Source organism: Apibacter sp. B2966, assembly GCF_011082485.1.
Lineage (GTDB): Bacteria > Bacteroidota > Bacteroidia > Flavobacteriales > Weeksellaceae > Apibacter.
This window is the reverse complement of sequence record NZ_CP049714.1, coordinates 1,268,775-1,384,117: the sequence shown is the minus strand read 5'-3', so window position 1 is coordinate 1,384,117 and position 115,343 is coordinate 1,268,775. Positions and strand designations below refer to the sequence as shown.

Genomic DNA, 115,343 nt, shown 5'->3' with positions numbered 1-115,343 from the left:
TTATGACCAAAGTATAGATTATATTGTAAGAGGTAAATATTACACCAATGTAAATGAGATAATTATAAGTGATGAAGAATGGGATAATATTATAAATCAAGAGTTAAATAATAATAGACCTATTATTTACTCCGGACAAAGTGGAAATGGTGGACATTCATTTGTTTGTGATGGATACGATTCCAATGGATTATTACATTTTAATTTTGGATGGGGAGGATATCAAAACGGATATTATAATTCCAACGCGCCTTTAGAATATAAATATCAGCAATCGATAGGAATTAATATAAAACCTAATGAAGGAGGTAGTAAAGTTACCAGATATTTTGTAAATGATTTTACAATTTCAAAAAATAAAGTTTATAAAGAAGAATGTTTTACAGAGTTACATAAAATATATAGTATAGGAATTGAAAATACAATAAATGACCAAAATTTTTATATGGCTTTGTGTAATTTGAGTGGGGATATTGTATCAATATTAAATGAAGGCACTCATCCACTTAATTTTAATTATAATTATTATTCTATAAATAGTAATATACCATCTGGAAAATATCAACTAAAAGTTGTTGAGAAAAAAGGAGATAAATATATTGCTATAAGAACAGCAACAAACGTAAATAATACCAGCATAATTGAAGTTTTAAATGGTATAAAATCACATAATCTTTCTATGTTTGATGACACTCCGTTTTATGTGGATAAAAATCAAGTAAATCCGGGTAATACCATTTATACCAAATTTTCTTTCGGAAATAGTGAATGTAAAGATTTTATAGGAAAAATTGCAATTGCTTTAACTAATGAAAATGATGAGATTAAATATATTCTTTCTGAACAAGCTATAAATTTAGGAACAAACACTTATTATCCTTCATATTCAATATATCTAACTATTCCGAATAATATTCCTAATGGAAATTACCGTATTAGAATTTTCGCTCGTGAAAATGAAAATCAACAATGGCAAACCTTAGATGGAGCTAAAGTAAATTATCTTCCTATTACTGTAACTAATGTTAAAAGTCGTTCAGTAGAAGAAAATGCAAATAATGACGGCGAAATAAGTATTTATCCAAATCCGGTTGATGATATATTACACATAAAATCTAATACAGATTTAATAGTAAAATCCGTTACTATATATGATTTTACAGGTAAAGAAGTAATCAATAGAACTATTATATCATCCAATGAAATCAATGTGAGTAATTTAAAATCAGGTTCATATGTTCTAAAAATGAATACCTCTAACGGAATAAAAAAATATAGATTTATTAAAAAATAATTCATAAAATTTAAAATATAAATAAGCGTTTCCCTATAACCTAAAGGAAACGCTTTTTGCTATAAAAAACTATATAGATTTGTAATGAAAATGTTTGAAACTTTATTTATATCACTGCATTACTAATTAATAAATATCTCATTTAAAAAATCTGTATATTTGTCCCTATAGCATTTAAAAATTGAAGTAGATTAATATAAATCTAAAGTAATAAGCCATGAATTTACATGAATATCAAGGAAAAGAAATACTTTCATCATTTGGAGTAAGAGTTCAAAGGGGAATAGTTGCTACTACACCGGAGAAAGCCGTTGAAGCAGCTAAAGACATTAATGATCAAACAGGTACTAAATGGTGGGTGGTAAAAGCTCAAATTCATGCAGGAGGAAGAGGAAAAGGAGGAGGAGTTAAATTGGCAAAATCTTTGGATGAAGTTAAAGAAATCTCCTCCGAAATCATAGGAATGAATCTAATTACTCCTCAAACACCTAAAAATGGTAAGAAAGTTCATCAGGTATTTATTGCGGAAGATATGTATTATCCCGGAGAGGGTAAAATTGAAGAATTTTATATGTCTGTTTTATTAGACAGAGTGAAAGGAAAAAATGTAATTATATATTCTACAGAAGGAGGGATGGACATTGAAACGGTAGCAGAAAAAACTCCGTCACTTATATTTAATGAAGAAATTGACCCATCGGTTGGTTTACAAAATTTTCAAGCAAGAAAAATTGCTTTTAATCTCGGATTATCCGGAGAGGCATATAAAAATATGGTAACATTTGTGACTGCATTATATAAAGCTTATATAAAAAGCGATGCTACCTTATTCGAGATAAACCCCGTTTTAAAAACATCAGATAATCAAATTGCGGCAGTAGACGCAAAAGTTACCATTGATAACAACGCTCTTTTCAGGCATCCCGAATATGTAAAATTAAGAGATATAAGAGAAGAAGATCCGACCGAAGTACTAGCAGGAGAGGCAGGATTAAATTTTGTAAAACTAGAAGGAAATGTAGGTTGTATGGTAAACGGTGCAGGATTAGCTATGGCAACGATGGATATTATTAAACTTTCAGGAGGAGACCCGGCAAATTTTTTAGATGTTGGGGGAACTGCTGACGCTGAAAGAGTAGAAAAAGCATTTAGAATAATTTTAGCAGATGATAGAGTACAAGCGATACTCGTAAATATATTTGGAGGTATTGTTCGTTGCGATAGAGTAGCACAAGGCATTTTAGATGCCTATAAAAATATGAGTGATTTTATAAAAGTGCCAATCATAGTACGATTACAGGGAACTAATGCAGAAATAGCTAAAAAAATGATTGATGAAAGTGGATTAAAAGTTATATCTGCTATTACCTTAGAAGATGCGGCAAATGAGGTTACTAAAGCTTTAGCATAATCTTAAAAAATAAATAATAAAAAAGGCTATCAATGGATAGCCTTTCTTTATAATTATTGTAAAGGAGTCAAAAAGGGATAAGTTAACCATTGAAAGCTATTGGAATTTGTTTTTTTGACATAACCAATACCCGGATAAGGAAGATGATAACCCAAAAGAAGGGTTTTATCCCTGCTTAAAGTATCAAGAACGGAAATACGTGTTTTAACTGCCAAATCAAAATTCCAGTCAAAAGATGTTCCCCATTCAGGATGTGGGAATAATAATGCTCCATAATGAACTAAATCAGCAATATGCACCAATGATTCATTGTTGGAGCGAATAGTTGAAATAATATGTCCCGGAGTGTGTCCCGGAGCTAATGAAAAAGTAATGCAATTTAAAATAGTTTCCTTATCCTTAATAAATTTAATTTTTGATTTTATCGATTTTAATTTAGTACTGATTACTTTAATACTTTCTTTTAATTCAGCTTCATTTCCTGAACGTTTAGACTTTGAAAAATCTTGTTTTTTGCCTGTCCAGAAATCATATTCTTTTTTAGTTAAATAAATAGTGGCATTCGGAAAAACCGGTTTATTATTGGCAACCAATCCTCCAATATGATCTAAATGAGCATGAGTAATCACAATATCTGTAATTTGATCCGGTTTAATACCGACCACAGATAGGGCATTAAGCAATTTTCCGCCATTACCATTAATCTCTCCCGTTCCGGTATCAAATAAAATTAAATGGTTATCCTTTTTTAATAATAATACATTTAAGGCCAATTCTAATTTATCGGTTGGTAAATAATTGTCTAAAAGTATTTTATTAACCTCTTCGGCTTTTGCTACAGGCGCCATTTCGGGTTGTACAGAAGGATTGTAAAAATAGCCATCGGTAAGTAATACTCCTTGAATATCACCGATTTTCAAATTTTGGAATCCGGAATAATTAAAATTTTGAGCAGACGTTACCCCGGTAATAAAAAGGGTAAATACAATTAATAATTGATTTAAAAAATTTCTCATATTTAAAGGTTTTTATAAATTTCATTAGGATGCGTTTAAAGTTAATATGGCTTTTTGTAAAATTAAATTATTCGGAAAAGTCACCGGTAATCCATCATCAGTACGTAACACAACATAAAAAGCCTTAATATCTTCAACAGTTGCGGTGATTGGATTATCTTTGTCAATAATCTTTATAATGTCTCCTATTCGAAATGGAACAGTGAAATAGATGATAAAGCCCGCAGTTACATTGCTTAATAATGACCATTGTGCAAAAAAAGCGACACCTACAATTGCAAAAAAAGAGGCAAATGTAGCAAATATCCATTCCGGTGTAACTCCCCATATGGTTATAAGAAGAACAAAGCCCAAAATATTAATTAATATACTTGAATATTTAATCACTACTCGTGTTCGTAATTCTTTAATATGGGTATGATTACCATATTTTAAAATTATTTTATTTATAATAAGTTTTAAAAAATATATCGCTATAATAACAATTATAGTTGCTATTAATTGAAGGTGATAATCTTTAAAAAATTTACTTAATAATTCCATTTTATATTATATCATTTAATTTGTTCGTAAATCTTCTTAGTAAATTAGTTTTGTTCAATTGGAATGGCATTTTTTCACAAAATAGAAAGATCATTATTACTTTTTTAGAAAAAAAGGGTTTAGCTTACTTCATTTATACTCATAAGTTTTAAAGCTCATTTAAAAAAAGAAAAGAAATATTTCCCTCATATACATGGATGAAATGTCTTATTTACAACACATTTTTTTATTAATGTTATGTTCGGCATTATGGTATATAATTATTATGAACTCTGTTAAAACGAAGACAAATTTACAAACAAAATTTATCAATTTTTATTTAATTTAGAACTAATTTATCAGATTATTAAAATTTAACTCCCGGTAAAGTTGAATTATATATTGAATATGATATTTTAATTATAAAATTTTACATTGTATTTTTGTATTACTTATGATTACTCAAGAAAATCTAAAAGAATTACAGACAAGGATAAACGATTTGTATGAGTACTTGGAAATAGATAAAAAGCAAGTAGAAATACAAAATGAAGAAGAAAAATCTGCAGATCCCTCATTTTGGGAAGATCCAAAAGAAGCAGAAAGAATATTAAAACAATTAAGGGCCAAAAAAAAATGGGTTGAACAGTACCAAGAAATCAACGCACAATATGAAGATTTAGTGGTTTTATACGATTTTTTTAAATCAGGCGATGTTTCCGAAGATGAAATAAATTCTCATTATCAAGCAGTTGTTACTTTGCTTGAAAATATAGAATTTAAAAATATGTTATCATCTGAAGGAGATGATTTAAACGCTGTGATACAAATAACGGCAGGAGCAGGTGGAACCGAAAGCTGTGATTGGGCGAGTATGCTCATGCGTATGTATATTATGTGGGCTGAAAAACATAATTTTAAAGTAAAAGAGCTTAATTATCAGGCCGGAGATGTAGCAGGTGTTAAAACAGTAACATTAGAGATTGAAGGAGACTATGCCTTTGGTTATTTAAAGGGAGAAAACGGAGTGCATCGATTGGTTAGAATTTCACCGTTTGATTCTAATGCAAAAAGACATACGTCTTTTGCTTCTGTGTATGTATATCCTTTAGTAGATGAATCCATTGAGATTCAGATTAATCAAGCATCGCTTTCTTGGGATACGTTTCGTTCCAGTGGAGCCGGAGGACAAAATGTTAATAAAGTGGAAACAGGAGTTAGATTACGCTATAAATATAAAGATGAAGACACAGCAGAAGAAAAAGAAATCATCATTGAAAATACAGAAAGTAGATCCCAACTACAAAATAAGGAAAAAGCATTGCAATTATTAAAATCACGCTTATTTGAAATTGAACTTGAAAAAAGAAATGCGAAACGCGACGAAATAGAGGCGGGTAAAATGAAGATAGAATGGGGAAGTCAGATAAGAAATTATGTAATGCAGCCCTATCGATTGATTAAAGATGTTCGAACAGGTACTGAAACTTCAGATGTTGACTCAGTTATGAATGGTAATATAGATGATTTTTTAAAGTCATATTTAATGTTGATGGGACAGAGACCACAATAAGATACGATAAAATAAAATTATTTATATTTGTTTACAATAAAACTAAAAATATTTGATAAATTATGGGTATTATAATGCTATTAGTTCTAATTATATTATTCTTTTTAAGCGCGCCTATATTTGTTGTAAAGCAACAAACATCAGTAATTATTGAAAGATTCGGAAAATTTAATTCTTCACGTAATGCAGGGATTAATTTTAAAGTACCCTTCATAGATATGATCGCAGGAAGAGTGAATTTAAAAATCCAGCAATTGGATGTAATGATTGAAACTAAAACAAAAGATAATGTATTTGTTCACCTTAAAGTTTCAGTTCAATATCAAGTAGTTCAAACGGCTGTGTTTGATGCATTTTACAAATTACAAAATCCATCTGAACAAATCACTTCATATGTTTTTGATGTAGTTCGGGCTGAAGTTCCTAAATTACGGTTAGATGATGTATTTGAAAGAAAAGATGACATAGCAATTGCTGTTAAAAGTGAATTGCAAGAAGCGATGCAGAGCTATGGACACAGCATTGTGAAAGCCTTAGTTACAGATATTGATCCCGATGAGCAGGTTAAACAAGCAATGAATCGTATAAATTCAGCAGAAAGAGAAAAGGTTGCCGCAGAATATGAAGCAGAAGCAGAGCGTATTAAAATTGTAGCTAAAGCCAAAGCGGAAGCAGAAAGTAAACAATTACAAGGAAAAGGTATTGCTGATCAAAGGAGAGAAATCGCTCGAGGTTTAGAGGAATCTGTTAAAGTATTAAACGGAGTAAATATAAACTCACAAGAGGCCTCTTCTTTAATTGTGGTTACTCAACATTACGATACATTAAGCTCCATAGGAGCCAGTTCTCGATCTAATTTAATATTGCTGCCTAATAATCCGAGTGCAGCAAGTGATATGTTAACTAATACAATTACTTCTTTTGTAGCTTCACAAAAAGTTAGCGATCAATTAAATGATAAACGATCCTTGTAATAAAATTAATTAAAGAATATAAAAAAAGAGGCATTGATTTCCAATGCCTCTTTTTTATGAAAATATATTAAATATTTATCCAAAAATTATTTTTTAGTGGCCTCCTTAATATCATTTTTAGAATCCTCAGCAGCATTTTTTACGCCTTCTTTAGCGTTATTAGCTGTTTCTTTGATATTATGGTTTTGATCGTTTGCTTCGTCCTTAACTTTATCTACAGCCTTGTCTAAGCTTTCTTTAGCTTCATGAGCTGTTTCTTTTATATGAGTGGTAGCAGAATCGGTAAAATTTCCAATTTTTTCACCTAAAGTTGCTGTATCTTTTGCAAGAGAATCAGCAGTAGAACTAGACGCATCTACATGATTAACTTGTTTTTTCTCACAAGCAATAAAAGAAATAGAAGTAATAGTAGCAATAGTTAAGATGTTTAAAATTGTTTTTTTCATAACGATAAATTTTTAAATGATTTTTTTTGAAATTTAATTTATTTTTTAGTTGCTCTCATCTAATGCTGAGCTGGGAGCAATTTCTTGCTGTGGTTGAGCATTCATGCCCGGGATAGCAGGATTGTTTTTGTTCTTAAGGTTAGCAGAACTATCTATAGGAGGAGCCGGCGCAATTTCTTGCTGAGGCTGAGCATTTAGACCTTGCACGGAATTTGTTTCATTGGTTTTATTTTTATGATTATTTTCACATGCAATGAAGGAGCTAGTTATACTAAGTAACGTGATGGCAGTAAATTTCAAAAAATTTTTATTCATCACTTAAGGTTTTTGTTAAGTTTTAAAAAAGTAAAATTTACTTTCAGAAAAAAGGCTACAAAAAAGTTGTAACCTTTTGTGAATTTTGTTTAATTTAAACAAATTATTTTGCTTTTTCAGCTTCTTCAGCTTTAGGAGCAGCAGCTTCTTCAGCTTTAGGAGCTTCAGCTTTAACTGTATCTGTTGCAGGAGCTTGAGTTTGAGGAGCTTCTTCAACCGAAGTAGAATCAATAGCTGGAGCAGCAGTTGCTGTAGAATCAGTTGTAGCAGCAGCATCACTACTAGCTTGTTTTTTATCACATGCGATGAAAGAAGTTGTTGCAATAACAGTTACAGCTGCAATGTTTAAAATTAATTTTTTCATTTTTTAGTTTTTTTAATTATATATAATTTAAATTAGAGAAACAAATATAGGAGAGTTAAACTTTGTTGCAAGATTCAAATGCTTGTAATATTTTTGTAAAAACTGTTTTTTGAATTTTACAAAAAATATATACTGATTATCAGTGTGTTAAAATTATTTTACAAATGAAAGGTCAGGAAAAAATACTTTTTGAGCAATTAAAAAAGGAGGTTACCCAAACCTTTTTAGAAGATTTTCCTACCTTAAATCCTGACATCTCAAAATGGAAAGGATTAGACATTATATATTTTCAAGAACATTTAAGACAAAAAGTTAGAGGAAACGTTAGCGAAAAATGGTTCTATACCTATTTTAAATCTTCATTTGAAAAATTACCCAGAATTGATATGCTCAATTTATTAACTCAATATTGTGGATATAAGAGGGGATGGACAGAATTCCAGGAAAAATATCAATCTAAAATATCTCAAGACAATCTAACTTCACATGTAACGAATGAGCCATTGATAAACAAAACCGTTGGCGATGATAAAAAAAATTTTTTAGAAAATGTAGAGGTAAAAACTAATGGTTATGATGATGAAGCTATACAAACTGAATCTTTAGGCATAAACGTATCTAAAAATAAAAATCATTTGTTTGGCATTAAAAAATTAATATATATACTGTTAGGATTGATCACATTATTAGTTGTAGTTTTTTCAATAGATAAATATTACGAATATAGAAATACCTTCAAGTTTTGTTTTTATGATGCCGATAGAAGCTCTTTAATAAAATCCAAATTAGAAATAATTATCCAAAAAAATGGAGTATCTCCTGAATATTATACTGTTACTAACGGTTGTTTTACCTATCGATCATCAACAGACACTCTCAAAATGACTATTAGCTCACCGATGTATAAAAAGGAATCTTTTGTAGTCGGACTTAAAGAAATAAGAGATAAGGGAGAAGAGAATAATAGAAATTTCAAATTGAGACCTGATGATTATGCTATTATGTTATATTATTATTCAACAGGTGTAAACGATGCAGATGAAAATAAAAAATCGCAATTAATAAAACAAAGAAAAGAAGAATTAAATAAACTAATAGCTGATGATGCACTTATTTATCAAGTATACGATAATGAATTATTTGGTGTTGAAGTGCTGGATAAGAAAAAATACATTGACTTTATGACTACTCCTACTACCTCACTCAAAAATTATATTCTGATTAACAGTCAGATTAATAAGAACAAAAAAATAGATTTAATTAAATTCAAAATACAAAAAAATGAAAAATAAGCATATAATTCAAATTATTATAGTTTTTCTGATAATAGGTTTTGTAGCTTGTAAGAAGGAAAAATATTACGAAGGAGAAAAAGATCCCATTAAAATAAAAGAATATAACAATAAAAATTATTATGCTTCTGAAAAAATGGATTCATTGGCAGTAATATCACATATAACAGAACAAAAGTTACAAGAAGTTTATGATTTAGCTATTTTAGCAACCGAAAATAAATCAAACAAAGATATTGATACTCTTATAGTTTCACAATTAAAAGGATATTTTCCTAAAAAAGACACGGTGTATGTGAGTAAAATTGTGAATAATTTGGATTCTTTAAAGGTAAAATATGTTACAATTGAACTTGAAAAGAAAAAATCAGATACCACTACTATTCTAAATGATTCAATAGGAGTAGTACATTATAAGGTTCATTATTATAATAATAAGAAAAAATATTTCTCTACTCAGAGATCCCAAGCAAATTATATTTTAAAAAAGAATCCGGAAAAATTTAAATCGGAATTTAAATTTTACTTTACCTCAATTGGAAAAACCGAACAATAATTGGGAGTTATAATATAATCCAAAGGTATATCCGATCTTGAAATATCGTTAATTACATCCAAGGGTTCAAAAAAAGAAAGTCCAACTTTAGTAGAAGAAAGATGGTTTTTAAGGAAGTTGTCATAATATCCTTTACCATATCCTACGCGGTTTCCTAAAATATCATAAGCCAATAAAGGAGTAAATATGCAATCTATATTCTTAATTTGTATATTATCTTGATCTATCGGTTCAGGGATTCCCCACAAATTTTTTTCAAGTTTAGTTTCAGGAGTAAGTTCAAAATGTAATAAAGAATTATGATGTACTTTGGAACAATAAACCTTTTTTTGATTAGCCCACAAATAATTTAGTATAAAAGAAGTATCAATCTCTTTTTTGTCAGAAATAGTTAAGAAAATATGGTAAGAATTGTAGTTGGACAAAATGGATTTTTTCCACTGTAAAAAAATTTGCTCAGATTTAGATAATACCTGCTTTTTAGTAAGCAAAGATCTTAACATTAGAAAATTCTTACGAGCCTCTTTTTTTAACATGAATCATATTTTTTTTACGGAAATAATTTTAACAGGACAGGCTTTAGCCGCTTTATCTGCAGCCTCAAAACAATTGTTATCAGGATTTTTTAAAGTGAAAAAACCCTTTTTTTCAGTAGACCTTAGTAAAACAGATTTTCCATCTTTTTTAGACATGCGGAAATTTTCAGGATCAAACTCCGAACAATAATTGCATCCTATGCATTTATCTCTTTGCAATGTAATGATTACCATATTTTAATTAAATGTTTCATTTCTTAATAAATTTATTTAAGCCACCAATTACTTAAATAATTTGGTTCATAATTTTATTAAATATGTATTGAAAAAGACAAATAAAGAAATTCTTTAAAAAATTTTTTTTAAAGATATTTTTTTAATTAAATTAATATATGTTATTGATTTAATAACTCAATACAAATTTATTAATAAATTATAGTTGAATGCAATTTTAAAATATTTGCAAAGTATTTAAATTTTTTTAAGAATTTAAGAACTATTTTTTTAATATTTTTTAAAATAAATTTAGCTATGGACATAATTTAAAGTTTTTTAACAGTATATATTCTTAAAACGTAACCTTTATAAGTATGTTTTTTATAGATGCAATATTTGAAGCTTAGTTAAAATATTTAATGAATAAAACTTTATATTGCAGAAATAATGAGTAATCGTTTTACATTTGATATATCTGTCTAATTCTTTTTAAAGTATATAAATTTGTATATTTTATTAACATTTAATTTATTTTAATTTTAAAATGAGTTTTTTAAAAATTATAAAAATATTGCAGACGAATTACTGTGAAAAATTTTTTTATATTCTTATATATTTATGTTAAAAAATATGAATAATTTTTAATGATTAATATTTAAAAAAAGAAGAATTGATGTCTTGTAATTTTATATTTAAAAGCAATTTAAATCTTAATTTATCAGTTTTTTCTTAAAAAATAGTTATAATTGATCTAAATTAAATTATTCGAAATTATTTTAATTAAAAAATATAAGTTAGTATAGAATTATTTTTAGGATAAATATAAAAATCGATAGAATTTTATTCTATCGATTTTTATATTTAATTTTAATATTATACTAAAATAATCCTCCATCAGATGTTATTACTTGTCTATTTATCCATTTACCTTCATCACTAATTAAATATAAAATTAAGTTAGCTACATCTTTAGGAGAACCTAATCTATTAAAGGGGGATTGATTTATTAATGCCATTTGTCTTTCTTTAGGAGCTTTAGAAAACATCCCAGGAATGGTGGGACCTATACGAATTGAATTAACTCTAATTCCTCTTTTTCCAAGTTCTTTAGCAGCTACCTTTCCTAATTTTTCAATAGCAGATTTGCTTGCAGCATATAAACCAGAATAAACGTTACATTCTTCAACAACAGTTGAAGAAATATTTATAATTACCCCAAAATCATTTAAATGTATTGAGGATTGATTTAGCATATTAATACATCCAATTAAATTAACATTAATAATATTATTTATTAAATCCTCAGATAAGTCTATTAATAGGCTAGGTATCATTGTTCCAGCATTATTAATAATTACATCAATCCTTTCGTAAGTATCAATTAAATATTCGAACATATTTTTAACATCTAACATCTTAGAAATGTCTAAAAAATATGCAGAAGCACTACCTCCTTGATTTCTTATTTCTTGCTCCAACTTTAAAGCATTATCCTTGGATGTCAGATATGTTATGATAACATGAAAGTTGGCTTTTGCTAATTGTATAGATATTTCAGAGCCAATTCCTCCTGCTCCACCTGTTACTATTGCAACTTTTTTATTAAAAGTTTTTTTTAAATTCATTTAATTAGCTAATTTTAAGATATTAAATACAGCATTTGACAAATTTTTTTGCATTTCTGGCCATATATTTTGGCTAAAAAAATCATTTTCTTTTTCGCCTTCTATATAAGCTTCAATTTTGTGCGTTAATTTAATATTTCCACCTTCCAATCTTTCTATTTCATGATGAGTTTTAATGCTTCCAAAGGGAAGTTTCGTAATATCTGAAAACGAAATTTCTTCCTTCACATCTGTAATCTCTATTTGAATTTCATCTGGATTATCACCTATCATAAATACTTTTCCTCCTTTTTGAAAATTACCTTCTAAACGAATAGATTGAATACCTTCATCCCACTTATTCCAATTATTTACATCTTTCCAAAGATTCCAAACCTTTTTCGATGAAACGTTTGCTGTCATTGTTGACTGTCCAATGTACTTTTTTTTCATATTTTTTAAAATTTTAATTTATATTACTTGATAAATCTATTTTATCTAATTTTGTTCTTTTTAAAAGCAAAGCCATTATAATTCCTAAAAATGAAACTCCTGCCATTAAATAAAAAGAAAACGATCCAAAATTCTGATATATAGGTCCTGATAAAAATACAAAGCATCCCATACCAATACCCATTATAAAAGAAGAATATAATCCTTGACCTGTTGAAGAAATTTCTTTACTAACTTTTTCACCTATTAAACTAATTGCAGCTACATGCGAAGCTGCAAAAGAAATCGCCTGTAATAATTGAAAAAACATTAATATAAAAATATTACTAAAATAACCTATTGCAAACCATCTACATGTAGCTGCAATACCTCCTAAAATTATTATATTTATAAAACCTATTTTACTTATGAATTTTTTCCCAAAAAGAAAGAATATTATTTCCGATGCTACGCTTATACCCCATAAAAATCCTATGACTTCATCACTTACTCCTGTTTTTTGCCAATTAATACTTCCAAAAGTGTAATAAAAGGCATGACTTCCTTGTATAAGTGTTGTTGATATAAGAAAAATTATAAACCATCTACTTTTTAAAAAAGGTCGAAAACTTATTTTTATATTTTTTTGTGTATATGCTTCTTCCTTTTTTTTTGGAAGAATAAATGATGCAATTAATAAGAGCCCAGAAATAACAATAAGAAAATACAATAATTTACTTGCTCCAAAAGTTCCTATAAGTTTTCCTGAAGTTATTGCAACAATCATATTAGCTATAGATCCCCAAATTCTTATCTTTCCATAATCATATTTACTATCTTTAATAGTGTTGATTGTATATCCATCAATTAGCGCCATTATGGGTGACCAAAAAGAAAATGCTACTAAGGTAACTAATAATATAGAATAAAAACTATTTGTTATTATAAATAAAAATAAAAAGATGAATAAACCTAAGCAAGATAATATAATTGATAATCTTGGAGAATTATTTTTATCTGTTATTTTCGATACATATGGTGTAACTATTATTTTTAAAGCAAAAGTAATTGCTGTTAAAATTGATATTTCTAATATAGATATGTCTTTTGATTTTAGCCATACTGGCCAAAACGGCATGTGTAATCCAATAAAAGCAAATAGACAAAAATAAATGAAGCTGAATCTAAAATACATATTTATAAAATTTTTAATTTAATAATTTATTAGACAAAATATCCGAGGCAATCAAGTTGTATTGGTTAAGAACATTTAAACATGCATGGGTTTCTTTATTATAAACAATCAATCTATGTTTATCACCCCATTCTTGATCTAATTTCTTTAAAAATTTAATGGGAAAAATATCATCATGCACTCCATGGATTGAAATAATATCGGACGAAGGAAGTTTTTCAATATCAATTTTAAGTTTATCAAAAATATCCTGCATTATAAATGAATTATCATCTTGCATAAAAGCATAGCTAAAATCTGTTTTCAATCTTCTAGCTAAAGAAATAAAATTTCTTAAAACAGGTCCTCCAGAAATATTTATAATACATTTAAAATAATTACCTAATTTTTGAGCTATCCTTAATGCTATATATCCTCCAAAACTAATACCTAAAAAGCCTAAACGTTTCTTATCAATTTTTTCATTATTATTTAATTTTTTTAGTAATAGCTCTACGAAATATTCCATTTCTAAAGGTATTGGAGTATGACCTAAATTTATTCCCTGCCCAGGTCCTTCAAATAGAATAACAGCTATTCCTTTTTCTAAATAATATTCGGCTAAAGACAAAGGCTCTATCTCTGTCATAGAATCCAATCCGTTAGAAATTAATACGCAAGGGTAAGAATCATTCATTTTATCAGGATAAACTATAATATATGTAATTTTAATACCTTCTAAATGGCATTCCTCAAATACTATTTCTATTTTTTTGTCCTTTATACTTTCTTTAAAACTCTCTCTTACTTTTTTACGCAAAATTATTTTTTCATCTCCAAAATACATAAATTCTGCCCAATGATAACATGCCGCTGCGCTTTTATGCGCTCTACAATAATTACTTTGAGAAGTCATACTATTAGCAATTTTAATGTATTTTTCCCCTTGAAGCTTCCATCTTTCCATCCAATGTTCCCAAAATTTACTGTAGGATAAATCATTTTTTTCAAATTCTGGAAAATCAGTTAAAGCTTCCACAATATCTCCATAATGAATATTAGGAGCATATGATGAATTTAAAAATAATAATCTAGGAAAAAAATAATTGCATATTGAATATAAAGATGGCGATATTGTTGATCTTTTCTCCATGAAAATTTTATAAATTTATAAATCTATCAATTGTTTTTTTTGTATTATTTAAAATAGTTTTTATTATTTTCTCCTGTCTAGTAATTTTATCTATTACTCCTATCTCATTCAAAGTGTTTTCTTTTATAGTTATTTTATGCCATATTTTAACCTTTAACTTATTATTATCTTCTTCAATGATTTTCCATCCGCCATGATGCATACCTAAGATTGAAGGAGGTAATGGCTGAAAATAAGTTATAGAATAATTTTCTCTATTAAGATTTCTAACACTTCTAATAAATTCTGTTCCATTGAGTCCTTTAACATTCATAATAAATTCTTGATAAGAATCATCTTCATATATAACTTCAATAGACTCACAATGTTCAAGCTGATTCCATAGATTAATATTAGCCAAATATTCATATAATCTATTTATATTCCCATTTACTCTATAAAAAGAAGAAAAATATATTGGAATTTGCTTATCTTCAACATAGGCCTTAATTATTTCCATTTCTGAAATAGAATTGTTATCTACAAAACTTTTAACAAATTCATTTGCTTCATCTAAACTAGAAACCTTATCCGGGTAATTATCAAAATTATTTGATATAATCCAATGTCTTTCTACTGATAATATACATTTATCTTTACTTATTGGAATTACCCTCCAACTACCTCTCATATCATGCATAAAAGGCATAGGATTTAAAAGTTCATAATTTATTTTATATATGTCAGAAATATAATTTCTTTTTGTTATCCAGGATATTTCTTTTAAATTTTGTAATACTGTAATTTTAACAATCTCTTCATTATCTCTAAGTTCTAAAACTTCTGAATTTATACATGAAGGAAAAATACCTATCCATTTTTTGGTGTCACATATTAAATCATAAATACTATCAATGTTTGAATTACAAATTATAGAGTGAACACAACTTCCTTTATTAACCTCCATTTTTTTTTCAGCGATATTTTTAATATCCATCAATTCTGTATTTGAATTATTATCAATAGCTGTTTTTACATAATTTTCAACATTATCAAATGAAAATATAGTAGTATCTTCAATTTTGTTGTTATCAATTAAATTATATTCATGTTCAAGTAATAATAAACTTACTTCTGAAGTTATCTTTATTGCTCTCCAAAAAACATTCATTTCTTGCACTCCTGGCATTGGTTTTATAATAACTGTATTTATTCCAAAAATAGATGAAAAAATAATTTGCTCTGAAATCCAAGTTTTTTCTTCTCCATTAACAAGTGCTGAAATTTCTATTCTACGAAAATTGTCTTTTTCTATTAAAATTTTCACTTTTTGACAAGGTGTAAAGTATATTGGCCATTTTTCTATTTTATGAAAAACTTCATATACTTTTATTACATTCGCATTACAAAGAATACTATGAGATAAATTATATTTCATTGGATATTTTAAACAAATTATTAGGTTTTATTTTGTGTTTTATAATTTTTCCATTATCATTTATTATAAAGGGACTTGAACTAAAATATAGATAATCTGGCCATTTTTCTACACTAATACTTTTTAGTTTTTGATACATTTCTTTGATAAAAAAATTATTATTAAATGAACCATATATACAAATTATAGCTTGATCAAATTCTGATTCGTTTTCTAAATCAGTTGAATTACTTGCCGCTAATAGCACAGCTTGCATTACTCCCTCTATTTTCCTATAAATTTTTTCTATCTCTTCAGGATAAATACGATGTCCGTTAGAATTTAAAACAGTATTAGCCTTTCTTCCCTTTAATACTAAATATCCCTCTGAACTAAAATAGCCTAAATCTCCAGTAATAAACCATTCTCCAATTTTTTGTATTTTTTTAGTTGTAATATCATAATACCCCTCCATCATATTAAAATTCCTAATCATTATATCTCCAACATTTGAATCTTTCTCTCCTTTTAAAGGTTCAATTTTCACTTCCATTGTTGAATCAACATATCCTAAGCAATAAATATATTTATTATATATTTCTTCTTTATGTTCTTTTTCTTTCATCCAACAGAATGGACCGAATGATTCACTAAGGCCATAACCCTGCACCCAATCACAATGATTAAAAAATTTTCTTCCTCTATTTAAAATTTCTTCCGGTACAGATGATGCTCCATAAGCTATGACTTGTAGGCTTTTTAACTTTAAATTATGATTAATTGAAGAATTAATAAATTTTTGTAAATATACTGGCCTAAGCATAATATGCGTAGCATTATAAAGATCCACTTCAAATGGCCAATTATCAATATTCTTTTCTCTAGGTAATATTAGTATAGCCCCATGTAAAAAAGCACCAAATGAATATATAAATCCTGTTGTATTATTCAATAATCCGGACATATAAATCCTAGAAGAATTATTGAACTGTAATTGATTCGTAACATTTTTTATTCTTAAACAAATTAAATCTTCTGATATAGATATACCTTTAGGAGCACCAGTACTACCACTAGTAAATAAGACAACAAAATTTTTTATACTATCAGTGAAAGTATTATTATCAAAAATATCATTATATTTATATAAATGCTTATTTTGAAAAACATCATACAAATGAATAACTTTCCCAGAAAATAATGGGCTATTTAAATACTTTAAATGTTTTTCTTTTGTAGTAAAATTTATAATATGATCATATTTAGCATTATTGTAAATAAATTTGGCTTCCTTCAATGTAATTTCTCGAAGGTTATAAGGGAGTATGATTTGAATTCCTATAAAGCTTGCGGCTAATATAAAAAATATACCATATTCATCATTATCCAATATAGTTATAACAGTTTCTCCCTTTTTTATTCCTTTTTTTCTTAAAATATGAATTAGAAAAGATATATTATTTTTTATTTCTTCATATTTATAATTACCTTTTTTTCCAATAAGAATTTTTTTTGACAAATTATTTTCATATTGTCTGTTTAAAAACATTGAAATTAATTTCATAGAAAATATTTTTTTACAATATAGAGTCAATATAACTAGCTATACTTTTTCCTGTATTCCAACTATCCTTTATATGTCTATCAATTTTTACATTAAATTCTTTTTCTAAAAAAATTAAAATTTCCACTCTTTCAGCAGAATCCACATCATAATCTTCTTGCAAATCTTTTTGCATATCAAAATCTTTCAGATCAATACTTAAATAATCTGATAATATTCTTTTTACTTTATTATAATTATCTAAATTTTTCATTTTATCTATTTTTTTTTATTTTCACTTTAATTAATGATAAATTTCCATTAGGATTAACTCTTTGTATAATAATGTGTGTAAATTTTTCGATATCTATTGTCCCCTGAATGTTATTTTCTGATAGTAATAATCCCAACTCCATTAGTCCTGAGACGGAAAATTGATACCCAAATAAATTCTGAAAATTAACAATTGACACTTTTGTTATTAAATTATTTGTCGAAACAAAATCTTTAATTATGTCTTCTTCTTTTTTATATCTTCCATCTAAAATAAATAGTATTTGCTCCTTCTCCAATAATTGAAATAATTTTGAATAAGTTTTGTCTAAAAAATCTTTTTCTGGACGAAATACATCAATGAAATCTAATACTTCTCCTAAAGTTTTACTTTCCCTTTTTTTTACAGAATTAAAATCTTCTAAAATAAAAAATACAGCACCTTCTGAATATGAAAGTATATTGGATTTACCAAAATATCCCTTAGAACAATATTCATTATATTTATATAAAATAGATTTCATGTAGGTGCTGGATAAACATTCAGATGCCCCACATATAGCCTTATTAATCCGATTATTTTTGATAGCCTCTACTGCATATCCAATACTTTGAATTCCTGCAACATCCTCTAATGAATATGTTTTTGATAATCCTTTAATTCTAAACTTTATTGAAATTTGTCCTTGTAGGGCTGCAGGAAACCATGCTGTAGCAACATACGGACTCATACTAAATTTTTCTTTTTTGTAGTGAAGATCTAAAATATCTTGTTCTATATATTTCCATCCCCCTAAATTATTTCCAATGTAAATACCAAAATTTTTTAAATTGTCTTTTTCCCACCTATTAGAATTTAGTGCTTTTTCAGCCGCAGACATCCCAAACATTGAAAAATCATCAATTTTCTTTTTCAATCTAGTGTTTATATAATTCGAATAATCAAATTGCTTTATTTTTTTTAAAAAAGAATCATTACTTATATATTCATTTTCAGAAATTAGTTTTTCCGATTCTGTTTTATCATATGGACTAACTAATCCTACTCCAGTAATAAATACTCTATTTTTTTTCATTATTTTTTGTTAATATAATTGCACTATGAATTCCAGAAAACCCACTTGATAATTTTAACGCTGCATTAATAATTTTTTCTTCTTTCCCTTCAACTACATAATCCAGATCACAAGCTATATCTTTTATTTTATAATTAATTGTAGGATGTATAATCTGGTCTTTTATTTCAAGGCATAAAGCCACGACCTCAATAGCATTAGCCGCAGCTAATGCATGACCTCCCATAGATTTTAAAGAATTAATTTTTATGGTACTTGCTTTTTCTTTAAATGCAGTTTTAATAGCATTAGTTTCATTAATATCATTTTGTTGAGTAGAGCTTCCATGAGCACTTATATGATCTATATCATATATAGTGCAATTAGCATCTCTTATTACCAAATTTATACACTCTGAAAGATCTGCGCCCTCAAAATGTAAATCTGTCATATGGTACGCATTATTAACTGAACTATATCCCTTTAATTCAGCATAGATATGTGCTCCTCTTTTCTTAGCATTTTCATAAGTTTCTAATACAAACATGCCACTTCCTTCTGATATTATAAAACCATCTCTTTCAAGTGAATATGGACAAGATGATTCTGATGGGCTATTTACTTTTCTAGTTGACAATGCTCCTAATGCTTCAAAAGAACCTATTGATAATGGACATAATGGAGCTTCGCTTGCTCCTACTATCATAACTTCAACTCTGCCACTTCGAATCATATCCAATCCCAACCCTAAAGCATCCAAACCGGCTGTACAACCTGTAGATAAATTAGATACACAACCTTTCGCATCAAATTTTTCAGCAATTAGATCAGCGGCTAAACCAAAATTAAATGCTTCCCAATCCTTTTCATTAACACCCTCTTTTTTATAATTATTTTCAATATCTGTAATTTTCAAAAGAATTTTTTCCATTGATGCTGCATCTGCAATAGCACTAGCAACAGACACTCCCATATTTTCTTTTTTAAAATACCTTTCCTCTATTTCAAATAATCCGGCATCTTTCATTGCTTGATCTGCGGCATACATTGCATATAATAAATATTCGCTATTTATATTCGGATATTTTCCCTTCAATTTCAATTTATATTCTTTGGGAATTTGGCCAATATACTTATTTACGAAACCAAATTTCTCTCCCCACATGTATTCAGTGATACCAGAATTTCCAATTAATATATTGTTCAAAAAACTTTCTTTTTTTATTCCTAAAGGAGAAACAACTCCTATTCCTGTTATTACAACCCTATTCCTCATTTAATATATTTATTCCTAGCATATTATACGATATTAATTTAAAATCATGCTCTGATAATTCGAAATGCCCATATCTAAATTTATATCCCCATTTCAAAATACCTTTAGTAAAATCTAAATCATTTAAAAGATCATGAATTGAAACATTTGAACAAGAATAATATTTAACATCTCGTCTATACGGGGTAAAGCCAGGAAACATTTCAAAAGAATAAACATTTTTCCCAACTATTTCCCCTATTGCAGTAAATTTTTGAAATTTTTCATCTGATTTATATTTATAAACAGGAGAATAATATATTATCCAATCTCCAACGTTCATTCTCTCTAATGGATAATTTTTTCCATGACATAGTTGACAAAAACCTTCATTATATCCTATTTGTACATGCTCTTTAGATGCTACGCCACACCAATACTTTCTCATAATACTAATCTAATTAGCTAATTTTAAGATATTAAATACAGCATTTGACAAATTTTTTTGCATTTCTGGCCATATATTTTGGCTAAAAAAATCATTTTCTTTTTCGCCTTCTATATAAGCTTCAATTTTGTGCGTTAATTTAATATTTCCACCTTCCAATCTTTCTATTTCATGATGAGTTTTAATGCTTCCAAAGGGAAGTTTCGTAATATCTGAAAACGAAATTTCTTCCTTCACATCTGTAATCTCTATTTGAATTTCATCTGGATTATCACCCATCATAAATACTTTTCCTCCTTTTTGAAAATTACCTTCTAAACGAATAGATTGAATACCTTCATCCCACTTATTCCAATTATTTACATCTTTCCAAAGATTCCAAACCTTTTTCGATGAAACGTTTGCTGTCATTGTTGACTGTCCAATGTACTTTTTTTTCATAATGTCTTTAGTTATAATTTATATACTGATCTATTTATATTATTAAATGAACTTATTTCATATCTCATAATTAATAAAATGTTTGATTTTTTTCTCCTAAATAAAAATTCCTTGACTTAGTTCCTAATTCTGCCATGACACCATTTAATGACCAATTAGGTTCTCTTACTGATTTTTCATCATTCCAAAACTTTTCGTTAAAAAATTCTAGAATAACATTTGTATGCCATTCTATACCTAATTGAGTCAAGAGCATTTTGTCATCTGTTAGATATACTAATTTTTTATTTAATAATCTCTCCACTTCATCTTCAAAGTCTTCTAAAAATGAAGTTTTAAATTTATCGTGATACAATTTAAATTCTAATTCATAATATAATAATGTAAATATTATATATCTTTCTCTTTGTACTCTTTCCGATAATTTATCGCTAATCGAACTAATTAATAATTTATCTGAACTACAGTATTCTATGTATTTTTCAACATCTGCTTCTGTACCTAATCTAAATCCGTCAATATAGCTGTAAGAACCCGGACCTACTGCTAATGTTTCAACATATATTTTCCAATTCCATAAATTATATTTATTTTCATATCCTGGAACGCAGAAATGATCTATCATATACATTTTAAATCCCATAGATTCAGCTATAACTTTAGCTTCCCTATACATAGCTTTAACCATAGGCGTTTCTGGATTTATTGGAGCATTTATTTTGCCTTTTTGAATCAATTTCTCCTGAGTCGAATTATCATGGATTCTATATAAATAAATAGTAAAATGTGAAATTCCTAAATTTTTTAATTCTTCTAAATCTTTTTTCCATATATCTAAAGTATGCCCTGGCATATTAAACATCAAATCAAGATGAATATTTTTAAATCCTTTATCTCTAAAAGATTTTATTACTTTTTTACTATTTTCTACTGTATGTGGGGAACCTATAATCTTTAACATTTCTGGTTGAAAAGACTGTATACCAAAACTGATCCTATTTATTCCTGAATTTACCACATAATTTATCTTTTCCTCATCATAATCGCCTGTATTGCCTTCCAACGTAAATTCATAATCATCAGAAACCTTAAATAGAGAAAAAACAATATTTACAATTCTTTTTAAATTATCTGTTCTCAATATACTCCCTGTTCCCCCTCCAATAAAAATACTTCTAATTGTTCCTGTTTTCCACCTCCTATATTTAGACCACTTAGTTAAATCTTTGATCAGAGCGTCTACGAATTTATCTTCCATGTCAGCATTTTTAGAATGTAAAAGACTTATAAAGTACGGGCATGATTTACATTTTGTTCTACAAAAAGGAATACCTATATATAAAACAAAATCATCTCCATCTTGATCCATATCTATATTCTCTTCTAAAAATTTTTCTCCAGCCATTGGATTTCTATATAGCCCTGGTGGATATAAAATAAATGGTAAATAACACTTTTCTGGATAGGGTTTAATCTCTTGCTTTACTGTTTGTAATTCGTTCATATATTTATACTATTTTTATTTTTATTTAATAATAGCAACTGCTCTAGTCCAAGCAGCATCTGCTCCATTTAATTTTATAGGAAAACAACAAAATTTAAATCCTGTAAACAATGGTATTTCTTCTAAATTTCCTAATCGTTCTATCTGTATGTAAGGAAATTCTCTTCCATAAAAATGAGCAGGCCATAGCAATCCCTTATTTTTACTTTTTTTATATTCATCTATCATACTCACAAATGGAGGATCAAAACTAAAAGCATCTGTCCCTATAACTTTTATTCCCTTTTTAACTAAAAATTCAATAACATCTCTTTGAATTGGCTTATACTTTAAAAAATATTCTTTAGTACCTAATAATTTTGATGCTCCGGTATTAATTAAAACAATATCACCAGATGCTATTTCATAATTATGAAAGTTTAATTTTTTTATAACACTTTTCTTATCTATTAAAATTTCACTCCTAAAATCTAATAATACCCCATTTCCAATAAATAATTCTAATGGTAATTTCTCTATTGTTTTAGGCTTTTTATTCATATTATTCCATCCATAATGAAAAGGAGCATCTATATGAGTCCCTGTATGGGTAGATATTTTATAGAACATATTTGACAGTCCCATTTCATTAGGAAAATCTTTTCTAGAAATTATTTTTTTCTTATGAAAAATAAAATGGAATATTTTTTTTAAAAGATTAGAAGAGCTAAAATAGAAATAGCTTTTGCCTAAAATATCCGCTCCTTTTTGATGATTAATAAAAATTCTATCTATTTTTTCTGGCTCCCAGAAATTTATATCAATAGGGACACTTAAATCAATAATTTTCTCCACTTTTTAATAATTTCCTAAGCCTCCACAGACATTTATAGCTTGAGCAGTAATTCCGTCTGCAATAGGTGAAGCTAAGTATGAAACCATACCTGCAACTTCTTCAGGAGTAATATATCTTCCAATGGGAATTCTATTCTCTACTCTTTTTTTTGTTTCTGATAAATCTGTATTCCATATTTTAGAATAATGCTCCCTTACACTCACAGCCATATCACTTTCAACAAATCCAGGACAAACAGAATTGACAGTTATCCCTGAACCGCTTCTAGCTAATTCTAAACCTAAAGATTTTGTAAAACCAACCACCCCGTGTTTAGATGCAGAATATGGACAACCATAAATTACACCTTGTTTTCCTCCTGTAGATGAAATATTAATAATCCTCCCTCCTTTAGGAATTAAATTATTATTTAAAGCACATTTTGTAACATAAAAGACACTATTTAAATTAGTGTTTATTACATCAATCCAATCCTCTATCATAATATTATTAAAAAGACCACCTCCTGATCGACCAGCGCAATTTATGAGAATTGAAATTTTTAATTTCTTAAGAAGAATTTTTTTAAATAAAGATTCTACTTTTTTAAATGAAGATACATCGCAATCAAAGCAATGAATTGTAATGTTATTATATTTTTTTGATAGTTCTGATTTTAATCTTTCTAAGTTGTTAATACTCCTTGAAACTAATGTTAAATCATAACCCTCACTTCCTAGTTTATAAGCAATAGATTTGCCTATTGAGCCTGTGGCTCCTGTTAATAAGGCATTTTTCATTTAGTTAATTTTATAAATTTGTACAAAAATATATATTATTAGATAAATAAAATAATATTTATATCGATTAATGTAATTAAAATATAGATGTATGTTAAGTAAATATATAAAATGTCCAAAATGCGGAAATAATAAAATAGTAAAAAATGGTCTTATAAACGAAATTCAGAGGTATAGATGTAAAAATTGTAAGTCTAATTTTACATTAAAATTAAAAAATGATAATTACGAATTTGATTTAAGTATTATTATTTTATATTTAAGCGGACTTTCTTTAACATCAATAGGAAAAATGTTAAATGTTAGCCATGTAACAATTTTAAATAAAATTAAAAAACATAAGCAAAATTTATCTAAATTACATAGATATCAATTAAAGCAAAATAGGAAAAAAAATAACGATCTAGATAAAAGCGTTAAAATATTGAATATTAATAAATTAAAAGATAAAATAATTATCTATATTAACATTACAGAAAAAAAATATAACTAATTTATAATAAGCATGATACAAATGTTAATGTTTTGTTAACATTTATTTGTTCTTATAACTTGTTAAAAAAAATATAATTTCAATTTGAACTAATATTTGATATCTAAAAATTTAAATTTATATGCTTTATGTAAAAACATTTCCAAATTTTATTAATAATTACTGTAGATTATGAGAATGAACATATTTTTTTATTCTTAATTTAGAATTAATTATGTTATAAAATGTAAATATCTATACGAAATTTATGTCAAGTATTTATTTTAACTTCTTAATAAGTAGTAGTTTAAATTTTTTGTAATATTTAATAAAATTACTTAAAAAGTAATTTTTATTACATATATTTTGAATTGTAATAATTATAGTTTTATTAAATTTTTATTTATGTTTTTTAGCAATATATTTTTAATTATGCATTTAAACAATGTTTCAAATAGTTTTTAGCGAATTAGCGAAATTAAACTTGAAAATTTTTAAATCAATTAAAAAATTCGAAAATCTACGCTTTAACAACTTTATATAATTTATCGGACGGACGTATTTTAAAACCAATAGGTAAAGTAAGTATATCTCCCTTTTTAGCTTCCTGAGCGGGTATATCATCGACCATCATCGAAGAAACTTCAGCTTCTTGTGAACCGGTAGTAGGTCCCTGAATTAATATTTTATCACCAACATTTAAACTATAAGCCTCAATCTCAAATTCACCAATTTTAGTTTTCGGGTAAAAATGTCGACCTTTTCCAATATAAACCTTTTTTTGTGTAGCATTAGATCCCGGATTATCAGACCATTCCCCTAATTTTTGCCCAAGATAATAACCGCTCCAAAATCCTCGGTTATAAACAGTTTCTAACTTTTTCATCCATTCGGCTACTGCTTCTTTAGTAAAAGATCCGGAAGCAATGGCATCAATGGCTTCACGATAGCATTTAGTTACAGTAGCTACGTATTCCGGCGCCCTTCCTCTACCTTCTATTTTCAATACTTTTACCCCGGAATCAATAACTTGATCAAGAAAATCAATTGTACATAAATCTTTAGGGGACATCATATATTCATTATCGATTTCAATCTCAAAACCGGATTCTTGATCGATAACGGTGTATTTTTTTCTGCAATTTTGCTTACAAGCTCCTCGATTAGCAGAAGAATTATGAGAATGTAGACTCAAATAACATTTCCCCGATACAGCCATGCACAAAGCGCCATGTCCAAAAATTTCAATTTCAACTAATTTTCCACCCGGGCCTTTAATTTGTTCTTTATTAATTTGAGAAGTGATCTTTTTAACTTGACTTAAGCTCAATTCTCTGCTTAAAACCATAGTATCGGCAAATAAAGAATAAAATTTTACCGTTTCAATGTTGGTAATATTTATTTGGGTTGAAATATGAACTTCCATTCCAATTTGTCTCGCATAAGCAATAACCGCTTGATCCATGGCAATAACTGCTGTTATAGAAGCAGATTTTGCTCGATCCAAGACTGTTTTTATTATGGATAAATCGTGATCATAAATAATTGTATTCAAGGTCAAGTAGGTTCGTACCCCTTTTTGAGAACACCTTTTGGAAATTTCTTCCAAATCGTCTAAAGTAAAATTAACAGATGAACGCGCACGCATATTTAATTGTTCGACTCCAAAATAAATTGAATCTGCACCATTATCCAAAGCTGCTTGCAATGATTCAAAATTACCTGCCGGACACATCAATTCTATCTTTCCACTTTCTGTCATTACTGAATTAAAATTTTACGCAAAAATAATAAATATAACCTATATAAAAAGAAGCCTTTATTTAGGTTGGTAAACCATGATTAAAACCTTTCAATTTTTTACGGTTAATTTTAGCCTGTTAAATATTTATTAACGCATAATATCATCTTAGAGAAAACCGTATCTTTGTAAAGAAATTGATATAATGATAAGGAAAATAGCAATATTCCCACTAGTTGTATTAATACGCTTTTATCAGATCGCTATATCTCCTTGGATAGGAAATAATTGCAGGTTTACTCCCACCTGTTCCGCATATATGTTGGAAGCATTAAAAATTCATGGACTGTTCTATGGATTTTGGTTGGGAAGTAAACGTATTTTTCGTTGTCATCCTTGGGGAGGAGAGGGTTATGATCCGGTGCCACATAAAAAACATAATTAAAACTAGATGAATCAACTTTTATATATTACTTGGGATCCGAGTTTAGGTATACATATAGGCAGCTTTACCTTAAGATACTACAGCTTGATGTATGTGATTGCTTTTGGCTTAGGTTTTTATCTCATGGAATTTATTTTTAAAAAAGATAAGGAAGATAAAAAATTATTAGATCCCTTGTTCATCTATATGTTTCTGGCCGTAATAATTGGAGCTAGATTGGGACATGTACTTTTTTATCAAAAACAATTATTTATACAAGATCCATTAGCAGTTTTCTTACCCATACGAACTAAACCTCATTTTGAATTTACAGGCTATTCAGGATTAGCCAGTCATGGAGCTGCTATAGGAATTCTAATTTCTTTATATCTATTTACAAGAAAATATTTAAAACGAACTTTTTATTGGATATTAGACAGAATAGTTATTCCGGTTTCCATAGGAGGAATGTTTATACGTTTTGGAAATTTTTTTAATTCGGAAATTATTGGAAAGCCTTCTTCACTTCCATGGGCTGTACTTTTTATACAACAGGATACCGATGAATACGGAAGTATTGTTCCACGCCATCCCTCTCAATTATACGAAGCCTTTGGCTATTTACTTTTGTTTATATCCCTTATGTTTATCTATTTAAAAACCGATAAAAAGAAATATTCGGGTTGGATATTTGGATATTTTTTAATTGTACTTTTCGGTATCAGGTTTATCGTAGAATTTTTTAAGGAACCGCAGGGAGAAGAATATATTAATTGGCTGGGATTAAATACCGGACAATGGTTAAGTGTACCCTTTATTATCGCAGGAATTTGCATACTTGTTACTGCAAAAAATAGGATTTATACATCAAAAGCAATATAAAATGAAAAATCTAATAACAAAACTAATACTATGTTTGCTGATTGTTATAAGTATAGTGGGTTGTAAAGATCCTAAAAATATAAGTATTAGTACCAATTTCGATAAATTAGATGATAAACCCTTACACATAGGAGATAAATTACCTTTAGAATTTAATACACAAGATGGAATTATTGATTCATATAGTATTAAATTGAATGATCAAACATACGATAAAAAAAATATTACTTTAGATGAATCCAATGCTAAGTTGGGTACAAATTATATAGTACTAACAATCAATTATAACGGAAAATATAAAAAAGAAATTGATGCAACTTTTACCGTGTTTCCAAACGAAAAAGAAAAGGATCTACATTATAAATTGATCCAAGAATTTCCACACAATCCTGAATTATTTACACAAGGATTTACCTATAAAGACGGATGGATTACGGAAAGTTCAGGACTCTATGGAAAATCATTATTAGTTAAATATAAATTAGGTTCAACTTCTTACTCTCAAAGCGTTAAAATAGACCCTAAATTTTTCGCAGAAGGGTTTGCCTTGCTAAACGAGAAATTATATTTACTTACTTGGAGAGAGAAAAAAGGATTCATTTATAATGCATCAGATTTTAAACTTTTAAAAGAATTCAACTATCCGGGGACTTTATATGAAGGTTGGGGAGCAACAACCATAGGAGATGAAATGGTTGTTTCTGACGGGTCTTCAGAATTAAAATTTTATGATAAAGATTTTAATTTAAAAAAGACTATTTCTGTGATTGGTTACGAAAATATTTATTCTAGGATTAATGAATTGGAGTACGCTAACGGATTTATTTATGCCAATGTTTTTGATGAACCGATCATTTTAAAAATTGATCCTAGTACAGGAATTGTGGTTGCTAAAGCAGATTTTTCGGATTTAGTTAAAATGAACCAAACCAATGAGGAGGCTGTTTTGAATGGGATTGCCTATGTTGATGGTGATACTTTCTTAATTACTGGAAAACTATGGTCTAAAATTTACAAAGTTGAATTTACGAAGTAAGTGAAATAATTTTTCTAGTGGATCGTGATTATAGCTGAAATATAATTTTAGAAAAAAAACATCATTTCATACTCTATATATATTATCTTAAGGGATCGTTTAATTAACATGTTTTTCAGCATGATAAGATGAGCGAACTAGCGGGCTGCTTTCAATATGTCTGAAATTTCCTAAACTTTTAGCGTAATCTTCATAATCTTTAAACTGTTCCAACGAAATAAATTCCTTTACAGGAAGATGCTTTTTACTAGGTTGTAAATATTGACCGATCGTGATTACATCAACTCGGGCGTCATGTATTTCTCTAATAGATTCATAAACTTCAGAAGGCTTTTCTCCAAGACCTAGCATAATTCCTGTTTTCGTTCTTCGTTGCCCTTGATCTTTCATATATCGGAGAACTTCCAAACTTCGATCATATTTTGCTTGTATACGTACTTCACGGGTTAATCTCCTAACCGTTTCCATATTATGGGATATTACTTCAGGGGCAGCTTCCAGAATTCTATTTATATGCCTGTGAATTCCTTGGAAATCAGGTATTAAAGTTTCCATGGATGTGCCGGGACTAATTCTGCGTACCGCTTTTACGGTTTCCGCCCAAATAATAGATCCCATATCTTTAAGATCATCACGGTCAACGGAAGTTAATACCGCATGTTTAATTTTCATTAATTTAATAGAACGCGCAACTTTTTCGGGTTCCTCCCAATCAATTTCGGAAGGTCTCCCTGTTTTAACACCGCAAAACCCACAACTTCTGGTACAGATATTACCCAAAATCATAAATGTCGCCGTGCCTTCACCCCAACATTCTCCCATGTTTGGACAGCTTCCACTTTGGCAAATCGTATTAAGCTTATATTTATCTACAATTCCCCTAAGTTCTTTATAATTCTTGCCGGAAGGCAGCTTAACCCGAATCCATTTAGGTTTTGTTATTGTTGACGAGTCCATAAAACAAATTTATATCGTACAAAGTTAGTAACTTTATTACGGATAATTATTTAAGCTATAAATATAAAAAAAATATAATTATATAATTATACTGCTATAAATATATAAAATTAGGAGTTTTAATATAAATTTTAACGATTTATTAGCAGCACAATTAGAATAAAATAGTGAACTTTGCAGCTAGCTAATTTTTAGAAAGCATGGAGTATACATCGACTTCCGAAGATATAAAAATTATTATTGAAAAAGTACGGGAAAAAAGCAAAGATTTTAGTTTACTAAGTAAAGAAATAAATCAGGTGATCGTTGGTCAAAAATACATGATTAACCGCCTGTTAATTGGTTTATTAAGTAACGGTCATGTTTTATTGGAAGGTGTTCCCGGATTAGCAAAGACTTTGGCAATAAAAACACTTGCAGAGGCTCTTGATGGAGAGTTTTCTCGAATTCAATTTACGCCTGATTTATTACCTGCAGATGTTTTAGGAACCTTAATATATAATATGAAAGAAAATGATTTTTCTATTAAAAAGGGACCTATCTTTGCTAACTTTATTTTGGCAGATGAAATTAATCGTTCTCCGGCTAAGGTTCAATCAGCTCTGTTGGAAGCCATGCAAGAAAAACAGGTAACCATTGGAGATGAAACATTTAAATTGAAAGAACCGTTCTTGGTTTTGGCAACACAAAACCCTATCGATCAAGAAGGTACTTATCCACTCCCTGAAGCTCAAGTCGATAGATTTATGTTAAAATGCGTTGTTTCTTATCCTGATTTTGAACAAGAAAGAACAATCCTTAGACAAAATATTTCAGGAGAAAAACATGAGGTTAAGAAAATTATCACTTTAGAAAAAATATTTGAGGCGAGGGAGTTGGTGAAAGAAATTTACATGGATGAAAAGATTGAAAGTTATATCCTAAATGTGATATTTGCTACCCGTTATCCTGAAAAATATAATATGCCAAATCTTAAACCTTACATACTTTTCGGCTCTTCCCCTAGAGGTAGCATTAGTATGGCATTGGCGGCAAAAGCAAATGCTTTTCTAAACCAAAGAGGATTTGTAGTACCGGAAGATGTTAAATCCGTTGCCAAAGATGTCCTTCGTCATCGCGTCGGAATAACCTATGAGGCAGAAGCAGAAAATATAACTTCCGAGGATATTATTGATCAAATTCTCAGTTCAGTAAAAGCTCCGTAGTATTATAAAAAACAAAAAAATTGACGACAGAAGAACTTCTAAAAAAGGTAAGGCTTATTGAGCTAAAGTCTAAAAGAAGAATTAATTCAATATTCTTAGGGGAATATCACAGTTCTTTTAAGGGCATAGGAATGACATTTTCAGAAGTTCGTCAATACCAATTTGGAGACGATGTCAGAAAAATTGATTGGAATAAAACAGCCCGTTTTAATGAACCTTTTGTAAAAATATTTGAAGAGGAAAGAGAAATGGTATCTATGATTTTAATAGATATTAGCGCCTCGATGAATTTTGGAACCAAAAAACAATTAAAAAAAGAATTGGTTGCTGAAATAGGAGCAACTCTTGCTCTTTCTGCCATTAAAAATAATGATAAAGTAGGGTTGGTTTTATTTTCGGATAAAATTGATTATTTTATTGCTCCCAAAAAAGGAAATGCTCACATTGTAAGAATCATAAAAACGATTTTAGAAGCAGAGCCTAAACATACTAAAACAGATTTATCGGTAGTTTTTGATTTTATTATAAAAACCATAAAAAGAAAATCTACCATTTTTCTTATATCTGATTTTGATGTCACCTATTTTGAAAGAAATTTACGGATATTGACTAAAAAGCATGATATTACAGGGATTCGAGTTTACGATCGTTGGGAGAAAATATTTCCCGATATGGGCTTAATTTATCTTGAAGATTTAGAGACAGGAAAATTGCAATGGGTAGATACTTCTTCAAAAACTGTTCGAGATAAATATTCAGCATATTATCAGCGATTAACTACTACAACAGAAAATGCATTTATTAAAAATGGTGCCGGTTTTGTAAATATTCCTTCCGAAGGTGATTATATAAAAATATTGTTTAATTATTTTAGAGGACATCATTAATTGTGAAGTTTAAAATTTTCATAGTGTATTTTTTTATAGCATCAATACTTATTCGTGCACAAATCCCTGTTTCCAAAATTTCAACAGATAATATAAAATTTGGAGAACCTATTGTTTTAAAAATAACAGTTAAAACCGGTCAAAAGGATACCATAATTTTTCCAACGATTACAGATACACTCAGTGAAAAATTTGAAGTTTTAAGACAAAAAAAAGATACGCTAAGAAAAAACAATTCTATTTTTATAAGTGACAGTATAATTTTTTCAGCATATGAAGAAGGAACTTTTTCGGTTCCGCCTCAAAGAATTTTAGTCAATTCAAAAGAATATTTTACTCCTTCCTATAAAGTCACGGTAGCTCCTGTTGTTACGGATAGCGTAAAAACTCCTTTATTCGATATTAAAAGTATTGTACAGATTCCTAAAAATGTATGGGATTATATACAGCCTTACCTAGGGTATGTACTAATATTACTTGTAATCCTAGTATGTGTAATCATCTATTTGATAAGAAGAAAGAATAAAAAATCGGAAACCCATAAAAGCGAACCGGATGTATTAGCCATTAAAAGATTGAAAAAGCTCAAGAAGTCTGATTATATAGCTAAAGATTTATATAAAAAATATTATTCAGAATTAACGTCCATAATAAAAGAATATATGGAAGCTCGTTGGAATTTTCCGGCAACCAAACTTTTATCTGATGATTTATTGGAGTATTTAAAAAAAGAGAAATGGATAGATGAAAATGAAATTGAAAATCTGAGCGTTATATTCAAAATTTCAGACTTGGCAAAGTTTGCGAAATATAAACCAACTCCGGAAGAAACGAAATTACATATGGAAAAGGCAATTAATTTCATAAATCTTACTAAAACAGATTCACCTAAAATAAAACTGCAAGATGAATCATAATATACTGTTTGGTTATCCTTGGATGTTGCTTCTTTTACTGGTAATACCCATTTTTATATATTTAAAATTTAGAACGAAAGCTAAGACAAAGGCAGTATCGATACCGAATGTCTCTGCTTTTCAATCTGAAAAAAATTATAAAACATATTTAAGGCCTTTATTATTTTGGATACGTTTGCTTATCCTAGCATTATTAATATTTGCCATGGCAAGACCTAAAGTTATAGGCACCTCGCAAGTTTACCAGAGCGATAAAGGAATAGATATCATGCTGACTGTAGATGTTTCTTTAAGTATGTTAGCAAAGGATTTGAATCCGGATAGATTATCAGCACTTAAAAAAGTAGCGCAGAAATTTGCATTAGAAAGATATGTTGACCGAATCGGGTTAATTGCTTATTCCGGAGAAGCACTTACTATGGTTCCTCTTACGGTAGACAGAAAAATTCTTATTCAACAAATTGAAAATCTAAGGACACAGACATTGGAAGGAGGAACGGCTATAGGGGTGGGCTTAGCTACAGCTGTCAATCATCTTAAAAAAAGTAAGGCAAAAAGTAAAGTAGTTATTTTAATGACAGACGGAGTAAATAATGACGGATATGTAGAGCCTACTGTTGCAGCAGATATTGCAGCTGCTGAAGGAATTAAAGTCTATACCATAGGTATCGGTACTAATGGCTACGCATTATTTCCTACTCAAATAGACCGCTTTACCGGAAAAATTTATTTTGAAAAACAAAAAGTGGAAATTGATGAAGATTTATTAAAGAAAATAGCCCAAAAAACAGGCGGAGCCTATTTTAGAGCTACTGACTCGGAAAGTCTTCAAAATATTTACAATAGAATCAATAAATTAGAAAAATCAGATATAAATGATTTAAAATATTATAATTACAAAGAGAAATATAGAATATTTCTATTTCCAGCATTAATACTTTTGTTACTAGAATTATTCTTAAGAGGCTTTGTAGTTAGAAGTATAAATTAAAAAGATATTATGAATTGGCAGTTTGAGAAAATATCATATTTTTATTTATTGTTATTCATACCCTTTCTATTATGGAGATTACTATATCTCATAAAATGGAAAAAGTCCAAAATAAATCAATTTGCTGAACCAATTTTTCAAAAAATGATTTTTGGAAAGGAAAATTATTCAAAATTTATTTTAAGTAATATAGGAATAATTATAGCATATATCCTGATGATTTTAGGATTAGCTAACTTTTTAGGAGGAACAGAGAAAAAAGAAGTAAAGAGTGAAGGAATTGATTTGGTTTTCGTAATAGATGTTTCCAAATCCATGAATGCAGAAGATATAGCTCCTTCGAGATTGGAAAAAGCCAAAAAAATTGTTTGTGATTTTTTATCTAAACTAGGTGGGGATCGAGTAGGGATAGTAGCATTTGCAGGAAATTCCTATCCCATTATGCCTTTATCCAGTGATTATAGCGTTGCTCAGCTCTACTTAAATGGTATTGATACTAATCTTATTACAACCCAGGGAACAAATATAGCAGATGCCGTTTTAAAAGCTTCCACTCTTTTATCTCAAACCTCCAATACATCCAAAGTAATTTTTATAATATCTGACGGAGAAGCCCACGAAGGAGACGTTAAACGGGCAATAAATACGGCAAAGAAAAATAAAATTTCCATATTTTCCGTAGGGGTAGGTACAACTCAAGGAGCCCCCATTCCTTTATTTTATGAAGGTAAATATTCAGAATACAAAAAAGATGATAATGGGGATATTGTATTAACGAAATTGCAAGAAAGTACATTAAAACAATTGGCAGCAGGAACCGGAGGTAAATATTTCTATGGCGGTCATAATACAAAAGATGTTGTTACTAAGTTATTTAAATCCATGTCCACCTTAGACAAAACTAACCAATCCGTAAGTATTAATTACGACACAAAACAGTATTTTCATTATTTTATAGGAGCCGCATTTTTAGTTATTTTTATTGTTTCTTTAACAAATTATAGGAGAGATTTTATGATTTAATCTTAGTATCTTTGTTAAAATGTATTTAAAAAATAAATATTTAGTTATAATTTTTATTTCACTAATAAATATTTTTCAAGCTCAGACGAAAGCATCAAGAAAGCATTTATTAGAGGGTAATAATAAATATTTGGCTGAATCTTATAAGGATGCAGCAGCTAATTATTTATATTCGATACAAGACGGAGAAGATTCATATAGATCTAATTACAATTTAGGAAATGCCATGTATAAACTAAAAAAATATGATGACGCATTGATTCAATATGAAAAATCACTCCAATTGGCAGCAAATCAATCGGAAAAAGCCAATGCTTTATTCAATATGGGAAACAGCTATTTTCAAAAAGGAGAATATGAAAAAGCAGCTGAAGCTTATAAAAATACTTTGAAATTAAATCCGAAAGATGATAAGGCAAGGTATAATTATACGATGTCAAAACAAAAAGTAAAAGAAGCTCAACAAAAACAAGAAGAGCAAAATTTCAAAGATCAAGATAAGAACCAAGGAGATAAAGAAGATAAAAAGGATAATTCTCAGCAAAATGGAAAAGATCAGCAGAATTCATCCAATGCTAAAGAAGATAAAACAGATAATTCAACCGATAAAAAAGATAAAGACAATTCTGTAAATCATAAAGAAACACAGCCCAATCAAAATGAAAAAAATTCAATAAATAATCAGAAATCACAAGCAGATACAAATAATGCTAATCTGTCAGATGCCTCTAATCAACATTATGAAAATATTTTAGGAGCAATGGAAGAACAAGAAAAAAGAGCGCATCAAAAGATTATTAATAAAAGAGCTAATTCAAATCAAGGACAAAGTAGCAAAGATTGGTGATGAAGAAATATGTAATACTCTTTTTACTTATCTTTTTAAGAGGAATTTGGGCAAAAGCTCAGGTTTCTTTTCAACTCATACCCCAAAAAAATGAGGTAGGAGTCAACGAACCTGTACGCCTACAATTTTTACTTTCCATTAAAAATGAAGAAATTAAAAATATGGGGCGTTTAAAATTACCTTCTTTTTCAAATACGCAGGTAATTGGCAGGCAGGTAATTCAGAACCAAGGCTTTGATGATGAAGGGAATAGTGTTTTCGAATATGGAATTGAAATTATATTAAGAGCTGTTAAAAAGGGGAATATCCGTATAGATGCCGCACAAATAACTGTTAATAATAGGAAATATGAGACCAAGCCCACCGTAATAATTGTGTCGGGAAATCCTAGTGGAAGTGAAGATGACACAGCTTTTAATTCAAAATTGGGTGAAGTATTTCTTAAATTTAAAGTATCAGAAAAGAATCCGTATCAAAATGAAGGGGTAGTTGCGAATTTAAAATTTTATACTCGAAGGATTGAATTACTCAATAGTATGACCAATCTGGTTTCTCCGGATTGGCAGGGGGTATTTGTACAGCCGGTAAAAGAAAGAAGCAATACCTACGAACAGGAAATAATTAATGGAGAATCCTATTTTTCAAGAGTTATAGGAACTTATGTTATGTTTCCTACTCAATCGGGAACTCTTGTCATAAATCCATTTACCTTAACATTAACAATTCCGGATGGATTTTTTGATGAACACGACTTAAATATTAAATCGGCACCGGTTACATTACAAGTTAAGAGACTTCCAGATAATGCTCCAAAAGATTTTCATGGGCTGGTAGGTCAATTTACTATTAGGGCTTCAGCAAACAAAAAAGATTTACAAGCAGAAGAAGCAGTAACTGTAAATGTAGAAATAAATGGTAAGGGAAATCTTACGCTTCTTAAATCTCCCGGACTTCTAATATCTGATGATATAGAACAATATACCCCTAAAAGTAAATTTGATTCAGAGGCAACCTTACAAGGCATAAAAGGAAAATTAAATACGTCTACCATATTAGTTCCTCAAAAAGAAGGTACTTATAATATAAATGTAGAATCAGTTAGCTATTTTGATCCCATAGATGAAAAATATAAAAGTTTAATTGTACAGCCAATTCCCATTAAAGTATCAGCTAATACTTTAGCAAAAAATGATGATAAAACCGGTACGGACATCAGAAAGGACACGAGTGATGTCAACCAATATGATCCCAAATCTGCCATTAAAAATAAGGTCACTGAAGTATTGAAAAGAGACCATAACAGCTTAGGAAAAATATTGATAATTATATTATTTACAGGAGTTTTATCAATTATAGTTATTCTGGTAATTTGTATATTAATAATAAAAAGAAATAAAAAAAATAAGCTAAAAAAACAAGAGGAAGAACAATCGTTTGATTCATTAAATAAAGAAAAAAAATTTTCATCACGTATTTTACCTTATACAAGCTCTAATATTACTAATGATTTTAAAAATGAATTATCACAATTAAATCATTTAGCACAAGAAGGAACAGATAAAAAAGAATTTTATATTCTTTTAGAAAAGACTTTGATAGAAGCAGCAAAACAATATTTAAATTTAGAAAAAGATAGTTTTGTTTCTACTTCAGATTTAGAAGATGAATTAGCTCAGAGATTAGGAGATGAAATTTCAGAAGAATGGAAGAATATGGTTATTCAATCTCAAATTGAACGATATTCAAGCGTAACAGAACAAGAATCCCTTGAATCTGTGTATACTAAAGCTAAAGACTTAATTAAGAAATTAAATATAAAAAAATAGAGCGCCTAAAAACTTTTTAGGAAATTTAATTAACAAAATTCTTTAAAAATATAATTTTACTATGCCTTTACATTTTTCTATCCAGGAAATAGCAAGTTGTTTTATGGTTTTATTTGCCATTATAGATATTTTTGGCAGTGTTCCCGTAATAGTAAGCATAAAAAGTAAAGTCGGTTATCTTCAGGCTAAAAAAACAACATTGGTTGCTTGTGCAATCATGATATCCTTTTTGTTCGTTGGTGATAAATTACTAAAACTTATAGGAATTGATGTATATTCATTTGCTGTAGCAGGTGCTTTAGTTTTATTTGTTATTGCACTGGAAATGATTTTGGGCATTGAAATTAATAAAATCGATGAGCCGCATTCTGCTTCCATAATTCCTTTGGCATTTCCTTTAATAGCAGGAGCAGGAGCTTTAACCGCCGTGTTGGCTTTAAAAGCAGAATATCATACGGAAAATATTATCATAGCCATACTTCTTAATATGGTAGTCGTATATTTAGTATTAAGATATTCGGGTAAATTAGAACAAATTTTAGGACAAGGAGTAATTTCAATTATGAAAAAAGTTTTCGGTATTATCTTATTAGCTATTTCCATTAAGTTATTTACTGCAAACATAACCTCTTTGTTAGAAAAAGTATCTCCTTAAAAAATAAGATATCATTTTGTATATTTGTAAAAATATAAAGATGAAATATTTTTTAAATCTTACTCTTTTAGCTTTTGTCCTCTTAATAATTTTTAATGCAACGCGAATTAATTATAGTTATGGGATAACTACCGATCCAAACGATAAATATTTTTATTCAATTTTATTTGCTATTGTAGGCATTTTAATAGTATTCATAATAAAAGGACTAAAAAAATTATCCCAAACCAAATAAATTAATCAGAAGATTTAATTTTTTCAAGCAATTTTAAATAACAACTCTCCAATTCTTTATAGGCAGGTATTTTTTTGTCTTTACCATTATAGACAATCATTAGTAAATGAGATGTTGTAAAAGTGTTGTTTAGCTCATTTTTATGCAAGCGGAAACATTCACGCAAAAGTCTTTTTACCCGATTTCTATCCACTGCATGTTTAAAAATTTTTTTAGAAACGGACACTCCAACCTTATGGGTTACCAAAAATTCAGGAGAAGGACAATAAACCATAGCTAAAGGATATTTTTTATTCCACGTCCCTTTTTCAAACAAATATTTTATAAGCTTATATCCTTTTAAATGTTCTTCTTTCGTATACTTTTGGTTCATATAATATGCATTTCATCACAATACCATTTCCAAAGATGATATTATTGAGACTTTTGATTACATAAAATTTCAAGAAATATTTTGTCAAAGATAGGGCATTTGTAATAATCATAAACATTAATTAATTTTGTATAACAATAAAAACTAATATAAAATATGTATCCAGAAGAAATGGTTGCGCCAATGAAAGCGCAATTAACAAATAAAGGTTTTGAAGATTTAAACACATCAGAAAAAGTAGAAGAAGCCTTAAAAAGACCCGGTACAACCTTATTAATAATTAATTCCGTTTGTGGATGTGCTGCCGGAGGAGCTCGTCCCGGAGTAATATTATCTGTAGAAGGCGAAGGAAAAAAACCGGATCATTTAACTACTTCATTTGCAGGATTTGATGTGGATGCAGTTAAAACCGCTAGAGAACATCTTGCCCCTTTTCCACCTTCATCTCCGTCCATAGCACTTTTTAAAGATGGAGAATTAGTTCATTTTCTAGAAAGACATCATATTGAAGGTCATTCTCCGGAAATAATTGCTGAAAATTTAAAACAAGCATACGCTGAATTTTGCTAACATGTCTTTAAACGAAGAACAAATACAATCCCTTTCCGAAAAAATCGTTGAAAAATTAAAAACGGTTTACGATCCTGAAATTCCCGTGGATGTTTATGAACTAGGATTGATTTATGATATTCAGATTAGTACAGAAGGAGACGTGGAAATATTGATGACCTTGACAACCCCTAATTGTCCCGTGGCAGAAACATTACCCATGGAAGTAGAAGAAAAAATCACTACTATAGATGAAGTAAAAGAAGTAAATGTAAAAATTACTTTCGAACCAACCTGGGATAAAGATATGATGAGCGAAGAAGCTAAATTTAATTTAGGACTTTTATAGCATCATAAGACAAAAGCTAAGTAACTAAACTCTAGTAAGTAAATGATAGTAAAGGACAGATTTAATTATATTAATCTGTCCTTTTTTCCTAAATTTAAAAAAGTAGTGGAATTGAATAAATTTAAGTGATAATAGAAAAGTGAAATTAGAGATTATGTTGAAATTGAAAGCAAATGGTTTAAAAATTTATACAACTTTAACTCAATAAATACTATCATCTCAATTCACCGGTAAATAATTACATTTGTTAAATATAAGATTGATCTCATGAGATTATTTATAGGAGAGATATATCCGAATGAAGTACAACTAAGGGAAGAAGAAGAACACCATATAGTAAGAGTGTTGCGAATGAAAGAAGGAGATATGGTCTATGTGACTAATGGAAAAGGAGCATTAATAAAAGGACAATTACTAATAACAGGAAAGAAGGTTAAGGTTCAAATAATTGAAACTTTCCCCCATTCAAATAGAGGACAAAATGGATTACATATTGCTATTGCTCCAACTAAAAATATAGACAGATTTGAGTTTTTTGTAGAAAAAGCAGTTGAATTAGGAGTATCTAAAATTACCCCACTTTTATGTACTAATTCAGAGAGAAAGGTTTTAAATACGGAAAAAATCAAGAAACAAATTGAAACCGCCTGTAAACAATCTTTGAGAATAAATTTTCCTGAACTCTATCCATTGACACCTTTGAAGGATTTTATACAATCTTCGAATACAAAATTATACCTTACCCATTGTTATAAAGAATATGAGAAGATCACTTTAAACGAAACGTTAAACAGAGAAAAAGAAATAACCTTGATGGTTGGACCGGAAGGAGATTTTTCTAAAAAAGAAGTAGAAGAGCTTTATTCTTTAGGCTCTACAGGGGTTAGTTTAGGAGCAAATCGTTTGAGGACAGAAACTGCCGGAATTTACATTGCCTCCAGTTATTATTTTTTTCACAACCAACCATAAACAGAATCATTAAAAATTATATGATCAATTTTTTATTGATTATAATTTTAATTAAAATGTTATGACCTATAAAATTAAGTTTTAAGTTCATTGTTGTAAATGAACCAAATAATCAACAATAATTTGAACCGAATCAGGTTTACTAAAAACATATTCGCGAGCCCTTTCACCCATTCTATACCTTTTATTTGTATCTGTAAGTAATTCAACGAGTTCTTCATTAAATTCATTTTGATTGTGAATTACTTTTGCTCCTCCACACTGGATTAATTCTACGGCCTCGATAAATTTATCATAAATGGGTCCGAATAAAACAGGAGAAGCAAAAACAGCGGGCTCCAATACGTTGTGTACTCCTTCTTTACCAAATGCACCTCCCACATAAGAAATATCGGCATAGGAATAAACTTTCGTCAATATACCAACCGTATCTAAAATTAGGACTTGATAGTCCGCAGGATGGGTGTGACTTAATTCTGAAAATAATACCGTTTTAGGTAATAACTCCGCTTTTAATTTCTGAAAATATTCATGATTCATATTATGTGGAGCTATAAGTATCTTACAATTCATAAAGAAAGAAGAATTAATAAAGTTTTTTAACAGCGTATCATCTTCTTTCCATGTACTTCCTGCAACAATTAAGGTGTTAGTTCCTTTAAACAAAGACAACCAGCTTAAGTGGTTATTCTGTTTACTTAACATTTTAACTCTGTCAAAACGTGTATCCCCTGAAACCGTTACTTGTTGAATGCCGATGGAATTCAATAATTTTTTTGAATTTTCATCCTGTACAAAAAAATGAGTTACTTTCTTTAAAATCGATACAAACCATTTTCCGTTAGGCTTAAAATATATCTGGTCTTGACGAAAAATACTTGAGATAAATAAAGTAGGTATTTTTTTTGCCGCAAGAGCTTGCAATATATGATACCAAAAATCATACTTTACAAAAATAGCATAGTTTGGATGTAAGAGTTCAATTAACTGATTGGCATTTGATGGAGTATCTAAGGGAATGTAAAATATAAGATCGGCTATGCAATTATTTTTAACCACTTCATATCCGGAAGGAGAAAAAAAACTAATAGCAAATTTATGTTTTGGAAATTTTTTCTTTAAAGCAGTTAACACAGGAAGTCCTTGTTCATATTCACCAAGAGATGATGCATGCATCCAAATCACTTGATCCGTTGGTGAAATTTTATTTTGTATTTCCGAGAAGACATGAGTCCTTCCTTGTACCCAAAGTCTTGCTTTAGGATGAAATAAAGAAGCAATCTTCATTCCTGCTCCCATGAGTTTAATGCCGAAAGAATATAAAAATGAATTCAAAATTTATCTGTTACTGTTATTTAAAAATTTAACTTTTTTCAAAACACTAGTTTAAAAAGAATTGCCTTAATTCAATTAAGGCAATTTTTATTCATATTTGAGTTGAAAAATAAATTAATATTTGAAAATAGTACAAATATCTGTTCGATAAAAAGTACTATAGATTAGTTAGTAAGCTCTTGCAAATAAGACTCTTCTTTTGGAAGGATTCCCTGAATATATACATACTCCCTCTTCCTCTTTAGCATCTAAAGGGATGCAACGAATGGTTGCTTTCGTTTCAGCTTTTATTTTTTCTTCCACTTCTAACGAACCATCCCAATGAGCAGAAATAAATCCGCCTTTTTCGTCCAATACTTTTTTAAATTCTTCGTAAGAATTTACTTCGGTAATTAAAGAATCTCTGTGTGATTTTGCTTTATTGAAAATATTTTGTTGAATTTCTTTCAATAAATCTTGAATATGTTCAGCTAAACCATCTACAGAATGTTGATGCTTTTCTAAAGTATCTCTTCGAGCTATTTCAACTTGTTTATTTTCAAGATCCTTAGGGCCAATGGTAACTCGAACCGGTATGCCTTTTAACTCATATTCATTAAATTTCCAACCCGGTTTATATTCAGTTCTATCATCAAATTTAACACTAATTCCCAACTTTTTAAGTTGAAAGATAAGAGCATCTGCTAATTCAGAAATTGCATTTAATTGTTCTTCATTTCTATGAATAGGTACAATAACTACTTGGATTGGAGCTATATTGGGAGGAAGTACTAATCCATGGTCATCGGAATGAGACATGATTAAAGCTCCGATTAGACGTGTAGATACTCCCCAAGAGGTAGCCCAAACATATTCTTGTTTACCCTCTTTTGATTGATATTTCACATCAAATGCTTTGGCAAAATTCTGACCTAAAAAATGAGAAGTTCCGGCTTGTAACGCTTTACCATCTTGCATCATAGTTTCAATACAGTAGGTTTCTTCAGCACCTGCAAATCTTTCCGCAGGAGATTTTACCCCTTGAATTACTGGAATACCCATAAAGTTTTCAACAAAATCGGTATAAACATTTAACATTCTTTCAGCTTCTTCAATAGCCTCTTCTTTGGATACATGGGCGGTGTGTCCTTCTTGCCATAAAAATTCAGCAGTTCTTAAAAACAATCGGGTTCTCATTTCCCAACGAACTACATTAGCCCATTGATTAATTAAAATAGGTAAATCCCTATGAGATTTAATCCAGTTTTTATAAGTATTCCAAATTATGGTTTCAGAAGTTGGCCGAACAATCAATTCTTCCTCCAATTTGGCATCCGGGTCAACAATCACTCCCTTTCCGTCAGGAGAATTTTTTAATCGATAATGAGTAACCACAGCACATTCTTTGGCAAAACCTTCCACATGATCCGATTCTTTAGACAGATAAGATTTAGGAATAAACAAAGGAAAATAGGCATTTTCATGTCCGGTATCTTTAAACATTTGATCTAATTGACGTTGCATTTTTTCCCAAATAGCATATCCATAAGGTTTTATAACCATACATCCTCTAACCCCGGAATTTTCAGCCATATCGGCTTTTATTACCAGTTCGTTATACCATTTACTGTAATCTTCTTCTCTTGATGTAAGTGTTGCCATAATGCTTTTCTACTGTTTTTAAACTTTTCTGTAATTATAACTGTCATAATTCTTAAGATACTTTGTCACATTACTATTGCAGCAAAATAGGTATTTCTTAATTGGTACGACTTTTGCGAATTTAAAATGATTCAAGAACAAAATTATAATAAATATATAAACTACTAAAAAAATATCATGAAGAATATCAGTTGTAATTTAGGACGAGTTTTCATGAAAGTTGGTACTCTCTTATGGGTGTCGGTTTTTTTAACATCATGTTATGTCGGCCAATCTTCATATGCCGGTGAGGATAGTGTATATTATTCAAATAAGACTCGAAAAAATAATAAACAAAAGTCTTATGATTACGTATATGATGAGGGTACAAGCTCATCCAATTCATATTCAGACAGTCAAGTAAGAATAGGTAAAAAATATATTGATCCAACTTCTAATGCCAGTGATTTATTATACGACGATGATTATAACAAAAGTGATGCTTCTTCCAATACTGTCAATCGCTACAGTGATGATATCAATCAATCCTATTCCAATAATTATAACAGAGACGGTTGGGGAGATGATGGCGGAACTGTAGTTAATAATTATTATTACGGAGGTTACAGTCCTTATTATTCTTATTATTGGGGCGCCCCATATTGGGGATGGAGAAGTTATTGGAGCCCCTATTATGGATGGAATTGGGGCGTTTCAGTAGGCTGGGGCTGGGGATGGTCCGGCTGGGGATGGGATTATCCTTCATATTGGGGTCCATCTTGGGGTTGGAATTATCCGGGTTATTGGAGACCTCATCACCATTATTGGGATAATGGTTGGTGTTGTTCAAGATATTATGCCAATTACGGATCAAGGTCTTCCTATTTGAATAGTTCAAGAGGAAACTCATATATTTCAAGATCTTATGGAACATCTCGTTCAAGACAAATACAAGACATTCAAAGACAAAATAGTAGAAATACCATCATTTCGGGAAGCCGAAGCAATGGGATAAGTAATTCAAGAATCAATAGAGGTTCTACATCTACTATTTCAAGAAACAATGAAAGTGGAAGAAACGGTTCAATTATAGGCGGCTCAAGAGCTAATGCAGCAGTTGTTACTCCCGAAAATTCAAGAAACAATTCCGGGGCTGTAATTGGAGGCTCAAGAAATAATACGATAACTAATTCAGAAGGATCAAGATCCACAGGCGTCATTAGAGGCTCCAGAAATAGTGTAGGTACATTGGAAGGATCAAGAAATCAAGTGGGGATCGGAAATTCCGGAACCGGAAGAGAATCATCCAATTCAGGTACAATAAGAGGATCTAGAAACAGTACAGGAATTATGGGAGGATCCAGAAATTACGAATCAGGTTCTTCTAGAATATCTTCACCAAACTATCAAACCCCAAGTTCAAGCAGTCGCGAAAGTTCTCGCGGATCTATAATTGGAGGAGGTAATCGAGGCTTTGGAGGAGGTTCCATAAGTAGTGGCAGCCGTGGCGGCTTTGGAGGAGGCTCCTTGGGAGGTGGTCGCGGAGGCGTAATAGGTGGTAGAAGATAATATATAATAATATAACTCAAATTATGAACAAGAAATTATTATACGGTTTTATCCTTTCATCCATGGTTTTGATAGGTAAATCACAAACCAATAGATTTTATCCCAATGATGTATCCGATGCTTTTACTATTTTTGGTGATAATTCCAATAATACAACAGGTACTGCCAGATATATAGGTATGGGGGGATCTATGGGAGCTTTAGGAGGTGATCTTAGTGCCGTTGAAATAAACCCTGCCGGTCTAGGTATTTTTAGAAATTCTGTAGCGAATATTTCAATGAGTATCTTATCGAATAAAAATAAAGCTACTATGGGCAACGGAGTAAATTCCAATACCGATACCAATTTTAATGTTCCCGGTGCCGGAGTTGCATTGGCTTTAGGTGATGAAGCAGATATATTTAAAGTAAACGTTGGAGTAAACTTTTCTTATCAAAGAGTAGATAACGACGTAAATTTTTCCAGAAATACCAAATTAAATTATTTATATCCTAATAAAGATAATGTAGATCAACTTTATGAAATGGTCAATTATGATCAGTATACCAATGGATATAAATCAAAAATGAAATTCAGTTTGGCAACCAATTACATGGATAGATTATATTTCGGTATTGGATTAGATTGGCATTATTTAAATATTGATCGCAATTCTGAATATGGTCATAGAAACACAGTAGATGGGGAATATATGAAATTCAATGAGCAATTAACGCCTTATAGTCAAGAAGCCAACGGTTTCGGATTAAATGTTGGGGTAATCGGTAAAATTACACCTGAGATTCGTTTAGGGGCTGCCTATCATTCTCCTATTTGGTGGTCTGATATGGATGATTACCGATGGATATATGGATACGATGATAAAGGACAATTCGTAGAAGATTATGTTTATTATGATCATTATAAAAATGTATCTCCCGGAAAATTGGTATTAAGTGGCGCTTTTGCTTCCAATATCGTTGATGATGATAATTCCTTGGCCTTCAATTTTGATTTTATTAATTACTTTAATAAAGACATGGAATTTAAAGGAGATGTTGACTATAGGTTAAATAATAATTTTGTTAATGACTACGTAAGAAATTCCCAAGAATACCGCGCAGGTATCGAATACAGGTTTAGAGAATTAAAATTACGAGCCGGTTACGCTTATGCTTCTTCTCCGGTTAAAAGTAATTCTATATCAGGAATATGGGATACAAACAGCGATCCTGTATTTGTAAAAAATTACTTGGCAGGTGAAAAAAATAAATTGTCTTTTGGAGCCGGATATGATATTGGTCAATTTTTTGTGGACCTAGGATATCAATATATTAAAACAGATTATCGCACAACCCTTTCCGGTGACTTTTATACGGTAGGTGGATCCAATCTTGCAATAAGTTTAGATAAACCGTATTTAGGAAAAGTTAATAATATCCAAAATAATTTTGTATTAACTTTGGGTATGAGGTTTTAAAAATATATTCACAATAAAAAATCCTAACAAAAGTTAGGATTTTTTTTATTTATTTTTGAGTAAATCTCTGATTTCAGTTAATAATTCTTCTTGAGAAGGTGGTTTAGGTGTGTTATCTTGTTCTTTTTTCTCTTCGTCTTTCTTATTAAGCCTATTGATCACTTTTATCATCATAAATAAACAAAAAGCAATAATTAAAAATGATAGACAAGTGGATAAAAAGTTACCATATTTAATAGCTGTTCCCGGAATGGTTAATTTAGCCAAATCGGTCAAATCAGCCATCTTTAATGCAGGAGTGAGAACAAGAGGGGTGATAATATCTTCAACTAAAGACGTGATAATCTGGTTAAATGCGCCCCCGATAATTACACCGACAGCCATGTCAACCACATTTCCCCTTAGGGCAAATTCTTTAAATTCTTTTATTAAACTCATAAATAATAATTTTAATTATAATTGCAAAAATAAATTAAATTTCAAATTAACATAATATATGCTGATTTGGTTAGGTTTCAAATACTATTCCGAAATTTTCATCAAATAATAAAATACCGTCCCTTTTCTCCTGAGATTCGGGAACTGTAAATCCTTTTATTTTTGTTGTTTTACCTTTACCTATTAGATCTGATATTTGTTTTAAAGTTAATTTTTTGCCGAATATTTCAAAAGGTATAGTAAAACTGCAATTTTTAAAATCAGAACAGCCGTATGCAGATTTTCCTTTTATCAATTTATGAGTTTTACATTTTGGACAGAATAAATCTTCTACAGGTCGTAGGGGTGTGGTTTGCTTTTTAGATTTTTCGTTTATTTGAGTATTTTCTTTCTCTTGTATGGATATTCGTCTATATTGACTGTTTTTAACTTCTTGGGTTAGGTCGGTTACCATTTCGATAAGTTCCTTTTTAAAAAGATCGGAAGAATATTCTCCTTTTTCAATGAGTCTGAGTTTTTTTTCCCAGAGACCTGTAAGCTCCACGCTTTTTAAAATTTCGCTTTGTATCGTGTCGATCAGATCCATTCCCGTTGAGGTGGCATAAATATTTTTTCTTTTTTTCTCGATATACTTTCTGTGTAGTAAAGTTTCAATAATATTTGCTCGAGTAGAAGGACGTCCAATACCATTATCTTTCATTACTTCCCTCATCTCTTCATCATCTACTTGTTTACCGGCGGTTTCCATACTTCTTAATAAAGTAGCCTCGGTGAAATATTTAGGAGGTGTAGTTTTTCCTTGATGAATGAATGGATCGTGAGGACCGCTTTCTCCAACTTCAAAAACCGGAATTAAATTTTCCTCTTTTTCATTTTTTTTATCTTTTTCATAGATGATTCTCCATCCCGGTTCCAAAATTTGTTTACCGCTTGCTTTAAAGGGTACTTCACCAACTTTTGAAGTTACCAAAGTATTGGAAATTTTACATTCAGGATAAAATACGGCAATAAATCTTCGGGCAACAAGATCATAAATCTTTTTTTCATCAGTCGAAATACCTTCGGGTAAAATATCGGTAGGTATAATAGCATGATGATCCGTAACTTTAGTGTCATCGAAAACAGCTTTCGATTTTGGAATCGGATTTTCTAAAAGAGGAGCAATAAGATTTTCATAATATTTCATGCCGGAAAGAATTCCGTAGATCTTAGGATATAAGTCTTCCGAAAGATAAGTGGTATCAACCCGAGGATAGGTAACGAATTTCTTTTCATAGAGGCTTTGAATGTATTTTAAAGTATTATCAGCAGAATAACCGTACTTTTTATTTGCCTCTACTTGTAGAGAAGTCAAATCAAATAAACGAGGATTCTTTTCTTTTCCCTCTTTCTTCTCGAAAGAAACTATTTCAAAAGGATATTTCTGTAAATATTCTAATCCTTTTTTAGCTCGGTCTTCGCTCTTCAATCGGTCGATATCAGCAATGAATTCCACATTCTTATACATGGTTTTTAATTCCCAGTATTCCTCAATAACAAAAGAATCAATTTCTTTTTGTCGTTGTACTATCATTGCCAACGTTGGCGTTTGAACTCTACCGATTGATAACAAAGTTTTGTTTATGGCAAATTTTTTAGTAAAAAGTCGGGTAGCATTTATTCCCAAAAGCCAATCGCCGATTGCGCGGGCACTTCCGGCAGCATATAAATTTTCATATTGGGAAGAATCCTTAAGGTTTTCAAATCCCTCTTTTATAGACTGTTCTGTAAGAGATGATATCCATAATCGTTTTACAGGAACTTTACATTTTGCTTTAAGCAATACCCACCGTTGGATCAATTCACCTTCCTGTCCGGCATCCCCGCAATTGATTACCTCTTCACATTCAGCAACGAGGCTTTCTATTACTTTGAATTGTTTTTTCACCCCTTTGTTGGAAATAAGCTTAATCCCAAAATTAGACGGAATGATAGGAAGGTCTTCCAAATACCAATACTTCCAGTTCGGGTTATAATCGTGAGGCTCTTTTAAGGTACACAAATGACCAAAAGTCCAGGTAACTTGATAACCGTTTCCCTGGTAAAATCCGTCTTTTCTCTCTTTTGCCCCTACAATTTGAGCAATATCTTTAGCGACGCTTGGTTTTTCAGCTATACATACAATCATTACTGATGGAAGGATTTTTCCTGCAAAATTGCAATTTTTTAAGTATACTAAGTAATTGATCTTTTAAAAAAGGTCGGATTAGCATTTGAATAATTTATGATTTGAAAACAATATTTGATATTAATTATAAAAATTATATTCAAAATTTTTTCCAAAGAACAGTTGAAATCGCATTAAATTTATAGTAAAATAAATAAAAGTTTAAAAGATGTTTTTAGCATTAATAGTTTAAATTTGTGAAATTATGCTTAATCCAGTATCATTTGTAGCATTGAATCATAATCAGAGAATTTTACAAATAAGTCTATATGTTAGAAGTTAAGAATCTATGTTTTTCATACACTAAAGATAAAAAAATAATTGAATCTCTTTCTTTCTCTTTAAAGCAAGGAAATATGCTGGCACTTGTAGGAGAAAGTGGAAGCGGTAAAAGTACCATTTTAAAGTTAGTTTATGGTTTGTTGGAATGGGAGAGTGGAGAAGTTATTTATAGAGGAAAAAAATTAGCAGGATTTAAAGGAAATTTAGTTCCCGGAGAACCTGAATTTAAATATTTGGAACAAGATTTCGGGCTTATGCCCTATGCAACCGTTGGAGAAAATGTGGGTAAATTCCTTTCTAATATAGATTTGAAAGAAAAGCAAAACAGAATTATGTTTTTGCTCGATTTAGTGGGCATGGCGGATTATCTAGATGAAAAACCTATCTCACTAAGCGGAGGACAGAAACAAAGAGTAGCATTGGCGAAAGCCTTAGCTCAAACTCCTTCAGTATTGTTATTAGACGAACCATTTTCTCAAGTCGATACTTTTAAGAAAAATATACTAAAAAGAGCTGTTTTTGATTTTGCTAAAGAAAATAATATTTCCATTATTTTAGCCACCCATGAAATAGAAGACGCTTTGGCATATGCAGATGAAATGATGATTGTTAAAGAAGGTAAAATTATACGACAAGGCAATCCTCATGATATATATCGAAATCCCGAAAATACCTATGTTGCCAATTTATTTGGTGAAAATACCATTTTAAAAAGATCAGATTTTCCGAACCTGTTTGAAGATTTAGTAGAAGATGAAATTCTAATTTATCCACATCAATTTATAATTTCTCAATCGGGTATTCCTGTAAAAGTAATAAGAAGCTATTTTATGGGCAGTCATTATCTCGTGGAAAGTATTTCAAAATTTAAAAGATTTTGGTTTATTAGTGATGAATCATTACCGATTGGCAAAGGGTGTTTTTTACAATTTTATGAATATCAGAAATTATTGGATAATAAATTTAATTAACTAATAGTTAAAAATCTCATTATAGATTTACCAAATAATCGTTATTGCTTAGCCACTTAGTATAATAGGTTGAATTTCCTATTAATTATACTTTAAAAATAATGATTCTAAAAGCAATATTGTTTTAAATACTCAGTAATAAGGATAAAAAAATAATAAAATGTATGAATTTTGTTACAAAACGATGATATTTTTAGTTGTTGATTTTTTAAGTGCATTTAATAACAGTATATTTGTATAAATCAATTTAATATGAAAAGAATATTATTTACTTCTTCTTTCTCAATTCCGGATGATTATGAGCAGGAATATGAAATTGATTATATTCCTTTTATATATGTAGAAATCTATCCTTATTATGAATTTATTAAGCAAATTCCTTTAGATGTTGATTCGTTTATTGTAACCAGTAAAAATTCTGCAAAAGCGATCAAGGATATTGAACTGGAAGGTAAATTTTTTGTAGTAGGAAAAAGTACCGCAAAAGAATTATACGGACAGAACAGAGATATTGCATTTATAACCAATTATGCTGAAGATTTGTTGGAAAGAATGCTGGAAACAGATATAAAAAAATATGTTTTTTTTAAAGGAAATTTGTCGCTCACCATTTTACCGGACGCTTTACGTAAAAATGGAGTGGAAGTTGTTGGAATAGAATGTTATAAAACCCTTTTAACTCCTCATAAAATAGATAAGCAATATGATGCTATTGTTTTTACAAGTCCTTCTGCAGTAAGATCTTTTAGTTCCATGAATGAGATTCCGCAGGAAACTATTATATTTACAAGCGGTAAAACCACCGCTGAAACGGTTAGTACACTGGGAGAATACAAAATATATTATCCGGAAGATACAACAAAAGAATCCTTACTTGAACTAATAAAAAAGAAAATAAATGATTAAAAATACTTTATTTCTGGATGCTTTAAAAGGTAAACATGTCGAACGTCCGCCAGTGTGGATGATGCGTCAAGCTGGTAGATTTTTACCTGAATTTAGAGCTTTACGAGATAAGTATGATTTTTTTACCCGTTGTCAAACTCCTGAATTGGCAGCAGAAATAACTCTAATGCCTGTAAAAAGGTTTCCAATAGATGCGGCTATTTTATTTTCAGACATTTTAGTAGTTCCTCAAGCCATGGGATTGAATTTTGAAATGAAGGAATCCGTAGGCCCCTATTTGGAAAATCCTATCACTTATGAATCTGATATTGATAGATTGCAAAATCCTCCGATTGAAGAAAGTTTAGGATATGTATTGGAAGCTATAACCCTTACCAAAAAACTTCTAAATAATCAAATTCCCTTAATCGGTTTTTCAGGAAGCCCATGGACGATTTTATGCTATGCTGTCGAAGGTAAAGGTTCTAAAACATTTGATAAGGCTAAATCGTTTTGCTTTAAAAATCCAAAACAGGCTCATGTATTACTGCAAAAAATTACAGATTATACCATCCGGTATTTATTAAAAAAAGTTGAATATGGTGTAGATGCCGTACAAATTTTTGATAGTTGGGGAGGCTTGCTATCTCCTAAAGATTATGATGAATTTTCATGGAACTATATAAATCAGATTATTGAATCTTTAGCGCCCAAAGTTCCGGTTATAGTGTTTGGAAAAGGCTGTTGGTATGCACTACAAACCATGTCCCGATCTAAGGCTTCTGCTTTAGGAGTAGATTGGACAATCACGCCTCAAAAAGCTAGAGAATTTACGGGCGGCGTAATTACATTACAAGGAAATTTTGATCCGGCTAAATTGCTGTCTTCTCCTGAAAAAATATATTCTGAAGCACAACAAATGATCCGTGATTTTGGTGTTCAACGATATATAGCCAATTTAGGTCATGGAATTTTACCAAATGTCCCTTTAGAAAATGCTGAGGCATTTATTAGGGCTATTGTGGAATTTAAAGAATAGCAATAAATCGATGAAATCTGTATATTACTTAAATAATAATTAGTTTTTACATAACTTCATAGTTATATCTTTTAGAAAAAATATACCATCATCGAATAAAGATCAGCGGGATTGCATCTATCCTACAACGAAACGTTTTTTTACTTCAAATTGTATAGTTGGTAAATTGTAAATAATTCATACATAGCACTATATGGGCATGATATTTGTAAATTATTTAAATGCCTCTACATCTAAATTATCTGTCTGAGAAGATTTAAAGTTCTCAATTTTTACCCAAAATAACATTTTTAAATTTAATTTTATGAAGAAAATTTTATCAATTTTCGCATTCATTGTGCATGCAATTATTCTTTTTGGACAAGTAGGTATAGGTACAGAAACTCCGGACAGCTCTTCCATTTTAGACATAAAATCATCTAATAAAGGTTTTTTACCTCCTCGAGTAAATATTACTTCTATAAAAGATACCGTTACAATTAAAAAACCTGCAAACGGTTTAATTATTTATGATCCGGATGGATTTACAGAAACAATTAATAACCAAGTTTATACTAGAGAAGCCGGAGTTTATATGTTTAATGGACATGAATGGCAACGCCTTTATTCCAGTAATAACAACAATAGTATTTCGCCTTCAGATGGTAAAAATTTAGTAGGTGTAAAAATAAGCATTAATCAATCGGGGTATGTTCCACTTTCAGGAACTCAATCGTACGGATTATTACTTCAAAATAATTCAGTCGCAGTAAATCCTCAATTTATAAATGGTACTTGGCCCTCACCATCAAGTTCGCCGATAGATATTCTCAGTCCTAAAAATGGAGATTCAGGAACACTACTTTTTGAAAACAAACTGGCTGATCAAGCCAATTTTTTCCGTATTAATTTTGAATATCAAATTTTAAACAGACAACCGATTACTAATGGTATATTTTATGTCTCAATTGTATCAATTGCTACCGGAGAAACGGTTTATTCAGATGCAATTATTGTTCCCGCAGGAACTAATGTCGGCAGCAGTGTAAAATTTCAAATAGCTTTTCCTACACTTTCCGATTCAAATTCAATTAGTCAAGGATATAAGATTATGTTTCAAGCCGATACAGCTTTACCTATATTACCAAATAATCTTGGGGTTAAAATTATTGATATTTTAAGAATCAATTAATTAATAAAAATAGTAGCTGTAAAAAAGGGGATAATTTCTAATTTTATTTATGTAAATATTTTTATAAAATGATACTACAACTATTTTATGTATAATGTGTGTATTTATAGATTTATGATATTAAAAAGTTTATAATAGTAAAAAAGTATCCACTATTATCTATAATTATACATACAAAATGGGTAACTAAAATTTAGAATTTTTATTTTCTAAGGTTTGTTTTAAGTATAGTTCCCGTAAGCCTTTTATGGTATGGAAACGATCATAAATATGAATTTTAGTTGTTAAGGGAGCAAATAGATGGCCGAGTCCTCCGGTAGCTATTACAAAAGTGTCTTCCCCTAATTCTTTATTAATCCGATCAATTAAACCTTCAACCATACTTAAAAAACCAAACACCATTCCACTTTGCATAGATTCTTCCGTGGTTTTACCAAGTACGCTTTTAGGAGTGCGCATTTCAATATCTGAAAGTTGTGCAGTTGCTCCAATTAGAGAATTTAAAGAAGTGATGACACCGGCAGCAATAATTACCCCTTTTATATCTCCGGTTTTATCGACACAAGTTAAAGTTAATGCAGTCCCGAAATCTACGATAATTTTTGTCCCCTTATATTTTTTATAGGCATAATATGCATTGGCATAAAGATCGGTACCCATTTGCGGGGTACTAGACGTTAACTCTGTAGGGGTATTTCTGGTTACTTGAACCGTTTTTATATTATGAAGACGGGTTAGCGATTTTCTTACAGGATATGTTAAATGGGGTACAACGGAGCCTACTGCTATTTCGGTAATATCATTGGGATTAATCCCATAGTTTTGATAAGTCATTTTAAATTGAGAAAATAGCTCATCTTCACTCTTATAAGGTTTAGTATTCATTACCCATGAATTAATACACTCTTCTTCTTGAAATATTCCAAAACGTATATTGCTATTTCCAATGTTTACTACTAAAAGCATATGTATATTTTATTTAGGATAAATATTGTTTTCTCTATTGATGTCTGCCATTCGATAGGTCGCGTCAATTTCAATAGATTTAATTTTTTCAGGTGATACATTCAGACTAAATTCATATTCCTTTTGTGTCCATTTCCAATAAGGTAGATTTTTCTGATTAACTTCAGATTCTTGTTTCTTATAATTATGCATCATATGTAAAGGAATATTATATATTTGTTTAGAACCATCTGAATATGTTACATTAACATCTATCGGCATCGGAAAATTACCCAGATTTTCAAGTGTTACCTTAGTGGTTTTTCCTTCTTTTTCTACGCTTTTAATAGCATAATCAATAGTCCGTGTGGTATAAGTCATATAGTTCCAATACCATTTTAAATCCATGCCTGATATTTTTTGGGCAATATGTATAAAATCCCTGTCGGTAGGATGTTTAAATTTCCATGTTTCAAAGTAATTTTTCATTATTTTGAAAAAAGTTTGTCTACCAACAATATATTCTAATTGCACTAAAAACAACTCGCCTTTAATATAGGCAGCAACACTATAGCCATTATTAGTTAAAAAATGATCGGAAAAAATACCCATTACTTCTTCCTGTCTAGTTTTTATAAATTCTGTGTAAAATTCAACACTATTATAATGAGGGTTTGGATAATTTTTTACATAGTCAGGAAATATTTTAGCCATCATTAAATGTTCTGCATACGAAGTAAATCCTTCATCCATCCAAGCTCTCATACTTTCATTGGAAGCAAGTATATGCTGAAACCAAGAATGAGAGGCTTCATGAAACATCAAATCGGCAAGTCCTTCCAAAGATTTTGCATTTCCCATGATCATAGTACACATCCCATATTCCATGCCACCGTCTCCTCCTTGAATAAAAGAATAGGTTGGATAGGGATAGGCGCCAAAGTTTTCTTTCATAAGAGAAAAGTATTTCTTGATATAAGGTTTAGATTCTTCCCAATAATTGGTTTGCTTAGACTTCTGATAAATCAAATAAATCAAAGGTCCGTTTTTAATAGAGATTGAATCAACTGTATAATCAGGATCGGCAGCCCAGGCAAAATCATGAATATTTTCTGCTTTAAAATGCCAGAATGTTTTATTTTTTTTAACAACCGGTTGAGTATCTGCAAGATATCCTTTAACATCTTTGGGATTTTGGAGAACTCCACCGGCTCCAATAATATAATTTTTATCAATTGCTATCGTTACATCATAATTTCCAAAAACTCCTTGAAATTCTCTTGCGATATAATCAAAGGTATGCCAACCTTCATAATCGTATTCTACTACTTTCGGGTACCATTGGGTCATGGTTAAATCAATGCCTTCGGAATTATTTCTTCCGGCTCTTCGAATAACCGGAGGAATCTGTGAGGTCCATTCCATTTCAAAATGAGTGGTGGTATGGGGTAATATAGGTTTTGCCAATTGAACTTTTAAAATAGTTTCTTCAACAGTAAACGTAACCGGTATACCTTCTTGTTTTAAGGATTTAATTTTTTGATACCCTATTTCATTAGATTTCAACGATGAGATTCGTGATTTCCCTTCACCGGTAATCATTCGTTTGTCAGCAGTCTTATTTAGTTCCTGTAATTTCTGATCCATCATTGAATTTGGTTGAAATGCATTCCAATATAAGTGGAAATAGAAAACAGAAAGTGTGTCTTGGGAATTGTTTGTATAAGTAATTTGTTGATGACCCTTATATTGGTAATTTTTAACATCAACATCAATATTCATTTTATAATCTGCCTGTTGTTGATAGTATTTATTTATTTGTGAATTAGATAGTAATCCTAAGGTTAGGAAACAAATAAAAAATATTTTTTTCATTAAAATTGATTTAACGCAAGTTAAAGATTAATTTTATTAAATAAGCAATAAATTACATTTCAATAATTTTTTAACTTTTGCAGGAATATCCTATCATTTGTGCGTATATTTAAGTTAATGAAATGTTTTATAGTAAGAAAATTATATCCTTAAAAGGAATGTTACTAGTAACGATAAAATAACAAGATATAGTATAAATATTTAAAAATCCCCAAATCATATAATTTGAGGAAAATATAAAGTATTGTTTTAATGCAACTAATTAGAGAATAATAATTTTTCCAAATGTTGAATTTTAAAACTTAATAATTATCATGATAGGAAAGAAGTGATTTTTATGTGTTTTTTTTCTTGTATTTATGATAATTTATACATGTTTATTAAACATTGTCTACTATTTTTATAATATAGTTATAAGATCTTCATTATCTTCCAGTAAATAATATGCTAAAAAAATAAGATTTTCTGAATCAGAAGCATTGTCAAAATGTTTAATAGGTTGATTTTTAGGTTCGTAAAACACATTTCCGGATTTAATGATTTCCGGTTCATGTCCTTCAATTTGGAATAACAAGGTTCCGGATAATACATGTCCGATAACCGGACAGGGATGAAGGTGATAATCTGCTTTTCCTTTTGGAGGGATGATGACTTCTTTCATTTCAATTCTTGAAACGGTTTGGTTCTTTAATACAACAGTCTTTAGATCTTTTCTTGTAACATTACTTTTTAACATGATTATATATTTAAATAAAAAACACTAAGTAATTATGTGCTTATTAAATTAATTTGATCCAAAGGTAGTTGTATATAATTATTTTTTCATTGACTTATGTTAAGAGATTTCAAACGGCTTAATGATTCTGGTTCAATTCCTATATAAGAAGCAATATGATATTGTGGTACCAATTGTTCCACATTTGGATATGTTTGTAGCAATAATTTATATCTTTCATAAGCAGTATTCATTAAAAGAGAAATATCTTTTTGGCATTTTTTAACGAATAAAGTATCTGAAATGTATTTTGCAACTTTAAACCATGCTTTTGATTCATTGAGAAGCAAATCATAATTAGTTTGAGAAAGACATAAAATAGTTGAATTTTCCAATGCTTGTATACTGCCAATGCTTGGCTCTCTTGTTAAGAAACTTCTGTATGAAGTTACTATTGATTCTGGAAAATAGAAGTCAATATTAAATTCTTTTCCATCTTTATCTAAATAAGATCTTAGAACTCCTGTTTTCACAAAACCAATAAAAGAACAAATTTCTCCTTCTTCTATAAGAAAATCTTTTTTAAACAATGTTTTTACTTCCAGCAATTCCGATAATCTGGTATAATATTGAGTTGCTAATTCTAATTTAGTACAAATTAAATCCTTTAAAAACATATGTTGTATTTTTATGTAAATATACCTAAGTAATAAGTAATTTTAGTGCAAAAGGAATTTATTAAGTAACTTTCGAATATCAGTCATTTCATTGTACAGTTTAGATATTAGAATATGTGTTTAAGTAATATTACAACTTTACATCGTTTTATAATGAATTTATAAGTAGGAAACAGATTTATATTACATAAGTATTGGCGATTTCATAGAGTAATTAAATAAAAGTTCAGAACTTTTTAGTTTATAAATAACCATTACAGAAATAGTATATAATGAATTATAAAAGTTTATGGGCTATATTAATAGTTTTTATACAGTTATGAAATCACCCATGCGATTTTTGTGATGTAAATACTTAAAAAATAAGGATTACATGTTTATATCGTCAAAATCGGAATTAGTATCAGTATTATTTTGTTGGCGATTCTTTTTATTATTACTCCTTTTATCATTACTATTATTGAATCTATAAGTAAAAGATAGGGTAAATTGTCTTGGACGCCATTGCATTTCCGAGTATCTGTAAAAATCGTCTCCGTATGTTTTAAATTTCCTTTTTTTAGAATCAAAAACATCCTGAATATTGAAAAGGAATGTTCCTTGACCTTTTAATATATCTTTGCTGATTCCTAAATCCATTCCGTACATTTCTTTACTTTTATTTTGTCCATTTTTAAAAGGTGCCATATAATTTCCTTGTAATTGAAAATTAAAATTTTCCGGGAGTTTTACTGTCATACTCATACGAGTTCTCCATGTAAACCCTTTTTTATCTAAATTCTCGGTAACTAAGGTGGTACTTCCGGTTATAGTATTAATTTTTTCATACGAATAATTCCCATAGCTTTCGTATTGAAATAAATTTACATCTCCAAAAATTTTCCACCATTTATAAGGATTTACAGAATAAGACAATTCTCCACCGTATCTATTTTCATGTCCTAAATTGGTAGGCATGGTATTTAAATTTCCGAGAGGGTCTGATGTAGTTATGAATTGTAAAGGATCTTGAGTTCTTTGATAATATAAAGAAGGAGTAATTCCCCAATTACTTTGTTGAAGGTTGTATCCTAATTCAAAAGAATTGATATAGGAAGGGTCTAAGTCCGGATTTCCTTGACGAGTATTCCTGTCATCAGAAATGTTTTTATAGGGGATAAGCATTCTGCTGTCCGGGCGAAATATTCTTCGGCTGTAACTGATTTGCAATTGGCTTTTTTCCGTTAGATCATAATTTAGGTGAAGAGTAGGGAATAAGTCCGTATAATTTTTAGTAATGGTTGAATTAGCTTGACGAGAAACAACCTTGATAATTGACGTTTCTTCTCTTAATCCTGCTAAAAATGAAAATCCCCCCCATTTATTTCCATATTGTAAATAAGAAGATAAAATGTTTTCTTGATAAACCGTATTGTCTGTTTGATCAGGATTCACTACCCACGAATTATTTTTAAATTCATTTAAAGAAAAATCTGATTTAATTTTAGAATAATCAGCTCTCATTCCGGCTTCTAATTGAGAACCTTCTTTAAAAGGCAATACATAATCAGATTTCAACATTATTTTGGTTTGCGTATTATCATTGGTATTTAAACCGGGAATTCGGTCAAAGATTTTAGAATCGGAATCTTTTAGATTATAGGAGTAGAATCCGTCAACGGTTAGTACATTTCCTTTTTTTAAAAAATTATGCGTAAAATTTAGGTTTCCGTCGATTCCGTAATTATTTCTGTTTTCTCGTTCTTTTCTTTCTGTAAGGCTTTGTATAAGTGAGGGATATAATGTGGTATTATAGTGGGTGGTACTTAAATAATTGCTGGTATTATAATTATATCCTACAGAGGTAGATAATGAGTTTTGTTCGTCAAAAGTAAAATTAAATCCCGTACTTGCATTTAGAGAAGTTCTTTCCCTATTCCTTTTAGAATCTTGTAGGGAATTTTCATCCATAAGGTGATTCATATCATAACCAATGTAATTTTTTTTCTCTTTACCTTTATTTTTACCATACCTAAAACCGATATTGGTAAACCAGTTCCATTTTTTTTTGCCATATCCTAAATTAATGGATGTACCGTACGATTGTGGAGATCCTCCGGACATTTGAATACTTCCGGTAACACCTTTTTTTCTATTTTTTTTGGTAATTATATTTATAATACCGGCAGTTCCTGAAGATTCATAACGAGCAGAAGCATTGGTAACTACTTCGATTTTTTCAACCATATCAGCCGGTATGGATTTTAAAGCTTCGGCAGTATCATTAATTCCCAACATGGCAGAAGGTTTACCGTCAACTAAAATTTTAACATTGTCATTGCCTCGTAAACTAACCGTTCCATCTACATCTACAGTCACCGATGGAACATTTTGCATAACATCTGAAAGAGTTCCTGACTTGGCAGTTAAATCTTGAGAAACGTCATATATTTTTTTATCCAACTCAACTTTATATAATGGCTTTCTTCCTTCTACAACAATTCCCTCCAATTCTTTAGCCGTTTGTTCAATCTTTATATTTCCTAAGGAAGTTGATTGAAGAAGTGACTTTTGATCGACATATGAATCAAATCCGGCCTGATCTATCATCAATTCATATTCTCCCGGAGTTACTTTAACAGAAAATTTACCTTTTTCATCAGCCAATCCTCCAAATACTTTAGAAGTATCTTCTAAATTGGTTAAAGTAATGCTGCTGTAGGGTACGGGACGGTTATTATCTGTAATTATGGTTCCTGTTATAACAATGTTTTGTGAAAATATAAAGGTATATAGTACTAAACAAAATGTTGATAGTATGGATTTACTTGAAGTCATTTATTAATTTTATTTTCAGTATAGACAAAGCTAAAACTGAAAGGTTACATCGTAAGGTAAATAAGATGAGTTATTTTTTAGTGTTACTTTTTCTTTCGGAAGTTATTATTTTCGATTAATTCAAAAGGATTTTCTGTTTTAGTTTTTATAAAGCTTTTACCAAAGATAATAATGCCAAATACGATAAGGGCAATACCTACAATTTTTTTTATTTTGTAGGCAAGTTGATCGGTCAACTGGTGCTTAAACTTGGAAGCTAAAAATATTTTTAACATATCAACAGACACCATAGTAATTAATAAAATGGTTATGTATAAATAAAAATCGGAAGGTTTTGAATATTGTGCGGATATTAATACAACTGTTGTCAGCCAAAATACGATAACACCAATATTAACCAAATTAAGTAAAAAACCATTCATATAGGTTTTAAAATAATTGGTAGTCGCAATATTAGCATCTGTTTTAATATGCAAATTACCTTTTGAAAGAATATTGTATAATCCGTAAATAAAAATTACAAAACCGGCAATCATGTATACCGACGGATGTGTGTCTATAAACTTTAGTAAACCTTTACTACCTGTATGCGAAACATAAATACAAAGTATATCTGCAGAAATTACACCCGCTTCGAGAGCTATGGAAGGTTTTATACCTTTAGTAAGACTGGTTTCAATCAGAAGAAAAAATACGGGACCTATTAAAACAAGACTGAGAATTAGCCCAAGTAAAATTGCAGATGTGATTAGAGAAATCATTAAATTATTATAATAATTTGCAAGGTACGTAATTTTGTGTTAACATAATGTGACAGATATTAGTTAGATGAGATTATTTTATGGATTGTTTATCATGTTTATTTGAGTGCAATCCCTAATTTTTATCTCAAATACAAAAAAAATAAAAAAAATGCTCTTTATAATAATAAAGTTTATCAACTTATTTTTAATGTAAAATAAAGAGTGAATTAACTTTTTTATTATTTATTTATCAAAATTCACCGTATCTTTTTTTCTGGCATCTCGATTTATATTTTCCGTTTTATTAGAACCATGGTTTTCGTTCGATGAATTATTATAATACGTTCCATTCTCATCTGAAGAATAACTTCCGTCGTAAGCACCGTAAGAAGCCAAATCATCACAACTAAAATTGTCATTCATAGTTTCCGGTCTGGCAAATTTATCTTTTTGGGTTATTTCCAATTTAGGATCAGCATATATTTTTTGCATAAAATAGGCCCAAATAGGTAAAGCCATACTTGCTCCTTGACCAATGGAAGTTGATTCAAAATGCGCATATCTGTCTTCCCATCCAACCCATATGCCGGTAGCTAATTTAGGAGCAATTCCTATAAACCATCCGTCGGCATTTTTATTGGTCGTTCCTGTTTTACCTGCAATTTCAGCATCAATACCCATACTTCTGACTCTTCGACCTGTACCTTGATCAATTACCCCTTTCATTAATTCAATCATAGTGTAAGCGTATATTTCATTCATAACTTCTCTTACCTGTGGTTGATATTCTTTAATTACTTTATTGTTGCTGTCTTCAATACGCCAAACCATTTCAGGTTTGGTATAATTCCCAAAATTTGCAAAAGTGCTATAGGCTCCAACCATTTCATAAATGGTTAAGTCTGCAGATCCTAAGGCAATAGTATTGTTTCTGGGAATAGGACTTTCAACTCCTAAATCTCTGGCCATTTTTATAACTGCATCATATCCGGTAGCATCAATTAACCTTGCTGTTACCGCATTTTTGGAATAGGCAAGTGCTGTTTTTAAAGGCATAGAAGCGCCGTTACCGGCAACTGTCCATTTACCTTTGGTATAAGTTGCATTTGAAACTTGTGTACAAGGGGTGTAATTAAGGTTTTTAATGGCTGTGGCATATACAAAAGGTTTGAATGTAGAACCTACCTGTCTACGTGCTTGTTTAACATGATCGTATTGAAAATGTTTCCAATTGATTCCTCCAACCCATGCTTTTATATTTCCCGAATGAGGCTCCATTGCCATTAGTCCGGCTTGAATAATATGTTTATGATATCTTATAGAATCCCAAGGAGATAGTAAAGTATCTTTATCGCCTTTCCATGTGAAGATTTGTAAGTTGATTGGTTTTTTGAATTCCGTTACAATTTCCTCATCAGATAATCCCTTATTTTTCAGGTTTTTATACCTTCCGGTTCTTTTCATGGCATCTGTCATGAGTTTATTGTATAAAAAATCAATTTTAGGATCTCCCGGATAAGTGTAAAAAGGAGCATATTTCCTTTGTTTTTGCTCTCTGAAAAAAGATTTTTGAAGATTTTTTAAATGCTTTTCAATTGCTTCTTCAGCATATTTTTGCATTCTTGAATCTAGAGTTACATATATTTTTAGTCCGTCTTTATAAAGATTATATTTTTTTCCTGTTTGGTTTTCATAATCATTTAAAACGGCATTTACTTCCTTTTTTAACGCATGTTTAAAATAAGCGGAATATCCTTCGCCAATTTCTTTTACCGGTCTGTAGTTAAGCTCAATAGGGGTTTCTTTAATCGAATTGAATTCTGCTTTAGTAATGTAACCTTGGTCCTTCATCAAGCCCAAGACAACATTTCTTCTTTTTTTAGCATTTTCAGGATTAATTTTAGGATTGTTTACCACCGGATTTTCTAACATAGCTACCAATGTGGCACTTTGTGATAGATCCAAATCTTTAACATTTTTATTAAAATATACCTTGGATGCGGTTGCAATACCATTAGCATTAAATAAAAAATCGAATTTATTTAAATAAAGAGTTAAGATTTCATCTTTAGTATATAATTTTTCGAGTTGAACCGCGATTATAATTTCCTTTATTTTTTGGAAAGCTCGTTGAAATTTATTTTGCGATACCCCTTTGTAAGAAAAGTTACCCTCGTCATCATCTTTTTGCGTAAAAAGAAGTTTAGCTAACTGTTGGGTAATAGTACTACCACCCCCTCTTTTTCCACCATAAAAAACAGCCCTGAATAAAGCTTTTTTATCAACTCCTGAATGGTAAGGAAAACGTTCGTCTTCCTTAGACATTAAAGCATAAATAAGGTAGGGAGGTAAATCTTGATATTCTACCGGGATTCTTTTTTCTTTTTCAAACTTTTGAATTACAACACCATCTGCAGATATAATTTCAGAGGCAACAAATATATCCGGATTTTCCAAATCTCTAACATTGGGCATTTCTCCAAAAAAGCCATAAATCGTTAATAAGAAAAGTAAAGCAAATGATAAAATTCCGGCAAAAAATAATCCCCAAAACCATATAAAAAATTTTCTTATAAATTTTTTAGTGGTATTAGATTTATTTATTTTATTTATAGTATTGGTCTTATTCTTATTTTTATTTGTTAATGCCATAATATATATTCTATGGTAAGTTTATTCAATAGTTACTCCAAAGTCTACAATTCCTTTTAAAGTGTCTTTCCTCATTCCTTGAACAACGGAAAGTGTATAGTCCCCGTTTTTAGTAAATGAGAAATCTTTTTTATATTGAAAATAAATTTCTTTAATGGATCCCATGCCCGAACCAAGCCACTTTCCTGTTTTATCAGCTAATATATAATTTAAGGTATCGGTACTAATAACTTTTTTTCCTTCTTTTAATTTAATAAATAAATAGAGATTACTAAACTGATAATCCTCATTATTCCTTACTATAAAGTTTATATTTTTTTTGTCGGAAGCATTTTTAATGGTAAAATTAAAATTTAAAGTATCTTTTTTACTCCAAGAATTATTGATGCTTTTCATTTGTGAGTATTCATACTTATGATTACAATTTATGAAAAGAAGCATTGAGCAAAGAGATATAAAAAGAAATTTTTTCATTTAAAATTGTTCTAAAAAATTATTTAGGTTTTTTAGGAGTTCTTTTTTTGGGTTGATTTGAATTTGATTGAACGTTAGTATTAGTTTTAGCTTTTGGTTTAGGCTTTTCAGTTGTATTTTTTGAATTGGTTCGCTGTTGATTTTTATTTTTGGATTTCCGTTTAGTATTTGATTTCGATTTTTTTTCAAATCGATTCAAATTATTTTCTTCAATTAAATCAACTTTTAAATCTTCTTTTTCCTGAAGTTCATCTAATGGTTTAATAGTTACACCTTTTTTATTAAGTTCAACTAATTTTTTAACCTCATAAATATTTACAGGATACCAAGAAATAGAATTATCAGTATAAGTAAACCACATTTGATTTCTAAATACATCCACTTTAATGCAATATGCTTTTCCCTTTTCAGTTTCTAATACAGTTTGGCTGGAAGGAAAATCAGCTAAGGCATCCACATAGGTGTCTAATTCAAAATTAAGACAACATTTCAATTTACCACATTGTCCGGCTAATTTTTGCGGATTGATGGATAATTGTTGATATCTTGCCGCCGCAGTGTTAACAGATCTGAAATCTGTCAGCCAAGTAGAGCAACATAACTCTCGCCCACAGGATCCAATTCCTCCCACTTTGGCACTTTCCTGCCTGTAACCAATTTGCCGCATATCAATTTTTGAGCGAAAGGACATAGCATATTCCTTTATCAACTGTCTAAAATCTACTCTGCCTTCTGCCGTATAATATAAGGTAACTTTTGACCCATCACCTTGGAATTCTACATCACAAATTTTCATTTGAAGTCCCAAACTCCTGGCAATTTGTCTCGCATCAAGCATAACCGAGTGCTCTTTGTTTTTATAGTTTTGCCAAATTTCAATATCTTTTTGAGATGCTTTCCTATAAACTTTAAACAGTTCATCAATTTTAGCCTTTTTTTTCCTCATTTGGATTTTGACTAATTCTCCGGTTAAAGATACAATCCCTACATCATGTCCTGAATTAGCTTCCACAGCAACTATGTCGCCAATTGATAGGGGTAAATGAGAATCATTTAGGTAAAAATCTTTTCTATCGTCTTTAAATCGTACTTCAATATATTGGGGTTGATTTTTTTGAGTAGGGGGGTGTATGTCGGATAACCAATTGAATACAGAAAGTTTACTGTTGCAATTTCCAGTTCCACAAGCTCCATTATTTTTACATCCTTTAGGTAGTTCTCCCGAACTACAAGAACTGCATGTTTCCATATTTTGATATTAATCTAATTCACAAAGATAGATATTTTTAAAGTTATAAGTCTTAAAAATATTTTTTACAATTACCTTTCTTGAGAAAGGTATCTAGTCGTTATATTCCATTATTTAATATAAAAGGCTTACTTTTGAAGAAAATTTACAGAAATATTTAAAAATATAGTGGAAACTTCTAAAAAAGTAGATTATTCAAAATTAAATCCCCATATCCCAAAGGAAGCAATAGCTTATATTGAAAAATGGCTGGAACCATATTGGTTTCATTTGGTTATAAAAAAACCACGATCAACTAAATTAGGAGATTATAGAGTTCCACAAGAAGGTAATCCTCATATAATAACAGTAAATTCGGGTATGTTGAAATCGTTATGTTTTTTAACTTTAACCCATGAAATAGCGCATTTAAAAGCTTTTGATTTGTATTCCAGAAGAATTCAACCTCATGGTAAAGAGTGGAAAAAAACATTTTCTGAAATGATTTCTGAAAGTATTGATGTATATGAAGAAGAATTAAAAGTGATATTGAAAGTTTTTATGCAGAATCCCAAAGCAAGTTTTTATGCAGATAAAAAATTATCTGAATATTTTATAAGAAAGCAAGATCCGAATGCGTTGTTATTGAAAGATTTACATGTAAATGCTTTATTTAAAATTAATAATAAATTTTTTTATAAATTAAAGAAATCAAAAACTCGCTATATTTGCATTGAAAAAAATACAGGTAAAAGATATTTGATTGCGGAGAATGCTCCGGTTACTGAAATAAATGTTTTATGACAAAGAATAAGAATTATTATTGTGTAATTATGGCCGGAGGTATAGGTAGTCGTTTTTGGCCAATAAGTACCACAAAATTCCCAAAGCAGTTTCATGATATTTTAGGTACAGGGAAAACGTTAATTCAGCAAACATTTGAAAGATTAAGTAAAATTATCCTAAAAGAAAATATTTTTGTTATCACCAACCAAGAATACGTTGATCTTACATTGAGTCAATTACCCGATATTTCCAAAAACCAAATTATCGGTGAACCCAAAATGATGAATACAGCTGCCTGTAACATTTATATGGCAGAAAAAATCCATAAATTAAATCCGGATGCAAGTATTATCGTTGCTCCTTCAGATCACTTAATTATCAATGAAAATCAATTTGTTACTAATGTATTAAACGCTTTAAAACATGCTAGTCAAGATAATATATTGGTAACTTTAGGAATTGCTCCTACAAGACCAGACACCGGATACGGATATATTGAGTACGTTAAAGAAGGCAAAGAGGGACTTTACCAAGTGAAATCCTTTAAAGAAAAACCGAATCTTGAAACGGCTAAAGAGTTCTTAAAAAGTAAGAATTTTTTATGGAATTCAGGCATTTTTATCTGGTCAAGCCGAAGTATTCTAAGTTCTTATCAAAAATATCTTCCGGATATGTATCGATCTTTTGAATCTATAATCCCTGAATATAATACAGATAAAGAACCGGAGGCTGTAGAAAAAATTTATTCTAAAATTGAAAAAATTTCAATTGATTATGGCATTTTAGAGAAATCTGATAATGTTTGGGTAATTCCTTCTACTTTCGGATGGAGTGATTTAGGTACATGGAGTGCATTATATGAGAACTTTAATAAAAACGAAGAAGGAAATGCAGTACACGGCAACAATATTTATACATACGATACCAGTAATACCATCATAAAAACAGACCTTTCGAATAAAATATATATTATTGATGGACTCACGGATTTTATAATTGTGGATACTTCAGAAGCACTATTAGTATGTCCCCGAAATAATGACCAAAAAATTAAGGATTATTTAGAAAATATTAAAAAATTGGAAGAAAGTAAGAAATCTTCAAAAGAATAATATTTCTTCGTTTCTTACTTTTTATTATTTTGGTGATATAGCATGGCTTCACGAGCCATTTTAAATATTTTTGAAGAGAATACGAAATCTAATAAAGCTTGATTATCAGAAGTTACGATAGAGTTTTTATCTCCTTCCCATTCTTTAACTCCGTTTTTTAAGTAAACTATATTTTCACCTATTTCAAGAACAGAATTCATATCATGCGTATTTATAATAGTAGTTGTGTCGTATTCACGAGTAATCTCATGAATAAGTTTATCTATTATTTGAGAAGTCTGAGGGTCTAAACCTGAATTTGGTTCATCGCAAAATAAATATTTTGGATTATTAACAATAGCACGTGCAATAGCTACTCTTTTTTGCATTCCTCCGGAAATTTCAGATGGAAATTTCTTACGCGCATTTGTTAGATTTACTCGTTCTAATACTTGATCTACCCGTTCCCTCATATCTTTTTCAGATATATTTGCAAACATTTCAAGAGGAAATTTTACATTTTGTTCAACAGTCATGGAATCAAACAGGGCACTCCCTTGAAACACGGTTCCTATTTCGCTTCGTAAATTTTGCCTTTCAGAAACAGATAATTTGGATGCATCTGTATTTTCGTATAGAATTTGTCCGGAAGTAGGTTCAAATAAGCCAAGAAGACATTTAAGAAAAACAGTTTTTCCGGAACCACTTTGTCCGATAATTAAATTTGTTTTTCCTTTTTTAAAAGTAGTAGTAATCCCTTTAAGGACTTCTACTCCATCAAATGATTTAGTAACGTTTATTGCTGAAATCATTGTTTAATCTAGTAAAAGTTGAGTTAACATTAAATTTGTGATGATGATAAGGACTGTTGTCCATACAACAGCTGAAGTACTATTACGCCCAACTTCCAATGAACCACCTTTTACGGTATAACCATAATAAGAAGGTACTGTTGCTATGATAAAGGCAAATACGATAGTTTTTATAAAACAATAGTAAATAAAGAAATCAGGTGAGGCCATTTGAAGTCCTTGAACATAATCTACCGGGGCCCAGCTTCCTGAAAAACTTCCCGCAAAATAACCTCCCAGAATGCCCATCAAAAGGCTAATCATGATTAAGATTACATTAAAAAATAAAGAAGCAACCACTTTCGGAAGAATTAGATACGATGGGCTGTTTACTCCCATGATTTCCAAAGCATCAATCTGTTCGGTTACTCTCATAGTACCGATGCTCGATGCAATAAAAGAACCCACTTTTCCGGCTAATACAACACTAATTATTGTAGGGCAAAATTCCAGTATAAGAACCACTTTGGTAGCATATCCCACATAATAATCAGGAATAGGGAAAGAGGATGTCTTGAAATTATTATACATTTGAATGGCAACTACTGCACCCACAAAAAAAGAGGTGAAAGCAACCAAACCCACGGAATTAACTCCTAAATCATTTATTTCTCTAAGTAAATTTTTTCTGAAAATTTTTCTTTTTTGGGGTTTTTTAAAAACCCTTGCCATTAAGAAAGAATATGCTCCAATATTCGAAATCATCCCCATAATGGTGCGAAGTTACTATTTTTTTATTTTTAAAAAAAGAAAGATTATTTTTAAAGGAAACCGTTTTAATGGCAACAACTTTTCGCATGTGATCTTTGTTCCAATTTTAAAGCTTTATCTGAGGGGGACAATAGATGAATGCCTAGCCCCAATCCTCTTAGTATGAATAAAATACCTATTAAAACTATAAAATAAGGAAATATTTTTAGAATCTTAAATCTAACTTTAGCTCCAATAAATTTACCGGTTAATGTTGTTATGAACATGAAAGGAAATGTCCCTAATCCAAAAACGGCCATAAATAGCATACCTTGAATAATTCCACCGGCAGCAATCGAAGAAGTTAAAGCCACATAAACAGCTCCACAAGGAAGAAATCCATTAAGTACTCCGGTAAGAAATCGGGAAGTATTGTCTTTCCTTTGAAGAAATCTACCTAAAAATAGTTTAATTTTAATCATGAACTTATTTATCGGTCTGAAATTATCTCCTATTTCAGTGGTTTTTCCCGGTAATAGTACCATGAGAATTAATAGAATACCGGCAAAGATAGATATGTATTTTTGATATCCGGCTATATTAAAGCTTTTACCCACAATTCCTAAAATGCCTCCTAATAAAGAATAAGTGGTTATTCTTCCCAATTGATATAAAATATTCTGTGTATAGAATTTAAATTTATTAGTAGCATCCAACCCGATGGAAAAAGCGATCGGGCCGCACATTCCTATGCAATGAAATCCCCCCAATAATCCTAAACTAAGTGCTGTATATAAGTAAACGATATCTAATTCCATGTTAACGGTATTTCCATCTGATAGTTAGTTTTTTCTTTTTCCCAATATAATTTTAATGTATAATTTCCTTTTACTAAAACTTTAGACGGAATTAATATGGTATTAGAAGGAGATAAATCAAGTTCTTTCTTGTTAATATCTAAAGCTTGAGAATTGGCTCTGAAAAGTTTAAATTTTCCGGTGGTATTAGTATAATTAAATTCTTTTGGAAAGATTATTTTAATGCCGGATTCAGGTAATATTTCAATTTTAGGTTTTTCTTGTAATAAAGCAGCATGGTTGGTAGCATCAATCTCTTTTTGATAATTTATTTCTTCTTCATAATAATTATCTGTTACCAGGTCAAAAGTATTCTTTGAAAATTCAATGGTGAATATCAATGTACAAATAAATATAATAAAGCAGGCAAGTGCTAAAATAACCCCGTGCCCCCAAGTAAATTTAAATTTCATAATTAAAATCGGATTTTAGACGGACCAATAAAATTAGTTTTATACTCATCTACTTTTTTACCATTTTCGTCAAAGATACCAATAATTACTTCTTCTTTGGTTTTAATTAAATCAGACTGAGGAATTTTAATAGTGGCTGTACCTTTGAGAGTTTGTTTAGGTTGTATGATAAATTGTGTACCATATCCTACTAAAGTTATACTTGCATGATTGGGTTTAAGTATTTTTACGTTTAGTTTTTTCTTTTCTGTAGTTTTATTAGTAAATATAAATTGATATTCATCAACAACCAATTGTTCTTCGATAGTAAACTGAGTACCTACAATTTTTAAAAATTTGGTTTCCACACTTGATCTAATGAACAATAATGATATACAAACCGATGTCAAAACCAATAAAGCTATGGTGTAGGCAATTAGTCTCGGAGTAAATTTGAAATCCGTTCTTTTTTCAATCATATTTTCCGAAGCGTACCTAATTAGACCTGTTGGCATTTTCATTCGGGTCATTACCATATCACAAGCATCAATACAAGCAGTACAGTTCACGCACTCCAATTGACTTCCGTTTCTTATATCAATACCCGTTGGACAAACTTCAACACATTGTTTACAATCTATACAATCACCTTTTCCTAAAGCTTTTCTGTCTTCATTTTTCCTCCAACTTGCTCTCCCGGCAGTACCTTCTCCTCTCACGAAATCATAAGCAATATTTATCGTGTCTTTATCAATTAGTACCCCTTGAAGTCTGCCATATGGACAAACAAAAGTACAGGCTTGTTCTCTGAACCAAGCAAATACAAAATAAAATAAAGTGGTAAATATGATATATACTATAAATACTGTGACATTTTTTGAAAAACCTTCTTTAAAAATTTTTAGTATCTCATCGGTGCCTAAAACGTAGGAAAATAATACAGCACATATTAGTAAAGAAACAATTAAAAAGATGGACCATTTTAAAATTCTTTTTTTAATTTTTTGGCCGTTCCATTCTTGTTTGTCGAGGCGAATTTGCATATTTCTGTCTCCATCGATAAGAAATTCAATTTTCCTGAAAACATGTTCCATAAATATAGTTTGTGGACATATCCAACCGCAAAAAATTCTCCCATAAGTCACGGTAAATACAATGATGAAAACTGTGGTTGTCACTAAACCTATACCAAAAAGATAGAAATCGGATGGGGAAAAATAAGCTCCGAATATATAGAATTGCCTGTTTAATATATCAAATAGGAAAATAGGATTTCCATTGATTTTAACAAATGGAAATATAAACAAAATGATGAGAAGGAATGCACTGACTATATCTCTGTATTTTGTGAATTTGCCATGAGGCTTTCGGACATAAACCCATTTTCTTTCTCCTGATACGTCTGCAGTAGCAAGGTTCTCTCTGAATTCTTCCTTTTGTTGTTCAAGGTCAGGAATTTTTTTATCCTCCGTTTCCTGAGACATAATGTTTTGTTTATTTAGTTAATTATTAAGTTTAATATCTATAATTATACTTTGTTTCTTTAAATTATACATTTATAAAAAAGAGTAAAATTATATTTAAAAAGCAAAAGTCTGTTAATCTTCAATTGAAACTAAACAGACTTTTATATAATTTTTATTTTACTTCTCTGAGTTTGATGAGTTTTGCGTATTTGCAGCCGGGGGAGTTGTTTCGGTTGGTGCTTCAGCTGTACCGGATCCCCCTTTATATGCTTTGGACCAAGGGGCTAAATTACCTTGAGGTTCTTTGGCGGTTTTATCTACTGAACGGCCTTCAGAATCTTTAGGGGAATTTTTATTAAGTTGGTACAAGTAACTTGCCACTTTAACAATATCATTTCCTTTTATTTCTCCGGTCGCTCCGAATGCTCTCATGGTAGGATTATTTTTACTACCGTTCCATACTGTATAAAAAATATTTTTAAATTCAGAGTCTTCTTTTGCATTATTGTATTCTTCTTGAATATTAATCCAATAATCATCCGTTTGGTTAGGTCCGGAAAGTCCTTTAGCTCCCTCGCCATGACAAGTTTTACAAATTTGTTCATAAATTACCTTTCCATCTGCTACTGCATCCGGATTAAATTGAGCAGTTTCTATAGTGGCTTGAGGAGCTATCTTTTCATATTCGGCAATTTCAGCCATCTGAGTTTTATATTCTTCTTCATATTCAACATCCGGATGCGCAAAACTTGTAAATGCATAGGAAAAAAGATACACAACACCGTAAGTGATAGTTACGGCAAATAAACCTATATACCATCTAGGCAATTGATTATCCAATTCTTTTATATTGTCATACCCATGATCTATTAATTTAATCTCACCGGTTTCTTCTGCTTTGCTTTGTTTGAATGCGTCTCTCCAAAGTCGAGTTAAATAAGGGGTTTTTAAAAGTTCTAAATAGTCCTTTTTTTCACTGTCAGAGAGTAACTTAAATTTTTCAGCATCTATTAAAGCATTTAAAGAATTGTTAATAAGTAATAACACAAAAGAAATGGCAATAGTGGCTAAAAATATAGGATTTGTGATGAAATCAAAGTTTTGCAAGAACATGTAAAATGCACCGGTAATTAAAAATACCGATAAGATAGCATTTATGACAAAGGGTGTTCTAGGTTTCATATGATCATTTAGTATTTATATTATTAGTTCTTTTTTCATTATCCTCCAAGGGTAGATTGCTCATATCGTTATAGTAATTTTTTGGTTTGTTCATTACCATAAAAGTTACTCCAAGAAAAAATAAGACAAAAAGCAGAAGAGCTAAGCTTTGATAAATTATGGCATTATCTACTCCTGCAATTATTTTATTATAAAATTTGAGCATTTTTCTAATTATTTGCCGTTTCTACCTGTGTTTTTTTGATATCAACACCAAGTCTTTGTAAATAAGCAATTATAGCTACAATTTCCCTTTTTTCCAATGGAACAAAGTTAGCACCCTCAGCCTTTGCAGAGGCATCAAAACCGGCCTTATAGTCGGGTCTGTCTGTAAATATACTGGCTGCAATTTCTTTTGCTTGAGCCTCCATATTTGATTTATAATTGTCAATATCCTTTTGTTCGTAAGGAACATTGAACCAATTTTTCATTAATTCTAACTTTTCTTTAGTTTTGGAGACATTTAATTCGTTATAAATTAACCACGGATATCTAGGCATAATGGATCCGGGAGAAGTTTCTCTAGGGTCGAATAAGTGTGTAAAATGCCATGAATCCGGATTTTTTCCTCCTTCTCTGTGTAAATCAGGTCCGGTTCTTTTAGATCCCCAAAGGAAAGGTCTATCGTATACGTATTCTCCTGCTTTAGAATATTCTCCGTATCGAACTACTTCATCTCTAAAAGGACGTATCATTTGGGAATGACAGGCATTACAACCCTCACGGATGTATAAGTCTCGTCCTTCCAATTCTAAAGGGGTATAGGGTTTTACACTTGTTATTTGAGGTATATTGGATTTAACGAATATGGTTGGTAAAATTTCCACGGCTCCACCAACTGCCAAAGCAATTATTGCTAAAACAGAGAAGAATAGAGGCATTCTTTCTAACCAGGAATGCGTTTTTTCATTCGGGCCTTTTGCCGGAGAAACATGTAAAGCAGGAGCTTCTGCCTCTTCGTTAGCTATAAATGTACCTTTTCTAACAGTTGCAATAATGTTTATAACTAATAATATAGCTCCTGAAAGATAAAGTACCCCTCCAATAAATCTAAATATAAAGAAATATCTTAGCGATGTAACGGTTTCAAGGAAATTCTTTGTAACAAGAGTTCCATCCGGATTAAATTGTTTCCACATTAAGCCTTGAGTAAAACCACTCATGTACATAGGGATAACATATAAGATGATTCCCATAGTTCCTAACCAAAAATGCCAGTTGGCTAATTTTACAGAATATAGATTGGTTTTATATATTCTTGGGATGATATAATAAATAACTCCAAAAATGATGAAACCGTTCCATCCTAAAGCTCCTAAATGCACGTGTCCTATAACCCAATCGGTAAAATGTCCGATTTTGTTTAATGTTTTAGTAGCCAATAAAGGGCCTTCAAATGTAGCCATACCGTAGCAAGTTACTGCCACAACAAACATTTTAAGAATAGGATCTTCTCGTACTTTGTCCCATGCACCTCGTAGGGTTAATAACCCGTTAAGCATACCTCCCCAAGAAGGTGCTATTAACATGATGGAAAATGCGGTTCCCAGCATTTGTGCCCATGCAGGTAAAGAGGTATATAATAGGTGGTGAGGACCGGCCCACATGTAGACAAATATTAAGGACCAAAAGTGTATAATAGATAATTTGTAAGAAAAAACCGGTCTATTGGCAGCTTTAGGTAAATAATAATACATTAATCCTAAGATAGGAGTAGTCAAGAAGAATGCTACTGCATTGTGGCCGAACCACCATTGCACCATGGCATCTTGAACTCCTGAATATATAGAGTAACTTTTTGCTCGTAAAATATTTGAATCTAATGGGATTGCCAAGTTATTAAATACCCACAACAAGGTAATTCCACCCCAAGTAGCTATAAAAAACCAAATGGCAACATACATATGACTGATTCTTCTTTTAGCAATGGTAATAAACATGTTCAATCCGAATAATATCCAGATAATGGCTACCATAATATCAATCGGCCATTCATGCTCTGCATATTCTTTGGATGTATTGATTCCCATTAAGAAGGTAATTACTACAGAAACGATAATTAATTGCCATCCCCAAAAATGAATCCAACTTAACAGATCATTGGTTCGAGATTTTAATAATCGCTGGGTAGCATAATAAAACCCTGTAAAAAATCCATTACCTACAAACGCATAAATAACGGCACTGGTGTGAAGCATTCTCAATCTTCCATATCCCAAAAAGCCTTGAGATCTGGCTAAATCGGCTCCTTCAGTACCAAAGAAAAATTCAGGTAATGTCGGTATGAATAATAATGAGGCTACAGTAAGTCCGACTATAAAACCAACAATACCCCAAAGTATAGTGGCATAGGCAAACGCTTTTGTAATTTTATTATCATATGAAAATTTTTGTGTTTCCATTGGTGTTATGTAGTTACTTTATTATTTTTCTTTCTTATCGTTTTTGGATTCTTTTGAATTGCCATCATTGGAATCAAATAAAATTCTTACTGCAGGTGATTCATCATCATCAAATTGTCCTTTCTTGATTCCATAGATAAAAAGGATCAAAAATATAACAGCTAATGAAACACTGCATAATATCATTAAATATAATATTTCCATACTGACTGAACAAAAATACATTTTATTTGATATGAATGATAATGATTTGTAACATATTTTTACATTGCATCTTTAATTTAGAATATTTCTAAATTGAGGTATATTTTAGGTTATTTGATGTGTTTTCTAATAAAGAAATTACCTTATCTTTTTTTAAATGTTTCATATCCAATAACTTTACTTACCACGGTGGTGAAAAGTACTACTGAAATGGAACTTACAGGCATAAGTATGGCTGCTACTAAGGGAGAAAGCCTGTTAGAAACTGCAAAACTTAATCCTATTATATTATAGCAAAAACTAATAATGAAGCAAATGGAAACTATAACTAAGGCTTTTTTTGATAATTTTAAATATTTAGGTAGATAAGCAAAATTATTTCCGTCTAAAATGGCATCTGACGAAGGAGTGAAACTGTTTATATCATCTGATATGGCAATACCCACATTAGATTGTTTTAAGGCTCCTGCATCATTGAGTCCGTCGCCAAGCATTAAAACTATATGCCCTTGATCTTGTAAATTTTTAATGTAATCGAGCTTATCTTGAGGAGACTGATTAAATTTAATAACCGTGTCAGTGGAAAATATTTTTTCTAAATTATGCTTTTCGGAATTATTATCTCCACTTAATAATGATATTTTATAATGGTTAAGTGATCTGATAATTTCTTTTAAATCTTTTCTGTATTGGTTTTTAATTTTATATAACCCTTTGTATACGCCATTGATGGAAATATAAACTGAAGTTTCAGAATTAATATTTTTTTTATTTCCTACAAAGTCGCATGAGCCTATTTTGTATTCTATACCCTTAATGAACCCTTTTATTCCTTTACCTATTATTTCTTCGTAGTCCTTAATAGATATATGATCAATGGGCATGGAAATAGATTCATAAAGTGATCTGCTTAAAGGGTGATTGGAATTTTGAAGTATAGCTTTTAAGTTTTTTAACTCTTCAATAGTAAGTTTTTCTCCTTCATAACTAATTTTGTTGACTTTATTAATCGTCAAAGTGCCGGTTTTATCAAAAACTATATGGTCTATTTTTGCCAGTTTTTCAACTGTGAGAGCATCTTTTACGTAAAATTTTTCTTTACCGAAAATTCTCATGATATTTCCAATGGTAAAAGGTGCGGAAAGAGCTAATGCACAGGGACAGGCAACAATCAATATAGCCGTGATTACTTGATACATTTGCGAAGTGTTTTTTTCAATGAAATACCAGTATAATCCGCTTACAATTGTGATGATCAGTATGACCATCACAAAATATTTACTTATGTTATTGGTGATTGAATTAATAGTTGAAGTATCTTTTTTAAATGCTTCATTATTCCATAGCCGGGTAAGATAGCTTTGATTAACTTCTTTAATGATCTCTAGTTCTATAGTAGTGCCGGATTGTTTTCCACCGGCAAATATTTTTTCTCCTGTTTTCTTTTCTATTAGTTTGGATTCTCCGGTAATAAAGCTGTTATCAATAAACGCTTCTCCATGAATGAGAATAGAATCGGCAGGAATTATTTCTTGATTGCGTATTAGTATTCTGTCACCAATTTTTAAATTTGAGATCAGAACATTTTCATGAGTTTTATTGGAAGTAATTTTAGTTACGGCTATGGGATAAAAGGATTTGTAATCTCTATCAAAAGCTAAAGTTTTATAAGTTCTTTGCTGAAAATACTTACCTAAAAGCATAAAAAATAAAAGTCCGCTTAGAGAATCGAAATAACCGTTACTCATTCCCGTATACGCTTCAAAGCAACTACGGAAAAATAAGGCAAATATACCGATAACAATGGGCAAATCAATATTTAATATTCCGTGTTTTAAAGCTCCCCATGCAGATTTATAATAATCTGAAGCGCAATAAAAAACTACGGGTAATGAGAAAAGAAACATAAGAATTCTGAAAAAATAACTGTATTGTTGAAGCCAAGGGTCTTTTTCAGTTTCGAGAAATTCCGGAAAGGCAAAAAGCATAATGTTTCCGAAAGCAAATCCGGCTATACCTATTTTTACAAGTAGGGTATGATCTACTTTTTCAGGTTTTTTTTCAGTAGTTTCAAAATTAATGACCGGCTTATAGCCTAAATCTGTTAGAAAATTAGCTAATTCACTTAATTTATAGAATTCATTTTTGTAGGCAATTTGTACCGTTTTAGAAGAAAAATTAACAGTAGAATATGTAATATTGGTATTAATATTTTTTAAACTTTCCAATAACCAAATACAAGCACTGCAATGAATAACGGGTATTTTAAAAGTTATAAGAGTTAATCCCCCTTCCGAATAATCAATAATTTTATCAAAGATTTGAGGGGTGTCTAAAAATTCAAAATAATTTTGCCCCTTTTCAGGTTTTATTCCGGCTTTGGAGTTTAAACTATAGTAATTTTCCAATTTATTTTGATTTAAAATTTCGTATACAGATTTACATCCGTTACAGCAAAATAATTTATTATCAAAATCAATCGGAGTGTCCTCAATGATCTGTCCGCAATGATAACAATGCTCACTCATATATTTGTACTATCACTAAACCTGCAAAGTTATATCCTTTTATTTAAAATTAAAGTATTATTTTTGTCCGTAAATTATTAAAAATATGAGTAATATCATGCCTAAAAATTCAGTAGATTTAATAATATCAGAATTAAAAAATAAGGATGTTTTAAGCCAATTTACAAAAGAAGAACATAGCATATTGGATAAAGAAATGAAGGAGATTCGTTTTGAAAGAGGTCAAGAAATTATACATGAAGGTTATAAACCTACCGGAATATTTGGAGTTATAAGCGGTACGGGTAAAATTAACAGAAAAGGATATAATGGTAAAGATCAAATACTGCGTTTAGTAAAAAAAGGAGAAATTGTAGGATACCGTTCTTTATTAGGGGGAGAAAGTTTTAGTGCTTCTTGTACCGTTCTAGAAGATATTACTGCAGTATATATCCCTGAAATTATTTTTCATCGACTGTTAGAAATAAGTTCCAGAGTTTCTTTTGATGTATTAAAAAAAATATCCCAAGACTTAGGAGAAGCAGGAAAAACCATCACTTGGTTAGCTCAAAATACGGTGAGAGAAAGATTGGCTGCCGTTTTACTTCTTTTAGAGAAAAAACTTGATGTTGATCATGAAGGCTTCATTAAAATTACTCTTACTCGTGAAGAAATGGCAAATTTAATCGGTACAGCAACAGAAAGTGCGATACGATTAATTTCTGAATTTAAAAATGATGAGCTTATAGAAGTGGAGGGAAGAAGAATAAAAATTCTTAATCATCAAAAATTATCCCGACTAGGGCATGTTATGTCATAAAATTTATTAAATTTAAATTTAAGCGTTGAGCTCGCTGAGTTCCAGCCATCTAGATTCTTTGTGATCTAAACTTTGAATAAGATTTTCCAGCTTATTGCTAATTTCTTGTATTTCATCAAAACTTAAACTCGAAGAGGATAATTGTTCAGTTAATTTATTTTTTTCTTCTTCTAATTGAGGAATTTCTTTTTCTAGCATTTCTAATTCTCTTTTTTCCTTGAAAGAAAGTTTAGGAGATTTGTTCCCGTTAGTTGGATTACTATTTTTTATTTCCTTTTTAGAAACGTCTTTGATGATTTCATTTTCTTTTTCCTTTGATTTTAAATAAAAATCTGTATAATTACCTATAAACCAGGAAATTTTACCGTTGCCTTCAAAAATCATCAATTCATCAACCACTTTGTCCATAAAGTATCGGTCATGGCTTACGATCAAAACACAGCCTTGATATTCATTTAAAAAATTTTCAAGAACAGTTAAGGTTGGCAAATCCAAGTCATTTGTAGGCTCATCAAGTATTAAAAAATTAGGATTGCTAAATAAAATTGATAGCAATTGCAATCTCTTTTTCTCTCCGCCGCTTAATTTAGATATATAAGTATATTGAGATTCCGGCGTAAAAAGAAACATTTCTAAGAATTGACCGGCAGAAATTTGTTTTCCATTGGATAGAGGGAAATAATCTGCTATTTCTTTTACAAAATCAATAACTCGTTGATCTTCTTTATATGCGAGTCCTTCCTGTTTAAAATGCCCTATTTGTAAAGTTTCGCCCCATTCGATAGTTCCGGAATCAAACTCTTCCTTTCTTTCAAGTATCTTTAAAAAAGTTGTTTTACCTACTCCATTTTTACCGATTATCCCGATTTTTGATCCTCTGGCAAAAGTATGGGAAAAATCGTCTAAGATTATTTTATTTGCAAAATGTTTGGAAACATGTTCTAATTCAATGATTTTTTTTCCCAAACGAGTCATTTGCATGTCCAATTGAACTTGAGCATCAGAAATACTTTTTTTAGCAAGTTCTTCCGTTTTATAAAAACTTTCAATTCTGCTTTTTGACTTGGATGTTCTGGCCTGAGGTTGCCTGCGCATCCATTCCAGCTCTTTTCGATATAAATTTTTAGCTTTATCGGTTTGAGCTATTTGATTTTCAATTCTCAGTGATTTGTTGGTTACATAAGTCTCATAATCGCCATTATGCGAATATAAGGTTCCGTCTTCCATTTCTAAGATCCGAGTGCAAATAGCATCTAAAAAATATCGGTCATGGGTAACTAAAATAAGGGTTTTGTTTTCTTTGTTAAGGAAAAATTCCAACCATTCAACCATTTCAATATCTAAATGATTAGTTGGTTCATCCAGAATTAATAATACAGTGCCTTTTTCAAAGCTTATATCGATCAGGAATTTGGCAAGAGAAATTCTTTTTTGTTGTCCACCCGATAAATTTTGTATCTTTTGATTAAGGAAATCAATTTTTAATTTATTAATAATTTCTTGAATTACAGGTTCGACTTTCCATCCGTCCCATTGATCCATTTTTTCTATTAATCCTAATAATTCAGGATTGGAAGGATCATTTTGGACCATGGTATCGTATTGATGAACAATATCCAATACAGGGTTAGAATGGGTAAATATATAATCTTCAGCAGTCAAATCATCATTAAATAGTTCAGATTGTTCAAACATAACTACTTTTATGTCTTTATTGAGCGTAACCGATCCGGAATCGGTAGATTCTAATCCGGACAGGATTTTTAATAAAGTACTTTTTCCACTACCGTTTTTAGCGACTAAAGCAATTTGATCTCCTTCATTTATATGAAAAGAAACATTGGAAAATAAAGTTCTTATGCCAAAAGACTTACTAATGTTTTCAACTGAAAGATAATTCATAGGGTATATATAGAAAAGCAAAAATACGCTTTCTAAATTATTTTATAAAAAGTCAATTTGGGCATTAGTTTGATGATTTATATAATATCATATGACAAACCAGCAAAATAGTCAGAAACACATTGAGTATAACTCCTACAGAAGCATCAATATTTTTAAAATCTTTAATACGGGCATAGATACTAAGCAGGAGACAGAATAATTCAACACCGACCATAGTATAGTTTAGCCAGGAAGGTACAAAACAATATAAATTGCCAAGCAAGAAAGCTATTAGATTTAAAATAACTATTCCTGCTAAAAACACGAAAATACTGACGTTATTCATAATTTATTAATATTAAATTAAAAAAATGCTAATTATATAAGATGTTCTCTTTATTTTCTAAATGATATACTTAAGTAAAAGAGATTAATTATATTAATTAATAGTGTTACATTTTTAATAATCTAATTTTATTCCAAGATTTAAACAATCAAACAAAAAATATTAAATATTCAATGTTTAAGAAATAGAGGTAATAGGTAATTGTGCAAATTAGTGTAAGCTTATTACTAGATAAATAAGAGACAAAAGAGGCTTTTTAAATTAAAATTTTTAACAACAAAAATTTATTGATTTTAAAAAATGCTAACTTGGTATATACAGAGTTTTGTTTGGAATAAAACAGCCCCCATACCACATTAAATAAATTTGCCGGTTGTTTATTGGATAAAAAATGCCTATAAAGCAATAAAAAAAGAAAGGATTATTCATGAACCACTGCATTGACTATATTCAACCATAGTTTCTTGGAGTATATGTTTTGCGGAAGGAAAAAAGAAAATATTCTGATTTTTTACATGGGATTATATAATATTATAAAGGAAAAAATGCTAATGTATTAGGAACTTCAACAGTAAAAAATATTTCATTTTAAGAAATCAAATGATTTTTTTATAGAAATTTCTTAAGGAAAAATATCTCATTAAAAAAACAAAAAATCCACAATCTTTTCTTATTGAATTGATTATGGATTTTTGAAGTGGTACCTCTTGGAATCGAACCAAGGACACAAGGATTTTCAGTCCTTTGCTCTACCAACTGAGCTAAGGTACCCTCGTTTGGGATTGCAAATATAGGGCATATTTTTAAATCACAAAATATTTTTAAAAAAAATTTGATTTTTTTTTTCGGCTATAAAATTTGACTAAGAATTTTTACTTATAATTATTTTTATAATCGGTACATTATTAACATATTTGTACTTTGTATATAAAACACACTGAATGAAAATTAGATTTTTCTCCATATTATCATCATTTATCATATTTCTGAATGCAGCTTATGCCCAGCAAACTTCTACCTCTCCTTATTCTTCATTTGGCTTAGGAGAAAGTAAAACCAATTCCGATATAGTAATTTCTTCTATGGGAGGATTGGGAACCTCATATATTTCAGATTTTACCAATGAAGCCAATTTTGTAAATCCGGCAGCGAATAGAAACTTGCGATATACCAGTTATAACATCGTGATCAATACCGATTATACCAATGCTAAAACTTCTAACGTAAGCAGTGATCGATCTACTACTTATTTAGCTAATTTATCATTAGCCTTTCCAATCGGAACTAAGTCCAGAGTAGGAGTAAATTTACAACCCTACACCAACATAGGATATGATATAAATACAGATAATTCAGATGTTATAAATCAAAAATCTTTATTTAAGGGAAGGGGAGGACTTAATGCTTTCAGCGGTATGTATTCATATAATATATCCAATGAGTTTTCCTTAGGAGCTAAAATTGGGTATGTTTGGGGCGATTTGAAAAAAGATCAAGAAACATCTTTACAGAATGCTAATTTGATTTCCGGTATATTTAATAAGCAAGAATATGGTTTTTTCGATTATACTTTAGGAGTAGCCTATCGAAAAAAATTAACTAATAATCATTTACTTAAAATTGGAGCAACTTATAATATAGGGCATACCATAGATGCTGATGTAAATTATTTGTATTCAACCTATTATTATAACAATAATAATGAAAAAGTTTCAATGGATACCTTAAACTATGTTAAGGGAACGCATGATGCAAAATTACCTTCATCATACTCAATAGGAGTAGCCTATGGAAAAGAGCATAAATGGTCCTTAGGAGCAGATTTTAAATTTACAGATCAATTTAAACTAAAGATACCGGAAGATAATTTTGATTACAAAAATAAGTATCGCGTAGCCGTAGGAGGTTGGTATTTGCCTAATATAAACGGTTTCAGATCTTATTTTGAAAAAATTATTTATCGATATGGGCTGTATTATGAAAATACAGGGCTTAATGTGAACAATAAAACCATTGACCAATATGGGGTAACCGCCGGGCTAGGCCTGCCTTTGGGTAAATCCGGTAAACATGATCCTTCCATGCTTAATTTAGGTATTGAGTTAGGACAAAGAGGTTCAAAATCAAACGGTTTAATCAAAGAGAATTTTGTAAACTTTAAAGTTGGATTTAATTTTGATGATCTTTGGTTTAGAAAGAGACAATACGATTAAAATTTATAACTATCATTTTTTATTCATGGAAAGATGGTGACTATAAAAAAAATAAAAATCTATTTATATCTTATTTTTTTTGTGATTATTTCCATATCATGTTCCGATGAAAAAGGAGATAATTTAGGAGAAAAAAAAACCAACTTTGCTTCCAGGAGAATCTATAATGCTAATATAACTTTAACAGATTCAGTGTATGCAATTATTAGATTAAGGACTCCACTTATGGAAGAATATGAATTTGTAGAAACACCATATACAGTTTTTCCTAAAGGCTTAGATATGGATTTCTACCAAAAAGGTAAAGATCCCGGGCATTTGAAAGCAGATTATGCCAAGATAATTGAAACTGCAGGATGGTATGAAGCAAGGAAAAATGTAGTTATTATTAATTCGGATAAAGACACATTAAAAACCAATCAAATTTTTTGGAATAAGAAAGAAAGAAAAATTTTTTCAAACGATACCGTTAAAATCTACAGGGCAGACGGGATAACTACGAATATTTCTGTTCATGGAATTGAATCTTCAGAAGACTTTAAGAATTTTAAACTGAAAAAAAACACAGGTACTTTGCCCTATGCAAATGATTTAAAAACAGATAGCAAATAAATTTTATTTTGAATAAAAATAATATAAACGTTATTTACAAATAAAATATGAAATTATTAAATAAAGATGTATATTAGTAGCTTCAAAATTTATATTTTTAATAAAAATAGCGAACAATGAAAAAAAAGTATACTGTTTTTCTTTTAATACTTACGCTTTCTGTTTATGCTCAAGAAGGAAAAGTAAAAGAAACTTCTGAAAAAGGAGTTTATTTTGAACAGAATGGGGAAATGATTTTAGTTTATAGGGGATCAAAGGAAGGTAAAGCTAATAGTGGCTATACATTCACTTATGGAAAAGATGGAACATTAGAAGTAAAAGGAAAAGCATCTGCTCCTACATTTAAATCACCCAATGATGTGGTAATAGTTCAAGATGCTGCAGGAAATCGATATTGGAAATTGATTGATGGAACTATTGTAAAAACAGAATTAGCGGGAGAAGTATCAAAATCTGCGGCTGCTAAAGAAGTTTCTGTAATCAGAAAAGAAGAAAATAATGCAGTAGTAAATGAAGTTCCGGTTGAAACAGTAATTAAAGAAGTTCCTATAGAAGTTGTTGAAGAAAAAATAATTGAAACACCGGAAACAGTAAATGCTTTACCGGAAAAAGAAATAGAAATAGAAATTGAAGAGGCAGACATAGCTGAAGAAAAACCTGAAGAGGAAACACTAATACCGGAAGCTCAATTTATAAATGAACAAGATTCAGATGATGTATCTGAGACTGAACAAGCAGAGTCTATCGCTATTCCTACTCCGTCTGCTACAGAAGAGGTGGAAACAGTACCTAGTTCTTCTAGCATAGTTATAGATGAAAATGAATCAAAAAATATAGAAGAAATTTCAACCCCAACTCCGCAAATTGAAGAAGCAGAAACAGTAGAAATCGAATCTATTCCTAGTCAAGAAGCTAATTCAGAAGTTTCAGTACCATCAGAAGAAAAAATTATTTTAGAAGAAGATGCCCCGGAAGAAGATAAAACTATAATTTCTACTATAGGAGATGATGGAATTGAAGAAATTCAAGTGATAGATGGAGAAGTAGGAGATGTGTCTAATATGTTTGAAAAAAATTATGAAGACATGTCTAGAAAGGAAAAGAAATTATATAAAAAGAATGAAAAAAAATTAATGAAGCAATTAGAAAAAGAACTTAAAAATTAATAGATATAAAATTTAATATAAAAAATGAACCTATTCGGTCTACCACTGAATAGGTTCAATTTTTTTTGAGGTTAAATATTCATTAGTAAGACTAAAAGGTCTTGAACCGAAAAAGCCTCTATGTGCGGATAAAGGAGAGGGGTGTACCGATTTAATTATGAAATGTTTTCGAGTATCTATTAAATTAATTTTCTGTTGTGCATAGCTTCCCCATAAAATAAATACAACATGTTCTTTTTCTTCAGATATTTTATGAATTACAGAATCCGTGAACGTTTCCCATCCTTTTTTTTGGTGAGAACCCGCTTGATGCGCTCGTACCGTTAAAGTAGCATTGAGCAAAAAAACACCCTGTTTTGCCCACGGAGTTAAATCCCCCGACTTTAATTCAATTCCGGTATCATTTTTTAATTCAATAATAATATTCCTTAAAGAAGGCGGATATACTATTCCATTGGGAACGGAAAAACATAATCCCATAGCTTGTCCTTCTCCATGATATGGATCTTGTCCCAGTAAAACCACTTTTACTTGATCAAAGGGAGTCAATTCAAAGGCCTTAAAAATATTTTTACCTTTTGGATAGCAAGTATGTTCTTTATATTCTTGCTTAACAAAATTTATTAAAGATGAAAAATAAGGCTTTTCAAATTCAGGCTTTAATAAATTTTTCCATGATTCTTCAATATTTATATTCATTCAGTAAAGGTAAAAATAAATATAAAAATAGTTGGAAATAAGACAAATATTAAGCAGAATATGTGTTGAAATTTAATGCTTTAATTTTATTTTCTGAAATTAGATCTTGTAAGCAATCATGAATTTTTTCAAAAGAAACATTCCTAAATTCGGCATAAATATCCTCTCTGCTTCTAGGCTGTTCTTTTATATAAGATAAAATATCTTTCAGATAAGATTGTTCATCTAATTTGGATTTACAACATACATCACACTTACCGCATATTTGATTGGTTTTTTCACCAAAATATCCAAGGATTAATTTCATCCTGCAATATTTTAAATTTCTGATAAAAAATTCCAACTCTTTATATTTAACTAATTTATTTTGTTGTATAAGTTGAAATTCATTCCAAAAGCTTCCTAAAAGTTTTTGATCGTTTCGTGGTTCTAAAAAGTAAATTTTTTGCTTATTACCATCAACGTAAGAAATATCACCTGATTGGTTATATTTAATAAATTTGGAGTGTAATACGGAAAGAGGAATTAAAAGGCTGTCGGCTAATTTTTTTTCATCAAATTTTATTTGATAAGAAAAAACACCTGTTATTTTTCTGGCAATTTTTTCAAATAAAAAGGAATCATTGCCGTAAAAATTAGTGTCAAGTCTTTCTATAGGAAAGTTAATTTTAAGCAGACTATCTGAAGGCTCATATTTCCATTGAAGAACTGAGCTATTATGAAGAAATTCTAAAATAGGTATAATCTTACTTTTATTAATTTTTGTACGTTGTTGAAATAATTTCAAGTCGAAATCAAAAATTGTATCGGGTAACTCATTAGGAACAATACAAAACATTGAATATAAATAACGGATAACTTTTTCATATTCAGATTTTGAAGATATAGTTTGTATGAGTGATGAGTATATATCAGAAAGTTCCGCTTCATTCCACAATAAAAATGTATGTGATAAAAGTCCGTCCCTTCCTGCACGACCAACTTCCTGATAATAATTTTCTAATGAATAAGGAGGAGAAAGATGAATGATCACACGAACGTCTTTCTTATCTATACCCATTCCAAAAGCATTTGTTGAAATTAGAATTTGGTTGGTACTTTCCGTCCAATTTTTTTGTCTTTGCATTTTCTCACTAGGGGATAATCCTGCATGAAAAAATTCAACCTCAAATCCCTTTCTTTTTAAAGTTTCAGACAAAGTTTTAGTTTCATTTCGAGTTCTACAATAAATAATTCCCGAACCCTTATACCTATGTAAAATTCTTTCAATTTCCCCAAATTTGTCTCCGGCATTTAAAACTTGTAAAGAAAGATTTTCTCTATTAAATGATCTTTTAAATACCTGAACATTATGTAAATCGAGTTTTTTTATTATTTCAATTAAGACCTTTTCAGTTGCGGTTGCAGTAAGTGCCATGCAAGGAATTTGAATCCCGATATATTCTCTGAACTTTATAATTTGTTGATACGATGGACGAAAATCATTACCCCATTCAGAAATACAATGGGCTTCATCAACTGCGATAAACGAAATTTCAATATCTTTAATGATCTCTAGAAAAGTTTTATTTAACAATCGTTCCGGAGATACATATAATAATTTCAATTCATTATTTCTCAATTTATTAAATACGGAAAGTTGTTGATCCGCTGTTTGATCCGAAGAAATATACTCGGCCGGAATTAATTTCCTTTTTAATGAATACACTTGATCCTTTATAAGAGCCAATAATGGAGAAATAACGATACAAGTGCCTTGAACCAAAAGAGCGGGGACTTGATAGCAAATAGATTTTCCTGCTCCTGTAGGTAAAAGAGCAATAGTATCTTTACTTTCCAATATAGTAAGTATGATCTCTTTTTGAAGAGGTCTGAATTCTTTATACCCCCAGTAAGATTCAAGAATTTTATTTGGTAATGAAAAGTCCATTTAGACTAGAATTTTTATTGGCAAGTAACAAATATATAAAAGAAAAAATTATCCTAATTTGAATTAACACAATTGTTTGGTGTTGATTTTATGCAAGATAAATTAAAAAAGAATTATATATTTACAGGCAAGATAAACAAGTAATAAAAAAAATACTTAAAAAAAGTGATTTTAACGTAACAAAATTTGTTAAGATAATACAAATTATAGTGAAAAAAGTTGTCATGAATAATAAGGTTCTTAAAATAGTTTTATCTGTTGCTTTTATTGCACTTTTATTGTATTGTATATGGTATGTAATTATAACCAATACACGATCTAATGATAAGTTTGAGACAGAGTCTCCGGTTACTATGACTATTCAGCAAAAAGCTGTGGCAACCGGTAAAATTAATCCAAAAGAAAAGATAGAAATCAAACCTAATATTTCCGGGATTATCAAGGAGATTTATATCAAAGAAGGAGATGAAGTAAAAGTAGGACAATTATTGGCTACAATTAAAGTGGTTCCGGTCGTTTCTACAGTAAATACTGCTATGCAGAATATAAATTCAGCAGAAATTAAGTTAAATAATCAAAAAAGAATTTTTGAACGTCAAAAATTATTATATGAGCAAGGAGTAATTTCTAAGCAGGATTATGAAAGTGCTGAAACGGAATATAAAATAGCAAAACAAAATCTAATTCAAGCACAGAAAGATTATGATATTGCTAAAACAGGTATTACTTCAGGATTAGAAGATTTAGCGAGTATTCAAGTTCGTTCTACTGCAAATGGACAGGCACTGGAAGTACCCGTTGAAGTAGGGGATCAGGTTATTGAAGCCAATACATTTAATGCAGGAACAACTATTGCAAGCATTGCTGATGTCAGCAAAATGATATTTGAGGGTAAAGTAGACGAGTCAGATGCAGGGAAAATGCATGAGGGAATGAAATTAAAAATAATAATCGGAGCACTTCAAGACAAAGATATAAATGGTATTTTAACCTTTATTTCTCCTCAAGGTAAAGAAGAAAACGGGGCTGTTAAATATGAAATTAAAGCAGATATAATTATTCCGGAAGGGGTTTCGATTCGCGCCGGATATAGTGCCAATGCAGAAGTAATATTAAGTGAGAGAAAAAATATTTTAGCAATGAGAGAAGCTTTAATGCAATATGATGGAGAGAGACCTTTCGTTGAAGTACAACAGCCTGATGGAAAATTCAAAAAAGTTTATGTAAAACTAGGATTATCAGACGGAATATTTGTTGAAGTTAAAGGTATTTCACTGAAAGATCAAATTAAAATATGGAATTCTTCAGACGAAGATAAATCATCAAGAAAAAAGTAGTTTTGAAAAAATAGTTTAAACAAGCACCTGATGTAAATCAGGTGTTTTTTTATTTTATAAAATCTAAATCGATCTTTATATGATAGTATAGAATCATCAAAACATAAGATTTCTAAAGATATTGCGCAGGGTAATGTTTTTATTATGCCATTAAAAATTCTATTTTACTCTTGAGTACTGATACATATATAATTGTATTTAAAAAGATCTATGTGAAGATTTTTTCAAAAATGGAAATTTAAATTAACGTATTTTTGTACTTATGATTTCTAAAGAGACCATAGATAAGATTTTCTCAACGGCAAGAGTGGAAGAAGTAATATCGGATTTTATAAATCTGAAAAAATCAGGGAGTAATTATAAAGGCTTAAGTCCTTTTGTAGATGAAAAAACGCCCTCATTTATGGTTTCCCCATCCAAACAGATTTGGAAAGATTTTTCATCCGGTAAAGGCGGTAATGTGGTTACCTTTATAATGGAACAAGAACATTATACCTATCCGGAGGCCTTACGCTATCTGGCAAAAAAGTATAATATTGAAATTGAAGAAGACAGTAAAGAACTGTCTGATAGTCAAAAAGAATTACAATTAAATAAAGAAAGCCTATATCAATTATCTGAGGTTGCCAATGAATATTTTCAAAACCAACTTTGGAAAACTGAAGAAGGCAATACCATAGGAATATCTTATTTTAGAGAAAGAAGCATACGGGATGATATTATTAAACAATTCCAATTAGGATATTCACCGAAAGAGTGGGATTCATTTACACATTTTGCATTTGAAAAAGGGTATAAAAAAGAAATACTGGAGCAATCCGGTTTAAGTATTTTTAAAGAAGGGTCAGATAAAGGGTTCGATCGATTTAGAGAGCGAGTATTATTTCCCATTCATAGTTTTTCGGGAAGAGTATTGGGATTTGGAGGTCGGATATTACAAAATAATGCAAAAACGGCTAAATATGTTAATTCCCCTGAAAGTGAAATCTATCATAAAAGTCAAGTTTTATATGGATTATTTCATGCAAAATCTTTTATCATTAAAGAAGATAATTGTTATTTGGTGGAAGGATATATGGATGTAATATCCCTTTATCAAAATGGTATTAAAAATGTAGTAGCCTCTTCAGGAACTTCATTAACTGTTGAGCAAATTAGATTAATAAAAAGGTTAACCAACAACATTACTGTTTTATATGATGGGGATCAAGCAGGAATTAAAGCTTCATTCAGAAGCATAGATATGATCCTTGAGCAAGAAATGAATGTTAAAGTTTTGCTGTTTCCGGATGGAGAAGATCCGGATAGTTTTGCAAGAAAACATTCTGCCGATGAAATAGAAGCATTTTTTAAAGAAAACAGTAAAGATTTTATTCAATTCAAAACAGATGTTTTATTAAAAGAAACGAACGGCGATCCCATAAAAAAGGCCGGATTAATTAGAGATATAGTTGGGAGTATAGCCTTAATAAAAAATCTTATTCAAAAAGAGATTTATGTAAAAGAATGTTCAAGGATATTGGATATCTCGGAGCAAGTTCTATTCAGTGAATTGGCTCAATTAACACAACAAAATATACATTCTAGAGATCGGAATACAAGAAAACAAGTTGCTTTACAACCTGTAACTACATCTCAACAAGAAGAAATTGATTTTACCTATAAAATTGAAGAAGATATTTTAGAATTAATGCTATCCTATGGAGACCATGAAATTTTAATAAACTATGTGGAAGAAGAAGAACCCTATAAAACTACTGTAATAGAAGAAATTGTTCACCGCTTAAAAGAGGATGATTTACAATTTACCGTAGATTTTTACAATAGAATTTATTTGGAAATCATGGAAGGTATTGAAAACAATCAATTGAGAACCGGAGAATATTTTGTTAAATCTAAAGAAGTCGACATCACCGAATTTGCCGTTGGAAAATTATTAAAAAAATACTCAATAAGCAATAATTGGGAACTCAAAGAAATATATGTTCCAACATTGGAGCAAAATCTTGCAAAAAACACAAAAGATGTAATACTTAAATACAAAGCGATAAGAATAGCGGAAATGAATAAAAATTTAGCTAAAGAATTAAGTTCGGGGAATATATCAGAAGAAAGAAGATTAGAAATTTTTAATCAGATTATAACTTTAGATAAGCTTCTAAAACAAATACATAAGCTGGAAAATCGGGTAATTTAAAAAAAGATATTTAGGTTAATTTAAAATTCGATATATTTGCTTACATAAAGTAAACTAAAAAGCAAACTATGGGTATTAGTGCATTTTTTAGATTATTTCAACCAAAAGATAAGGTTTTCTATACTTTATTCGAACAAGTTGTTGATAATCTGGCTGCCATGTCCAAGGATATGGTAGAAGGAATGAAATCACAAGAAACTATAACAGAAGCATTTTATAAAAAAATGGAAGATTATGAACATGCTAATGATAAGTTGTCTCACCATATTTTTATAGAATTAGGTAAAAATTTCATTACCCCTTTTGATCGAGAAGATATACATCAGTTAACTTCTGCACTTGATGATATTGCTGATATCTTGTTCGCATCCTGTAAATACATATTACTGTACAAATCTCCGTATATTCCGGCATATTTTACATTTGCAAATCTGATACATGACTGTGTATTAGAGCTGCAAAAAGCAATCTATAATCTAAGAAACTTTAAGAAACCCAAAGAGGTGTTGGCTTCATGTGTAGAAATCAATAGAATTGAAAATGTTGCCGATGACTTTTTTAGTAAAGAAATTGGAGATTTATTTGAAAGCAAAAGAGATGTATTAGATATTATAAAACTGAAAAATGTATTAGAATATTTAGAAGATGTCACAGACAAATGTGAAGATTCAGCAAATATTATAGAATCTATTTTAGTTAAATATTCATAACCTTTTTTCATGACTCTACTTATAACCATCGTCATATTAGCATTAATATTTGATTATATTAATGGTTTTCACGATTCGGCAAATTCAATAGCCACGATTGTATCGACAAAAGTATTAACGCCATTCCAGGCAGTATTATGGGCAGCATTTTTTAATTTTGTTGCCTATTTTGTTTCTTTATATATCGTAGGAGAATTTAAAATAGGAAATACGATAGCAAAATCTGTTCATGAGAATTTTATTACTCTCGAAGTTATCTTTTCAGGACTGGTAGCTGCAATCATATGGAATTTATTTACCTGGTGGGCGGGTATTCCCTCCTCTTCATCCCATACATTAATAGGAGGATTTATAGGAGCAGCTGTTGCTCATGTTGGCGGCTTTAGTAAAGCAGGAGAAACAGTAGTCAATTATCCCGTAGTTATCCCAATTATTTTATTTATTTTCATAGCACCGATAATTGGAATGATCGTTTCATCCATCATTACACTCATAATCATGAATATTTGTAGAAATGCCAATCCTTACAAAGCAGATAAATGGTTTAAAAAATTACAATTAGTGTCTTCTGCAGCTTTTAGTATAGGTCATGGAGGTAATGATGCTCAAAAAGTAATGGGAATTATTGGTGCAGCCTTTATCTTTTATGAAGTGAATATTGCCCATTCTGCAGAATATGTTAATCTAACGACAGCCGAAAGATTTCAGCATTTTACAACCGATTATTGGTGGGTGCCCATAAGCAGTTTTATAGCAATTGCTTTAGGAACTATGTCAGGAGGATGGAAAATTATTAAAACAATGGGAACTCGTATTACGAAAGTAACTCCTTTAGAAGGGGTAACAGCAGAAATATCCGGTGCAATTACCTTATTCCTTAGTGAACATTGGGGAATTCCGGTAAGTACAACCCATACTATAACAGGTTCAATAATTGGAGTAGGATTGGTTAAAAGAGTATCTGCCGTACGCTGGGGAATTACCATTAAATTATTGTGGGCATGGGTTCTAACTATTCCGGTAAGTGCAGTATTAGCAATGATCGTTTATTCTATAGTTAAACTCTTTATGTAATACTAACTAAGCCTATCTTTTAGACGAAAAAAAATTTTTTAACAATAAAGAACATTCATCTTTTAAAACTCCCGATACGTATTCCGTTTGAGGATGAAGAGATAAACCTTTAGACTGAAAGCCTCTTTTTTCATCTGATGCCCCTACAACAACTCTGCTTATTTGAGACCAATATAAAGCTCCGGCGCACATTGTACAAGGCTCTAAGGTAACATACAAAGTACAATTAGTAAGATATTTTGCACCCAGTAAATTACTGGCAGCGGTAATAGCTTGCATTTCGGCATGAGCCGTAACATCAACTAATAATTCAGTTAAATTATATGCTTTAGCTAAAATTTTGTTATTACTGACTATAATGGCACCCACCGGGACTTCATCCTTATAAATAGCTTCTTTAGCTTGTTGTAAGGCTATTTTCATATAGTATTCATCGGTAAACATGATTAGTTATAAAATTTTAAATCAACTGTTTAAATCATTATTTTTAGTAGGAGTATTTAAAATATGACCGCAATGTTTACAGTATATAGCATCCGCTTCATTATTTATGGTATTACAAAAATTACACTTTTTACTGTTTAATTGATTTTTTTTATGTCTGGTATATTCAGCAGATAACAAACCTGCCGGAACGGAAATAATAGAATATCCTAAAATCATAATTCCCGATGCAATAATTTTCCCTAAGACCGTTACAGGAGCTACGTCTCCATAACCAACAGTTGTCAAAGTAACTACGGCCCAATACATCGATTGAGGAATACTGGAAAAACTTTCTCGATTTCTTCCTCCTTCAATTACATACATTAAAGATCCTAAGATTAACGTAGTAATTATGATAAAATATAAGAATACAAAAATTTTACGTTTACTTCGTCGTAAGGAAATTAAAAGAGAATTACTTTCATCGATATAAGTACCCATTTTAAAAATCCTGAAGATTCGCAAAAGCCTTAATATTCGTATGATGGCTAAATAATGCGATTGAACGAAAAAAATACTTAAATAGGTTGGGATGATGGATAACAAATCAATAATTCCATAAAAGCTGGTCGAATATTTTTTTGCCTTTTTGGCACTGGATATTCTTAAAATATATTCTACGGTAAAAGAAATAGTAACCCACCAATCCAGTATATAAAGCCAAAAGCCGATTTTTGAACTAATGCCCGGAACACTTTCCAACATAATAATTAGAGTGCTTAAAGTGATGAAAAAGAGAAGAATGATGTCAAATATTTTGCCTTTTACCGTATCAGACTCAAAAATAATGTCGTGAAGTTCAGCCTTCCAAATGGCAGTACCTTTTTTACATTCCGGTGTCTTACCTATAAAAAATAATTTTATTTCTTTTACAATTTTTTTCACAACTAAATTATTAATAGTAAAAAAATTATCTTATTATTAATTAATATGATAACAAAGATAAAAATAAAATTAATTATACTTAAAATGAATACCCTGAATTGTTCATTTAGTAGCGAATTTGTTTATATTTTAAAGAATTTATATAAAAACATGTATAGGTTGAAGATTAATTTTATATATTTGTAAAATAAAGATAAATTAAATTAACAAACAATAAAGTTTTTTACCATGAAAGAGAAATTTTATATAGATGAAACTGATAAGAAAATTTTACAATTTTTATCTATTAATACCAGAATGCCTTTTACCGAGATTGCAAAAAAAATGGATGTATCCGCAGGAACAATACACGTAAGAGTTAAAAAGATGGAAGATGTAGGAGTTATAAAAGGAACATGTTTAAATATTGATTATAATATTTTAGGTTATAGTTTTATAGCTTATGTTGGGATTTTATTAACCAAATCAAGCAAAACTCAAAGTGTATTAGAAAAATTAGCAGCAATACCAAACGTAACAACCGCTAATGTAATTTCAGGTAAATACAATATTTATTGTAAAATCAGCGCAAAAGATGCTGAAGATGCAAAAAATGTTATTTATAAAATAGATGATATTGATGACGTATTAAGAACAGAAAGTATGATTTCTTTAGAAGAAAGCATCAATGATCAAAACCGATTAATGGATGCTTTGTTTAAATAAAAATAATGCTTCCTGAAGAAAAAGAAATTTATTTTAAAGTAGCAATTTCTGTATCTTTGGTTTTATTTGGGTTTGATGGGGAAATGCTGCGTATTTTATTAAGTAATGATACAAAAAATGGACCTTTTAAAGGAGCTCCACGACTTCCCTCAGTTTATGTGAAAGCCCATGAGGGCATTGATTCAAATGTAGAAAAATTATTATTCTTACATACACAAAAAGACCACATATTTGTTGAACAACTAAAAGCTTTTGCAAAAGTTTTTAGAAATCCACTAGGAAGGGTAGTAAACATTGCTTACTACGCAACGGTAAAATTAGATGATGAACTATTGCAATACACTAAAGAAAGAGGTGAAGAATGGGTTGAATACTCAAAAATCCCGGACTTAGCATTTGATCATAATGAAATTATTGATTATGCAAAAGAACGGTTGAAACGCAGAGTTAAAAGAAGACCCATAGGTTTTTATCTATTACCGGAACATTTTACCATTTCGCAATTACAAAAGTTGTATGAAACCGCATTAAACCGAGAAATGGATAAAAGGAATTTTAGAAAAAAAATTGTTAATTCTCAATTAATTTTAGAAACAGGTTTAACGGATAATTCCTCGTCAAGAAAATCAGCAAAATTGTATAAATTTGATGAAGAAAAATATCAGAAACTTAGCTTAAAAGGATACGATTTTTTATTTTAAAATTATCAAAAATACTTCATAAATTAGATGAACAGGAGGAATATTATTCCTCCTGTATTTTTTATATACCATCATAAATGTTGTATATTTACTTAAGTTACTAAATAATACTATATGAGTAGTGATGAAGAAATTTTCGGAAAGCGCCCAAAAGAATATTTTGAAGTAAAAGAAAAAAAATCAATACCTTTTATTCTTTCATGTATTTACATGGGCTTTATGGGCTTTATACCTATCTTTCTCGGTATTCTTGGCTTTATGAAAATTTATTTTCCAGGTGCTCCTGCTTGGTTTTTTATTCTAAATATCATTTTAGGAATAGTAATGATTATCGGATCGATCAGTACCTATTATTTTAAAAAATGGGGAGTTTTTCTTTTCGGTTTGACCTTATTTGTAGATATTTTATTTCATTTATCGTTAGGATTTGAAGAGCTTGATGCAATTAACGGCTTATATTTATTTATAGGTTTTGCTTTAGTTCCCATAATACCTCGATGGAAATTTTTTAGCTAAATGATAAGATCATACAAAATATCGAAAAATTAAAATATCCCATAGGTACTTTTAAAATTCCTGAAAACATATCTAAAGAAGATATAACTTTATGGATTACTCAATTAAAATCTTTTCCGGAAAGATTAAAACAAGCAGTACTTCCACTATAAGATACGCAGTTAGATACGCCTTACAGATCGGGTGGATGGACTATGAGACAGCTAATGAGCAAGTAATCGGTTTATTTACATGACATGGAAATCATCATTTAGCCCATATAACAAATTCGATTGATTTATAGCTATATAGTTCTAATATTCGGTAATCCTATAAATTAATTTTAATTGTAATATATAATTCTTTTCTATATATACAAAAATTCCAAATGATCTAAAGGTCATAACCGGCTGAATTTAAAATATGTAGATATTCGAATTAATAAAAAGGCCATAAAACACTGAGAATTTTTTCAATAACTAAACTAGAATAATAAAGACTTAGTTAACATCGCCGGTTGATATAATTAATCATTAAACGTTACTTTTGTATTTCAATCATTGCCAAATTAAAAATGTATGAGAATAGATATTATAAGTGCGGTGCCAAAACTACTAAAAAGTCCTTTAGAAGAATCAATTATGAAAAGGGCGCAAGACAAAGGATTGGTACAACTATATTTCCACGATTTACGGGAATATGGACAGGGAAATTATAGGCAGATTGATGATACTCAATATGGAGGAGGTGCAGGAATGGTTTTAATGATTGAACCGATTGATAAATGTATTTCCCAACTACTTTCCCAAAGATCATACGACGAAATTATCTATATGACTCCTGATGGAGATACTTTAAATCAGAAAACATGCAATACACTTTCACTAAAAGAAAATATAATTATACTTTGTGGGCATTATAAAGGTGTAGATCAAAGAGTACGAGATTTATATATTACCCGTGAAATATCTATTGGTGATTATGTACTAAGCGGAGGAGAATTAGGAGCTTGTGTACTGGTTGATGCTATAGTTAGGTTGATACCAGGGGTTTTAAATGATGAAACATCTGCCTTATACGATTCATTTCAAGATAATTTACTTGCACCTCCGGTTTATACCCGTCCGGAAGAATATAAAAATTTGAAAGTTCCGGATATACTTTTGAGTGGTAATTTTGCAAAGATAGATGAATGGAGACAGGAAATGTCTTACAAACATACACAAGAGAGAAGACCTGATTTACTAAATGAAAATTAATACCACTATTAATTAAAAATTATGGATGAAATAATTAATAAAGTCGAAAAAAGCGGACTCATTACTCTAGATTTAGAAGATATTTATCCTAAAGAACCCAGGATGCTATTTGATTTAAAAGACTATTTATATGAGGGTTTAGTTTTAAGAGAAAAAGAGTTTCGTGAAAATCTTTCAAAATTGGATTGGAAAATGTATGAAAATGCTTATGTAGCAGTAACTTGCACATCTGATGCAATTGTGCCTTCCTGGTCATATCTATTAATTGCTAATTATTTAACAGGAGTGGCAAAGTTAATATCATTCGGCACTTTAGAGGATTTGGAAAGAGACATATTTACAGAAATTATAGATAAAATGGACGTGGATAGTTATAAAGATAAAAAAATTATTATTAAAGGCTGCTCACGTAAACCTGTTCCACAAAATGCTTATTTACAACTTATACAAAAACTTAAGCCTATAGCTTCTTCCTTAATGTTTGGAGAGGCTTGTAGTACAGTTCCTATTTTCAAAAAGAAAAAATTATAATTTAAAATTTCAAAAAATTACTGACTGGAATAAAAAATTGTTAATAATTTTTAGTTATTTAACTGTTTCATTCACTAGTCTTTGGCTGTGAAATTATTAACTTAATAAAAGTTTTTGAAAAAATAAAATTTAGGAAACTGAAGCTAATAATTCAACGATTATTTTTTCTCTAACTTATTTTTTATTCGGTTAGCTTCTTTAATGAATTCATATAAATGTTCAGATTCTCCATTTTCCAAATAAGATTTAAATTCAGTCAACTTTTCCAAATAAGTAGTAAGAATAGGTAAAATATATTTGGAATTTTGTTCAAAAATAGGAAGCCACATATCAACGGAACTTTTAGCCAGTCGAACAGTAGAAGCAAACCCTCCGGATGCTAAATTGAATATGGCAGCATCATCTTTTTCTTTTTCAAGAACGGAAACGGCTAAAGCATAGGAAATAGCATGAGAAAGATGTGAAACATACCCCACATGTTCATCATGAGATTCCGCATCCATAAGAATAAGTCGCGATCCCAAATGATAATAAACTTGAGAAACCAGATGAACTGCTTTTTGATGTGATTCATTGGAATTACATAGGATAGCAGCCCGATCTTTAAATAATCCATGAAAGGCAGCAGATGGACCGCTATATTCCGTTCCTGCCATGGGATGAGAAGGGACGAATGATTTTCTGTTTGGATGATTTTTAACTTTTTCAATCAAAGAAGATTTAGTACTTCCAACATCCATAAGTACCGAACCGTCAGGGAGAATATCCAATAGATGAGGTAGAAGTTTAATGCTTACATCGACCGGAGTGGATAGAATGGTTAATTCGGAAGAACGTATTGCCTCGTCCATGGGCATAATTTCATCAACAATGGATAATTCCAAGGCTTCTTTTTCATGAAGTTTAGACTTATCGGTCCCTATAACTTTTGAAGCGAATCCGCTTTTTTTAAGATCCAGAGCTATAGAACCTCCAATCAAACCTAATCCGATGACACTTATAGTTTTTGACATATAAAGATTCAAAGATAAAAAAAATCGGTTCTTAAAAAAAGAAACCGATTGGTATTTTAAAAGTATGTTAAGAACGGCTTATACTGTCATGATCTCTTTCTCTTTAACGGAAAGATGTTCTTCTGCCAATTTAACATATTTATCAGTCAACGATTGTATTTGCTCTTCACCATTTTTCTTTTCATCTTCTGAAGCACTCTCTATCTTTTTTATATCGGCATTTGCTTCTTGTCTGGCTTTTCGAATGCCAACCTTAGAATTTTCGCATTCTGCTTTTGCTTGTTTTACTAAGTCTTTTCTTCTTTCTTCTGTTAACGGAGGAATATTAATAATAATATTTTCCCCGTTATTATTTGGAGTAAAGCCTAAATTGGATTGAAAAATAGCTTTTTCAATAGCGCCCAAAGTAGATTTTTCCCAAGGCTGTATACTTAGAGTCATTCCATCGGGAACGGAAATATTGGCAACTTGAGATAAAGGAGTAGGAGTCCCATAATATTCCACTAAAATGTTTTGTAGCATGAGTGGGTTAGCCCGCCCTGCTCGTATTTTATTAAAAGCTGACTCTAAATGTTTTAGAGAGGATTCCATGCTTTCCTTAGTCGTATCTATAATTAAATTTATTTCTTCCATAATTTTCAGATAAGTTGCCTTGCAAATATAAACTATTAATTAATTAAATAGAAACTAAAGTTCCTACTTCTTTACCTTCAATAATTTTTCTTAAATTCCCTTCTTTGTTCATATCAAATACAATGATAGGAAGCGCATTTTCTTGACTTAACGTAAAAGCAGTCATATCCATAATTTTAAGTCCTTTTTTATAAACTTCATCAAAAGAAATACTGTTGAATTTTACTGCATTTTTATTTTTTTCCGGGTCTGTATCATAAATACCGTCTACTCGAGTCCCTTTTAAGATAACTTCTGCGTTAATTTCAATAGCTTTTAATGTAGCGGCTGTATCAGTAGTAAAATAAGGGTTTCCGGTTCCTGCACCAAAAATTACAACTCTTCCTTTTTCCAAATGCCTATCGGCTCTTCTCTTAATAAAAGGTTCAGCTATTTGATCCATTTTTATGGAAGTTTGCAAACGGGTATGTACTCCCATTGCCTCCAAAGAACTTTGTAAAGCCATTCCGTTAATAACCGTGGCAAGCATTCCCATATAGTCGCCTTGTACCCTGTCAATACCGGTAGCAACTCCCGCAACTCCTCTGAATATGTTTCCGCCTCCTATAACAATTGCTATTTCTACTCCCATTTCAGAAATTTCTTTTATCTGTTTAGAGTAACTTTGAAGAATTTCGGAGCTTATTCCATATTGTTGATTTCCCATTAAAGCTTCTCCACTTAACTTTAAAAGTATTCTTTTATATTTCATGATTAACTAGGGTATATTTATTATTTTTTGACAATGAATTCGACAAGGATAGTAATGCTATATACTTAAATAGAAGAGTAAAAAGAAAGTAAATAGATACAGAAGGTACTATAAATAGTAATAAAATCATTTATGTTAAATTTCTGTATGCAAATATAATAAGGAATTTTTTAAAAAATGTAACCGCTTTTTATTTTTCCCTTAATGTGCTGTTCTCACTTCCATTTAAGAATTCAACATATTTTACGATTTATGAATTCATTAAAAATGTTTTCAAATCGGAAAAATTATTTTCAAGAGGCGTAGCCGAACTTATTTTATGATCCAACTCTTTTACTTGTTCAGGTATAATAATTTTATTTTTTAAGTTTTCAGGATATACATCCATAAATTTACAAGGATGAGCAGTAGATAAAAATATGGTGAAATCTTGTGGATGATTATACTTCTTTGCAGCTAAATAAGCAACTGCAGTATGAGGACAAGCGATATAGTTGTATTTTTCATATAATTCGTTAATACCGTTCATCGTTTCTGAATCGGTAAATGAATAAGCAGATATAAGATTACGCAAGGAATCTAAGCTTTCATTAAATAAATCGGTAATTCGTACCCAATTACTTGGATTTCCTACATCCATGGCATTAGATAAAGTTTGTATGGATGGTTTAGGCTCATAAGTACCTTTTTGTAAATAAACGGGAACAGTATCATTTACATTAGTAGCTGCAACAAAATGTTTTACAGGGAGACCTGATTTATAGGCTAGTAACCCGGCACCAACATTACCAAAATTTCCACTGGGAACTACAAAAACTATATCTTTCTTATTCTTTTTGACTGCTTGAGCATAAGCATAAAGGTAATAGAATGTTTGCGGCAATAACCTTGAAATATTGATGGAATTAGCCGAAGTTAATCGTAATTTTGAATTAAGTTCAGCATCATTAAAAGCCATTTTAACTAAAGCCTGACAGTCATCAAAAGTTCCATTTACTTCCAAGGCTCTAATGTTTTGACCGTTTGTGGTCAATTGTTTTCTTTGTATTTCACTGATTTTACCTTTCGGGTATAAAATAGTTACCCGAGTACCTTCAACCCCTAAAAAACCTAAAGCGACAGCACCTCCTGTATCTCCTGAAGTAGCCACCAGAATATCCAACGTTTTATCGTTTTTGTCGGATAAATAAGCCATAAGTCGACTCATAAAACGAGCCCCGAAGTCTTTAAATGCTAACGAAGGACCGTGAAATAATTCCAATACAGCCAAATTTTCTTCTAGTGATACCAATGGGGCATCAAAACTAATCGTTTCTTTTATAATTTTTTCCAAGTCTTTTTTTGGGATATCTTCTCCAATAAAAGAATGGGCAATTTCTAAAGCCATTTCAGGAAAAGAATAATCCGTTATATTCTGAATAAAACTTTCCGATAATTTTGGGATTTGCCAAGGCATATACAATCCTTTATCAGAAGGAAAGCTGGTAAATACGGCTTCTTTAAAAGAAACAGAAAGATTTTTATTATTTGTGCTGTATAGTTTCATGTTAGAGTAGATTATATGGCTGAATTATGAAAGCACAGTTGCTCCTTTACAATTTATAGGTGAGGAATAACCATTGCTTTCTATTTCGTGATTTTTAAGATGTTCTTTAAGTTTTGCAGTAATTGTTTTTGCTGTTTCAATTCCTTTGGTAAAAGCAACTACTGAAGGTCCGGAACCTGAAATACCGAAACCTAAGGCCCCGCATTCCATAGCAATTCTTCTCATGGCTTCAAATTCGGGTATAAGAATGGAACGGGTAGGTTCAATTAATTGGTCTTGTAAACTTCTGGACAGCAAGTTGTAATCCTCTGTAAATAAGCCCGTTATCAATCCAGCAATATTTCCCCATTGAGAAACGGCGTCTTTTAGTTCAACTTTATTCTTTAAAATTTGTCTGGCTGCGCGAGTCTGAACCTCTACATGAGGAAAAATAATGGAACAACAAAGTTCCGTAGGCACGGGAAGGTTAATTACTTCCAATGGTTGATAGCTTCTAATTAAAGTTATCCCGCCCATTAATGAAGGGGCAACATTATCGGCATGTCCATGCCCGCAAGCCAGTTCTTCACCTTTTAAGGCAAAAGGCAACAGTTCTTTTTTAGATAATGGTTCTCCTAAAAGTTGGTTAATAGCAAACAAACCCGCTATTGTACTTGCAGCACTTGAGCCCAGACCGCTACCGATAGGCATTTTTTTATGAAGTTCAATTTCAATTCCGTAATTTTTTTTACCCAAAAAATCGAGAATCATTTTTACACATGCACTCACCGTATTCTTATCCGGATGGATAGGTAAAAGCCCTTGATCTCCGGTTATCTTAGTAATTCTTATTCCGGGTTCATCCACGCGTTTTAAAAAAACTTCATCTCCCGGCTCATTCAACGCTAATCCTAAAATATCATATCCACAAATAAAATTAGCTGAAGTCGCCGGAGCAAATACATGCACACTATCTTTTTCTTTCATCGAAATTTGAAAACGTTCAATTTTTAGTGAGACAAATGTAAGCTAATTATATTTGATTTCAAAAGACTAACATTTTAAACAATATGTGTGTCAAGTTTATAATTCTATAAGAATTAATACTTTTCTTAAATATTTCGATGCCATTAAATTGTACTTTTTATTTAAAAATTTTATATGTCTTTTTTTATAATAAAATCTATACCTAAATTAAAAAAATAGTTTTCAACCTAATCTAATAAATATCTAGATTTTATATAATATTAATTGGCTCCAACATTAATAAGATCAGCAAAAACCCCCGCTGCGGTAACTTCAGCACCTGCTCCCGGACCTTTTATTACCAATGGATTAAATTTATATCGTTCCGTTGTAAATGAGATAATATTATCACTACCCGTTAAATTGTAAAAAGGATGAGAAGCATCTACGAATTCCAAATTTACGGAAGCCTTTCCATCTTCCAACTTTCCGATATATCGTAACACTTTATTTTCATTTTCAGCCTTTTCTTTCAGCTCGTTGAAATAAGAATCAGATTTTTTTAATTCTTCATAAAAGTCATCAATCGAGGGAGCTTTGAAACAGCTTTCAGGAAGGATAGCTCCTAACTCAACATCTTTTTCTTCAATTTGATATCCGGCATCACGTGCGAGAATCATCATTTTACGCATAAAATCTTTTCCGCTCAAATCCTCTCGAGGATCCGGTTCCGTATAGCCTAATTCATGAGCTTTTTTAACAACCTCATAAAAAGAAGTATTGCCTCTAAAATTGTTAAATATATAAGAAATAGTACCGCTTAAAATAGCCTCAATTTTGATGATCCTGTCCCCGCTGGTCATTAAATCCTTTAAAGTTCGTATGATAGGCAATCCGGCTCCTACATTCGTTTCATAAAAGAAATCGACGCCTCTTCTTCTGGCAGTATCTTTTAAATCTTTATAATCTTTATATGAAGAAGAATTAGCTATTTTATTACAGGTAACTACCGAAACATTAGATTCGAAAAGTTCTTTGTAATACGTTCCGGTTATTGGACTTGCAGTATTATCGACAAAAATACAGTTGGAAAGATTTAACAACTTAATTTTTTGGATAAATTCATCCAAATTAGAGGGTTCTCCCTTATTTATTCTTTCTTGCCATTGTGTAAGATCAATGCCTTCTTCGTCAATAATCATTTTTCTGGAATTAGCTATTCCGTTTATCTTTACTTCAATACCATTGTTTTCACGTAAAAAATCACTTTGAGCATCGATTTGTCGCAACAAGGTTGCCCCGATATTTCCTGTTCCTACACTGAATACATGAAGTGTTTTGGTTAGTTGAGTGAAAAACGCATCATGAACAGCATTCAGAGCTTTAGATATATTTTTACGTTTTATTATTACCGAAATATTGTATTCGGATGAACCTTGTGCAATAGCATGTATGTTGATTCCATTACGTCCTAAAGCTTGGAAAAGCTTGCCCGATATCCCCGGGGTTTGTTTCATATTTTCGCCAACTATGGCTAATACACATAAATTTTCTTCAATGGTAGGCGGATTTAATTTATTGGTTTCCAGTTCCAACTCAAATTCACTGTTGAAAAGCTGTTTTGCTTTATGAACATCCTTGGGCTCAATGGCAAATGTAATACTATGTTCGGAAGACGATTGAGTAATAAGGATTACATTAATATGTTCGCGTGCTAATAAAGAAAAAAGTTTTCCGCTGAAGCCAATTTTGCCAATCATTCCGCTTCCTGTAATATTGATCAGGCTGATTTCATCTATGGAAGAAATACCCCGAATCGGGTATGCATTTTTATGAGTATGTTCTTCAATCCTTGTTCCTTTAAAAGAAGGATTAAAGGTGTTTTTCAATACAATAGGTATTTTTTTTCGAAAAGCCGGAATCATGGCTGGAGGATAGATAACTTTCGCTCCAAAATAAGATAATTCCATAGCTTCCGTATAGGAAAGTTCAGATAATGAAAAAGCCTTTTTTACGACACGAGGATCTGCGGTTAACATACCGTCTACATCAGACCAAAGCTCAATTTCTTCTGCATCTAAGGCGGCAGCTATTATGGCCGCCGTATAATCACTGCCTCCTCTTCCTAATGTCGTAATTCGATTGTTTTCATTGGAGGCTATAAAACCTGTAAAAAACAGGATTTGATGTGAATGCTCTTTGTAAAACTCTTGCAATAAATGTTCTGTAACGGGAGTATGTACTCGGGCATTTCCAAAATTGCTGTCTGTTTTTATAAGGAGTGAAGCATCTACATAAATACTTTCTGAAAAATATTGTTTGGCTATTTGACTCAATAAAAAAGTGGAGCATTTTTCTCCATAACTTAAAATAAGATCTTTGCTTTGAAGACTGAGTTCCCTCAAGCTATAGACTCCTTGCAAAAGATCTTCGATCTCGTTTATAAAAATCTTAATCTGAGTAAATGCAGGATTTTGATTTTTAACCGTAATCATTTCTTTAATAACCGTAAAATGTCTTTGTTCAATTTCAATAAGACCTTTTTTAAAATCCTTTCCTTCAGAGGCAATTTGGGCTAGTTCTGTTAAAATATTGGTAACTCCGCTCATGGCAGATGATACTACTATAAATTTTTCGCCTGAAGCATATTTGTTCTGCAGAATACTAAGTACATTTTGTATACTTTGACCGGAACCGACAGATGATCCTCCAAATTTTACTATTTTCATACGATTACTATCAATTGGTTACAATTTTAGTGAAATTTTATAGGATTAAAAAATATTACTTGAAAATGCATTTAAATATTTTTACAAATATCAATATGCTATTCTAATTAGAAATGAGCTTACAATCTTTAAATAGGTTACAATTCGAAAATTGAATCTTACATTGTTTTTTTTGTTATAAATATTTTAATTCAACTCCTTAGTAATAAGCCCATAAATTGGTTATATAGTAGCACAAAATACTTTTCTTGCTATCCATCAATGTGAAAAAAAATAAAATTCAATTTGTTAAAAATAATTAAAAATAATTATCTTTGAAATATAAAATATTTTATATTTATAATATAATTCAATATCTTTTTATGAATTCTACACCTACATCATATAATTTAAAAACTCGTCATTTAGATGCCAATTTTACTTCCTTGAATCATGAATATGAAGTTTTGCTGGATATTGAAAAAGATAATAGAAAAACAAAACTTGAATACTCAATCGAAGTAAAATTTGAAAAATTGTCTATAGAGTCAAAAAATCCTATAATTAGTATTAAAAGGCTTACCAAAACCTTTATCAATGGTGTAGAGCCTGATCTAATATCAGAACAAATATCTTCATTGGCAGGAAATATCTTTAGCCCTCTGCTTTTAGAATTAAATCTTAAAGGAGAAGCGATTCAGATTTTTGATTATGAATCTATTTTAAAAAAATGGCAGAAAGTAAAAGAGAAATTAAAAGAAAATTATGCCGGTCAGACATTGAATAATTATGTAGAAAATATTAATCAAGTTTTAAAATGTCCAAAGCTTGTTCTAGAAAAATTAAGAAATGATTGGTTTTTATCCTTATATTGTATCCCATTATACACTACCTATATTATTCCCAGTGAAAAGGAACAATGGGAATTCCCTTCCCTTATTAAGGGAGAAGGAACAAAAAAATTTACGGTTTTTAAATCTTCTGAAAATATAGATGATAAAGATAATTCAATTTTGATTTTTGTGCAGGATAAGGGGCTACCTAAACTTTTTACCGGTATTTACACGCTGGATAATAAATCTAAATTAATTAATAAAATAGAAGTAGTTATAGCTGAAAAGGAAGGATGTTCACTTAGGGCAGAAATCCAATGTGTTAAAATTAATAAAAAGGAAAAACAACCCACCCTGATACCCGAACGAAAAAAAGATAGTGAAGAGGTCGAATGGCGTAAATATAATGATAAGAAAAAAGGATTTTGGGCACGGTTATTTAATATATAGAAAATATTGGAATTATGAGTAGAAAACATTTTGTATGCCAGGGAGCTGTTTGTCGATGTAATTTTGGAAGTACACCTGATAAACTTTTAGTAAAAACTCAAACTTTACTTTATATAAATGATGAAGGAGAAAGAAAATTAGCCGCTACTACTCAAGAACTGGGTCAAACCTTTGAAAAAAATTCTTTCGGAAGTTGTTCAAAGAAAAATGGAAAGACTTGTACTGTTAGTGTTTCCAGCTGGAAGGATTATAAAACGAATCAAAAAATAGAAGAAAATAATTCCTCTTTATTATTGGAAAACAGTAAAGCAGAGTGTCCTATTGGTGGCAGTGGTTGTATAAGTATTATTTTTCATGGACAAGTCACAGATGTTTATTCCTTTCATTTTGTAAAATCTGATGAAACAATTTTACAACAATTGATGCCCTTGAATGATATTAATGAGATAATCAACGATACAGAAGATTGGGTTGAATAAAGTTAGATGAAATAAATATATAAACTTGTCATTCGAAAAAAATAATTAAAATGCCAGATTATACTTACATCAACCATAAAGTAAAAAAGGGAGAGACACTTTGGGGGCTATCTAAGCAATATAATGTAGAACAGCATAAAATACGTCAAGCCAACCCTGAAATAAAAATTACACATAATGGGACATACGAGATCGCCCATCTGAAAATAGGGCAAATAATTCGAATTCCACAAGAAAAACAAATATACACGAATAAAAAAACCGGTAAAAAAGGAGTAAAAGCTATAAATGGAAATACTTTACCTCAAGCAGGAATAAAAGAGAAGTATTGGGTGACGGGATGGTATCCTGGAACTCCAATAGAGATGAAAAATCCTGCTAATGTAAAATGGGCAGTTTATTATAAAGAAAAAGGAAGATATACCCTAAAACTTAAAAAAGAAACCGGAGAATTTACTTTTCATGAACAAGCAATTGGGAAAGATATAAAAATAGTCGGTTATTTATATAATCCTGAGCTGGATAATGACAGCGCTTTAAATATAAAAGTAGTTACTAATCAAACTCCCTCAATCACTTCCCTTATCCTGTATAATATAAAAAAAGAGAAACCTTTGCCGCGCAATGTCAAGCTTAAATTAGGACAATCAATCTATGTAGTAGCTAACACTACCAATTGTGTAGGAAAAAAAATAGAATTTGCCCTACAAAAAAAGGAAGAAAAAGCAGGTGTAACTAATTATATACCCATTATACAAAACACAGAAAAAGTAAGTACCAAAGGAACAGCTACCACAATTTTTAAGTTAGATGATTTAAATCTTTTGATAAATTCTAGTAAGACACAAAATTATTGGATAAGTGCTCAATTGGAAGGTTCAGAAAACACTCCTTATATTTATGAAAATGAAGTAGAAGTAGAAAAAGAAAGTTCAAAAAAATTACCTAATGAAGAAAAGAAAAAAAAGGAAGATAGCATAATTTATAAAGGGAAAATAGCCATACAAGAAGGTTGGAATAAGCTTAAAGATATGTATATAAAAAAAACCACCTCTAATGAACCCCAGATTCAGAGAGTTAGTTTATATTCTCCAGAAAATAAATCCCAAGTCTCCTACAAAGAAACTCTGAAATTGAAAATTGAGGGCATATATCTGAAAGGAAAGAGCATAGAATATATTGTATATGAAGAAGATCAATCACAAAAAAAGGAGTTAATAATCGATACAGTTCAGATGATGGGAGACGTTCAAGAAGTGGATATACTGTTAACCCAAGAGAGGTTTAAAAAAGGAGGAACTAATAAGGAGGAATTGACTGAAGGAAAACATGAAATTTATGTAGAGGTTAAGCTGAAAGAAAAAGAACTTGTTAAAAAAACTGAAATCATCGTAGTAGATACTTCAACTCAAGAAATTGATCCCATCCCTGGTAACCGACCGGTTACAACCGGAGATCCTGAAGTAAATAAAAATAAGAAATGCGTTTGTGAAGAATATGATTTAATTTGGGGAGCCAAAGTAAGTTGTGAGTTTAGAAAGAAAGTTGTGGAAATTTGTAAAGAATTATGGCCTAGTGATTATTTAAATATGGCAAATTATCTCATGGCAATCATGGCTTGGGAAACAGGAGAAACTTTTTCTCCATCTATCAAAAATCCTAAATCTTCTGCTACTGGGTTGATACAATTCATGAAAAAAACGGCAGAAGAATTTGGAACTACTGTTGATAAGTTAAAAAAAATGACAGCTCTTGAACAATTAGATTATGTAAAAAAATATTTTTATCCACAAAGGAATAAAAAATTAGAGTTTGTAGATTTTTATTTACTGGTATTATTTCCTGCATCAATGGGAAAACCCGATAATCATGTAGTTTTTAGCAAAGATGGAAGAGGCCTTAATAAAAAAGACAGATATTATTCCGAAAGAATAAAAGCGTATCCAGTTAATAAAGGTTTTGATACTAATCCAAAATATGGAAATAACGATGGAATGGTGACAAAGGCAGAAATAAAAAAAGGAATTCAAAAGTATATAGATAAAGGTGAAATAAATAAAACAACTATTTTTAATTGCGGTGTCAAAGTTGAAAAGGATTTTAAAAAAGAGAATATAATAAAATGGCATGACCCGGTTGATAACCCTAGAAGAACCAAATACAATTCATATGGAAATATTAAACCGGTAAATGGAGCTTATGGAAATGTTAGAAAAGGTTATACTAAATATCATTCGGGATTGGATTTATTCGCATTGCCATATATAAAAGACGAATTTGAAGGAACAAAGATTTATGCATGTTTGGATGGTATTGTGACAAATACTGCTGCAGGCCCACAAGCGGGAAAAGCTATTCGACTTAAAATTAATAATGTAAAAGACTTATTGGAACAAGAAAAAAAAGTAAATTATAAACTAGAATTTAATAAAGGTGAAGAGATGGGAATTAATATTAAAGAGACTGATACTGTATACTTTATATATTTACACTTGAGTAAAGTTTTAGTTAAAAATAATCAAATGGTAAAAGCAGGAGACATAATAGGTTATACTGGAGTATCAGGAAGTATTGCAACAAATATTCCTAGCCCACATTTACATTTAGAAATAGCTACTATTGAAAATGCATATAATACAGGTAAAACTAAAAGGACAAATCCTGCAAGATTTATTAAACTAAATTCTTATAATACAAAAGATCAAGATGTTGCCGTTAATTATAAATACTCAGAAAATGGATATAAAACTAAATGGAATGCTCCTAAAAAAGATCAGACAAAAGATTAAAATTGTAATATATTTCATAACTTTATTTAATTTTATTTCTTGCCAATCTCAAAAAAAGCATATAACTTTAGGTTCAACTTATAATAATATTGTCAATTTTTCTGACGTAATTTATAATGATTACAGTGGGTTAGGAATTACTCAAATTAAGTCTAAAAGTATTTCAAGTTTCCTAAATACTAAATGCAAATATTTTATTCAATGGAATGAAGAAAATATTTCGAATACACATAATATTTCCTTTACTGAATTAATCCTTATTGATTCAAAAAATGACATAAAATATGGGAAGGAAAAAATAAGATACCTATTTATTGAAAAAGAAAAAGGAAAAAATAAAGAATTAATTGATACTTTAAAAATACCAAAAGGTTTTGATTATTCTCAATTTAATTACAAATCTGGAAATATTAATAAAACTGGCATAGCTATTGGAAAATACAATAATAGTACAAAAAAAGAATCCTTTGAATTATGTGAACTTTATGGTTTAAATGATATGGGTAAATTGAGTAAATTACCACTGTCAACAGTTATTTATGACTGTCCTCCTCCCACATATTATTTAAGAGAATATGAGCCCGAAGAATATTCTTATGAAATTAAGCAAAAATATAATAAAAGTACAATCATCCCCAAAAAGTGGTATGGGGTATATCATGTAATAAATAAAGAATCGAAAGATTGGAGAGAAGAGCAAAGTATATCTTTAAGCATTTCAAAAGATTCTATAATTTATGAAATTGCTGGATATCAAATGTATGAGAAATATTTATTAAAAGGTGAAGAAATTAATAGTAATATTCTGTCTTTAACTTATTTAAAATATTTAGATGGTATTGAAAGTGCTGTTCTAGAAAAAACCAAGGATTTTGGAAAAATATATTTTGATGGGAAAAAATATTTGTGGAAATGTCCTTATTTGGACTTTTACTATCACAAGAAACGATATAGATTAAAAAAAGAATAAGTATAAGTAATAGACATAATTAAATTACTTTTCTATCCTGTATTTATCATTAAAGGGAGATTGCATCAAACCTAGCGAGAAGTTCAAGAGTTAACCAATGATGAGTTATCGGTGAACCTGATAAGAATGCCAGAAAAAAAAGTTGTAAAAATGCCGAAGATGCGATATATATATATATCATTAGAAGAAATCAAAATATATGTGTAGACAGTAAAGGCAAATGCTTAATTAAATATGAAAAATTAATTAAGGCAGCTATTCATTATTTAAATCAATATAGAAAAAATAGTTATTATATGGAAAGCGAACAAAAGCACAACCTATAAATCCTTTAGTCCAAGAACTGATAAATCATATTCCAGATTTCAATAAGAATTCAGATGATAGACCGGTAATCCTAATACTTGAGGAACGAAATGCTACAAAAACGGGAAATGTTTGGACTGGTAAAAAATCTTAAGTAGATAATAATATGAAACAAGCACTTATATTTTTATTAACTATTATTTCTTTTAATAATTGTATTAATCATAATTATAAAGAACAAAATATGCTAAATAATAAAATAGAAATTTTAAAAAATAATAATTTTGAATTTCCTAAAAATAGCCTTTTTAAAGAAAGACTTAAACTTGTATTTGGATTAAATGTAGATTCAATTTCTAGTAACGAATTTTATCTGGAAATAAAACCCATTATACCTGATGCACCTGAATTTTATCCTACGGTATATAAAAAAGAAAAATATTTAGATGCAGATAATTTTACGAACGATTTATCATTTGTTTCATTTAATAAATACATTTTTTATGAAGATAGAACTGCTTTTAATTATTTAAAGTTAAATGATAATTATTATTTGTATATGTTGGTTCAAGATTATGGGTATTATAATAATGAATTACTTGAATACATTTTTGAAAATATAAATAAAGATTTGGAGTCTCCTTTTGCCTACGCTGTATTTTTTGGAAGAACAGGAATTTATGGAAATTGGGAATTGAGAAAAAAAATATTTCAAAAATATGTTAATCAATACCCGGACGCGAATATTTCTGTAATCTATTTTATTGCTCCTATATTGGAAGAAAAAAATCCCTATGAAGGAAACAGAGAATATGATGTTGCTTTTATTTTGAATCTTCTCATAGAAAGAAATCAGAAAAATAATATTTACCCTGTTGGAGAGGCTGATTATATATTTACTAAATATCCTAATTTCTTAAAGCATCTTAAGGATAATAATTACTATTCATTTCCTCAATTAAAATCATATTCAGAAAATAAATCTAATTTAGATAACAATGATATTTCTGTTATTTATTACATTCAAGATCCGGACGGATATGCGGATTTACGAAAAGAAAAAAGTAAAAATTCAGAGATAATACAACAACTGAAAAACGGAGAAAAAATAGAGGTAATAAATAATGAGGAAAATTGGATTCAGATAAAAACCAAAGAAGGGAAAGAAGGATATGTGTATTATGATAGGGTAAAAATGAAATAAAACGTTTATATAGAACCTAATTAAGAATTGAGGACTTTAAAATAATTAATGGAAACCACACGGGAAGGAACGGAGGCGGCATAGCATCATTTATAATTAATCCTAGAACAATATCTCCCTAAAGACCCAAACGGAAATACTAAATATAGATATACTAAAAAAATATTTAAGGCTAATGACTTTATTTTATTCACTCCTAAAAAAATAGAATAAATCCGGAAAAGTGGGAAAAAGTGCCTTGGAAAGAGAGAGCTGAAAATGAAGGAATAAAATATAAGATGTAATGAAAGGCAAGAGTCTTTAAAATCTAAATTAGTAACTTATCTATCATAATATAATAGCTGGATAACATTGAGATAGTAGTCTATCTAGTTGTGTCTCTTTAGTTGGTCGGTGTCTCGAAAATTCAACTCCATTATTTAAAACTCCCCATTTAGCGGCTGCAGTCTCATTTATAAAGTATAAATTAGAGAAAGATTTCATGCCGAAAGAAAATAAGTTTTTATTTATTTTTGTGTTAAAAAATAAAAGCTTATTAGAGAAAAATATGAATTGGATCTTGTTAATTATCGGCGGTTTGTTTGAAGTCGGATTTACTTTTAGTTTAGGACAAGCAAAAAATTCTCAAGGAAATTCAGTATACTATTGGTATATCAGTTTTTTGATTTGTATGATTTCGAGCATGTTATTGTTGATTAAGGCTTCTCAAACCCTTCCGTTAGGTACAGCTTATGCAGTATGGACCGGTGTAGGAGCAGTGGGCACAGTATTGTTAGGAATATTTGTTTTTAAAGAACCGGCAACCTTTTGGAGAATATTTTTTATAATTACTCTGGTTAGCTCCATAGTAGGTCTTAAATTTGTATCAAATCACTAAAAGGAATTGATTAATTGTTAAACTTTTTTATAGAATAATTTCAGATTAAAAAATTAGGTTTAAGGAGATTTTTTAATATCGCTAAAAATAAAATGCCTAATTAATAGTTATCTTTATTTTTGATATTTCAAGGGAAACGAGAGTTCAATTCTTTTTTCTTTTTATGTTTTCCTTAAATATATAGGCATATACAAATAAAATAAATTTTAACTCAACTATATTATTTATACTTAACTATTTACTTTTTAAATAGATCAAATAGTATCAATATAAGAGCTTAAATATTCTCTTAAATCATCATCACAAACATAAACATAGGTTCCTTTAATAGCTCTCGTTAATAGAATTGCATAGGTATGTATCACATATTTTAATATTTCTTCATCTGTAGCGTTCCGTTTAACATCGTTTGAATATAATGATTTTTTATTGACTTTTATTTCATTGTCATTTTTATCAAAATAAAGATCTGGACCGATTACTACACCAGAATAATTTAGGTCGATTCCTCTTAAAGTATAAAGACTACCCATTGTGTATTTAGACTCTTCGCTTTTTACCCAATTAGTAGTTTTGTAATTGTTCCATCTTAGTTTTTCTTCTTGAATAACAATGTCATGTGAAGAATTATCATTTTTACTAATCCATTTCCATGCGTATCCTGCACAAAGTTTACTTAGTTCATATTGTTCATCCTTATCTGATATTTTTTTTCTCATTTTTTTAAATGACAAGAAAAGTTTAAAATGGTAATTTTTAAAACTTATTTTCTTTTTAGCTTTTTGATAAAAAATATCATAGATATAATCAATATAAGTTTTTCCAGCTTCAACTCTCATCTGAGTTGTTAGCTCAATCGGTCTATGTTCTCTGTATTTATCATTTTCAATTCTTTCTTTAACATAAAGATCACGAATATCAGAATGTCTAACACATTGTTTAGGATCATAAAATAAAATTTGATAATCCGACTGGTTAAGTATCCAATCAAGTTCGTCATGATTGTTATTAAGGCCTAAACGTTTATTGCCTAATTGGAAATTTTTTTTATATGAAACTAAATTATCATATCTTCTTAAAGCATGTGTTTCATCACAAATTATAATATCGTATTTTTGTTTTGTTAACTCTATTGGACTTATTACATCTGTTTTTTTGATCCCTTCTCCAACATTTTTGAAAATATCTTTTAAAATATCTCGCATGTGTTTATCTGCGACAACTAAACCTATTTTTTTATTTTTATAACGATTATGATTTTTTAGATAATGAAAAAGTGAGGTAGCTACAACTGTTTTTCCCGTTCCAGCTCCACCTTGTATTAGAATAGGTCTCCTTTTATATTCATTTTGATAGGGATCTGTTTCACCAGAATTTAACACATTTATAACATGAGTTAATGCATTAGTTTGCTCATCGTTTAATTCAACATATGGAGAATATTTATAGGAATTTAAATTCATTATGAATTTAAA

Annotated in this window: 107 protein-coding genes and 1 tRNA gene (2 of these 108 cut by a window edge); 48 read left to right on the top strand and 60 right to left on the bottom strand. The window is 30.1% G+C overall.

All coding sequences use genetic code 11. The annotated features are described in order from the left end of the window. Positions 1–1,294 carry the 3' portion of a thiol protease/hemagglutinin PrtT gene (locus G8C43_RS06000; RefSeq protein ID WP_166004783.1) on the top strand. 875 nt of this gene lie to the left of the window's left edge, so the window shows 1,294 of its 2,169 coding nt (coding positions 876–2,169); the start codon falls outside the window, past its left edge; it ends in the stop codon at positions 1,292–1,294. A 217-nt stretch (positions 1,295–1,511) separates the two neighbouring features. Then, positions 1,512–2,705: an ADP-forming succinate--CoA ligase subunit beta gene (sucC, locus tag G8C43_RS05995; RefSeq protein WP_166004781.1), complete on the top strand. Its 1,194-nt coding sequence runs from the start codon at positions 1,512–1,514 to the stop codon at positions 2,703–2,705. 53 nt (positions 2,706–2,758) lie between these two features. Here sucC and G8C43_RS05990 read toward each other — a convergent pair whose 3' ends face one another. Together G8C43_RS05990 and G8C43_RS05985 are read right to left on the bottom strand one after the other, a co-directional pair. Continuing rightward, the gene (locus G8C43_RS05990) at positions 2,759–3,721 is read right to left on the bottom strand and encodes an MBL fold metallo-hydrolase (protein WP_166004779.1); all 963 of its coding nucleotides are present in this window, start codon (positions 3,719–3,721) and stop codon (positions 2,759–2,761) included. Positions 3,722–3,745: 24 nt separating this feature from the next. After that, the gene (locus G8C43_RS05985) at positions 3,746–4,264 is read right to left on the bottom strand and encodes a mechanosensitive ion channel domain-containing protein (protein WP_160556889.1); all 519 of its coding nucleotides are present in this window, start codon (positions 4,262–4,264) and stop codon (positions 3,746–3,748) included. 433 nt (positions 4,265–4,697) lie between these two features. Between G8C43_RS05985 and prfB the strand changes: the two genes are divergently transcribed. Then, on the top strand, positions 4,698–5,816 hold the full coding sequence (gene prfB / locus G8C43_RS05980) for a peptide chain release factor 2 (RefSeq protein WP_166004777.1): 1,119 nt from the start codon (positions 4,698–4,700) through the stop codon (positions 5,814–5,816). 62 nt (positions 5,817–5,878) lie between these two features. Then, the gene (locus G8C43_RS05975; protein ID WP_160541656.1) at positions 5,879–6,790 is read left to right on the top strand and encodes an SPFH domain-containing protein; all 912 of its coding nucleotides are present in this window, start codon (positions 5,879–5,881) and stop codon (positions 6,788–6,790) included. An 86-nt stretch (positions 6,791–6,876) separates the two neighbouring features. On the opposite strand, the gene G8C43_RS05970 is transcribed toward G8C43_RS05975, so the two are convergent. The 3 genes from G8C43_RS05970 to G8C43_RS05960 all read right to left on the bottom strand — a co-directional run bounded on the left by G8C43_RS05970 (position 6,877) and on the right by G8C43_RS05960 (position 7,915). Beyond that, positions 6,877–7,236 (bottom strand): hypothetical protein, encoded by a 360-nt coding sequence (locus G8C43_RS05970; RefSeq protein ID WP_160541657.1) that lies wholly within the window; start codon positions 7,234–7,236, stop codon positions 6,877–6,879. A 45-nt stretch (positions 7,237–7,281) separates the two neighbouring features. Continuing rightward, positions 7,282–7,443, bottom strand: a complete 162-nt coding sequence (locus G8C43_RS05965; RefSeq protein ID WP_166004775.1) for a hypothetical protein — start codon at positions 7,441–7,443, stop codon at positions 7,282–7,284. Positions 7,444–7,654: 211 nt separating this feature from the next. Continuing rightward, positions 7,655–7,915, bottom strand: a complete 261-nt coding sequence (locus G8C43_RS05960) for a hypothetical protein (protein ID WP_166004773.1) — start codon at positions 7,913–7,915, stop codon at positions 7,655–7,657. Positions 7,916–8,079: 164 nt separating this feature from the next. On the opposite strand from G8C43_RS05960, the gene G8C43_RS05955 reads away from it, so the two are divergent. Continuing rightward, positions 8,080–9,207: a hypothetical protein gene (locus tag G8C43_RS05955; RefSeq protein WP_166004771.1), complete on the top strand. Its 1,128-nt coding sequence runs from the start codon at positions 8,080–8,082 to the stop codon at positions 9,205–9,207. Beyond that, positions 9,197–9,763 carry a hypothetical protein gene (locus tag G8C43_RS05950; RefSeq protein WP_160541661.1) on the top strand — a complete coding sequence of 189 codons (567 nt, stop codon included), beginning with the start codon at positions 9,197–9,199 and terminating at the stop codon, positions 9,761–9,763. The genes G8C43_RS05955 and G8C43_RS05950 overlap by 11 nt, the downstream gene beginning before the upstream one ends. Here G8C43_RS05950 and G8C43_RS05945 read toward each other — a convergent pair. The 17 genes from G8C43_RS05945 to G8C43_RS05865 all read right to left on the bottom strand — a co-directional run bounded on the left by G8C43_RS05945 (position 9,730) and on the right by G8C43_RS05865 (position 26,641). Continuing rightward, positions 9,730–10,299, bottom strand: a complete 570-nt coding sequence (locus G8C43_RS05945) for a 5-formyltetrahydrofolate cyclo-ligase (RefSeq protein WP_166004769.1) — start codon at positions 10,297–10,299, stop codon at positions 9,730–9,732. The two genes, G8C43_RS05950 and G8C43_RS05945, sit on opposite strands and share 34 nt — an antisense overlap. A gap of 3 nt (positions 10,300–10,302) precedes the next feature. After that, positions 10,303–10,533, bottom strand: coding sequence for a ferredoxin (locus G8C43_RS05940; protein ID WP_105296827.1), 231 nt, complete (start codon positions 10,531–10,533; stop codon positions 10,303–10,305). An 860-nt stretch (positions 10,534–11,393) separates the two neighbouring features. After that, positions 11,394–12,140, bottom strand: coding sequence for an SDR family oxidoreductase (locus tag G8C43_RS05935; protein WP_166004767.1), 747 nt, complete (start codon positions 12,138–12,140; stop codon positions 11,394–11,396). Beyond that, positions 12,141–12,572 (bottom strand): SRPBCC family protein, encoded by a 432-nt coding sequence (locus G8C43_RS05930; protein WP_166004765.1) that lies wholly within the window; start codon positions 12,570–12,572, stop codon positions 12,141–12,143. A gap of 13 nt (positions 12,573–12,585) precedes the next feature. Next, complete coding sequence (locus G8C43_RS05925) at positions 12,586–13,689, bottom strand: MFS transporter (protein WP_255490409.1); 1,104 nt, start codon at positions 13,687–13,689, stop codon at positions 12,586–12,588. A gap of 70 nt (positions 13,690–13,759) precedes the next feature. Beyond that, on the bottom strand, positions 13,760–14,878 hold the full coding sequence (locus G8C43_RS05920) for an alpha/beta hydrolase family protein (protein WP_166004761.1): 1,119 nt from the start codon (positions 14,876–14,878) through the stop codon (positions 13,760–13,762). Positions 14,879–14,885: 7 nt separating this feature from the next. Further along, a complete protein-coding gene (locus G8C43_RS05915; protein ID WP_166004759.1) occupies positions 14,886–16,295 on the bottom strand; it encodes a hypothetical protein in 1,410 nt (469 codons plus the stop codon). Continuing rightward, positions 16,285–17,838 (bottom strand): AMP-binding protein, encoded by a 1,554-nt coding sequence (locus tag G8C43_RS05910; protein WP_166004756.1) that lies wholly within the window; start codon positions 17,836–17,838, stop codon positions 16,285–16,287. Before G8C43_RS05910 ends, G8C43_RS05915 begins: the two co-directional genes overlap by 11 nt. 13 nt (positions 17,839–17,851) lie before the next feature. Next, positions 17,852–18,091 (bottom strand): acyl carrier protein, encoded by a 240-nt coding sequence (locus G8C43_RS05905; RefSeq protein ID WP_166004754.1) that lies wholly within the window; start codon positions 18,089–18,091, stop codon positions 17,852–17,854. A 1-nt stretch (position 18,092) separates the two neighbouring features. Next, the gene (locus G8C43_RS05900) at positions 18,093–19,166 is read right to left on the bottom strand and encodes a beta-ketoacyl synthase N-terminal-like domain-containing protein (protein ID WP_166004752.1); all 1,074 of its coding nucleotides are present in this window, start codon (positions 19,164–19,166) and stop codon (positions 18,093–18,095) included. Then, a complete protein-coding gene (locus G8C43_RS05895; protein WP_166004750.1) occupies positions 19,153–20,421 on the bottom strand; it encodes a beta-ketoacyl-[acyl-carrier-protein] synthase family protein in 1,269 nt (422 codons plus the stop codon). Before G8C43_RS05895 ends, G8C43_RS05900 begins: the two co-directional genes overlap by 14 nt. Continuing rightward, a complete protein-coding gene (locus G8C43_RS05890) occupies positions 20,411–20,848 on the bottom strand; it encodes an EVE domain-containing protein (protein WP_166004748.1) in 438 nt (145 codons plus the stop codon). The genes G8C43_RS05895 and G8C43_RS05890 overlap by 11 nt, the downstream gene beginning before the upstream one ends. A gap of 9 nt (positions 20,849–20,857) precedes the next feature. Continuing rightward, on the bottom strand, positions 20,858–21,289 hold the full coding sequence (locus tag G8C43_RS05885) for an SRPBCC family protein (protein ID WP_166004746.1): 432 nt from the start codon (positions 21,287–21,289) through the stop codon (positions 20,858–20,860). A 70-nt stretch (positions 21,290–21,359) separates the two neighbouring features. After that, positions 21,360–22,793 carry a coproporphyrinogen-III oxidase family protein gene (locus G8C43_RS05880; RefSeq protein WP_166004744.1) on the bottom strand — a complete coding sequence of 478 codons (1,434 nt, stop codon included), beginning with the start codon at positions 22,791–22,793 and terminating at the stop codon, positions 21,360–21,362. Between the two features lie 21 nt (positions 22,794–22,814). Beyond that, complete coding sequence (locus G8C43_RS05875; protein ID WP_166004742.1) at positions 22,815–23,627, bottom strand: cyclase family protein; 813 nt, start codon at positions 23,625–23,627, stop codon at positions 22,815–22,817. A 3-nt stretch (positions 23,628–23,630) separates the two neighbouring features. Next, complete coding sequence (locus G8C43_RS05870; RefSeq protein WP_166004741.1) at positions 23,631–24,407, bottom strand: SDR family NAD(P)-dependent oxidoreductase; 777 nt, start codon at positions 24,405–24,407, stop codon at positions 23,631–23,633. Positions 24,408–25,399: 992 nt separating this feature from the next. Next, positions 25,400–26,641 (bottom strand): U32 family peptidase, encoded by a 1,242-nt coding sequence (locus tag G8C43_RS05865; RefSeq protein WP_105296826.1) that lies wholly within the window; start codon positions 26,639–26,641, stop codon positions 25,400–25,402. 184 nt (positions 26,642–26,825) lie between these two features. Here G8C43_RS05865 and yidD point away from each other — a divergent pair, with 184 nt between their 5' ends. Genes yidD through G8C43_RS05850 form a run of 3 tightly spaced genes read left to right on the top strand, consistent with a single transcriptional unit; the run spans position 26,826 to position 28,962 of the window. Further along, positions 26,826–27,065: a membrane protein insertion efficiency factor YidD gene (gene yidD, locus G8C43_RS05860; protein WP_166004739.1), complete on the top strand. Its 240-nt coding sequence runs from the start codon at positions 26,826–26,828 to the stop codon at positions 27,063–27,065. Between the two features lie 6 nt (positions 27,066–27,071). Next, on the top strand, positions 27,072–27,926 hold the full coding sequence (lgt, locus tag G8C43_RS05855) for a prolipoprotein diacylglyceryl transferase (protein WP_160556900.1): 855 nt from the start codon (positions 27,072–27,074) through the stop codon (positions 27,924–27,926). A gap of 1 nt (position 27,927) precedes the next feature. Further along, positions 27,928–28,962, top strand: coding sequence for a glutaminyl-peptide cyclotransferase (locus tag G8C43_RS05850; RefSeq protein ID WP_166004737.1), 1,035 nt, complete (start codon positions 27,928–27,930; stop codon positions 28,960–28,962). A 99-nt stretch (positions 28,963–29,061) separates the two neighbouring features. Here G8C43_RS05850 and lipA read toward each other — a convergent pair whose 3' ends face one another. Next, positions 29,062–29,919, bottom strand: a complete 858-nt coding sequence (lipA, locus tag G8C43_RS05845) for a lipoyl synthase (protein ID WP_166004735.1) — start codon at positions 29,917–29,919, stop codon at positions 29,062–29,064. A gap of 200 nt (positions 29,920–30,119) precedes the next feature. On the opposite strand from lipA, the gene G8C43_RS05840 reads away from it, so the two are divergent. The 8 genes from G8C43_RS05840 to G8C43_RS05805 all read left to right on the top strand — a co-directional run bounded on the left by G8C43_RS05840 (position 30,120) and on the right by G8C43_RS05805 (position 38,270). Next, positions 30,120–31,124 carry an AAA family ATPase gene (locus G8C43_RS05840; RefSeq protein ID WP_166004733.1) on the top strand — a complete coding sequence of 335 codons (1,005 nt, stop codon included), beginning with the start codon at positions 30,120–30,122 and terminating at the stop codon, positions 31,122–31,124. Positions 31,125–31,144: 20 nt separating this feature from the next. Beyond that, entirely contained in the window at positions 31,145–32,011 is an 867-nt protein-coding gene (locus tag G8C43_RS05835) for a DUF58 domain-containing protein (RefSeq protein WP_160556904.1), read from the top strand. Between the two features lie 23 nt (positions 32,012–32,034). Continuing rightward, entirely contained in the window at positions 32,035–32,928 is an 894-nt protein-coding gene (locus G8C43_RS05830; protein WP_166004731.1) for a BatD family protein, read from the top strand. Beyond that, positions 32,918–33,919: a vWA domain-containing protein gene (locus G8C43_RS05825; RefSeq protein WP_166004728.1), complete on the top strand. Its 1,002-nt coding sequence runs from the start codon at positions 32,918–32,920 to the stop codon at positions 33,917–33,919. Before G8C43_RS05830 ends, G8C43_RS05825 begins: the two co-directional genes overlap by 11 nt. Positions 33,920–33,928: 9 nt before the next feature. Then, positions 33,929–34,942 (top strand): VWA domain-containing protein, encoded by a 1,014-nt coding sequence (locus G8C43_RS05820; protein WP_166004726.1) that lies wholly within the window; start codon positions 33,929–33,931, stop codon positions 34,940–34,942. 19 nt (positions 34,943–34,961) lie between these two features. Then, the gene (locus G8C43_RS05815) at positions 34,962–35,789 is read left to right on the top strand and encodes a tetratricopeptide repeat protein (RefSeq protein WP_166004724.1); all 828 of its coding nucleotides are present in this window, start codon (positions 34,962–34,964) and stop codon (positions 35,787–35,789) included. After that, entirely contained in the window at positions 35,789–37,615 is a 1,827-nt protein-coding gene (locus tag G8C43_RS05810; protein ID WP_166004721.1) for a BatD family protein, read from the top strand. Before G8C43_RS05815 ends, G8C43_RS05810 begins: the two co-directional genes overlap by 1 nt. A 61-nt stretch (positions 37,616–37,676) precedes the next feature. Beyond that, positions 37,677–38,270 (top strand): MarC family protein, encoded by a 594-nt coding sequence (locus G8C43_RS05805; RefSeq protein ID WP_105296814.1) that lies wholly within the window; start codon positions 37,677–37,679, stop codon positions 38,268–38,270. 236 nt (positions 38,271–38,506) lie between these two features. On the opposite strand, the gene rnpA is transcribed toward G8C43_RS05805, so the two are convergent. After that, entirely contained in the window at positions 38,507–38,878 is a 372-nt protein-coding gene (gene rnpA / locus G8C43_RS05800; protein ID WP_166004719.1) for a ribonuclease P protein component, read from the bottom strand. 156 nt (positions 38,879–39,034) lie between these two features. On the opposite strand from rnpA, the gene G8C43_RS05795 reads away from it, so the two are divergent. The 3 genes from G8C43_RS05795 to G8C43_RS05785 all read left to right on the top strand — a co-directional run bounded on the left by G8C43_RS05795 (position 39,035) and on the right by G8C43_RS05785 (position 40,745). Continuing rightward, positions 39,035–39,448, top strand: coding sequence for a BrxA/BrxB family bacilliredoxin (locus G8C43_RS05795; RefSeq protein WP_160541676.1), 414 nt, complete (start codon positions 39,035–39,037; stop codon positions 39,446–39,448). A 1-nt stretch (position 39,449) separates the two neighbouring features. Next, positions 39,450–39,776, top strand: a complete 327-nt coding sequence (locus G8C43_RS05790; RefSeq protein ID WP_166004716.1) for an iron-sulfur cluster assembly protein — start codon at positions 39,450–39,452, stop codon at positions 39,774–39,776. A gap of 267 nt (positions 39,777–40,043) precedes the next feature. Further along, positions 40,044–40,745: an RsmE family RNA methyltransferase gene (locus tag G8C43_RS05785; RefSeq protein ID WP_166004714.1), complete on the top strand. Its 702-nt coding sequence runs from the start codon at positions 40,044–40,046 to the stop codon at positions 40,743–40,745. A gap of 87 nt (positions 40,746–40,832) precedes the next feature. Here the strand turns inward: G8C43_RS05785 and G8C43_RS05780 are convergent, their stop codons facing one another. Both G8C43_RS05780 and proS read right to left on the bottom strand, forming a co-directional pair. Further along, complete coding sequence (locus G8C43_RS05780) at positions 40,833–42,080, bottom strand: 3-deoxy-D-manno-octulosonic acid transferase (protein WP_255490336.1); 1,248 nt, start codon at positions 42,078–42,080, stop codon at positions 40,833–40,835. A 168-nt stretch (positions 42,081–42,248) separates the two neighbouring features. Next, positions 42,249–43,721, bottom strand: a complete 1,473-nt coding sequence (gene proS / locus G8C43_RS05775) for a proline--tRNA ligase (protein ID WP_410488960.1) — start codon at positions 43,719–43,721, stop codon at positions 42,249–42,251. Between the two features lie 177 nt (positions 43,722–43,898). Here proS and G8C43_RS05770 point away from each other — a divergent pair, with 177 nt between their 5' ends. Next, positions 43,899–45,269, top strand: coding sequence for a hypothetical protein (locus G8C43_RS05770; RefSeq protein WP_166004712.1), 1,371 nt, complete (start codon positions 43,899–43,901; stop codon positions 45,267–45,269). Between the two features lie 23 nt (positions 45,270–45,292). Then, the gene (locus G8C43_RS05765; protein WP_166004710.1) at positions 45,293–46,729 is read left to right on the top strand and encodes an OmpP1/FadL family transporter; all 1,437 of its coding nucleotides are present in this window, start codon (positions 45,293–45,295) and stop codon (positions 46,727–46,729) included. Positions 46,730–46,774: 45 nt separating this feature from the next. On the opposite strand, the gene mscL is transcribed toward G8C43_RS05765, so the two are convergent. Continuing rightward, positions 46,775–47,167 carry a large-conductance mechanosensitive channel protein MscL gene (mscL, locus tag G8C43_RS05760; protein WP_160541680.1) on the bottom strand — a complete coding sequence of 131 codons (393 nt, stop codon included), beginning with the start codon at positions 47,165–47,167 and terminating at the stop codon, positions 46,775–46,777. A 70-nt stretch (positions 47,168–47,237) separates the two neighbouring features. Next, positions 47,238–49,334 carry a type IA DNA topoisomerase gene (locus G8C43_RS05755; protein WP_166004708.1) on the bottom strand — a complete coding sequence of 699 codons (2,097 nt, stop codon included), beginning with the start codon at positions 49,332–49,334 and terminating at the stop codon, positions 47,238–47,240. Positions 49,335–49,642: 308 nt separating this feature from the next. Between G8C43_RS05755 and G8C43_RS05750 the strand changes: the two genes are divergently transcribed. The 4 genes from G8C43_RS05750 to G8C43_RS05735 all read left to right on the top strand — a co-directional run bounded on the left by G8C43_RS05750 (position 49,643) and on the right by G8C43_RS05735 (position 53,721). Then, positions 49,643–50,626, top strand: a complete 984-nt coding sequence (locus tag G8C43_RS05750; RefSeq protein ID WP_166004706.1) for an ABC transporter ATP-binding protein — start codon at positions 49,643–49,645, stop codon at positions 50,624–50,626. Between the two features lie 252 nt (positions 50,627–50,878). Next, positions 50,879–51,532: a uroporphyrinogen-III synthase gene (locus G8C43_RS05745; RefSeq protein WP_160541683.1), complete on the top strand. Its 654-nt coding sequence runs from the start codon at positions 50,879–50,881 to the stop codon at positions 51,530–51,532. Further along, entirely contained in the window at positions 51,525–52,550 is a 1,026-nt protein-coding gene (gene hemE / locus G8C43_RS05740) for a uroporphyrinogen decarboxylase (protein WP_166004704.1), read from the top strand. The genes G8C43_RS05745 and hemE overlap by 8 nt, the downstream gene beginning before the upstream one ends. 304 nt (positions 52,551–52,854) lie before the next feature. Beyond that, complete coding sequence (locus tag G8C43_RS05735) at positions 52,855–53,721, top strand: hypothetical protein (protein WP_160541685.1); 867 nt, start codon at positions 52,855–52,857, stop codon at positions 53,719–53,721. A gap of 186 nt (positions 53,722–53,907) precedes the next feature. Here G8C43_RS05735 and G8C43_RS05730 read toward each other — a convergent pair whose 3' ends face one another. From G8C43_RS05730 to G8C43_RS05690, 9 genes are all read right to left on the bottom strand, one after another. Continuing rightward, positions 53,908–54,687 carry a type III pantothenate kinase gene (locus tag G8C43_RS05730; RefSeq protein ID WP_160541686.1) on the bottom strand — a complete coding sequence of 260 codons (780 nt, stop codon included), beginning with the start codon at positions 54,685–54,687 and terminating at the stop codon, positions 53,908–53,910. A gap of 9 nt (positions 54,688–54,696) precedes the next feature. After that, positions 54,697–56,541 carry a M1 family metallopeptidase gene (locus tag G8C43_RS05725; RefSeq protein WP_166004702.1) on the bottom strand — a complete coding sequence of 615 codons (1,845 nt, stop codon included), beginning with the start codon at positions 56,539–56,541 and terminating at the stop codon, positions 54,697–54,699. Between the two features lie 400 nt (positions 56,542–56,941). Continuing rightward, positions 56,942–57,277, bottom strand: a complete 336-nt coding sequence (locus tag G8C43_RS05720) for a cupin domain-containing protein (RefSeq protein ID WP_160556919.1) — start codon at positions 57,275–57,277, stop codon at positions 56,942–56,944. Positions 57,278–57,363: 86 nt separating this feature from the next. Beyond that, on the bottom strand, positions 57,364–57,933 hold the full coding sequence (locus tag G8C43_RS05715; RefSeq protein ID WP_166004700.1) for a Crp/Fnr family transcriptional regulator: 570 nt from the start codon (positions 57,931–57,933) through the stop codon (positions 57,364–57,366). Positions 57,934–58,302: 369 nt separating this feature from the next. Beyond that, positions 58,303–60,750: a TonB-dependent receptor domain-containing protein gene (locus G8C43_RS05710; RefSeq protein ID WP_166004698.1), complete on the bottom strand. Its 2,448-nt coding sequence runs from the start codon at positions 60,748–60,750 to the stop codon at positions 58,303–58,305. 83 nt (positions 60,751–60,833) lie between these two features. After that, on the bottom strand, positions 60,834–61,511 hold the full coding sequence (locus G8C43_RS05705; protein WP_105296795.1) for a LysE family translocator: 678 nt from the start codon (positions 61,509–61,511) through the stop codon (positions 60,834–60,836). Between the two features lie 225 nt (positions 61,512–61,736). Beyond that, positions 61,737–64,145 carry a penicillin-binding protein 1A gene (locus G8C43_RS05700; protein ID WP_166004696.1) on the bottom strand — a complete coding sequence of 803 codons (2,409 nt, stop codon included), beginning with the start codon at positions 64,143–64,145 and terminating at the stop codon, positions 61,737–61,739. 21 nt (positions 64,146–64,166) lie between these two features. After that, entirely contained in the window at positions 64,167–64,586 is a 420-nt protein-coding gene (locus G8C43_RS05695) for a gliding motility lipoprotein GldH (RefSeq protein WP_255448996.1), read from the bottom strand. 52 nt (positions 64,587–64,638) lie between these two features. Continuing rightward, positions 64,639–65,868: a stage 0 sporulation family protein gene (locus G8C43_RS05690; RefSeq protein WP_160541693.1), complete on the bottom strand. Its 1,230-nt coding sequence runs from the start codon at positions 65,866–65,868 to the stop codon at positions 64,639–64,641. Between the two features lie 168 nt (positions 65,869–66,036). Between G8C43_RS05690 and G8C43_RS05685 the strand changes: the two genes are divergently transcribed. Continuing rightward, positions 66,037–66,651, top strand: coding sequence for a SprT-like domain-containing protein (locus G8C43_RS05685; RefSeq protein WP_160541694.1), 615 nt, complete (start codon positions 66,037–66,039; stop codon positions 66,649–66,651). Then, a complete protein-coding gene (locus G8C43_RS05680) occupies positions 66,648–67,745 on the top strand; it encodes a mannose-1-phosphate guanylyltransferase (RefSeq protein ID WP_160541695.1) in 1,098 nt (365 codons plus the stop codon). Before G8C43_RS05685 ends, G8C43_RS05680 begins: the two co-directional genes overlap by 4 nt. Before the next feature lie 14 nt (positions 67,746–67,759). Here G8C43_RS05680 and G8C43_RS05675 read toward each other — a convergent pair whose 3' ends face one another. From G8C43_RS05675 to G8C43_RS05635, 9 genes are all read right to left on the bottom strand, one after another. Beyond that, positions 67,760–68,536, bottom strand: a complete 777-nt coding sequence (locus G8C43_RS05675; RefSeq protein ID WP_105296789.1) for an ABC transporter ATP-binding protein — start codon at positions 68,534–68,536, stop codon at positions 67,760–67,762. Positions 68,537–68,539: 3 nt separating this feature from the next. Then, positions 68,540–69,286: an MlaE family ABC transporter permease gene (locus tag G8C43_RS05670; RefSeq protein ID WP_166004694.1), complete on the bottom strand. Its 747-nt coding sequence runs from the start codon at positions 69,284–69,286 to the stop codon at positions 68,540–68,542. A 65-nt stretch (positions 69,287–69,351) separates the two neighbouring features. After that, entirely contained in the window at positions 69,352–70,083 is a 732-nt protein-coding gene (locus tag G8C43_RS05665) for a sulfite exporter TauE/SafE family protein (RefSeq protein WP_160541696.1), read from the bottom strand. Beyond that, entirely contained in the window at positions 70,074–70,535 is a 462-nt protein-coding gene (locus tag G8C43_RS05660) for a FixH family protein (protein ID WP_166004692.1), read from the bottom strand. The genes G8C43_RS05665 and G8C43_RS05660 overlap by 10 nt, the downstream gene beginning before the upstream one ends. 2 nt (positions 70,536–70,537) lie before the next feature. Next, positions 70,538–71,998: a cytochrome c oxidase accessory protein CcoG gene (gene ccoG, locus G8C43_RS05655; protein WP_166004690.1), complete on the bottom strand. Its 1,461-nt coding sequence runs from the start codon at positions 71,996–71,998 to the stop codon at positions 70,538–70,540. Between the two features lie 159 nt (positions 71,999–72,157). Further along, on the bottom strand, positions 72,158–73,162 hold the full coding sequence (locus G8C43_RS05650) for a cbb3-type cytochrome c oxidase N-terminal domain-containing protein (RefSeq protein ID WP_166004688.1): 1,005 nt from the start codon (positions 73,160–73,162) through the stop codon (positions 72,158–72,160). Between the two features lie 209 nt (positions 73,163–73,371). Further along, positions 73,372–75,603, bottom strand: a complete 2,232-nt coding sequence (gene ccoN / locus G8C43_RS05645) for a cytochrome-c oxidase, cbb3-type subunit I (protein WP_166004686.1) — start codon at positions 75,601–75,603, stop codon at positions 73,372–73,374. A gap of 21 nt (positions 75,604–75,624) precedes the next feature. Continuing rightward, positions 75,625–75,807 (bottom strand): cbb3-type cytochrome oxidase assembly protein CcoS, encoded by a 183-nt coding sequence (gene ccoS / locus G8C43_RS05640; protein WP_105296782.1) that lies wholly within the window; start codon positions 75,805–75,807, stop codon positions 75,625–75,627. Positions 75,808–75,950: 143 nt separating this feature from the next. Further along, a complete protein-coding gene (locus G8C43_RS05635) occupies positions 75,951–78,335 on the bottom strand; it encodes a heavy metal translocating P-type ATPase (RefSeq protein ID WP_166004684.1) in 2,385 nt (794 codons plus the stop codon). An 85-nt stretch (positions 78,336–78,420) separates the two neighbouring features. Here G8C43_RS05635 and G8C43_RS05630 point away from each other — a divergent pair, with 85 nt between their 5' ends. Then, entirely contained in the window at positions 78,421–79,134 is a 714-nt protein-coding gene (locus G8C43_RS05630; RefSeq protein WP_255448154.1) for a Crp/Fnr family transcriptional regulator, read from the top strand. An 18-nt stretch (positions 79,135–79,152) separates the two neighbouring features. On the opposite strand, the gene G8C43_RS05625 is transcribed toward G8C43_RS05630, so the two are convergent. The 3 genes from G8C43_RS05625 to G8C43_RS05615 all read right to left on the bottom strand — a co-directional run bounded on the left by G8C43_RS05625 (position 79,153) and on the right by G8C43_RS05615 (position 82,135). Further along, complete coding sequence (locus G8C43_RS05625) at positions 79,153–81,036, bottom strand: ABC-F family ATP-binding cassette domain-containing protein (protein ID WP_166004682.1); 1,884 nt, start codon at positions 81,034–81,036, stop codon at positions 79,153–79,155. Between the two features lie 64 nt (positions 81,037–81,100). Continuing rightward, positions 81,101–81,364: a hypothetical protein gene (locus G8C43_RS05620; protein ID WP_146105549.1), complete on the bottom strand. Its 264-nt coding sequence runs from the start codon at positions 81,362–81,364 to the stop codon at positions 81,101–81,103. Positions 81,365–82,062: 698 nt separating this feature from the next. Next, positions 82,063–82,135: transfer RNA gene (locus G8C43_RS05615), tRNA-Phe, on the bottom strand. A 170-nt stretch (positions 82,136–82,305) separates the two neighbouring features. Between G8C43_RS05615 and G8C43_RS05610 the strand changes: the two genes are divergently transcribed. The 3 genes from G8C43_RS05610 (at position 82,306) to G8C43_RS05600 (ending at position 85,355) form a co-directional block, all read left to right on the top strand. Then, on the top strand, positions 82,306–83,577 hold the full coding sequence (locus G8C43_RS05610) for an OmpP1/FadL family transporter (protein ID WP_166004680.1): 1,272 nt from the start codon (positions 82,306–82,308) through the stop codon (positions 83,575–83,577). An 81-nt stretch (positions 83,578–83,658) separates the two neighbouring features. Next, the gene (gene lptC / locus G8C43_RS05605) at positions 83,659–84,189 is read left to right on the top strand and encodes an LPS export ABC transporter periplasmic protein LptC (RefSeq protein WP_166004678.1); all 531 of its coding nucleotides are present in this window, start codon (positions 83,659–83,661) and stop codon (positions 84,187–84,189) included. 116 nt (positions 84,190–84,305) lie between these two features. After that, the gene (locus G8C43_RS05600) at positions 84,306–85,355 is read left to right on the top strand and encodes a hypothetical protein (RefSeq protein WP_166004676.1); all 1,050 of its coding nucleotides are present in this window, start codon (positions 84,306–84,308) and stop codon (positions 85,353–85,355) included. A 39-nt stretch (positions 85,356–85,394) separates the two neighbouring features. Here G8C43_RS05600 and G8C43_RS05595 read toward each other — a convergent pair whose 3' ends face one another. Together G8C43_RS05595 and G8C43_RS05590 are read right to left on the bottom strand one after the other, a co-directional pair. Further along, entirely contained in the window at positions 85,395–86,054 is a 660-nt protein-coding gene (locus G8C43_RS05595) for a uracil-DNA glycosylase (RefSeq protein WP_160556937.1), read from the bottom strand. A gap of 49 nt (positions 86,055–86,103) precedes the next feature. After that, the gene (locus G8C43_RS05590) at positions 86,104–87,984 is read right to left on the bottom strand and encodes an ATP-dependent DNA helicase RecQ (RefSeq protein ID WP_166004674.1); all 1,881 of its coding nucleotides are present in this window, start codon (positions 87,982–87,984) and stop codon (positions 86,104–86,106) included. Between the two features lie 224 nt (positions 87,985–88,208). Between G8C43_RS05590 and G8C43_RS05585 the strand changes: the two genes are divergently transcribed. The 4 genes from G8C43_RS05585 (at position 88,209) to G8C43_RS05570 (ending at position 93,302) form a co-directional block, all read left to right on the top strand. After that, on the top strand, positions 88,209–89,321 hold the full coding sequence (locus G8C43_RS05585; RefSeq protein WP_166004672.1) for an efflux RND transporter periplasmic adaptor subunit: 1,113 nt from the start codon (positions 88,209–88,211) through the stop codon (positions 89,319–89,321). A gap of 262 nt (positions 89,322–89,583) precedes the next feature. Next, positions 89,584–91,518: a DNA primase gene (dnaG, locus tag G8C43_RS05580; protein WP_166004670.1), complete on the top strand. Its 1,935-nt coding sequence runs from the start codon at positions 89,584–89,586 to the stop codon at positions 91,516–91,518. A gap of 68 nt (positions 91,519–91,586) precedes the next feature. Further along, on the top strand, positions 91,587–92,228 hold the full coding sequence (locus G8C43_RS05575; RefSeq protein WP_105296771.1) for a DUF47 domain-containing protein: 642 nt from the start codon (positions 91,587–91,589) through the stop codon (positions 92,226–92,228). Between the two features lie 9 nt (positions 92,229–92,237). Further along, a complete protein-coding gene (locus G8C43_RS05570; protein ID WP_160556941.1) occupies positions 92,238–93,302 on the top strand; it encodes an inorganic phosphate transporter in 1,065 nt (354 codons plus the stop codon). A 12-nt stretch (positions 93,303–93,314) separates the two neighbouring features. On the opposite strand, the gene G8C43_RS05565 is transcribed toward G8C43_RS05570, so the two are convergent. Next, entirely contained in the window at positions 93,315–93,746 is a 432-nt protein-coding gene (locus tag G8C43_RS05565; RefSeq protein ID WP_166004668.1) for a nucleoside deaminase, read from the bottom strand. Between the two features lie 21 nt (positions 93,747–93,767). Then, entirely contained in the window at positions 93,768–94,673 is a 906-nt protein-coding gene (locus tag G8C43_RS05560) for an ion transporter (protein WP_255466945.1), read from the bottom strand. Positions 94,674–94,901: 228 nt separating this feature from the next. Between G8C43_RS05560 and G8C43_RS05555 the strand changes: the two genes are divergently transcribed. The 6 genes from G8C43_RS05555 (at position 94,902) to G8C43_RS05530 (ending at position 98,364) form a co-directional block, all read left to right on the top strand. Beyond that, positions 94,902–95,378: an Lrp/AsnC family transcriptional regulator gene (locus G8C43_RS05555; RefSeq protein ID WP_105296768.1), complete on the top strand. Its 477-nt coding sequence runs from the start codon at positions 94,902–94,904 to the stop codon at positions 95,376–95,378. A gap of 5 nt (positions 95,379–95,383) precedes the next feature. After that, the gene (locus tag G8C43_RS05550) at positions 95,384–96,079 is read left to right on the top strand and encodes an NUDIX hydrolase (protein WP_160564630.1); all 696 of its coding nucleotides are present in this window, start codon (positions 95,384–95,386) and stop codon (positions 96,077–96,079) included. A 114-nt stretch (positions 96,080–96,193) separates the two neighbouring features. After that, positions 96,194–96,595 (top strand): hypothetical protein, encoded by a 402-nt coding sequence (locus G8C43_RS05545; protein ID WP_166004666.1) that lies wholly within the window; start codon positions 96,194–96,196, stop codon positions 96,593–96,595. Between the two features lie 91 nt (positions 96,596–96,686). Further along, positions 96,687–96,830 (top strand): hypothetical protein, encoded by a 144-nt coding sequence (locus tag G8C43_RS05540; RefSeq protein ID WP_166004664.1) that lies wholly within the window; start codon positions 96,687–96,689, stop codon positions 96,828–96,830. Between the two features lie 322 nt (positions 96,831–97,152). Beyond that, a complete protein-coding gene (gene trmD, locus G8C43_RS05535; protein WP_160564626.1) occupies positions 97,153–97,833 on the top strand; it encodes a tRNA (guanosine(37)-N1)-methyltransferase TrmD in 681 nt (226 codons plus the stop codon). A gap of 21 nt (positions 97,834–97,854) precedes the next feature. Continuing rightward, positions 97,855–98,364: a DUF2480 family protein gene (locus G8C43_RS05530; RefSeq protein WP_166004662.1), complete on the top strand. Its 510-nt coding sequence runs from the start codon at positions 97,855–97,857 to the stop codon at positions 98,362–98,364. Between the two features lie 158 nt (positions 98,365–98,522). Here the strand turns inward: G8C43_RS05530 and G8C43_RS05525 are convergent, their stop codons facing one another. The 6 genes from G8C43_RS05525 to thrA all read right to left on the bottom strand — a co-directional run bounded on the left by G8C43_RS05525 (position 98,523) and on the right by thrA (position 105,981). Next, positions 98,523–99,377, bottom strand: coding sequence for a prephenate dehydrogenase (locus tag G8C43_RS05525; protein ID WP_166004661.1), 855 nt, complete (start codon positions 99,375–99,377; stop codon positions 98,523–98,525). A gap of 78 nt (positions 99,378–99,455) precedes the next feature. Next, on the bottom strand, positions 99,456–100,010 hold the full coding sequence (gene frr, locus G8C43_RS05520) for a ribosome recycling factor (RefSeq protein WP_160541719.1): 555 nt from the start codon (positions 100,008–100,010) through the stop codon (positions 99,456–99,458). A 43-nt stretch (positions 100,011–100,053) separates the two neighbouring features. After that, positions 100,054–100,761, bottom strand: a complete 708-nt coding sequence (gene pyrH / locus G8C43_RS05515) for a UMP kinase (protein WP_105296761.1) — start codon at positions 100,759–100,761, stop codon at positions 100,054–100,056. Between the two features lie 250 nt (positions 100,762–101,011). Next, positions 101,012–102,307, bottom strand: coding sequence for a threonine synthase (gene thrC, locus G8C43_RS05510; RefSeq protein ID WP_166004660.1), 1,296 nt, complete (start codon positions 102,305–102,307; stop codon positions 101,012–101,014). A gap of 24 nt (positions 102,308–102,331) precedes the next feature. Beyond that, entirely contained in the window at positions 102,332–103,273 is a 942-nt protein-coding gene (locus G8C43_RS05505) for a homoserine kinase (RefSeq protein WP_166004659.1), read from the bottom strand. Between the two features lie 260 nt (positions 103,274–103,533). Continuing rightward, complete coding sequence (gene thrA / locus G8C43_RS05500) at positions 103,534–105,981, bottom strand: bifunctional aspartate kinase/homoserine dehydrogenase I (protein ID WP_166004658.1); 2,448 nt, start codon at positions 105,979–105,981, stop codon at positions 103,534–103,536. Positions 105,982–106,343: 362 nt separating this feature from the next. Between thrA and G8C43_RS05495 the strand changes: the two genes are divergently transcribed. From G8C43_RS05495 to G8C43_RS05470, 6 genes are all read left to right on the top strand, one after another. Continuing rightward, positions 106,344–107,243, top strand: coding sequence for a hypothetical protein (locus G8C43_RS05495; RefSeq protein WP_166004657.1), 900 nt, complete (start codon positions 106,344–106,346; stop codon positions 107,241–107,243). Between the two features lie 14 nt (positions 107,244–107,257). Further along, entirely contained in the window at positions 107,258–107,722 is a 465-nt protein-coding gene (locus G8C43_RS05490) for a DUF4280 domain-containing protein (protein ID WP_166004656.1), read from the top strand. Between the two features lie 50 nt (positions 107,723–107,772). Then, entirely contained in the window at positions 107,773–110,511 is a 2,739-nt protein-coding gene (locus G8C43_RS05485; protein ID WP_166004655.1) for a LysM peptidoglycan-binding domain-containing M23 family metallopeptidase, read from the top strand. Beyond that, positions 110,459–111,481: a hypothetical protein gene (locus G8C43_RS05480; RefSeq protein ID WP_166004654.1), complete on the top strand. Its 1,023-nt coding sequence runs from the start codon at positions 110,459–110,461 to the stop codon at positions 111,479–111,481. Before G8C43_RS05485 ends, G8C43_RS05480 begins: the two co-directional genes overlap by 53 nt. 550 nt (positions 111,482–112,031) lie before the next feature. Continuing rightward, positions 112,032–112,991 (top strand): SH3 domain-containing protein, encoded by a 960-nt coding sequence (locus G8C43_RS05475; RefSeq protein ID WP_166004653.1) that lies wholly within the window; start codon positions 112,032–112,034, stop codon positions 112,989–112,991. A 547-nt stretch (positions 112,992–113,538) separates the two neighbouring features. Then, positions 113,539–113,868 carry a DMT family transporter gene (locus tag G8C43_RS05470; protein WP_166004652.1) on the top strand — a complete coding sequence of 110 codons (330 nt, stop codon included), beginning with the start codon at positions 113,539–113,541 and terminating at the stop codon, positions 113,866–113,868. Between the two features lie 254 nt (positions 113,869–114,122). On the opposite strand, the gene G8C43_RS05465 is transcribed toward G8C43_RS05470, so the two are convergent. Further along, a protein-coding gene (locus G8C43_RS05465) for a DNA/RNA helicase domain-containing protein (protein ID WP_166004651.1) crosses the window boundary here: on the bottom strand, positions 114,123–115,343 show its 3' portion. It continues 399 nt past the right edge of the window; 1,221 of the gene's 1,620 nt are visible here — the last part of the coding sequence; its start codon lies off the right edge, out of view; it ends in the stop codon at positions 114,123–114,125.

Coding starts and splice junctions, on each gene's coding strand:
- sucC (WP_166004781.1), top strand. CDS start 1,512: ATGAATTTACATGAATATCAAGGAAAAGAAATACTTTCATCATTTGGA.
- G8C43_RS05990 (WP_166004779.1), bottom strand. CDS start 3,721: ATGAGAAATTTTTTAAATCAATTATTAATTGTATTTACCCTTTTTATT.
- G8C43_RS05985 (WP_160556889.1), bottom strand. CDS start 4,264: ATGGAATTATTAAGTAAATTTTTTAAAGATTATCACCTTCAATTAATA.
- prfB (WP_166004777.1), top strand. CDS start 4,698: ATGATTACTCAAGAAAATCTAAAAGAATTACAGACAAGGATAAACGAT.
- G8C43_RS05975 (WP_160541656.1), top strand. CDS start 5,879: ATGGGTATTATAATGCTATTAGTTCTAATTATATTATTCTTTTTAAGC.
- G8C43_RS05970 (WP_160541657.1), bottom strand. CDS start 7,236: ATGAAAAAAACAATTTTAAACATCTTAACTATTGCTACTATTACTTCT.
- G8C43_RS05960 (WP_166004773.1), bottom strand. CDS start 7,915: ATGAAAAAATTAATTTTAAACATTGCAGCTGTAACTGTTATTGCAACA.
- G8C43_RS05955 (WP_166004771.1), top strand. CDS start 8,080: ATGAAAGGTCAGGAAAAAATACTTTTTGAGCAATTAAAAAAGGAGGTT.
- G8C43_RS05950 (WP_160541661.1), top strand. CDS start 9,197: ATGAAAAATAAGCATATAATTCAAATTATTATAGTTTTTCTGATAATA.
- G8C43_RS05945 (WP_166004769.1), bottom strand. CDS start 10,299: ATGTTAAAAAAAGAGGCTCGTAAGAATTTTCTAATGTTAAGATCTTTG.
- G8C43_RS05940 (WP_105296827.1), bottom strand. CDS start 10,533: ATGGTAATCATTACATTGCAAAGAGATAAATGCATAGGATGCAATTAT.
- G8C43_RS05935 (WP_166004767.1), bottom strand. CDS start 12,140: ATGAATTTAAAAAAAACTTTTAATAAAAAAGTTGCAATAGTAACAGGT.
- G8C43_RS05930 (WP_166004765.1), bottom strand. CDS start 12,572: ATGAAAAAAAAGTACATTGGACAGTCAACAATGACAGCAAACGTTTCA.
- G8C43_RS05925 (WP_255490409.1), bottom strand. CDS start 13,689: ATGCCGTTTTGGCCAGTATGGCTAAAATCAAAAGACATATCTATATTA.
- G8C43_RS05920 (WP_166004761.1), bottom strand. CDS start 14,878: ATGGAGAAAAGATCAACAATATCGCCATCTTTATATTCAATATGCAAT.
- G8C43_RS05915 (WP_166004759.1), bottom strand. CDS start 16,295: ATGAAATATAATTTATCTCATAGTATTCTTTGTAATGCGAATGTAATA.
- G8C43_RS05910 (WP_166004756.1), bottom strand. CDS start 17,838: ATGAAATTAATTTCAATGTTTTTAAACAGACAATATGAAAATAATTTG.
- G8C43_RS05905 (WP_166004754.1), bottom strand. CDS start 18,091: ATGAAAAATTTAGATAATTATAATAAAGTAAAAAGAATATTATCAGAT.
- G8C43_RS05900 (WP_166004752.1), bottom strand. CDS start 19,166: ATGAAAAAAAATAGAGTATTTATTACTGGAGTAGGATTAGTTAGTCCA.
- G8C43_RS05895 (WP_166004750.1), bottom strand. CDS start 20,421: ATGAGGAATAGGGTTGTAATAACAGGAATAGGAGTTGTTTCTCCTTTA.
- G8C43_RS05890 (WP_166004748.1), bottom strand. CDS start 20,848: ATGAGAAAGTATTGGTGTGGCGTAGCATCTAAAGAGCATGTACAAATA.
- G8C43_RS05885 (WP_166004746.1), bottom strand. CDS start 21,289: ATGAAAAAAAAGTACATTGGACAGTCAACAATGACAGCAAACGTTTCA.
- G8C43_RS05880 (WP_166004744.1), bottom strand. CDS start 22,793: ATGAACGAATTACAAACAGTAAAGCAAGAGATTAAACCCTATCCAGAA.
- G8C43_RS05870 (WP_166004741.1), bottom strand. CDS start 24,407: ATGAAAAATGCCTTATTAACAGGAGCCACAGGCTCAATAGGCAAATCT.
- G8C43_RS05865 (WP_105296826.1), bottom strand. CDS start 26,641: ATGACAGAAAGTGGAAAGATAGAATTGATGTGTCCGGCAGGTAATTTT.
- yidD (WP_166004739.1), top strand. CDS start 26,826: ATGATAAGGAAAATAGCAATATTCCCACTAGTTGTATTAATACGCTTT.
- lgt (WP_160556900.1), top strand. CDS start 27,072: ATGAATCAACTTTTATATATTACTTGGGATCCGAGTTTAGGTATACAT.
- G8C43_RS05850 (WP_166004737.1), top strand. CDS start 27,928: ATGAAAAATCTAATAACAAAACTAATACTATGTTTGCTGATTGTTATA.
- lipA (WP_166004735.1), bottom strand. CDS start 29,919: ATGGACTCGTCAACAATAACAAAACCTAAATGGATTCGGGTTAAGCTG.
- G8C43_RS05840 (WP_166004733.1), top strand. CDS start 30,120: ATGGAGTATACATCGACTTCCGAAGATATAAAAATTATTATTGAAAAA.
- G8C43_RS05825 (WP_166004728.1), top strand. CDS start 32,918: ATGAATCATAATATACTGTTTGGTTATCCTTGGATGTTGCTTCTTTTA.
- G8C43_RS05820 (WP_166004726.1), top strand. CDS start 33,929: ATGAATTGGCAGTTTGAGAAAATATCATATTTTTATTTATTGTTATTC.
- G8C43_RS05815 (WP_166004724.1), top strand. CDS start 34,962: ATGTATTTAAAAAATAAATATTTAGTTATAATTTTTATTTCACTAATA.
- G8C43_RS05810 (WP_166004721.1), top strand. CDS start 35,789: ATGAAGAAATATGTAATACTCTTTTTACTTATCTTTTTAAGAGGAATT.
- G8C43_RS05805 (WP_105296814.1), top strand. CDS start 37,677: ATGCCTTTACATTTTTCTATCCAGGAAATAGCAAGTTGTTTTATGGTT.
- rnpA (WP_166004719.1), bottom strand. CDS start 38,878: ATGAACCAAAAGTATACGAAAGAAGAACATTTAAAAGGATATAAGCTT.
- G8C43_RS05795 (WP_160541676.1), top strand. CDS start 39,035: ATGTATCCAGAAGAAATGGTTGCGCCAATGAAAGCGCAATTAACAAAT.
- G8C43_RS05790 (WP_166004716.1), top strand. CDS start 39,450: ATGTCTTTAAACGAAGAACAAATACAATCCCTTTCCGAAAAAATCGTT.
- G8C43_RS05785 (WP_166004714.1), top strand. CDS start 40,044: ATGAGATTATTTATAGGAGAGATATATCCGAATGAAGTACAACTAAGG.
- proS (WP_410488960.1), bottom strand. CDS start 43,721: ATGGCAACACTTACATCAAGAGAAGAAGATTACAGTAAATGGTATAAC.
- G8C43_RS05770 (WP_166004712.1), top strand. CDS start 43,899: ATGAAGAATATCAGTTGTAATTTAGGACGAGTTTTCATGAAAGTTGGT.
- G8C43_RS05765 (WP_166004710.1), top strand. CDS start 45,293: ATGAACAAGAAATTATTATACGGTTTTATCCTTTCATCCATGGTTTTG.
- mscL (WP_160541680.1), bottom strand. CDS start 47,167: ATGAGTTTAATAAAAGAATTTAAAGAATTTGCCCTAAGGGGAAATGTG.
- G8C43_RS05755 (WP_166004708.1), bottom strand. CDS start 49,334: ATGATTGTATGTATAGCTGAAAAACCAAGCGTCGCTAAAGATATTGCT.
- G8C43_RS05750 (WP_166004706.1), top strand. CDS start 49,643: ATGTTAGAAGTTAAGAATCTATGTTTTTCATACACTAAAGATAAAAAA.
- G8C43_RS05745 (WP_160541683.1), top strand. CDS start 50,879: ATGAAAAGAATATTATTTACTTCTTCTTTCTCAATTCCGGATGATTAT.
- hemE (WP_166004704.1), top strand. CDS start 51,525: ATGATTAAAAATACTTTATTTCTGGATGCTTTAAAAGGTAAACATGTC.
- G8C43_RS05735 (WP_160541685.1), top strand. CDS start 52,855: ATGAAGAAAATTTTATCAATTTTCGCATTCATTGTGCATGCAATTATT.
- G8C43_RS05730 (WP_160541686.1), bottom strand. CDS start 54,687: ATGCTTTTAGTAGTAAACATTGGAAATAGCAATATACGTTTTGGAATA.
- G8C43_RS05725 (WP_166004702.1), bottom strand. CDS start 56,541: ATGAAAAAAATATTTTTTATTTGTTTCCTAACCTTAGGATTACTATCT.
- G8C43_RS05720 (WP_160556919.1), bottom strand. CDS start 57,277: ATGTTAAAAAGTAATGTTACAAGAAAAGATCTAAAGACTGTTGTATTA.
- G8C43_RS05715 (WP_166004700.1), bottom strand. CDS start 57,933: ATGTTTTTAAAGGATTTAATTTGTACTAAATTAGAATTAGCAACTCAA.
- G8C43_RS05710 (WP_166004698.1), bottom strand. CDS start 60,750: ATGACTTCAAGTAAATCCATACTATCAACATTTTGTTTAGTACTATAT.
- G8C43_RS05705 (WP_105296795.1), bottom strand. CDS start 61,511: ATGATTTCTCTAATCACATCTGCAATTTTACTTGGGCTAATTCTCAGT.
- G8C43_RS05700 (WP_166004696.1), bottom strand. CDS start 64,145: ATGGCATTAACAAATAAAAATAAGAATAAGACCAATACTATAAATAAA.
- G8C43_RS05695 (WP_255448996.1), bottom strand. CDS start 64,586: ATGCTTCTTTTCATAAATTGTAATCATAAGTATGAATACTCACAAATG.
- G8C43_RS05690 (WP_160541693.1), bottom strand. CDS start 65,868: ATGGAAACATGCAGTTCTTGTAGTTCGGGAGAACTACCTAAAGGATGT.
- G8C43_RS05680 (WP_160541695.1), top strand. CDS start 66,648: ATGACAAAGAATAAGAATTATTATTGTGTAATTATGGCCGGAGGTATA.
- G8C43_RS05675 (WP_105296789.1), bottom strand. CDS start 68,536: ATGATTTCAGCAATAAACGTTACTAAATCATTTGATGGAGTAGAAGTC.
- G8C43_RS05670 (WP_166004694.1), bottom strand. CDS start 69,286: ATGGGGATGATTTCGAATATTGGAGCATATTCTTTCTTAATGGCAAGG.
- G8C43_RS05665 (WP_160541696.1), bottom strand. CDS start 70,083: ATGGAATTAGATATCGTTTACTTATATACAGCACTTAGTTTAGGATTA.
- G8C43_RS05660 (WP_166004692.1), bottom strand. CDS start 70,535: ATGAAATTTAAATTTACTTGGGGGCACGGGGTTATTTTAGCACTTGCC.
- ccoG (WP_166004690.1), bottom strand. CDS start 71,998: ATGTCTCAGGAAACGGAGGATAAAAAAATTCCTGACCTTGAACAACAA.
- G8C43_RS05650 (WP_166004688.1), bottom strand. CDS start 73,162: ATGAAACCTAGAACACCCTTTGTCATAAATGCTATCTTATCGGTATTT.
- ccoN (WP_166004686.1), bottom strand. CDS start 75,603: ATGGAAACACAAAAATTTTCATATGATAATAAAATTACAAAAGCGTTT.
- ccoS (WP_105296782.1), bottom strand. CDS start 75,807: ATGGAAATATTATATTTAATGATATTATGCAGTGTTTCATTAGCTGTT.
- G8C43_RS05635 (WP_166004684.1), bottom strand. CDS start 78,335: ATGAGTGAGCATTGTTATCATTGCGGACAGATCATTGAGGACACTCCG.
- G8C43_RS05630 (WP_255448154.1), top strand. CDS start 78,421: ATGAGTAATATCATGCCTAAAAATTCAGTAGATTTAATAATATCAGAA.
- G8C43_RS05625 (WP_166004682.1), bottom strand. CDS start 81,036: ATGAATTATCTTTCAGTTGAAAACATTAGTAAGTCTTTTGGCATAAGA.
- G8C43_RS05620 (WP_146105549.1), bottom strand. CDS start 81,364: ATGAATAACGTCAGTATTTTCGTGTTTTTAGCAGGAATAGTTATTTTA.
- G8C43_RS05610 (WP_166004680.1), top strand. CDS start 82,306: ATGAAAATTAGATTTTTCTCCATATTATCATCATTTATCATATTTCTG.
- G8C43_RS05600 (WP_166004676.1), top strand. CDS start 84,306: ATGAAAAAAAAGTATACTGTTTTTCTTTTAATACTTACGCTTTCTGTT.
- G8C43_RS05595 (WP_160556937.1), bottom strand. CDS start 86,054: ATGAATATAAATATTGAAGAATCATGGAAAAATTTATTAAAGCCTGAA.
- G8C43_RS05590 (WP_166004674.1), bottom strand. CDS start 87,984: ATGGACTTTTCATTACCAAATAAAATTCTTGAATCTTACTGGGGGTAT.
- G8C43_RS05585 (WP_166004672.1), top strand. CDS start 88,209: ATGAATAATAAGGTTCTTAAAATAGTTTTATCTGTTGCTTTTATTGCA.
- dnaG (WP_166004670.1), top strand. CDS start 89,584: ATGATTTCTAAAGAGACCATAGATAAGATTTTCTCAACGGCAAGAGTG.
- G8C43_RS05575 (WP_105296771.1), top strand. CDS start 91,587: ATGGGTATTAGTGCATTTTTTAGATTATTTCAACCAAAAGATAAGGTT.
- G8C43_RS05570 (WP_160556941.1), top strand. CDS start 92,238: ATGACTCTACTTATAACCATCGTCATATTAGCATTAATATTTGATTAT.
- G8C43_RS05565 (WP_166004668.1), bottom strand. CDS start 93,746: ATGTTTACCGATGAATACTATATGAAAATAGCCTTACAACAAGCTAAA.
- G8C43_RS05555 (WP_105296768.1), top strand. CDS start 94,902: ATGAAAGAGAAATTTTATATAGATGAAACTGATAAGAAAATTTTACAA.
- G8C43_RS05550 (WP_160564630.1), top strand. CDS start 95,384: ATGCTTCCTGAAGAAAAAGAAATTTATTTTAAAGTAGCAATTTCTGTA.
- G8C43_RS05545 (WP_166004666.1), top strand. CDS start 96,194: ATGAGTAGTGATGAAGAAATTTTCGGAAAGCGCCCAAAAGAATATTTT.
- G8C43_RS05540 (WP_166004664.1), top strand. CDS start 96,687: ATGGATTACTCAATTAAAATCTTTTCCGGAAAGATTAAAACAAGCAGT.
- trmD (WP_160564626.1), top strand. CDS start 97,153: ATGAGAATAGATATTATAAGTGCGGTGCCAAAACTACTAAAAAGTCCT.
- G8C43_RS05530 (WP_166004662.1), top strand. CDS start 97,855: ATGGATGAAATAATTAATAAAGTCGAAAAAAGCGGACTCATTACTCTA.
- G8C43_RS05525 (WP_166004661.1), bottom strand. CDS start 99,377: ATGTCAAAAACTATAAGTGTCATCGGATTAGGTTTGATTGGAGGTTCT.
- frr (WP_160541719.1), bottom strand. CDS start 100,010: ATGGAAGAAATAAATTTAATTATAGATACGACTAAGGAAAGCATGGAA.
- pyrH (WP_105296761.1), bottom strand. CDS start 100,761: ATGAAATATAAAAGAATACTTTTAAAGTTAAGTGGAGAAGCTTTAATG.
- thrC (WP_166004660.1), bottom strand. CDS start 102,307: ATGAAACTATACAGCACAAATAATAAAAATCTTTCTGTTTCTTTTAAA.
- G8C43_RS05505 (WP_166004659.1), bottom strand. CDS start 103,273: ATGAAAGAAAAAGATAGTGTGCATGTATTTGCTCCGGCGACTTCAGCT.
- thrA (WP_166004658.1), bottom strand. CDS start 105,981: ATGAAAATAGTAAAATTTGGAGGATCATCTGTCGGTTCCGGTCAAAGT.
- G8C43_RS05495 (WP_166004657.1), top strand. CDS start 106,344: ATGAATTCTACACCTACATCATATAATTTAAAAACTCGTCATTTAGAT.
- G8C43_RS05490 (WP_166004656.1), top strand. CDS start 107,258: ATGAGTAGAAAACATTTTGTATGCCAGGGAGCTGTTTGTCGATGTAAT.
- G8C43_RS05485 (WP_166004655.1), top strand. CDS start 107,773: ATGCCAGATTATACTTACATCAACCATAAAGTAAAAAAGGGAGAGACA.
- G8C43_RS05480 (WP_166004654.1), top strand. CDS start 110,459: ATGGATATAAAACTAAATGGAATGCTCCTAAAAAAGATCAGACAAAAG.
- G8C43_RS05475 (WP_166004653.1), top strand. CDS start 112,032: ATGCTAAATAATAAAATAGAAATTTTAAAAAATAATAATTTTGAATTT.
- G8C43_RS05470 (WP_166004652.1), top strand. CDS start 113,539: ATGAATTGGATCTTGTTAATTATCGGCGGTTTGTTTGAAGTCGGATTT.